At 70.4% G+C, this 111,160-nt stretch carries 122 protein-coding genes, 5 tRNA genes and 1 riboswitch (1 of these 128 cut by a window edge); of the genes, 37 read left to right on the top strand and 90 right to left on the bottom strand.

The features are described 5' to 3' along the window. Positions 1–3,459, bottom strand: partial view of an ATP-dependent RNA helicase HrpA gene (gene hrpA, locus CG740_RS37625; protein ID WP_100579818.1) — the 5' portion only. It extends 462 nt beyond the left edge of the window; only the first 3,459 of its 3,921 coding nucleotides appear in the window; its start codon is at positions 3,457–3,459; the stop codon falls past the left edge of the window. Positions 3,460–3,543: 84 nt separating this feature from the next. Between hrpA and CG740_RS41375 the strand changes: the two genes are divergently transcribed. The 3 genes from CG740_RS41375 to CG740_RS37610 all read left to right on the top strand — a co-directional run bounded on the left by CG740_RS41375 (position 3,544) and on the right by CG740_RS37610 (position 5,870). Next, positions 3,544–4,146 carry a hypothetical protein gene (locus CG740_RS41375; protein WP_234376727.1) on the top strand — a complete coding sequence of 201 codons (603 nt, stop codon included), beginning with the start codon at positions 3,544–3,546 and terminating at the stop codon, positions 4,144–4,146. A 114-nt stretch (positions 4,147–4,260) separates the two neighbouring features. Next, on the top strand, positions 4,261–5,034 hold the full coding sequence (locus CG740_RS37615; RefSeq protein ID WP_100579817.1) for a DsbA family protein: 774 nt from the start codon (positions 4,261–4,263) through the stop codon (positions 5,032–5,034). Beyond that, positions 5,031–5,870, top strand: coding sequence for a cytochrome c biogenesis CcdA family protein (locus tag CG740_RS37610; protein ID WP_100579816.1), 840 nt, complete (start codon positions 5,031–5,033; stop codon positions 5,868–5,870). Before CG740_RS37615 ends, CG740_RS37610 begins: the two co-directional genes overlap by 4 nt. Before the next feature lie 56 nt (positions 5,871–5,926). Here the strand turns inward: CG740_RS37610 and CG740_RS37605 are convergent, their stop codons facing one another. The 6 genes from CG740_RS37605 to CG740_RS37590 all read right to left on the bottom strand — a co-directional run bounded on the left by CG740_RS37605 (position 5,927) and on the right by CG740_RS37590 (position 12,068). Continuing rightward, complete coding sequence (locus tag CG740_RS37605) at positions 5,927–6,613, bottom strand: 4'-phosphopantetheinyl transferase family protein (RefSeq protein WP_100579815.1); 687 nt, start codon at positions 6,611–6,613, stop codon at positions 5,927–5,929. An 11-nt stretch (positions 6,614–6,624) separates the two neighbouring features. Next, positions 6,625–7,455 (bottom strand): alpha/beta fold hydrolase, encoded by an 831-nt coding sequence (locus CG740_RS40110; protein ID WP_159030542.1) that lies wholly within the window; start codon positions 7,453–7,455, stop codon positions 6,625–6,627. Between the two features lie 2 nt (positions 7,456–7,457). Further along, positions 7,458–7,931, bottom strand: a complete 474-nt coding sequence (locus CG740_RS40105) for an SRPBCC family protein (RefSeq protein WP_234376726.1) — start codon at positions 7,929–7,931, stop codon at positions 7,458–7,460. A gap of 102 nt (positions 7,932–8,033) precedes the next feature. Next, positions 8,034–9,569 (bottom strand): FAD-binding protein, encoded by a 1,536-nt coding sequence (locus CG740_RS40100; RefSeq protein WP_159030540.1) that lies wholly within the window; start codon positions 9,567–9,569, stop codon positions 8,034–8,036. After that, positions 9,566–11,161 carry a flavin-containing monooxygenase gene (locus tag CG740_RS37595; RefSeq protein ID WP_100579814.1) on the bottom strand — a complete coding sequence of 532 codons (1,596 nt, stop codon included), beginning with the start codon at positions 11,159–11,161 and terminating at the stop codon, positions 9,566–9,568. Before CG740_RS37595 ends, CG740_RS40100 begins: the two co-directional genes overlap by 4 nt. A 10-nt stretch (positions 11,162–11,171) precedes the next feature. Continuing rightward, positions 11,172–12,068, bottom strand: a complete 897-nt coding sequence (locus CG740_RS37590) for a class I SAM-dependent methyltransferase (RefSeq protein WP_100579813.1) — start codon at positions 12,066–12,068, stop codon at positions 11,172–11,174. A gap of 269 nt (positions 12,069–12,337) precedes the next feature. On the opposite strand from CG740_RS37590, the gene CG740_RS37585 reads away from it, so the two are divergent. From CG740_RS37585 to CG740_RS37575, 3 genes are read left to right on the top strand one after another with little or no spacing between them, the layout of a single operon-like run. Beyond that, complete coding sequence (locus tag CG740_RS37585) at positions 12,338–12,592, top strand: hypothetical protein (RefSeq protein WP_100579812.1); 255 nt, start codon at positions 12,338–12,340, stop codon at positions 12,590–12,592. A 10-nt stretch (positions 12,593–12,602) separates the two neighbouring features. Continuing rightward, a complete protein-coding gene (locus tag CG740_RS37580) occupies positions 12,603–13,589 on the top strand; it encodes a 3-oxoacyl-ACP synthase III family protein (protein WP_100579811.1) in 987 nt (328 codons plus the stop codon). Beyond that, positions 13,586–14,338: an SDR family NAD(P)-dependent oxidoreductase gene (locus CG740_RS37575; protein ID WP_100579810.1), complete on the top strand. Its 753-nt coding sequence runs from the start codon at positions 13,586–13,588 to the stop codon at positions 14,336–14,338. The genes CG740_RS37580 and CG740_RS37575 overlap by 4 nt, the downstream gene beginning before the upstream one ends. Positions 14,339–14,599: 261 nt before the next feature. On the opposite strand, the gene CG740_RS37570 is transcribed toward CG740_RS37575, so the two are convergent. From CG740_RS37570 to CG740_RS37515, 12 genes are all read right to left on the bottom strand, one after another. Continuing rightward, on the bottom strand, positions 14,600–15,442 hold the full coding sequence (locus CG740_RS37570; protein WP_100579809.1) for an alpha/beta hydrolase: 843 nt from the start codon (positions 15,440–15,442) through the stop codon (positions 14,600–14,602). Continuing rightward, positions 15,439–16,158, bottom strand: a complete 720-nt coding sequence (locus CG740_RS37565; protein WP_100579808.1) for an indole-3-glycerol phosphate synthase — start codon at positions 16,156–16,158, stop codon at positions 15,439–15,441. The genes CG740_RS37570 and CG740_RS37565 overlap by 4 nt, the downstream gene beginning before the upstream one ends. After that, a complete protein-coding gene (locus tag CG740_RS37560; RefSeq protein WP_234376725.1) occupies positions 16,155–16,892 on the bottom strand; it encodes a phosphoribosylanthranilate isomerase in 738 nt (245 codons plus the stop codon). The genes CG740_RS37565 and CG740_RS37560 overlap by 4 nt, the downstream gene beginning before the upstream one ends. Then, entirely contained in the window at positions 16,889–18,034 is a 1,146-nt protein-coding gene (locus CG740_RS37555) for an acyl-CoA dehydrogenase family protein (protein ID WP_100579807.1), read from the bottom strand. The genes CG740_RS37560 and CG740_RS37555 overlap by 4 nt, the downstream gene beginning before the upstream one ends. A 62-nt stretch (positions 18,035–18,096) precedes the next feature. Then, on the bottom strand, positions 18,097–18,471 hold the full coding sequence (locus tag CG740_RS37550) for an ectoine synthase (RefSeq protein ID WP_100579806.1): 375 nt from the start codon (positions 18,469–18,471) through the stop codon (positions 18,097–18,099). 48 nt (positions 18,472–18,519) lie between these two features. Beyond that, complete coding sequence (gene trpA / locus CG740_RS37545) at positions 18,520–19,416, bottom strand: tryptophan synthase subunit alpha (protein WP_100579805.1); 897 nt, start codon at positions 19,414–19,416, stop codon at positions 18,520–18,522. Further along, the gene (locus CG740_RS37540) at positions 19,409–20,428 is read right to left on the bottom strand and encodes an anthranilate phosphoribosyltransferase (protein WP_100579804.1); all 1,020 of its coding nucleotides are present in this window, start codon (positions 20,426–20,428) and stop codon (positions 19,409–19,411) included. The genes trpA and CG740_RS37540 overlap by 8 nt, the downstream gene beginning before the upstream one ends. A gap of 73 nt (positions 20,429–20,501) precedes the next feature. Next, the gene (locus tag CG740_RS37535) at positions 20,502–20,759 is read right to left on the bottom strand and encodes an acyl carrier protein (protein ID WP_100579803.1); all 258 of its coding nucleotides are present in this window, start codon (positions 20,757–20,759) and stop codon (positions 20,502–20,504) included. Next, positions 20,756–22,339, bottom strand: a complete 1,584-nt coding sequence (locus CG740_RS37530; protein WP_100579802.1) for an AMP-binding protein — start codon at positions 22,337–22,339, stop codon at positions 20,756–20,758. Before CG740_RS37530 ends, CG740_RS37535 begins: the two co-directional genes overlap by 4 nt. After that, entirely contained in the window at positions 22,336–23,202 is an 867-nt protein-coding gene (locus CG740_RS37525; protein WP_100579801.1) for a MaoC family dehydratase, read from the bottom strand. Before CG740_RS37525 ends, CG740_RS37530 begins: the two co-directional genes overlap by 4 nt. Then, positions 23,199–24,452, bottom strand: coding sequence for a beta-ketoacyl-[acyl-carrier-protein] synthase family protein (locus tag CG740_RS37520; protein WP_100579800.1), 1,254 nt, complete (start codon positions 24,450–24,452; stop codon positions 23,199–23,201). The genes CG740_RS37525 and CG740_RS37520 overlap by 4 nt, the downstream gene beginning before the upstream one ends. A 50-nt stretch (positions 24,453–24,502) precedes the next feature. Beyond that, positions 24,503–25,711, bottom strand: a complete 1,209-nt coding sequence (locus tag CG740_RS37515; protein ID WP_100579799.1) for an aminotransferase class I/II-fold pyridoxal phosphate-dependent enzyme — start codon at positions 25,709–25,711, stop codon at positions 24,503–24,505. A gap of 450 nt (positions 25,712–26,161) precedes the next feature. On the opposite strand from CG740_RS37515, the gene CG740_RS37510 reads away from it, so the two are divergent. Then, the gene (locus CG740_RS37510; protein WP_234376724.1) at positions 26,162–26,827 is read left to right on the top strand and encodes an AfsR/SARP family transcriptional regulator; all 666 of its coding nucleotides are present in this window, start codon (positions 26,162–26,164) and stop codon (positions 26,825–26,827) included. 588 nt (positions 26,828–27,415) lie between these two features. Next, positions 27,416–28,009: an anthrone oxygenase family protein gene (locus CG740_RS37505; RefSeq protein ID WP_100579797.1), complete on the top strand. Its 594-nt coding sequence runs from the start codon at positions 27,416–27,418 to the stop codon at positions 28,007–28,009. Positions 28,010–28,037: 28 nt separating this feature from the next. Here CG740_RS37505 and CG740_RS37500 read toward each other — a convergent pair whose 3' ends face one another. After that, positions 28,038–28,535 (bottom strand): anthrone oxygenase family protein, encoded by a 498-nt coding sequence (locus tag CG740_RS37500; RefSeq protein ID WP_100579796.1) that lies wholly within the window; start codon positions 28,533–28,535, stop codon positions 28,038–28,040. A 196-nt stretch (positions 28,536–28,731) separates the two neighbouring features. On the opposite strand from CG740_RS37500, the gene CG740_RS37495 reads away from it, so the two are divergent. From CG740_RS37495 to CG740_RS37485, 3 genes are all read left to right on the top strand, one after another. Further along, on the top strand, positions 28,732–29,550 hold the full coding sequence (locus tag CG740_RS37495) for an NAD(P)H-binding protein (protein ID WP_100579843.1): 819 nt from the start codon (positions 28,732–28,734) through the stop codon (positions 29,548–29,550). 1 nt (position 29,551) lies between these two features. Then, positions 29,552–30,046: an anthrone oxygenase family protein gene (locus CG740_RS37490; RefSeq protein WP_234376723.1), complete on the top strand. Its 495-nt coding sequence runs from the start codon at positions 29,552–29,554 to the stop codon at positions 30,044–30,046. A gap of 119 nt (positions 30,047–30,165) precedes the next feature. After that, on the top strand, positions 30,166–31,167 hold the full coding sequence (locus tag CG740_RS37485) for an AraC family transcriptional regulator (protein WP_100579795.1): 1,002 nt from the start codon (positions 30,166–30,168) through the stop codon (positions 31,165–31,167). A gap of 333 nt (positions 31,168–31,500) precedes the next feature. Here the strand turns inward: CG740_RS37485 and CG740_RS37480 are convergent. The 3 genes from CG740_RS37480 to CG740_RS37470 form a co-directional block, all read right to left on the bottom strand. Beyond that, positions 31,501–31,574 (bottom strand) — tRNA-Phe (locus tag CG740_RS37480). A 26-nt stretch (positions 31,575–31,600) separates the two neighbouring features. Then, positions 31,601–31,675: transfer RNA gene (locus tag CG740_RS37475), tRNA-Asp, on the bottom strand. 38 nt (positions 31,676–31,713) lie between these two features. After that, a tRNA-Glu gene (locus CG740_RS37470) sits at positions 31,714–31,786 on the bottom strand. Between the two features lie 286 nt (positions 31,787–32,072). Here CG740_RS37470 and CG740_RS37465 point away from each other — a divergent pair. From CG740_RS37465 to CG740_RS37440, 6 genes are all read left to right on the top strand, one after another. Then, positions 32,073–32,423 (top strand): metallopeptidase family protein, encoded by a 351-nt coding sequence (locus tag CG740_RS37465; RefSeq protein WP_199846692.1) that lies wholly within the window; start codon positions 32,073–32,075, stop codon positions 32,421–32,423. Between the two features lie 276 nt (positions 32,424–32,699). Continuing rightward, on the top strand, positions 32,700–33,245 hold the full coding sequence (locus tag CG740_RS37460; protein WP_100579794.1) for a hypothetical protein: 546 nt from the start codon (positions 32,700–32,702) through the stop codon (positions 33,243–33,245). Positions 33,246–33,443: 198 nt separating this feature from the next. Then, positions 33,444–35,708, top strand: coding sequence for a DEAD/DEAH box helicase (locus CG740_RS37455; RefSeq protein ID WP_100579793.1), 2,265 nt, complete (start codon positions 33,444–33,446; stop codon positions 35,706–35,708). A gap of 277 nt (positions 35,709–35,985) precedes the next feature. After that, the gene (locus CG740_RS37450; RefSeq protein ID WP_100579792.1) at positions 35,986–36,411 is read left to right on the top strand and encodes an HIT family protein; all 426 of its coding nucleotides are present in this window, start codon (positions 35,986–35,988) and stop codon (positions 36,409–36,411) included. 114 nt (positions 36,412–36,525) lie between these two features. After that, a complete protein-coding gene (locus CG740_RS37445) occupies positions 36,526–38,070 on the top strand; it encodes an amino acid permease (protein WP_100579791.1) in 1,545 nt (514 codons plus the stop codon). Positions 38,071–38,244: 174 nt separating this feature from the next. Further along, positions 38,245–38,317: transfer RNA gene (locus tag CG740_RS37440), tRNA-Lys, on the top strand. Positions 38,318–38,577: 260 nt separating this feature from the next. On the opposite strand, the gene CG740_RS37435 is transcribed toward CG740_RS37440, so the two are convergent. From CG740_RS37435 to CG740_RS37425, 5 genes are read right to left on the bottom strand one after another with little or no spacing between them, the layout of a single operon-like run. Further along, positions 38,578–38,778 (bottom strand): hypothetical protein, encoded by a 201-nt coding sequence (locus CG740_RS37435; RefSeq protein WP_100579790.1) that lies wholly within the window; start codon positions 38,776–38,778, stop codon positions 38,578–38,580. Beyond that, the gene (locus CG740_RS41685) at positions 38,775–38,906 is read right to left on the bottom strand and encodes a hypothetical protein (RefSeq protein ID WP_267895446.1); all 132 of its coding nucleotides are present in this window, start codon (positions 38,904–38,906) and stop codon (positions 38,775–38,777) included. Before CG740_RS41685 ends, CG740_RS37435 begins: the two co-directional genes overlap by 4 nt. An 8-nt stretch (positions 38,907–38,914) precedes the next feature. Further along, positions 38,915–39,109, bottom strand: a complete 195-nt coding sequence (locus CG740_RS37430) for a hypothetical protein (RefSeq protein WP_100579789.1) — start codon at positions 39,107–39,109, stop codon at positions 38,915–38,917. A gap of 43 nt (positions 39,110–39,152) precedes the next feature. Next, a complete protein-coding gene (locus CG740_RS40095) occupies positions 39,153–39,332 on the bottom strand; it encodes a hypothetical protein (protein ID WP_159030539.1) in 180 nt (59 codons plus the stop codon). Continuing rightward, positions 39,329–39,835, bottom strand: coding sequence for a hypothetical protein (locus CG740_RS37425; protein ID WP_159030538.1), 507 nt, complete (start codon positions 39,833–39,835; stop codon positions 39,329–39,331). The genes CG740_RS40095 and CG740_RS37425 overlap by 4 nt, the downstream gene beginning before the upstream one ends. A gap of 126 nt (positions 39,836–39,961) precedes the next feature. Here CG740_RS37425 and CG740_RS37420 point away from each other — a divergent pair, with 126 nt between their 5' ends. Together CG740_RS37420 and cyaB are read left to right on the top strand one after the other, a co-directional pair. After that, positions 39,962–40,813: an XRE family transcriptional regulator gene (locus CG740_RS37420; protein WP_234376722.1), complete on the top strand. Its 852-nt coding sequence runs from the start codon at positions 39,962–39,964 to the stop codon at positions 40,811–40,813. A gap of 15 nt (positions 40,814–40,828) precedes the next feature. Continuing rightward, positions 40,829–41,383 carry a class IV adenylate cyclase gene (gene cyaB / locus CG740_RS37415; protein ID WP_100579786.1) on the top strand — a complete coding sequence of 185 codons (555 nt, stop codon included), beginning with the start codon at positions 40,829–40,831 and terminating at the stop codon, positions 41,381–41,383. Positions 41,384–41,456: 73 nt separating this feature from the next. Here cyaB and CG740_RS41370 read toward each other — a convergent pair whose 3' ends face one another. The 49 genes from CG740_RS41370 to CG740_RS41360 form a co-directional block, all read right to left on the bottom strand. Beyond that, positions 41,457–41,819 carry a hypothetical protein gene (locus tag CG740_RS41370; RefSeq protein ID WP_234376721.1) on the bottom strand — a complete coding sequence of 121 codons (363 nt, stop codon included), beginning with the start codon at positions 41,817–41,819 and terminating at the stop codon, positions 41,457–41,459. Positions 41,820–41,871: 52 nt separating this feature from the next. Continuing rightward, positions 41,872–42,144, bottom strand: a complete 273-nt coding sequence (locus tag CG740_RS37405; RefSeq protein ID WP_100577137.1) for a hypothetical protein — start codon at positions 42,142–42,144, stop codon at positions 41,872–41,874. A 3-nt stretch (positions 42,145–42,147) separates the two neighbouring features. Next, positions 42,148–42,567, bottom strand: a complete 420-nt coding sequence (locus CG740_RS37400) for a hypothetical protein (RefSeq protein WP_100579785.1) — start codon at positions 42,565–42,567, stop codon at positions 42,148–42,150. Further along, complete coding sequence (locus CG740_RS37395; protein ID WP_100579784.1) at positions 42,567–42,893, bottom strand: hypothetical protein; 327 nt, start codon at positions 42,891–42,893, stop codon at positions 42,567–42,569. The genes CG740_RS37400 and CG740_RS37395 overlap by 1 nt, the downstream gene beginning before the upstream one ends. A 16-nt stretch (positions 42,894–42,909) precedes the next feature. Continuing rightward, on the bottom strand, positions 42,910–43,773 hold the full coding sequence (locus CG740_RS37390; RefSeq protein WP_100579783.1) for a glycoside hydrolase family 25 protein: 864 nt from the start codon (positions 43,771–43,773) through the stop codon (positions 42,910–42,912). A gap of 1 nt (position 43,774) precedes the next feature. Beyond that, on the bottom strand, positions 43,775–44,587 hold the full coding sequence (locus CG740_RS37385) for a C1 family peptidase (protein WP_100579782.1): 813 nt from the start codon (positions 44,585–44,587) through the stop codon (positions 43,775–43,777). Positions 44,588–44,648: 61 nt separating this feature from the next. Beyond that, positions 44,649–44,903: a hypothetical protein gene (locus CG740_RS37380; RefSeq protein WP_100579781.1), complete on the bottom strand. Its 255-nt coding sequence runs from the start codon at positions 44,901–44,903 to the stop codon at positions 44,649–44,651. Between the two features lie 14 nt (positions 44,904–44,917). Continuing rightward, the gene (locus tag CG740_RS37375) at positions 44,918–45,457 is read right to left on the bottom strand and encodes a hypothetical protein (RefSeq protein ID WP_159030537.1); all 540 of its coding nucleotides are present in this window, start codon (positions 45,455–45,457) and stop codon (positions 44,918–44,920) included. A 12-nt stretch (positions 45,458–45,469) separates the two neighbouring features. Next, positions 45,470–48,325 carry a hypothetical protein gene (locus tag CG740_RS37370; RefSeq protein WP_100579779.1) on the bottom strand — a complete coding sequence of 952 codons (2,856 nt, stop codon included), beginning with the start codon at positions 48,323–48,325 and terminating at the stop codon, positions 45,470–45,472. Positions 48,326–48,327: 2 nt separating this feature from the next. Continuing rightward, positions 48,328–50,913: a phage tail tape measure protein gene (locus CG740_RS37365; protein WP_100579778.1), complete on the bottom strand. Its 2,586-nt coding sequence runs from the start codon at positions 50,911–50,913 to the stop codon at positions 48,328–48,330. Between the two features lie 34 nt (positions 50,914–50,947). Continuing rightward, positions 50,948–51,424, bottom strand: a complete 477-nt coding sequence (locus tag CG740_RS37360; RefSeq protein WP_100579777.1) for a hypothetical protein — start codon at positions 51,422–51,424, stop codon at positions 50,948–50,950. Further along, positions 51,417–51,542: a hypothetical protein gene (locus tag CG740_RS41680; RefSeq protein ID WP_267895445.1), complete on the bottom strand. Its 126-nt coding sequence runs from the start codon at positions 51,540–51,542 to the stop codon at positions 51,417–51,419. The genes CG740_RS37360 and CG740_RS41680 overlap by 8 nt, the downstream gene beginning before the upstream one ends. Positions 51,543–51,622: 80 nt before the next feature. Then, a complete protein-coding gene (locus CG740_RS37350) occupies positions 51,623–52,078 on the bottom strand; it encodes a hypothetical protein (protein ID WP_100579775.1) in 456 nt (151 codons plus the stop codon). Further along, complete coding sequence (locus CG740_RS37345) at positions 52,075–53,040, bottom strand: phage tail tube protein (RefSeq protein WP_100579774.1); 966 nt, start codon at positions 53,038–53,040, stop codon at positions 52,075–52,077. Before CG740_RS37345 ends, CG740_RS37350 begins: the two co-directional genes overlap by 4 nt. Beyond that, positions 53,040–53,207 carry a hypothetical protein gene (locus CG740_RS40090; RefSeq protein ID WP_159030536.1) on the bottom strand — a complete coding sequence of 56 codons (168 nt, stop codon included), beginning with the start codon at positions 53,205–53,207 and terminating at the stop codon, positions 53,040–53,042. Before CG740_RS40090 ends, CG740_RS37345 begins: the two co-directional genes overlap by 1 nt. Positions 53,208–53,216: 9 nt before the next feature. Next, a complete protein-coding gene (locus CG740_RS37340) occupies positions 53,217–53,684 on the bottom strand; it encodes a hypothetical protein (protein ID WP_100579773.1) in 468 nt (155 codons plus the stop codon). Then, on the bottom strand, positions 53,681–54,568 hold the full coding sequence (locus CG740_RS37335; protein WP_100579772.1) for a phage gp6-like head-tail connector protein: 888 nt from the start codon (positions 54,566–54,568) through the stop codon (positions 53,681–53,683). Before CG740_RS37335 ends, CG740_RS37340 begins: the two co-directional genes overlap by 4 nt. 13 nt (positions 54,569–54,581) lie before the next feature. Further along, on the bottom strand, positions 54,582–55,151 hold the full coding sequence (locus CG740_RS37330) for a hypothetical protein (protein WP_100579771.1): 570 nt from the start codon (positions 55,149–55,151) through the stop codon (positions 54,582–54,584). Continuing rightward, positions 55,151–55,504, bottom strand: coding sequence for a hypothetical protein (locus CG740_RS37325; RefSeq protein WP_100579770.1), 354 nt, complete (start codon positions 55,502–55,504; stop codon positions 55,151–55,153). The genes CG740_RS37330 and CG740_RS37325 overlap by 1 nt, the downstream gene beginning before the upstream one ends. 68 nt (positions 55,505–55,572) lie before the next feature. Then, positions 55,573–57,012: a phage major capsid protein gene (locus CG740_RS37320; RefSeq protein ID WP_100579769.1), complete on the bottom strand. Its 1,440-nt coding sequence runs from the start codon at positions 57,010–57,012 to the stop codon at positions 55,573–55,575. 136 nt (positions 57,013–57,148) lie between these two features. Beyond that, complete coding sequence (locus CG740_RS37315; RefSeq protein WP_159030535.1) at positions 57,149–57,844, bottom strand: HK97 family phage prohead protease; 696 nt, start codon at positions 57,842–57,844, stop codon at positions 57,149–57,151. Further along, complete coding sequence (locus tag CG740_RS37310) at positions 57,844–58,980, bottom strand: phage portal protein (protein ID WP_234376732.1); 1,137 nt, start codon at positions 58,978–58,980, stop codon at positions 57,844–57,846. Before CG740_RS37310 ends, CG740_RS37315 begins: the two co-directional genes overlap by 1 nt. A 55-nt stretch (positions 58,981–59,035) precedes the next feature. Continuing rightward, positions 59,036–59,230 carry a hypothetical protein gene (locus tag CG740_RS37305; protein ID WP_100579767.1) on the bottom strand — a complete coding sequence of 65 codons (195 nt, stop codon included), beginning with the start codon at positions 59,228–59,230 and terminating at the stop codon, positions 59,036–59,038. Between the two features lie 8 nt (positions 59,231–59,238). Next, the gene (locus CG740_RS37300) at positions 59,239–60,747 is read right to left on the bottom strand and encodes a terminase large subunit domain-containing protein (protein ID WP_100579766.1); all 1,509 of its coding nucleotides are present in this window, start codon (positions 60,745–60,747) and stop codon (positions 59,239–59,241) included. A gap of 16 nt (positions 60,748–60,763) precedes the next feature. Continuing rightward, positions 60,764–61,243, bottom strand: a complete 480-nt coding sequence (locus CG740_RS37295; RefSeq protein WP_159030534.1) for a phage terminase small subunit P27 family — start codon at positions 61,241–61,243, stop codon at positions 60,764–60,766. A gap of 587 nt (positions 61,244–61,830) precedes the next feature. Beyond that, positions 61,831–62,007: an HNH endonuclease gene (locus CG740_RS41365; RefSeq protein ID WP_234376720.1), complete on the bottom strand. Its 177-nt coding sequence runs from the start codon at positions 62,005–62,007 to the stop codon at positions 61,831–61,833. 142 nt (positions 62,008–62,149) lie between these two features. Beyond that, complete coding sequence (locus CG740_RS37285) at positions 62,150–62,530, bottom strand: hypothetical protein (protein WP_100579763.1); 381 nt, start codon at positions 62,528–62,530, stop codon at positions 62,150–62,152. A 138-nt stretch (positions 62,531–62,668) separates the two neighbouring features. Continuing rightward, positions 62,669–62,848 carry a hypothetical protein gene (locus CG740_RS37280; RefSeq protein ID WP_100579762.1) on the bottom strand — a complete coding sequence of 60 codons (180 nt, stop codon included), beginning with the start codon at positions 62,846–62,848 and terminating at the stop codon, positions 62,669–62,671. Positions 62,849–63,022: 174 nt separating this feature from the next. Then, positions 63,023–63,664 (bottom strand): hypothetical protein, encoded by a 642-nt coding sequence (locus CG740_RS37275; protein ID WP_100579761.1) that lies wholly within the window; start codon positions 63,662–63,664, stop codon positions 63,023–63,025. Positions 63,665–63,666: 2 nt separating this feature from the next. Beyond that, the gene (locus CG740_RS37270) at positions 63,667–63,966 is read right to left on the bottom strand and encodes a hypothetical protein (protein WP_100579760.1); all 300 of its coding nucleotides are present in this window, start codon (positions 63,964–63,966) and stop codon (positions 63,667–63,669) included. Positions 63,967–63,975: 9 nt separating this feature from the next. Next, positions 63,976–64,140, bottom strand: coding sequence for a hypothetical protein (locus CG740_RS40085; RefSeq protein ID WP_159030533.1), 165 nt, complete (start codon positions 64,138–64,140; stop codon positions 63,976–63,978). Then, entirely contained in the window at positions 64,137–65,465 is a 1,329-nt protein-coding gene (locus tag CG740_RS37265) for a hypothetical protein (RefSeq protein ID WP_234376719.1), read from the bottom strand. Before CG740_RS37265 ends, CG740_RS40085 begins: the two co-directional genes overlap by 4 nt. Further along, complete coding sequence (locus CG740_RS37260) at positions 65,462–66,070, bottom strand: DUF6907 domain-containing protein (RefSeq protein WP_100579759.1); 609 nt, start codon at positions 66,068–66,070, stop codon at positions 65,462–65,464. The genes CG740_RS37265 and CG740_RS37260 overlap by 4 nt, the downstream gene beginning before the upstream one ends. Next, positions 66,067–66,372, bottom strand: a complete 306-nt coding sequence (locus CG740_RS37255) for a hypothetical protein (protein ID WP_100579758.1) — start codon at positions 66,370–66,372, stop codon at positions 66,067–66,069. The genes CG740_RS37260 and CG740_RS37255 overlap by 4 nt, the downstream gene beginning before the upstream one ends. 108 nt (positions 66,373–66,480) lie before the next feature. Next, positions 66,481–66,660 (bottom strand): hypothetical protein, encoded by a 180-nt coding sequence (locus CG740_RS37250; RefSeq protein ID WP_234376718.1) that lies wholly within the window; start codon positions 66,658–66,660, stop codon positions 66,481–66,483. Between the two features lie 118 nt (positions 66,661–66,778). Beyond that, the gene (locus CG740_RS37245) at positions 66,779–66,970 is read right to left on the bottom strand and encodes a hypothetical protein (RefSeq protein WP_100579756.1); all 192 of its coding nucleotides are present in this window, start codon (positions 66,968–66,970) and stop codon (positions 66,779–66,781) included. After that, positions 66,952–67,626, bottom strand: a complete 675-nt coding sequence (locus CG740_RS37240) for a hypothetical protein (RefSeq protein ID WP_234376717.1) — start codon at positions 67,624–67,626, stop codon at positions 66,952–66,954. The genes CG740_RS37245 and CG740_RS37240 overlap by 19 nt, the downstream gene beginning before the upstream one ends. Next, entirely contained in the window at positions 67,623–67,829 is a 207-nt protein-coding gene (locus CG740_RS37235) for a hypothetical protein (protein ID WP_100579755.1), read from the bottom strand. The genes CG740_RS37240 and CG740_RS37235 overlap by 4 nt, the downstream gene beginning before the upstream one ends. A gap of 12 nt (positions 67,830–67,841) precedes the next feature. After that, complete coding sequence (locus tag CG740_RS37230; protein ID WP_100579754.1) at positions 67,842–68,324, bottom strand: single-stranded DNA-binding protein; 483 nt, start codon at positions 68,322–68,324, stop codon at positions 67,842–67,844. A 161-nt stretch (positions 68,325–68,485) separates the two neighbouring features. Then, entirely contained in the window at positions 68,486–68,707 is a 222-nt protein-coding gene (locus tag CG740_RS37225; RefSeq protein WP_100579753.1) for a hypothetical protein, read from the bottom strand. Further along, entirely contained in the window at positions 68,704–68,964 is a 261-nt protein-coding gene (locus CG740_RS37220) for a hypothetical protein (RefSeq protein ID WP_100579752.1), read from the bottom strand. The genes CG740_RS37225 and CG740_RS37220 overlap by 4 nt, the downstream gene beginning before the upstream one ends. Continuing rightward, positions 68,961–69,224, bottom strand: a complete 264-nt coding sequence (locus CG740_RS37215) for a hypothetical protein (RefSeq protein ID WP_100579751.1) — start codon at positions 69,222–69,224, stop codon at positions 68,961–68,963. The genes CG740_RS37220 and CG740_RS37215 overlap by 4 nt, the downstream gene beginning before the upstream one ends. A 79-nt stretch (positions 69,225–69,303) precedes the next feature. Next, positions 69,304–70,392 carry an AAA family ATPase gene (locus CG740_RS37210; protein ID WP_159030532.1) on the bottom strand — a complete coding sequence of 363 codons (1,089 nt, stop codon included), beginning with the start codon at positions 70,390–70,392 and terminating at the stop codon, positions 69,304–69,306. Next, positions 70,389–71,300 (bottom strand): bifunctional DNA primase/polymerase, encoded by a 912-nt coding sequence (locus tag CG740_RS37205; protein WP_100579749.1) that lies wholly within the window; start codon positions 71,298–71,300, stop codon positions 70,389–70,391. Before CG740_RS37205 ends, CG740_RS37210 begins: the two co-directional genes overlap by 4 nt. An 81-nt stretch (positions 71,301–71,381) precedes the next feature. Further along, a complete protein-coding gene (locus CG740_RS37200) occupies positions 71,382–71,645 on the bottom strand; it encodes a hypothetical protein (RefSeq protein WP_100579748.1) in 264 nt (87 codons plus the stop codon). After that, complete coding sequence (locus tag CG740_RS37195) at positions 71,642–71,935, bottom strand: DUF6907 domain-containing protein (protein ID WP_100579747.1); 294 nt, start codon at positions 71,933–71,935, stop codon at positions 71,642–71,644. Before CG740_RS37195 ends, CG740_RS37200 begins: the two co-directional genes overlap by 4 nt. After that, positions 71,932–72,570: a DUF6907 domain-containing protein gene (locus tag CG740_RS37190; protein WP_100579746.1), complete on the bottom strand. Its 639-nt coding sequence runs from the start codon at positions 72,568–72,570 to the stop codon at positions 71,932–71,934. The genes CG740_RS37195 and CG740_RS37190 overlap by 4 nt, the downstream gene beginning before the upstream one ends. Continuing rightward, positions 72,567–72,872 (bottom strand): hypothetical protein, encoded by a 306-nt coding sequence (locus CG740_RS37185; RefSeq protein ID WP_100579745.1) that lies wholly within the window; start codon positions 72,870–72,872, stop codon positions 72,567–72,569. The genes CG740_RS37190 and CG740_RS37185 overlap by 4 nt, the downstream gene beginning before the upstream one ends. Then, positions 72,869–73,069, bottom strand: a complete 201-nt coding sequence (locus tag CG740_RS41360; protein ID WP_100579744.1) for a helix-turn-helix transcriptional regulator — start codon at positions 73,067–73,069, stop codon at positions 72,869–72,871. The genes CG740_RS37185 and CG740_RS41360 overlap by 4 nt, the downstream gene beginning before the upstream one ends. Before the next feature lie 121 nt (positions 73,070–73,190). Here CG740_RS41360 and CG740_RS37175 point away from each other — a divergent pair, with 121 nt between their 5' ends. The 8 genes from CG740_RS37175 to CG740_RS40080 all read left to right on the top strand — a co-directional run bounded on the left by CG740_RS37175 (position 73,191) and on the right by CG740_RS40080 (position 80,470). Beyond that, entirely contained in the window at positions 73,191–73,823 is a 633-nt protein-coding gene (locus tag CG740_RS37175) for a helix-turn-helix domain-containing protein (protein WP_159030531.1), read from the top strand. 2 nt (positions 73,824–73,825) lie between these two features. After that, positions 73,826–75,415 (top strand): site-specific integrase, encoded by a 1,590-nt coding sequence (locus CG740_RS37170; RefSeq protein ID WP_100579742.1) that lies wholly within the window; start codon positions 73,826–73,828, stop codon positions 75,413–75,415. Between the two features lie 507 nt (positions 75,416–75,922). Beyond that, entirely contained in the window at positions 75,923–76,213 is a 291-nt protein-coding gene (locus CG740_RS37165; protein ID WP_100579741.1) for a ribosomal protein L7/L12, read from the top strand. A gap of 143 nt (positions 76,214–76,356) precedes the next feature. After that, complete coding sequence (locus tag CG740_RS37160) at positions 76,357–77,586, top strand: helix-turn-helix domain-containing protein (protein WP_100579740.1); 1,230 nt, start codon at positions 76,357–76,359, stop codon at positions 77,584–77,586. 178 nt (positions 77,587–77,764) lie between these two features. Then, on the top strand, positions 77,765–78,082 hold the full coding sequence (locus tag CG740_RS37155) for a hypothetical protein (RefSeq protein WP_234376716.1): 318 nt from the start codon (positions 77,765–77,767) through the stop codon (positions 78,080–78,082). A gap of 332 nt (positions 78,083–78,414) precedes the next feature. Continuing rightward, positions 78,415–78,891 carry a glycine-rich domain-containing protein gene (locus CG740_RS37150; protein WP_100579739.1) on the top strand — a complete coding sequence of 159 codons (477 nt, stop codon included), beginning with the start codon at positions 78,415–78,417 and terminating at the stop codon, positions 78,889–78,891. Positions 78,892–78,975: 84 nt separating this feature from the next. Further along, a complete protein-coding gene (locus CG740_RS37145) occupies positions 78,976–79,785 on the top strand; it encodes a hypothetical protein (RefSeq protein ID WP_100579738.1) in 810 nt (269 codons plus the stop codon). Positions 79,786–80,296: 511 nt separating this feature from the next. Further along, on the top strand, positions 80,297–80,470 hold the full coding sequence (locus tag CG740_RS40080; RefSeq protein WP_159030530.1) for a hypothetical protein: 174 nt from the start codon (positions 80,297–80,299) through the stop codon (positions 80,468–80,470). A 46-nt stretch (positions 80,471–80,516) separates the two neighbouring features. On the opposite strand, the gene CG740_RS37140 is transcribed toward CG740_RS40080, so the two are convergent. The 6 genes from CG740_RS37140 to CG740_RS37110 form a co-directional block, all read right to left on the bottom strand. After that, on the bottom strand, positions 80,517–80,738 hold the full coding sequence (locus tag CG740_RS37140) for a hypothetical protein (protein WP_100579737.1): 222 nt from the start codon (positions 80,736–80,738) through the stop codon (positions 80,517–80,519). Between the two features lie 24 nt (positions 80,739–80,762). Next, a complete protein-coding gene (locus CG740_RS37135; protein WP_100579736.1) occupies positions 80,763–81,218 on the bottom strand; it encodes a hypothetical protein in 456 nt (151 codons plus the stop codon). A 219-nt stretch (positions 81,219–81,437) separates the two neighbouring features. Beyond that, the gene (locus CG740_RS40075) at positions 81,438–81,638 is read right to left on the bottom strand and encodes a hypothetical protein (RefSeq protein ID WP_159030529.1); all 201 of its coding nucleotides are present in this window, start codon (positions 81,636–81,638) and stop codon (positions 81,438–81,440) included. A gap of 74 nt (positions 81,639–81,712) precedes the next feature. Continuing rightward, the gene (locus CG740_RS40070; RefSeq protein WP_159030528.1) at positions 81,713–82,234 is read right to left on the bottom strand and encodes a hypothetical protein; all 522 of its coding nucleotides are present in this window, start codon (positions 82,232–82,234) and stop codon (positions 81,713–81,715) included. 197 nt (positions 82,235–82,431) lie between these two features. After that, positions 82,432–82,614: a hypothetical protein gene (locus tag CG740_RS37115; RefSeq protein ID WP_100579732.1), complete on the bottom strand. Its 183-nt coding sequence runs from the start codon at positions 82,612–82,614 to the stop codon at positions 82,432–82,434. A gap of 117 nt (positions 82,615–82,731) precedes the next feature. After that, positions 82,732–83,259, bottom strand: coding sequence for an HAD domain-containing protein (locus tag CG740_RS37110; protein ID WP_100579731.1), 528 nt, complete (start codon positions 83,257–83,259; stop codon positions 82,732–82,734). 169 nt (positions 83,260–83,428) lie between these two features. On the opposite strand from CG740_RS37110, the gene CG740_RS37105 reads away from it, so the two are divergent. From CG740_RS37105 to CG740_RS37085, 5 genes are all read left to right on the top strand, one after another. Beyond that, positions 83,429–83,502, top strand: a tRNA-Met gene (locus CG740_RS37105). Between the two features lie 118 nt (positions 83,503–83,620). Next, complete coding sequence (locus CG740_RS37100) at positions 83,621–84,418, top strand: MerR family transcriptional regulator (RefSeq protein ID WP_100579837.1); 798 nt, start codon at positions 83,621–83,623, stop codon at positions 84,416–84,418. A gap of 450 nt (positions 84,419–84,868) precedes the next feature. Further along, positions 84,869–86,077 carry a PP2C family protein-serine/threonine phosphatase gene (locus CG740_RS37095; protein ID WP_385021542.1) on the top strand — a complete coding sequence of 403 codons (1,209 nt, stop codon included), beginning with the start codon at positions 84,869–84,871 and terminating at the stop codon, positions 86,075–86,077. A gap of 285 nt (positions 86,078–86,362) precedes the next feature. Then, positions 86,363–86,535: riboswitch (cyclic di-AMP (ydaO/yuaA leader) on the top strand. Between the two features lie 10 nt (positions 86,536–86,545). After that, complete coding sequence (locus CG740_RS37090) at positions 86,546–87,619, top strand: M23 family metallopeptidase (RefSeq protein WP_100579729.1); 1,074 nt, start codon at positions 86,546–86,548, stop codon at positions 87,617–87,619. Positions 87,620–88,236: 617 nt separating this feature from the next. Then, positions 88,237–89,181, top strand: coding sequence for an aldo/keto reductase (locus CG740_RS37085; RefSeq protein WP_100579728.1), 945 nt, complete (start codon positions 88,237–88,239; stop codon positions 89,179–89,181). Here CG740_RS37085 and CG740_RS37080 read toward each other — a convergent pair. The 4 genes from CG740_RS37080 to CG740_RS37065 form a co-directional block, all read right to left on the bottom strand. Next, complete coding sequence (locus tag CG740_RS37080) at positions 89,173–90,678, bottom strand: PrsW family intramembrane metalloprotease (protein ID WP_100579727.1); 1,506 nt, start codon at positions 90,676–90,678, stop codon at positions 89,173–89,175. The two genes, CG740_RS37085 and CG740_RS37080, sit on opposite strands and share 9 nt — an antisense overlap. Positions 90,679–90,761: 83 nt before the next feature. Beyond that, positions 90,762–91,562, bottom strand: a complete 801-nt coding sequence (gene trmB, locus CG740_RS37075) for a tRNA (guanosine(46)-N7)-methyltransferase TrmB (protein WP_234376714.1) — start codon at positions 91,560–91,562, stop codon at positions 90,762–90,764. Between the two features lie 755 nt (positions 91,563–92,317). Then, positions 92,318–93,577, bottom strand: a complete 1,260-nt coding sequence (lhgO, locus tag CG740_RS37070) for an L-2-hydroxyglutarate oxidase (RefSeq protein ID WP_100579836.1) — start codon at positions 93,575–93,577, stop codon at positions 92,318–92,320. 51 nt (positions 93,578–93,628) lie between these two features. Next, positions 93,629–95,044, bottom strand: a complete 1,416-nt coding sequence (locus CG740_RS37065; RefSeq protein WP_100579725.1) for an MFS transporter — start codon at positions 95,042–95,044, stop codon at positions 93,629–93,631. A gap of 768 nt (positions 95,045–95,812) precedes the next feature. Here CG740_RS37065 and CG740_RS37060 point away from each other — a divergent pair. Both CG740_RS37060 and CG740_RS37055 read left to right on the top strand, forming a co-directional pair. Next, the gene (locus CG740_RS37060) at positions 95,813–97,954 is read left to right on the top strand and encodes an asparagine synthase-related protein (protein ID WP_100579724.1); all 2,142 of its coding nucleotides are present in this window, start codon (positions 95,813–95,815) and stop codon (positions 97,952–97,954) included. A gap of 403 nt (positions 97,955–98,357) precedes the next feature. Further along, the gene (locus tag CG740_RS37055) at positions 98,358–101,534 is read left to right on the top strand and encodes a BTAD domain-containing putative transcriptional regulator (protein ID WP_100579723.1); all 3,177 of its coding nucleotides are present in this window, start codon (positions 98,358–98,360) and stop codon (positions 101,532–101,534) included. Between the two features lie 368 nt (positions 101,535–101,902). On the opposite strand, the gene CG740_RS37050 is transcribed toward CG740_RS37055, so the two are convergent. Beyond that, positions 101,903–103,987: a sigma-70 family RNA polymerase sigma factor gene (locus tag CG740_RS37050; protein WP_100579722.1), complete on the bottom strand. Its 2,085-nt coding sequence runs from the start codon at positions 103,985–103,987 to the stop codon at positions 101,903–101,905. Positions 103,988–104,199: 212 nt separating this feature from the next. Further along, positions 104,200–105,144 (bottom strand): TetR/AcrR family transcriptional regulator, encoded by a 945-nt coding sequence (locus CG740_RS37045; protein ID WP_100579721.1) that lies wholly within the window; start codon positions 105,142–105,144, stop codon positions 104,200–104,202. 375 nt (positions 105,145–105,519) lie between these two features. On the opposite strand from CG740_RS37045, the gene CG740_RS37040 reads away from it, so the two are divergent. Both CG740_RS37040 and CG740_RS37035 read left to right on the top strand, forming a co-directional pair. Further along, positions 105,520–106,842 (top strand): NAD(P)/FAD-dependent oxidoreductase, encoded by a 1,323-nt coding sequence (locus CG740_RS37040; protein WP_234376730.1) that lies wholly within the window; start codon positions 105,520–105,522, stop codon positions 106,840–106,842. 194 nt (positions 106,843–107,036) lie between these two features. Next, on the top strand, positions 107,037–108,677 hold the full coding sequence (locus CG740_RS37035; protein WP_100579720.1) for an ATP-binding SpoIIE family protein phosphatase: 1,641 nt from the start codon (positions 107,037–107,039) through the stop codon (positions 108,675–108,677). Positions 108,678–108,769: 92 nt separating this feature from the next. Here the strand turns inward: CG740_RS37035 and CG740_RS37030 are convergent, their stop codons facing one another. Continuing rightward, on the bottom strand, positions 108,770–110,050 hold the full coding sequence (locus CG740_RS37030; RefSeq protein ID WP_199846695.1) for an MFS transporter: 1,281 nt from the start codon (positions 110,048–110,050) through the stop codon (positions 108,770–108,772). 185 nt (positions 110,051–110,235) lie between these two features. Between CG740_RS37030 and CG740_RS37025 the strand changes: the two genes are divergently transcribed. Beyond that, positions 110,236–110,802 carry a MarR family winged helix-turn-helix transcriptional regulator gene (locus CG740_RS37025; RefSeq protein WP_100579718.1) on the top strand — a complete coding sequence of 189 codons (567 nt, stop codon included), beginning with the start codon at positions 110,236–110,238 and terminating at the stop codon, positions 110,800–110,802. The last annotated feature ends 358 nt before the right edge of the window (positions 110,803–111,160 follow it).

Here is a 111,160-nt window from a genome sequence, read left to right as displayed (position 1 = left end):
GTCCACCAGGTCCGCGCGGACCTTGTCGTACAGCTTGCGGAACGATTCCTCGTCCCAGGCGGGGCCGCCGTGGTCCGCGATCAGCTTGTCCGCGGCCGCCGTCGCGCAGTCGTCGAAGAGCGCCTGGATCGAGCCGTGCGGATTGCGCGACAGGGCGAGCTTCTGTTGGTTGGTGAGCTTGTCGGAGGCGAACTTGGCCGGGTTCACCGGGATGTTGAGCAGGATCAGCTTCCGGGTGCCCCGCCACATCGCCTGGCGCTGCTCGGCCTCGGTGTCGAAGAGGCGTACGGAGACGCTCTCGCCCGCGTCCACGAGGGCGGGGAAGGCCTTCACCGGCTGGCCGGCCCGACGCGTCTCGAAGACCTTCGTCAGGGTGCCGATCGTCCAGTCCGTGAGGCCCGAGCGCTCGATGGACTCGCCCGTGGGCCCCGCGGTCGCCGCGGCGGCCTGGGAGAGGGCCTGGCGGGCCTTGGGGCGCAGCTGGAGCTTGAGCGCCTCCAGGTCCTTGTCCTCGGCCAGCTTGCGGCGCCGCTCGTCGACGATCCGGAAGGTGATCTTGAGGTGGTCCGGTACCCGGCTCAGGTCGAAGTCGTCGGCCGTGACCGGGACGCCCACCATCCGCTGGAGTTCCCGGGCCAGCGTCACCGGCAGCGGCTCCTGCAACGGGACGGCACGGTCCAGGAACTTCGAGGCGTAGTTGGGCGCCGGGACGTAGTGCCGGCGGATCGGCTTCGGCAGGGAGCGGATCAGCTCCGTGACGACCTCCTCGCGCAGGCCCGGGATCTGCCAGTCGAAGCCCTCGTCGGTGACCTGGTTCAGCACCTGGAGCGGCACGTGCACGGTCACGCCGTCCGCGTCCGCACCCGGCTCGAACTGGTAGGTCACCCGGAACTTCAGCGGGCCCTGGCGCCACGAGTCGGGGTAGTCGTCCTTGGTGACGGCTCCCGCCTTCTCGTTGATGAGCATCTCGCGCTCGAAATCGAGGAGTTCGGGCTCGTCGCGCTTCTTGTGCTTCCACCAGGAGTCGAAGTGCGCGCCGGACACGACGTGTTCGGGCACCCGCCGGTCGTAGAAGTCGTACAGCGTCTCGTCGTCCACGAGGATGTCGCGGCGGCGGGCGCGGTGCTCCAACTCCTCGACCTCGGTGAGGAGTTTGCGGTTGTCCGCGAAGAACTTGTGGTGCGTGCGCCAGTCGCCCTCGACCAGCGCGTTGCGGATGAACAGCTCGCGCGAGGCCTCGGCGTCGATGCGCCCGTAGTTGACCTTGCGGTTGGCCACGATCGGCACGCCGTACAGCGTCACGCGCTCGTACGCCATCACCGCGGCCTGGTCCTTCTCCCAGTGCGGCTCGCTGTAGGTGCGCTTGACCAGGTGCTGGGCGAGCGGCTCGACCCACTCGGGCTCGATCTTCGCGTTCACCCGGGCCCACAGCCGGGAGGTCTCCACGAGCTCCGCCGACATCACGAGCTTGGGCTGCTTCTTGAACAGCGCCGAGCCCGGGAAGATCGCGAACTTGGCGCTGCGGGCGCCGAGGTACTCGTTCTTGTCGGTGTCCTTGAGCCCGATGTGGGAGAGCAGGCCCGCCAACAGCGAGGTGTGGACGGACTGTTCGGGTGCGTCCTCCTCGTTGAGGTGGATGCCCATGGTCTTGGCCACGGTCCGCAGCTGCGAGTAGATGTCCTGCCACTCGCGGATGCGCAGGAAGTTCAGGTACTCCTGCTTGCACATCCGGCGGAAGCTGGAGGAGCCGCGCTCCTTCTGCTGCTCGCGGACGTACCGCCACAGGTTGAGGAAGGCCAGGAAGTCGCTGGTCTCGTCCTTGAAGCGGGCGTGCTGCTGGTCGGCCTGCGTCTGCTTGTCGGAGGGGCGCTCGCGGGGGTCCTGGATGGAGAGCGCGGCCGCGATGACCATGACCTCGCGCACGCAGCCGTTGCGGTCCGCCTCCAGGACCATGCGGGCCAGGCGCGGGTCGACGGGCAACTGGCTGAGTTTGCGGCCCTGTTGGGTGAGGCGCTTCTTCGGGTCCTTCTCCGCCGGGTCCAACGCTCCGAGTTCCTGGAGCAGTTGGACGCCGTCGCGGATGTTGCGGTGGTCCGGCGGGTCGATGAACGGGAACTTCTCGATGTCGCCGAGGCTGGCCGCGGTCATCTGGAGGATGACGGACGCCAGGTTGGTGCGGAGGATCTCCGCGTCGGTGAACTCGGGCCGGGTGAGGAAGTCGTCCTCGCTGTAGAGCCGGATGCAGACGCCGTCGGACGTACGGCCGCAGCGGCCCTTGCGCTGGTTGGCGCTGGCCTGCGAGACCGGCTCGATCGGCAGCCGCTGCACCTTGGTGCGGTGGCTGTAGCGCGAGATGCGGGCGGTGCCCGGGTCGATGACGTACTTGATGCCGGGAACGGTCAGCGAGGTCTCGGCGACGTTGGTCGCGAGGACGATCCGGCGGCCGCTGTGCTGCTGGAAGACGCGGTGCTGCTCGGCGTGCGAGAGGCGCGCGTAGAGGGGGAGCACCTCGGTCGAGCGGAGGTTCTTCTTGATCAGGGCGTCCGCGGTGTCCCGGATCTCGCGCTCGCCCGACAGGAAGACCAGGATGTCGCCCGGCCCCTCGGCCTGGAGCTCGTCCACGGCGTCGCAGATCGCGGTGATCTGGTCGCGGTCGGCGTCTTCGCTGTCCTCTTCCAGGAGCGGCCGGTAGCGCACCTCGACCGGATACGTACGGCCGCTGACCTCGACGATCGGGGCGTCCCCGAAGTGCCGCGAGAACCGCTCGGGGTCGATGGTCGCCGAGGTGATGACGACCTTCAGGTCGGGGCGCCTGGGCAGCAGCTGGGCCAGATAGCCGAGCAGGAAGTCGATGTTCAGGGACCGCTCGTGGGCCTCGTCGATGATGATCGTGTCGTAGCCGCGCAGCTCGCGGTCCGTCTGGATCTCGGCGAGCAGGATGCCGTCGGTCATCAGCTTCACGAAGGTCGCGTCCTGGTCCACCTGATCGGTGAACCTGACCTTCCAGCCGACCGCCTCGCCCAGCGGCGTCTTCAGCTCCTCGGCGATGCGGTCCGCGACCGTACGGGCCGCGATCCGGCGGGGCTGGGTGTGCCCGATCATGCCGCGCACCCCGCGGCCCAGCTCCATGCAGATCTTGGGGATCTGGGTGGTCTTGCCGGAGCCGGTCTCACCCGCGACGATCACGACCTGGTGGTCGCGTATCGCCTCCAGGATGTCGTCCTTCTTCTGGCTGACCGGAAGCTGCTCGGGGTAGGTGACCTCGGGCATGCGGGCGGACCGCCGGGCGACGCGCTCGGCGGACTTCTGGGCCTCGGCGGCGATCTCGTCGAGCACGGCCTGCCGGGCCTCGGGCTTACGGATGCGGCGGGCGCCTTCGAGACGGCGGCCCAGGCGGTGGGCATCGCGCAGCGAGGCCCCGTCGAGCAGCGTCTGGAGATCGGCGAAGGAAGTAGACATACCTGATTCAGGATCTCACCCGCCGAGGACGAGTGGCGAACGCATTTCGACCCGATCCGGGGCCCACCCCGTACCATTTCGGGCATGCCCCGCTCCCGAGCCCCGCGCCGCCGCCTCACCGCGGCGCTGCTGCTGGTGCTCGGGGTGCTGGCGGTGGCGCTGTGCGGAGCGGTCACGACGGCGTCGGCGGCGCCGGTGACAGCGGCATCGGTCGCGCCGATCCCGCCGGCCGCGGCGACTCCGGCCGCGCAAGCCCTGGCCGCGTCTGCCGGGTCGGCCACGGATGTCCTGGTTGCGTCTGCTGGGTCGGCCGTGGATGTCCCGGCTGCGTTTGCTGGGTCGGCCGTGGATGTCCCGGCTGCGTTTGCTGGGTCGGCCACGGAAGCCCCAGCCGCGCCTGCCGGATCTGCCTCGCCTGCCGCCGTCGCGCCCGCGACGAAGGTGCCGGCGCCCGCCTTCGCGGACGGCTCGGGCGTGCCCGGCTGCCGGCAGGGCGGCAAGCAGCAGGACTCCGACCCCGCCGCGCCGGTCCGCGTCCGCACCGCGCACGACCAGGCCCCGGTCCTGGAGGACCGTGCCGCGCCCGCATCGCTCGGCGCGCTGTACGCGGCCTACCGCAACCCGCCGCTGCGCGGGCCCACGCTCAGCGCGCCCACTCCCGTCGAACTCTCGGTGCTCAGGGTCTAGACGGCCGGTCCGCCCTCCCGCGGCCTTCCGTCCCCTTTCCCCTGCGTTTCCCTTCGCACTTTCCTCACGCACGCCCGCCAGGGTGTACGTAGGCGTACGCACCCGGAGTCCCGCATGCCCAAGAACACGTCCCAGTCGTCCAGGCCCGCCGCACCGGCCAAGTCCCGCAAGCCGTTCCTCATCGGGGCGGCCGTGGTGGCCGCCGTCGCCGTCCTCGGTATCGCCTCCTACCAGGCGAGCACCCCCGACCCGAAGCCCACCGCCAACGACTCGGCGGCCTCCGCCTCCGAGCCCTCCGCGCCCTCCTCCGCCTCCGATCCGGCCGGGTCGGGCGCTCACCCCGAACTGATGAAGCTGGCCCGCCGCGAGGCGAAGGACCCGCTCGCGCAGGGCCGCACCGACGCGCCCGTCGTGATGATCGAGTACGCCGACTTCAAGTGTTCGTACTGCGGGAAGTTCGCCCGCGACACCGAGCCGGAGCTGGTGAAGAAGTACGTCGACAACGGCACCCTGCGCATCGAGTGGCGCAACTTCCCGATCTTCGGCGCCGAGTCGGAGGCGGCCGCGCGCGGGGCGTGGGCGGCCGGGCAGCAGGGGAAGTTCTGGCAGTTCCACGCGGCGGCGTACGCGCAGGGCGCCAAGGAGAAGGGGTTCGGCGGCGACCGCCTCAAGGAGCTGGCCAAGGAGGCCGGCGTGCCGGACGCGGCGCGCTTCGAGACGGACCTGGACAGCGACGCGGCGAAGGCGGCGGTGACCAAGGACCAGAACGAGGCGTACGCGCTCGGCGCCAGCTCCACTCCCTCCTTCCTCATCAACGGCACGCCCATCGCGGGCGCCCAGCCGATGGACGAGTTCGCGCGGGTCATCGAGGCGGCGGCGAAGAAGTGACCCCGAACATCGGTTACCTCGCCGCGTTCCTGGGCGGTCTGCTCGCCCTGTTCAGCCCGTGCAGCGCGCTGCTCCTGCCCGCGTTCTTCGCGTACTCGATCTCCAGCCGCACCAAGCTGCTCGCCCGCACGGGAATCTTCTACGCGGGCCTGGCCACCACCCTGGTGCCGCTGGGTGCGGCGGGCTCGTACGCGGGCCGCCTCTTCTACGGCCACCGCGACCAGTTGGTCCTCTTCGGGGGCTGGCTGATCATCGCGCTCGGCGTCGCGCAGATCGTGGGCATGGGCTTCGCGAGCCGCCGCATGACGGAGCTGTCCGGGAAGATCCGCCCGACCACCGCGGTGTCCGTTTACGCGCTGGGTGCGGTCTACGGACTGGCCGGGTTCTGCGCCGGCCCGATCCTGGGCAGCGTCCTGATGGTGGCGGCGATGGGCGGCAGCCCGGTCTACGGCGGCCTCCTGCTCGCGGTGTACGCCCTGGGCATGGCGGTCCCGCTGTTCCTGTTGGCCCTGCTGTGGGAGCGCTTCGAACTGGGCGGCCGCAAATGGCTGCGCGGCCGGGTCCTGAAGCTCGGCCGCCTCCAACTCCACACCACGTCCCTTCTGTCGGGCCTGTTCTTCATCGCCCTCGGCGCTCTGTTCCTGGCGTACGACGGCACGACGGCGCTGCCCGGCCTGCTGGACGTGGACGACTCGTACGCGCTGGAGGAGTGGGCGAGGGGGGTCGGCGAAGCGGTACCGGACTGGGCGCTGCTGACGGCTCTGGTCGCCGTGACGGCGGTGACGCTGGGCGTACGGGCCCGGCGAGCACGAACCCGCCCTGCCGAGAAGCCCTGACCAGCCCGTCCCCGCCTGGCTCGCCCTCCTGTCGCGTGGCCGGGCGGTGCGGTGCGTCATGCCTCGCGGGGTGCGGGCGGCACACCTGCGGAGCAGCGCCGTTCTCCGCGTGAGACCGCCGTCAGGACCAGACGGTCGGAACGCAGCCAGCGGCCCTCGTACACCGGGCTCACGGGCGGGGCGACCGGAGGACGGAGGGTGGCCGCGAAGGTGCCCGTGGGGGACAGGAACAGGGTGGCATCGCGGAAACCGAGCCGGATGCCGGTTGCCGGGTACCAGGCCTTGTACGTGGCCTCCTTCGCGGAGAAGAAGACACGGTCCCAGGGCAGGGAGGGATCGGCCCGCGCGAGGGCGTCCAGGTGGGCGAGTTCTGCCGGGGAGGCGATCAGGTCGAGTACACCCGTGGGAAGCGGGGCGGCCGGTTCCGCGTCGATGCCGAGAGCCGCCGCCGCGGTGGCCGGCGCGGCCACCGCGGCGCGGTACCCCTCGCAGTGGGTGATGCTGCCGACCACGCCCGACGGCCACCTGGGGGCGCCGCCCGCGCCCGGCAGCAGCGGGGCCGGCGGGTGGCCGAGTTCCGCAAGACAGCGGCGGGCACAGGCGCGGGCCGTCGCGAACTGGGCCCGCCGGCGTGCCCGGCGGCCGTTCATCAGGGCCGCCTCGGCCGGAAAGAGCGGAGCGGGAGCCGCGTCGTCGAAGGCTTCCGACGCCATGACGCCCGGGGGCAGGAGTTCCTCGATCACGGCCGGTCACCTCACCGCGAGGCGAGTTCGGCAACCGCCGAGACCGCGAGCAGCGGGCGTTCCAGCGGCAGCATGTGGCCCGCGCCCGGGACCCGTGCGAAGCGGGCTCCGGGTAGGACGCTCGCGAGCGTCTCCGCCAAGGCCGGGTCGATCACCTTGTCGGCCTCACCGTGCAGGACGACCGCCGGGACCGTGACGGATGACAGCGCCGCACGCACGTCCCAGCCGCGGGTGCACCGGAAGAAGTCCGACCGGACCTGGGGGGCCGTCGCGGCGAACAGTTGGCGGTTCACGTCCTGCACGCCGGGATCCACGTCCTTGCCCATGGTGGAGCCGAGCAGTTTCCGCCCGAGCCACGGCTGGTGGAGTGCCCTGGTGAACAGGGCACTGCCCATCATCTTCACCTCGCTGTCCGGGGTGTCCTGGCCGTGCGCCGCCGTGCCCAGCAGCACCAGCCCGCGCAGCCGGCTCGCCGCCGGCGACGCGGAGGCGTACGACAGAGCGGAGAACCCGCCGCCCGAGTGGCCCACGAGCACCGCCTCGCGCGCGCTCGTCTCGGCCAGCACGGCTGCCAGGTCGGCGCCCAGACGCTCCACCGAGACCGGCGTACGGCCCAGGGTGGAGGCGCCGTGACCGCGCTGGTCGTACAGCACCACGCGGTGGCCTGCCCGGATCAGACGGTCCGCGACCGTGCCCCACACCCGGCGTGCATGCGCCCACCCGTGCACCAGCACCACGTCTACGTCCGAAGGCGCGCCCGCCAGCGGGGCGAGGACGGTGACCGCGAGTGCGGCGCCGTCGTCCGTACGGACCGTCAGCTCACGCGTGAGGTCCCGGGCCATCGTCACCGCGGCACCGCCGACAGCTGCCGGTCCAGCGACACGAACGCGGCGAGGGTGCCCTTGGAGTGCTCCGCGCCCAGGTCCGCGACCTTGGCCAGCAGCTTGAGCCAGCCGTGCGGGCTGCCGTCGAAGTGCATGGAGATCCGGGTACGGCCGTCTGCGAGGGGATCGAGAGAGAAGGTGCTGGTGCCCCGGAAGACACCCTCCACGTACTCGACCTTGAGACGGCGGCCCGGCTCCACGGCGATGGTGCGCGCGGTGAACCGCAGCTTCGGCCCGCCCTTGTCGACACCCTTGGTGTGCACGGTCACACCGACCCTGCCGCCCACGGCGTCCGGGGCGCCGGAGAGGGTGGTGAACGTGTTGGCGGGGACCCACCACTTCCTCGCACCGCGGAACTCGGCGACGAGCGCCGACCAGACGGTGTCTGCCGGGGCGTCGATCGTCGCCTCGTCGATCAGGTCGTACGTCGTCATGCCGAAGCCTCCAGTGGATACGGAACAGGGCGGAGCGCGGGGCAGCCTCCGCCGGGACTTCACGTCCGGTCGGGCCGCACCCGGGCCGCACCCGGGCCGCGGTCAGGCGAAGAAGCCCTGGCCGGGAGTGAACAGGTTCTTGGGGTCGTACTTCGCCTTGGCTGCGCGGAAGCCCGTCCAGCGGTCGCCGAAGTGGGCCTTCCAGTCGGCCTGGGTCATATTCGGTATCGCGCCAACGAGGTAGCGCTTGGCGCCCAAGGCAACCGCGGTGTCGTAAAGGCGGCGGTTCTGGTCGAGCATGCCCTGTATGTTCGGCTCGCCCGGGTCGGGGAAGCGCAGCAGGTCGAAGAGGTAGGCGACCGGCTCGTTCGGCTGTACCGCCAGCGGCCGCCTGATCTTCGAGGTGACGTACGGGTAGACGAGCAGGTATCCGCCCCCCAGCGAGGCCGCGGTCAGCTGCTGCTCGACCTGCTTCATGAAGGTCTTCACCTTCGATGCCGGCAGGAACAGGCTCAGCCAGGGCTTGGGCCCGGGCCAGTAGCCCGCCTGCTTCAGATACGCCTCGGCCGCGTCGATCCGGAACGCGTACGCCCGGTACGTCTGATCCTCGATGACCGCGTCGGTCCGCACGTCCCTCAGGCCCGCCAGCAGCGCGTCGCGGTTCGGCGGAGTCGTGTCGTAGGCGGCACCGGCCTCCATCCGGTAGCGCCAGCCCGAACCGTCCGGCTTCTGGAGCATCTCGCCGGCCTGGATCTCGAACCGGCCGTCCTTCGTCACCATCTCGGCGTCCGCGAGATAGGTCTCCACGTCGTTGTAGAAGAGGCTGAAGACGACCACCCGCGCCGGCGCCGGGATCAGGGTGACGGTTGCCCGGACGATGATGCCGACCTGGCCGCCACCCGCCAGCGCCGCGTTGAACAGTTCCGACCGCACCGACGGGCTGGCCGTGACCAGCTTTCCGTCGCCCGTGACGATGTCGATGGACTGCACGGTGTCGCACAGCAGGCCGTACCTCTGCACGGTGCCGCCTATACCGCCGACGCTGATGGTGCCGCCGACCGAGAGGTGCAGGTAGTCCGTCAGCGCGGGCGGGGTCTTGCCCAGCGCCAGGGCGGCGTCGGTCAGCTGGCCCCACGTCACACCGGCCTCGACCACGGCGTGGTCGCCGCCGACCGAGAGGATCTTCGACATGCCCTTGGCGTCGATGGCGATGCCACCGGGGACCCGGGCCTGGCCGTACACGGAGTGCGACTCGATGTCGGTGCCTGTACCGCCCTGTCCGTTGACCGCGACCTTGATGCCGTTGGCCTGCGCGTATTTGACGATCGCGACAATGTCGTCGATCCCGCCCGGCCGCAGCACGGCCCACGGCCTGTTGCACGCGGCGTCCCACAGATGGCCGAAGTCCTTGCCGAAGGCCTCGACCGTGGCCGGCGCCGTCTCCAGCGTGCCGCTCAGTTTCGGCACCCGGACGACGTCGGCGTTGCCGACGGCCTCGGCGGCCGTCGCCCATGTCCGGTCGACTGTGTTCCAGCCGACCACGACAGCCGCGGCGGCCATGCCGCCGAGGAACCGGCGCCGCGAGGGCGCGACGGCGCCCTCGGGGTCCCCGGCGGGGATTCTGGGGACGGTGCTCATACGCCCGCCTCTCGGTCGGCACGGCTTGCTGCGGGTGAGATACGGGCCTTGCTGGTGCGCACCTGTGAGGCGAGCTGGTACTCGCTGAGGTCGAAGCGCTTGGTCTGGCTGCGGAAGCGCCAGGTGTACGTCGGCCAGATGGACGGATTGCGGCCGTTCGCATCCAGGTACCAGCTCTTGCAGTTGCCCGCGTTCCACACGGTGCCGTCGAGCCTGGAGTCGAGCGCCTTGTTGTAGGCGTCCTGCGCCTCCTGCCGGACCTCGACGCTGGCCAGCCCGCGCTTCTCGATCCGCTTCAGCGCGTCGAGGACGTAGGCGATCTGCGCCTCGATCATCACGACCTGCGAGGAGTGCCCCAACGTCGTGTTCGGGCCGAGCAGCATGAAGAGGTTGGGGAAGCCGGCGATCGTGGTGCCGCGGTGTGCGCTCATGCCGTCCTTCCACGCCTCGCGCAGCTGCACGCCGCCCCGCCCCCAGATCCGGCGCGCCACCGGTCGGTCGGTGGCCTGGAATCCGGTGCCGAGGATGATGGTGTCGACCTCGCGCTCGATCCCGTCCTTGCCGACGATGGACTTGGCGCGGACCTCCTCGATCCCGTCGGTGACCAGCTCCACATTGGGTTGCTGGAGCGCCGGGTACCAGGTGTTGGAGAAGAGCAGCCGCTTGCACGCCATGATGTAGTCGGGCGTGAGCTTGGCACGCAACGCCTCGTCCGGAACCGACTTCTTCAGATGGTCGCTCGCCATCTTCTGCATCTTCGCCGCGACCTTCGGTCGGGCCATCACGAAGGCCAGGACCTCCCGGCCCCACATGTTGAAGTTCCGCCTGAAGTTCTGATAGCCGGGCACCGAGCTGAGCAGCTTGGCCTGGAGAGGGCTGGTGGCCTTGTCGTTCTTCGGCCCGACCCAAGGAGGTGTGCGCTGGTAGACGTCGAGGTGCCCGACCTCTGGCTGGATCTTCGGAACGAACTGGATGGCAGAGGCGCCCGTACCGATGACGGCGACCCGGCGCCCGGCGAGATCATGGGCATGGTCCCAGTTCGAGGAGTGGAAGATCTTTCCGTCGAAATCCGCCAAACCCTTGATGTCCGGTACGGCCGCCTCACTGAGATAGCCGGTACCGGTGACCAGGACCTGTGCGGTGTAGTCGCCCTGCGAGGTCTCGATCTTCCAGTGGCGCTCGCCGTCGTCCCAACGAGCGGCCAGGAGATCGTGCCCGAAGCGGATGTGCGGGCGCACACCGAAGCGGTCGGCCGTCTCGCACAGGTACGCGTACAGCTCGTCGCGTTTGCCGAAGGTGGATTTCCAGTGCGGGTTCTGGGCGAACGAGAACGAGTAGAGGTGAGACATGACGTCGCATGCGCAGCCCGGATAACTGTTGTCGCGCCATGTCCCGCCGACCTCATCGGCGCGCTCGAACACCAGAAAGTCGTCCATGCCCGACTGCAGCAGCCGGATGGCGGTGCCCAGGCCCGAGAAGCCGGTGCCGATCACCGCCACCCGCAGATGCCGGGTCGGGCCGTGCCCGCCGGAAACCGTCCCGGTGTCCCCACTTGCCCCGCCGTCCTTGGCCGGCTCGGGAATGCTCGTCATGTAGGCCTCCTCAGCGGCGGGTGATGGTGACGCGGAAGTTGTTGAAGAACTTGTCCTCAAGCGTGTACGCGAAGATGTCGAGGTAGCGCTCGAAGCGGGCTACGACCTCCTCGCCCTCCAGGGCGACGGCCTCGTCCCGGCGTTCGGCCAGCAGGACGAGCCAGGCGCGGCAGGCCATCGCGAAGGACTCGCGCTCGTTGACGATCTCGTCGATCTCGAAGTGGCCCTCGGCAGCGGCGCTCAGCTCGCTCAGGTGCGGGATGTGGCAGCCCTCGAACTCGGAGCGCTGGAGGAACTTCAGATCGTCGAGGAGGGTGCGGTTCATCGGCAGCGCCTCGGCGGTCATGGTGTGCAGCACGAACTTCGCCCCGGGGTTCAGGGCGTTCGCGACCTGCTGGAAGAAGAAGCGGTAACGCTTCGTGCGCTCCTTCGCCGGTAGATCGGAGGAGACGAAGTGCTCCAGAGCGTTGATGCAGAACGCGGCGTCGTACTTCTCGCTGTCATCCGCGACCTTGTAGTCCGCCCAGCTCTGGACCAGCGTGGTGACCCGCGGATTGCCGAGGCCCGAGATGAAGGCCTCCTGGGTGCGGGACAGGGTCAGGCCGACGGCCTGCTCCGCGCCGTGCACGGTGGTCAGGCGGTTGAGCATGGTGCCCCAGCCGCAGCCGATGTCCAGAACGCGCTTGACGCCGCCGGACGCCACGTTCGCGAGTTCGGCGAACTTGTCGAGCTTGCGTTCCTGTGCCTCGTCGAGGGTGGCGACCAAGTCCTCGTCGGGTTCCCAGTAACCGCCGGAGTACATCATCGTGGGGCCCAGCAGGAGCCGGTAGAAATCGTTGCTGACCTCGTAGTGGTGCCTGATCGCATCGACCTCGGGGTCTACCGACTTGGGGGCGACCGTTGTCATCCTGATCCTCGCTTCTGACTGTCCGCCGGGTCGTACTTCCGAACTCGCGTCTGAGAGAACCGGATGCGCCGCAAGGCGTGCGCAAGACGGAGGGTGAATTCCTGATCCGGGTCCGTGCTCCTTCGCCGCTCTCCCCCGTGCCGGCCGTGCGGCTCTCCGGAGGACGGGCGGCGGCCTGGACGGCGACGTCTGCGTCTTGCGTCTTCCTTGCGGGGGCGGCGATTTCATCACTCCCGAAATCGCGTACGCACTGTCGAGAGGACCGACCCATGTCGCTGCCCACCATCGAAGAACTGGCGAGCCAGCTCGAAGCCGTCTCGGGTGCAGCTGAGGTGAGCCCCGACGCCCCGATCCAGCACATCACGGACGTCGACTCGCTGGACCTGATGGAGTGGCTGTACGGCTTCCAGACCCAGTACCCGCACATTCCGGCCGACGAGTCGATCTTCGCCGACCTCGACGACTCGACCACCTTGCGTGACGTGTACGCGAAGATCGTCCTGCTCGTCCCGGCTCAGGCGTAGCGAGGCTGACGTGACCGGCTTTGACATCACCGGATGGGGCATGGCGGTACCCGAACGTATCGTCACCAGCGCCGAACTCGCCCAGCGTTTCGGCGTCGACGAGCACTGGGTCGTCAGCCGCTGTGGCATCCGCGAACGCCGGGCAGTCGGTCCGGGGCAGACCACAGCGTCCCTGGCCGCCGAGGCCGGCCGACACGCCCTGGAGAAGGCCGGCCTGACCGGCGCTGACATCGCCCACCTCATGGTTGCGACCGCCACTCCCGAGCAACCGTCTCCGGCGACGTCCGCGTTTGTCCACCATGAACTGGGCATCTCGGGGAGCGCGCACGACATCAACTCCGAATGCGCGGGCTTCGTCTACGGGCTGGTGTCCGCGATGGCGCTGATCGCCATCGACCCCCGCCCGATCCTGCTGATCGGATCCGACACTCACACCCTGACGGCCAACCCTGCCGACCGGGATCTGTCCATCCTCGTCGGGGACGGCGCGGGTGCGGTCGTCCTCAAGCCGGCCGCGGAAAACCGGGTCAAGGCGTGGAACCTGGGCGCGGACGGCTCCTGCGCCGGCTCGCTCAAGGTGCTCGCCGGTGGCAGCCGGATGCCCACCACCGCGGAGACGGTGGCCGCGGGCCTCCACTACGCGCAGATCAACGGCAACGAGATCTACCTCAACGCCGTCCGCTACACCGTCCGCACGGTCCGCGAGACGCTGGAGGGCGCCAAGGTGGACGCGGCGGACGTCGACCACGTCGTTCCGCACCAGGCCAACATCCGGATCATCAACTCGATCCTGGCGCACACCGGGCTGCGGCAGGAGTCCTTGGTCACCAACCTGGAGAAATACGGCAACACCGCCTCGGCGTCGATTCCGATCGCGCTGACGGAAGCCCTCGAAGCGGGTCGGATCAAGCAGGGAGACAAGGTCTTGCTGGCGGGCTTCGGGGCCGGCATGACGTGGGGTTCGATCCTGATGGAATGGGGCGGCACCCCAGCATGAGCAAGAACGATACGGGTCAGCGTCCGGAGCACCCCGTCGCGCTCGTGACCGGCGCCTCGGGCGGACTGGGACAGGCGCTGGCACTCCAGCTGGACGCGCTGGGCTGCCGGGTCGCGGTCCACTACAACAGCTCAAGGGAGGCTGCCGAGGCCGTTCAGGAGAAGTTGACGAACCGGTCCGTCCTGGTGACGGGTGACATCGGCTCATGGGAGGCCACCCGGGCCTTCTACGAGCGAATCTCCACCGAGCTCGGGCCGGTGGACGTCCTTGTGAACAACGGAGCCATCCGCAAGGACAGTCTGATGGCGATGCAGAACCCGGCGGACTGGGCGCAGGTGATCCAGACCAATCTGATCGGATCCTTCCACACCGCGCGGGTCTCCGTGCCGTACATGCTGCGGCAGCGGTGGGGCCGGGTGATCAACATCGTCTCCCCGTCAGGCATCATCGCGACGGCCGGCCAGACGGCGTACTCGGCGTCCAAGGCAGGTCTGATCGGCCTCACGCGCACCCTCGCGGCGGAGTGCGGCCGACGGGGGGTGACGGTGAACGCGCTGTCGCCCGGCTTCATGATCACGGGAATGACGCGGACCCTCCCGGATCGCGTCATCGAGGGGATGGAGGGCAAGGCTCCTGTCCCCCGCTTCGTCACGGTCGAAGAAGTAGCCCGCAGCCTCGGGCTCTTCCTGGACCAGGACTGCATGACGGGCCAGGTCGTCAGCATCGACAGCGGCGTGTCCATCACCTGACCGCCCTCGGCCCGCCACGGGTTCGGCACCCGAGGCCCCGCGTACCGCCGGGCGTCCGTCCGGGCCGTCCTCGTTCTGCGTTGTACCGGTCCTGCGAGACCTCGGCGATCCGCCTCGTGGGCGTACGCCGGCACGCGTACGACCGACTCGTGCCGGCCCACGCGCCCGCCGGGGAGGTGGCATGGGTCGCCCGGCCGCGGTCACCTCACGGCCATGCCCCGCAATGCCGCCACGACCCCGCCGCCGAGGGCGCGCCGCGCGTCAGGAGCGCGCGGCCAGGAGGCAGTCCTCGAAGAAGGTCAGGACGCGTAGGTGGTAGGCGGTGGCCGTGTGGCCGAGGCTGATGTTGTGGCCCGCAGCGGGGAGGTGCTCGACGGTCACCCGCGGGGACGAGGCCAGAAGGGCGGCCATCGACGCCAGTGTGGGCTCGTCCAGGCGCCACCACGCCTCGTGCTCCGCGAAGGTGAGCCGGACCGGGACACGCACGTTCGGCGCGAGGGCCTCGTACTGGGCGGGCCAGTGGACCGTCTCGGCCGACTCGCGCGGCGGGGTCGGAGACAGCAGGGCGCGGCTGTCCCGGAAGGTGCCGTGCGGGTAGAGGCGCAGAGGGCCCCAGTTGAGCCCGATGGCCCCGCCGCTGAGGGTGGACGGCAGGCGCAGGGCCTGTGGACGGTACTGGTAGCCGACGCCCGAGACGTCCAGGCCCAGCAGCCGTATGCCGTCGGCCGCGGCGGCCGCATGGAAGGCCACCTTGCCGCCGTCCGAGTGGCCCAGGAGGAAGACGCCCGCGCCGATGTCGTGTCCGCAGGCGTAGTCCTTCAGGGCTGCCTGGAGCGTTTCGGCCTGGTCGGCCAGGGGCTGGCCCTCGGGAAGCAGGTGCGCCGAGTCGCCGTACCCGGGGCGGTCAACGGCCAGCACCGCATGCCCGAGGCCGGTGGCGAGCGGGATGAAGGAGTTCCAGTACGCCGCCCGCATGCCCCGGCCGTGGATCGCGAGGATCGTGGACCGGGCTGCCCGGCCCTCCGGCAGTGCCAGGATCGCCGACAGCGGGACACCCATCGGCTTCAGCCTGTACACGGGCCTGCCGTCCTGTGTGGTCGTCATCGGACCGCTCCCGCCCGAGCACCCGCCACCGCGGCCATCCACGCCGTCGGCGACCCGCTGCGCAGCAGCGATGTGCCCACCAACAGCCCGCGGAATCCGGCGTCCAGGAGCCCGGCGGCGACGGCGGGGCCGTCGATGCCGCTCGCGCTCACCGGGCACGCGGTGCCGGTGGCACGGATCGCCGGCAGCAGATCCAGGGAGCGGCCCAGGTCACCGGCGCCGCGCTCACGAGTCTTGATGTCCTTGTTGTTGACCGCGATCACACACTCGGCGGGATGGCGGATCTGTTCGAGCTCGGACTCCTTCGTGATCTCGACGAAGGGAGTGAGGCCGCTCCGGAGGCACTCCGTCACCAGCGTGAGCATGCTTGACCCGGGCAGCAGGGCTGCCGTCAGCAGCACCGCCGACGCGCCGAGCTCCTTCGCCGTGTGGACATGGTCCTTCCTGGTGATGAAGTCCTTCTGGAGGAGCGGCAGGTCGGTCAGCGCCGCGACGTCCCGCAGCAGGGCCGGCGAGCCGCCGAACCAGCGGCCCGTCACCACCGAGATGCAGGGCGCTCCCGCCGTTTCGTACGCCCCGACGATCGCGGCCGGAGTCCTGCCGCCGAGCAGGTCGAAGCCGTGTGCGTCGCGCCGTTTCACCTCCATCACCACGGGTGCCGGGCAGGCCAGGAGGGTTTCAAGAAAGGGGAACTCGGTACGGTTCCGTTTCGTCATCGCGACGGCTCCATCCGGGGGTGGTCGGGCACACGGGTGTTGTCCGTGCACCAGGCGTGAGCCAGGGCTGCGATCTCCGCCGCCCCGAAGCCACCGGTCGACGGGTCACGCGCCGCCGTGTCCACGTCGATGCCGCGGAATCCGGGGTGGCGTACGGTCTCCTCGTACGCGGGGCGGCCGGCCGGGGTCAGGCCACCGGCCAGCAGGAAGGGCCGGGACAGCAGGGGCAGCAGATCCCTGACGCGGGCCGGGTCGAGGGTGCGGCCGGTGCTGCCGATCCGGCCGTTCTCCGTGGTGGTGTCGAGGAGGAAGAGGTCGGTGCCGGCCCGCTCGTACGCGCCGATCAGCGGGCGTTCCACACAGCCGCCGCCCTTCTCCATGTGCAGGACTTTGACGATGCCCACCTCATCGGGCAGTGCCCCGCGCAGGGCTCGCACCATCGCCGGAGGCTGGTACGCGTGCAGCTGCACCCAGCCGACACGAGTGCGTCGCACGGTGTCGGCCAGCCGGTCCGGAGCGGCCAGGAACGTGACCAGGACCGGCAGCAGGCCGGCCGAACGGGCGGCCGAGGAGAGGGTGGCGAGCTCGTCCGGGTCCAGTTCCGACGCGCCGCCGGAGACGCCGTGCCACAGTCCCACGCAGTGCGCCCCGGTGGCCGCCGCCTCGATGTCCTGCGGGGTCGTGGCCCCGCAGACCTTCAACAAGGGCGAGGGCAGCGGGCGTTGGGCGGTCACTTGCCGAGCCCCAGCTGTGAGGCGATCCGGTTGTACTGGATCTCGTTGGTGCCGGAGTAGATGGTGCCGCCGACGGCGCTGCGCACGTCCTGTTCCAGGCCGTATTCAGACATGTAGCCGTGGCCGCCGAAGACTTGTACGGCGGTGAGGCTGGTCGCCAGGTTGCTCTCGCTCGTGATGAGCTTGGCGATGGCGAGGTCCATCGTGACGTCCTCGCCGGCCTCCAGCTTCTCGCCCGTGTCATAGAGCCATTTACGGGCGGTCTCCAGCTGGATCTTCGCGTCGACGATCTTGTTGGCGATGCCCTGGTACGAACCGATCGCCTTTCCGAACGACCTGCGCGTCTTCGCGTAGTCGACGCACCGGTCGAGGCGGTGCTGCATTTCGCCCACGTTGACGATGAAGGAGAACAGAATCTCCCGCTTCATCACATGGTCCAGGACCAGCAACCCGCCCCCGGTCCGGCCGAGCACCGCACTCGTGTGTACCCGGACTTCGTCGAGGAACAGTTCGCTCAACGGCGAGGTCCGCAACCCCATCTTCTTGACCGGGCTGCCCACGGTCAGTCCGGGGGTGTTCCGGTCCACCAGGAAAGCCGTCGTCCCGAGCGGGCCGCCGTCCGGATGGGTCCGGGCGTAGACCACCATCACATCCGCGACCGGCCCGTTGCTGACGAACACCTTGCTGCCGCTGAGGACGAAGTCGTCCCCGTCACGGACGGCCCTGGTGGTCATCGCCATGGCATCCGAGCCGCCCTCGGCCTCCGTGATGGCATGGGCGCCGATCATCCCGCCCGAGCAGATCCCGGGCAGGTAGCGCTCCTTCTGCCCCGCGGTACCGAACTTCTGGAGCGGGACTCCGGTGGAGCACATGGACGTGGTGACCGAGAAGCTGAGGCCCGAATCGCGGTTGCACGCGCCCAGTCCCTCCAGCACGTACATGGTGGTGAGGAGGGACTGGCCGATGCCTCCGTAGACCTCGTCGAAGGGCAGTCCGAGGACGCCGGTCTGCCGCACGACCTTCCACTTGTCATGCGGGAAGACGGACTGCTCGTCGAGTTCGATGTGGTCTGCGCTGAGCGCATCCCCCCACCGTTCCAGGCCTTTGCGCAGGTCTGCCTGGTCGGTGTTCCAACGGAGCACGACGGACCCCTTTGATCGGACTGATGATTCGATTCGGACGAGCGGTGCTTCGGGCGCGGTACTCAGTAGGCGGACGAGGTGTGCGCGTCCAGGTTGTGGACCTCGTCGCCGCGCAGGGCCGGCGAGAAGACGCAGACCAGGCGCAGATCCTCGTGCGGACTGGCGACGAGGTAGTGGGCATCGTGCTGGTCGAGGGCGTACATCCGGCCCGGGACCATCTCGTGCGAGGTGCCGTCGAGCTCGATGACCTCGCCGGAGCCTTCGATGCAGTAGCAGGTCTCCAGATGGTTGACGTACTCCAGACGGGACTTGGTGCCGGCTCGCACGGTGGTGTCGGTGACCGAGTAGCCCAAGCCGTCCTCGGCGACGAGGAAGCGGCGGCTGAGGCCGTTGCCCCACTCGACGGTCTTCACCGACTCGACGTCACGAATGATCATGGAATTCTCCTGTTCCGGATGGATGGTGGAACTGCAACTGGGCAGGGTTCAGCGCGGTGGCACGGGCAGGACCGAGCGGACGAAGTCGCGGAAGGCCACGGTCACGTCGAGACCGGCTTCCTGCGCCCGCTCCACCGCGGACACCGCGGCGGAGCCGATGATGGCGGCGTCCGCGCCACTGGCCCCGACGGCCTCCACGTCCTGCCGCGTGCTGACCCCGAAGCCGACGGCGATCGGGGAGTGTGTGTACGTCCGGAGCCCGCCGACCGTCCGGGCCAGCGCGGCGTGGCCGGCGGCGGGCGCGGTCCCGCTGCGTCCGTAGTGGGCGACGAGATAGAGGTAGGCGGAGGCGTGTGCGGCGGCCTCGGCCTGGACCTCGGGCGAGCTCTTGGCATAGCAGGTGGTGACGATCGGGAGCCCGACGGCCGCGGCGGACTCCCGGTGCCTCTCGCGCAGGCGCGGGGGCAACGCGTGGATGAGCAGACCATCCGCTCCCGCAGTGGCGATGTCCCGGGTGACGGCGGCCAGGTCCCGGTGGCCCAGGGAGTACCTCCAGTCGGCGAGCAACGCGATCCGTGTTCGCGTGAGCTGCGGCCGTATGCCTGCGAGGAAGGCGAGTACGTCTTCCAGCCCCGCCCCGCCCCGGTCCATCGCCCGACGCGCGGACCGCCGAACGGCCGGCCCGTCGGTGACCGAATCAGGGAAAGGGACGGCTAGTTCCAGGCAGTCCACCCCCTCTTCGTCGAGCATGAGGACCAGGTCCCGCAGGACCGGCAGCGGCGGGTCTCCGGCGTTGAGGAACACCGCGAGTCCCGGGCCCCGGCCGGGGGCGCGGTGTGCGAAGAAGGGCGCCGGCGCCGACGCTCCTCCGGCGGAGGGGAGCGCGTTCGTCCCGGCCGTGCCGGTCCCGGTCGTCGTCGCTGTGACGGCCGCGGGTTCACGCACGGGCCACCGCCTGCGCGGCCCGAGCCAGGTCGTAGGCGGCGCCGGACTCGACCGCTTCCTCGGCCAGCGAGAACGCGGAGCGCCAGTCCGGGTGGGTGCCGGCGGCCACGGCCAGGGCGGCCGCACCCAGGCAGACCGTGCGGGTGGCCACCGCGCCCGCCGTACCGGAGAGGACGGACAGGAAGTGATCGACCGCTGCGGCGGGCTCCGCGGCGGGCCGCAGATCCTCGAAGGAGCCTTCGCCCGGGGTGAGTTCGCCCGGCCGGATGATCAGGGTCCGGGAGTCTTCGCAGTGAACGGTGTTGGTCACGAAGGGCAGCAGCTCGTCCGCGCCACTCGTGTTCGAGGTCAGCCAGATCCGGCGGCCGGTGGTGGCCGCCGCGAGTTCACGCAGGGTGTCGAGGGGGGCGTTCGCCGAGACGCCAGTGACCTGGGCGGTCACCGGGAGGTCCGCGAGGAAGGGGCCCAGGGCGTTCAGGAAGCGGCCGAAGGGTTTCATGCTCAGCGGGGCGACGGTCCGTGCCAGCCGTGTCAGCTGCGCGGGGTAGACGAAGGGCCCGGCGAAGGCGATCCCGTAGGTGGCGAGGGTGTCCTCGGTCTGGGCATGGGAGGAGGTCAGACGGACGCCGAGCCTTTCCAGCAGATCGACGGAGCCGAGCTGGCTGGTGTAGGCCCGGGAGCCGCTCTTGACGACCTTGACACCGGTGGCCGCGGCGACGAAGGCCGAGGCAGTGGAGATGTTGAAGGTCCTGGGCCCGCCCCCGGTGCCAACGATGTTGACGGTGCCCTCCCAACGGGCGGGCACCGTGTTCGCCGTCCGGCGCTCGGCGAGTGAGTCCACCAGGTGAGACAGGGTCCGGTGGTCGGGGAGCAAGCTGCTCAGAGCGGCAAGGAGGGCGACGGCCTCGGCCCGGTCGAGGCTGCCGTCGCCGAGCTGGTCCCACCAGGACCGCCAGGTTTCGCGGCCGACCGGGGCCTGCCGCTCCAGCAGGCCGGTGAGGGCGTCGTGCACGGTCGGGCTCCTTCTCGCTCATCTCCGTCAGGGCTGAAGCAGGAATGCGTCAGGGATGAAAGGGCGGGTGGTGCTACGCGTCCGCTGTGCGGCGGGATTCGGTGATGAAGGCTTCGATCGCCGCGACACTGCGGAAGTTGTCGGGGTTCAGGTCGGTGTCGCCGATGGCGATCTCGAAGCGGTCCTCGACCCAGGCGATCAGCTTGAGAACCCCCAGGCTGTCGATGACCCCGTCGTTGAGCAGGTCGTGATCGGCCGAGAGCTCGTCGGCCGCGGTGCCCGGGAGGAACTCGGTGACGACGAAGTTCTTGATGGTGTCGATGTTGCTCATGACGCGGTTCCTTCGGTGAGAGGTGCGGCGACGGGCGTGGTGGTGGAGCTCAGCTGAGCGAGGGGGGCGACCGCGTTGCGGTCGACCTTTCCGTTGGCGCTCTTCGGCAACGGCGCGTCGGTGAGGGTGAGCCGATGGGGCACCGCGGCTCTCGGCAGGCGCTGGGCGCAGTGTTTGCGCAGTTCCAGCCCGGTCAGGGCGGAACCGGGGGCGCGCTGGACGCAGGCGACGAGTGCCTTGCCGGCGATCGGGTCGGGCAGGGCGGCGACGCCCGCCTCCAGTACGCCGGGGTGTGCAAGCAGGACCCTCTCGATCTCGGCGGTGTTGACGGCGACTCCCCGTACCTTGACCTGGAAGTCGGTACGACCGGTCAGATGGAGGTTGCCGGCGGCGTCGCGCCGTACGAGGTCGCCGGTGCGGAACCATCGGCGGTCGTCGAGGTCGAGCGGGTGGGAGGTGAACTTGCCCGCGTGCCGGGCGCGGTCGAGATAACCGAGAGCCTGGAAAGGCGTGGAGACGAAGAGTTCCCCGCTTCCTGTCCCTTCGACGACGGTGTTGGTGTCGGGGTCGAGAACGAGGGCCCGTACGCCGGGCAGCGGCCGGCCGATGGGTACGGCCCCCAGGGAGGCGGCCCGCGTGTCGACCTCGTGGATGAAGCTGTCGTTGGTCTCGGTGCAGCCGTAGATGTTGTGGAACCGGGCCTCGGGAAACAGGACGGGCAGGGCGGCGAGGGTCCGGTCGGGGATGGCGTCGCCCGTGAACATCACGTGCTCGACGCTGAGGAAGTGGTCACCGCTCCTGTCCGCCGCCTCCCTCAGGAGCCCGAAGGCCATCGGGACGGCCTGGACGACCTGGACGCGGTGGCGAAGGATCAGCTCACTCAGATGGTGGCCGTGGGCGGCCAGCGCCGGGTCGACGAGCACCACGCTCGCGCCGCGGGCGAGGCTGGTCCAGACGTCGAGCAGGCACAGGTCGAAGTTGAGGGGGGCGTAATTGAGGACGGTACGGCCAGGGCCGATCCCGAAGGCCGGGCCGGCCCACTGAGTGAACCGGTCCACGGCGTCCGTGCTCAGCGGGACGATCTTCGGCAGGCTGGTGGAGCCGGAGGTGGTGAGCATGAAGGCCACGTCGGCGGCCTCCTCCGCCGGGAGCGGCTTGGCTGCGACCGCCGCGTTGGGCCCGACCCTGGCAGGCTCCCCGCCGGGTGCGAGGACATGGGTGCAGCCGGCCTGCGCGAAGAGGTCGGCGAGCAGAGCGTCGGCGAGGGCAGGGGACGGGAGCATCACCGGTCGCCGGACCAGCAGGCAGGCGAGTACGAGTGCCACGGCGCCGGGTGACTTGTCGGCCAGGACGCCGACCGGCACCCCCGGAGCCAGATCCAGGCAGGCGAGCCGCCCGCTTTCCTGCCGGGCGAGTTCGTACAGCTCGCGGTAGCTGGTTTCCGCCGCGTCGAGGACGAGAGCCGTGGCGTCCGGCCGCGTCCTGACCTGGGTGAGGAAACCCGCGACGATGCCGAGCCCTGCGGGGTCGGCGGCCGAGCCCCTGGGTGTCTGCGCACTGCCGGGTGCGGGGCCGGTCATCGGGGGCCGCCTGCCGACGGGGCGGCGAACTCGATCCAGCCCGCCTTCACGGCCACGCCCTTCGGCGTCTCGCAGGTGAAGCGGACGGTGTGGGCCCCGGCGTCCGGCCGGAAGACGATCTCCAGCGATACGCCGGGAGGCACCGGGGCCGAGAAGCGGCAGCCGAGGCCGCGCACCCTGGAGGAGTCGCCGGCCGCGAAGCGGTCCAGGGCCTCCTCCACCGCGAGGGCGACGACGCTCATGCCGTGCGCGATGACGGTGTCGAACCCGGCTGAACGGGCAGCGTCCGCGTCGAGGTGAAGGGGGTTCGTATCGCCGGAGGCATGAGCGTACGCACCGATCCAGTCGGTGGTCAGCGTGTGCGCCGCCCTCTGCGGTTCGCCGCTGCCCACCGCGGCGGGCGCGGCGGGGGTGCCCGCGACGGTGCCATACGGCTCCAGCAGGGTCGCGCCCACCAGCAGGGTGGAGATGACCAGTTCCGCGAAGGGGCTCGGGCCGTCCTCGCCGACGAGCTCCACCCCCAGCTCGACCCGTGCACCCTGCGGCTGCTTGCGGACACCGAGCACGTCCAGCCGTACGGTCACCCGCTCGGAGGCCCGGACGGGCCGGACGGTGCGGATGCTCTGGCCGAGGTGCACCACGGACACCGGGCCCGGCTCGGCCGCGGTCAGCGCGGCGACGGTTTCCTCGGCCACCGTGTGGGCGAGGACGAAGGCGTGGACGGGGCAGGCCTGACCCGGCGCGGCATCCGGCAGCCCCAGCCGGGCGGTGCGGCGGAACCCGGTGATCCCGGGCTCGGTGACGGTGACCGTCCGGACCTGTGCGGGGATCGGAGGGGCCGAGGGGGCCGACAGGAGCGTCATGCCGGCGTCACCACGAGGGAGGAGTTGTGGCCGCCGAAACCGAATGAGTTCGTTATCGCGGGTCCCGAGCGCACGGCGCGGGGTGCGCCGTGGACGACGTCGATGTCCATTCCTGGCTCCAGCTGTTCATGGTTGGCGGTGGGTGGTACCTCGCTGCTGCGCATGGCCTGCACGGTGGCGATGAGTTCGACGGCCCCGGCGGCGCCGATGAGGTGGCCGATGACCGACTTGGGGGCCGTTACCGGCGGCTGGGAGGCACCGAAGACCTTGGCGAGCGCGGCAGCCTCGGAGCGGTCGTTGAGCGGGGTGGAGGTGCCGTGGGCGTTGACGTGCACGATGTCGCCGGGGACGAGACCGGCGTCGACGATGGCTCCGGTCATGGCAGCCGCGGCTCCCGCACCATCGGTCAGCGGCTTCGAGAGGTGGTGGGCGTCGGCGGTGGCCGCGTATCCGGCGACCAGCCCGTACGTCCTCGCACCACGCGCGCGGGCGTCCGCCAGCCGCTCCATGACGACGAAACCGGCGCCCTCGCCCATGACGAAGCCGTCACGGTCCTTGTCGAAGGGGCGCGAGGCGTGCTCCGGGTCGTCGTTACGCAGCGAAACGGCGTTGAGGTTGCCGAAACCGGCCAGGGTGACCGGAGTGAGGGTGTGCTCGCAGCCACCCGCGATGGCGAGATCGGTGCGGCCGGTCTGGAGCAGCATCAGGGCGTGGCCGACGGCGTCGGCGCCGCTGGCACAGGTGTTGGCGACGGTCAGGGCGGGACCGGTCCAGCCGAGCCGGATCGCGATCTGGGCGGCGGCCGCGTTGGGCATCGTCATCAGCGGCATCAGCGGGTTGACCATGGCGGGTCCGCCCGCGCTGAAGTGGGCGGACTCCAAGTCGCTGGTGGCGCGGCCGCCAACAGCGTTGCCGACGACGACGGCGGTGCGTCCGGCTTCGGCGGTGGGCGATCCCGCGTCGCGGTGCGCGGCGAGAGCCGCGGCCGTGCCGTAGTGGGCGAAGGGGTCCATGCGGCGTACGTCCTTGGCCGGCACGAGCCCGTCGAGTCCGCCCAGGCCACGGACCCGGCAGCCGATCCGTACCCGGTGGCGGCCAAGGTCGAAATGGGTGAGCTCGGCGGCGGTGGACCGTCCGGCCCGCAGCGTGTTCCACAGCTCGTCCGGGGTGCATCCGCCGGGGGTGACCACGCCCATGCCGGTGATGGCCACGGACGGCTGCGCCGAACTGCCCCTCGGCGATCGAGGCATGTCTGCTCCCTGAGGCGTAAGAGGCGGGTACGGGACGGTCGTGAGGGCGCTCAGATGATCCGGCACTGGCGGGCCGACGAGATGAAGGCCTCGGCGGCGAAGTCGATGTCGGCCGTGGTGTGGGCGGCGGTGATGGCGATGCGCAGCCGGGCCAGGTCGTTGGGGACGGCCGGGGTGACCACCGGGAGGCCGATGACGCCGTTCTTGCGGCTGACAGTGGCGAAGTCGTAGGCGGCGGTGTCGGACCCGGCGATCAGCGGGACGACAGCGGTCTCACTCTCCATGGTGCTCAGGCCGGACTCGTGGAGGAGGGAGCGGAAGCGGGCGGACTCGCGCTGGATGAACTCCACGCGGTTCGGCTCGCGTTGGAGAATCCGCAAGGACTCCAGGGCAGCGGCGGCCTGGGCCGGACCCAGGGCGGCGGAGAAGAGGAAGGGACGGGCCGCGTACTTGAGGTGGTGGATGAGTTCGGCGGAACCGGCGACCCAGCCGCCCATGGAGGGGACGGCCTTCGACAGGGTGCCGAGCTTGACATCGACCTTTGCCTCGTGACCGAAGTGCTCCTCGATGCCCTTGCCGGTGGCGCCGATGACGCCGAGCGCGTGGGCCTCGTCCACCATCAGCAGCGCGTTGTGGGTGTCGCAGACCTTGCGCAGGTCGAGGAGGGGGGCGATGTCGCCGTCCATCGAGTAGACGCTGTCGACGATGACCAGGCGGACGCCGGTGTCGGGGGCGGTGTTGAGGCGGCGCTCCAGATGGGCGACGTCGTTGTGGCGGAAGCGGACGACGGTGGCGCCGGAGAGCTTGCATCCGTCGACGATGCTGGCATGGTCGTACTTGTCGATGAAGACGGTGTCGCCGGGACCGACCAGCGCGCCGACGGTGCCGACGTTCGCCGCATAGCCGGAGCCGAAGACGAGGGCCTGCTCACGGCCGGCGAACTGGGCGACCTCGGCCTCCAGTTCCTCGTGCAGCGGCGTGGAGCCGGCCAGCGCGCGGACCCCGTGGTTGCCGGTGCCGTAGCGGTCGACGGCGGCCTTGGCCGCCGCGACGACGCGCTCGTCCCCGGCCAGACCCAGGTAGCTGTATCCGGACATCATCAGCAGGCGCCGACCGTCCTGGTCCGCGTACGCCGAATCGCGCTCGACGGTGTAGGCGACGAAGCTGTTCTTCCGGGCAGGCTCGTACTCAAGAGACCGCACCCGGTCGCGGAAGTACGACAGCTTCGGTTCGAGGCGGTCCCAGGCGGATACGGTCACTACTTCTCCTCGTCGCGAGCATCCGGCGAATCCGGAACCCCATAAGTGACCCGGCGTTCTTTCGGGCGGGCCCTGGCGGAACTCATTAATGCCCGCGGGGCGCAATAGCGGCGCAAGACCGCTACGGAGGATGGGACACACAGCGTTGTCGTACTGTTATTTGCTATCCCGGTTGACATCCGCTGATAGCCCGTACATATCCTCTGGGCGCACAAGCTAAGAGAAGCTATGCACGAGCTTGGGGGAGCTGAAGTGATGATCAGGCTCATCAATCTAGTCACAATCGAGACAAACGGGGGTCCACCTCGGCGTCTTTCGAGTGCCCAGGCGCAGGTGGCTTTCGCTCGGATGCTTGTTGAGCGGAACGTCGGTACGGAACGGCACCAATTAGCGGAAACGGTGTGGCCTGAGGGGCTTCCGGACACCTGGGCGTCCGCATTGCGGAGCGTCGTGAGTCGTGTGCGCACCTTCGTCACGACTTCGCACGATCAGCCCGGGGTCACTCCGCTGGTGGCGCAGGGGGGCCGTTACATTCTGCGGCTGCCGCAGGACGTGGTCGTGGACGTGGAGTGCGCGGAAGCCGCGGTGACCGAAGCTGCCGATGCTTTCGCAAACGGCTCCTTTGTGGTGGCCCAGCAGCTCGCGGCCGGCGCGGTGACCAGCCTGCGTGGTTCGTTCCTTCCCTCGCGCGAGGGCGAGTGGGTCAACACGATGCGCGAGCAACTCGAAGAAGTCCGCCTCAAGGCCCTGGAGATCGCGAGCCTGTCCTCGTCCAGTCTCGGTATCGAGCACCATGCGTTGCGATACGCGGAGGAGGCGGTCCGCCGCGCACCGTTCCGGGAGAGCGCTTACCGCTGCCGGATGACGGCTCACACCCGGGCGGGCAACCGTGCCGAGGCGATCAGGAGCTACCAGCAGCTGCGCGAGGTGCTGGCGGAGGAGCTGGGCATCAGCCCGGCGCCCGAGACGGAGGCGGCGTACCTGGGGCTGCTGCGCGCCCAGGAGCCGTGGCGGGCCCCGGGCCGCTTCACCGCGCTTGAGCCGGTCCTGACGGCGGTCACCGAAGGCGCCCACGGCGCGTCCGCCCACCGCGTACCGTCCATTCCCGACGCCTGATCCATCCGCTCGACGGCTGCCGCCGCTCACCTGCGGCGGCACCCGTCGCACGCCCGGCTGCCCCGGCGCCCGCCGCTGTGCCTCGGACACTCCCGCGACACCGGACCGGATGGCGGGGGTGCTGCGCCTCGGCTTGGCACCGCAGCTCGGGATTCTGAACCGTTACGAATGCGAATGTAATCATCTCGCGCTGCCCCCGTACGCATCCGGTCCGGCTCCGGGTGCCGGGAGTGCGGCCATGCCGCGACGGGCCCGGCCGGGGTGGGCCGCACGCGCACGGTCCGCCTCTTCCCCGGCGGGGTGGTGAAGCTGAACGGCACCTTCAGAACGCAACAAAGGGACATACATCCACGATTGCCACCTTCTGGATCATTAGGTGATGGGAATGATGGGCAACTTCAGAATCCGCTAAGGTCGGATCGACGGAAAAGGGGATCGACATTCCCTTTAAGCGACCGCTTTATTAAATGGCGTGCCTGGTTCCGCTTGGTGCCTCCGGTGAACGGCCCGATACGTGGAATGATGCCATCGGATGCGTGCATGAAGAGCGACAGGTGATTTTCCCACCATCTGAGATGAGGACGTGCCATGAACTACAATCCTGCCGGTAGCTACCAGCAGTATCCCGGTGGCGGCCCCGGTCCGTACACAAGCCCGCCCGGGCCGGCGCCCGCCGCCGGGAGCAGCAAGGTGGCGACCGCCCTTCTCCTGATCTCGACGATCCTCATAGGGTTAATGGCCGGCCTCTTCTTCGCGTTCGACATTTCCGTGATGCCGGGTCTGGCGGCGGGTGACGAGCGTACGTACGTCACCGCGATGCAGTCCTTCAACAAGGCGATCGACGGCAACGGGCTCTTCGGCATGGTGTTCGTGCTCGCGCTGCTGACGTCCGCGGCCTCGGCGGTCGTCGAGTTCCGCAAGGGCCGCCGCGCCGTGGCGATCTGGGTGGGGGCGGCATCCGTGGCCTACCTCATCGTCCTGATGATCACCTTCTCCGTGGACATCCCGCTGAACAACGAGCTGGCCGACGCGGGCAACGCGGCGAAGATGACGGACTTCTCGATCGTCGACAAGTTCAAGGGCACCTGGGCCACCACCAACATCATGCGCACCCTGCTGTGCACGGCTGCCCTGACGGCCCTCTCCCGCGCCCTCGTCCTCTACGGACGTGCCACCCGCTGACCTCGCCGCGCCGACCGGCGGCCGGCGCTCAGCGCATCCTGCCGTGCAGGAACAAGGCCCAGGCCAGAAAACCGGTTGAGGCCGTGCACAGCACGGTGCGCCAGACGTTGGCGCGCACCCAGGGGCCCTCGAAGGCGCGGCGAACGGCGGCCGGTTCGCGGCCGGCTGCGGCCGGGCCGGCGTTCGCAAGGGCGTTGTTCAGGGGGATGTTCACCTTGTTCGTGATGCCCATGGAAACGATGCAGCAGACCAGGGCCGCGATCAGTGCAGGCAGCACGGCGCGGCCGTCGGACGGGACGTGCAGGGCCAGCGCCAGGGCGGTGCAGACGAACGCGCCGAGGTAGCCGAGAATGAACCACCCATTGAGGATGGCCACGTTGACGCGCTGCATGACTTCGATGACCGTACGGTCGTCGGCGCCTTTGAGGCCTGGCATCACGGCGATGGCGAAACCGTAGAACAGGCCGCTGACCAGGCCCATCGTGACGGTGGCCGCTATGAGCGAGGCCAAGCGCGCGGTCTCCATCGTGTCCCCCTGCTCGTACGCCCCGGAGTTCCCGGGCGCGGGAGCTTCAGGACAGCGGTCGTGAAATCGTCAAGTCGCGGAGATCCTATGGGCGTTGGCGGATTCTTCCGCCCGTTTCCTGATCCTTGGACGCACGCGTATGAACCTGAGATTCGTGGATATGGTGCGTCTCGCGGGACTGGACTTGACTGCACTCATGACTCAGAACACGCGGATCACCCTCGTTATCGGCGGTCACGGCAAGACCGGCCGACGTGTCGCCCAGAAGCTCTCAGCCCAGGGCCGTCAGGTCCGGATCGGTTCCCGGACGGGCGAGCCCGCCTTCGACTGGAACGAGCCCGCCACGTGGGGGCCGGCGCTGGACGGCGTCGACCGGGTGTACGTGACCTACCACCCCGACCTCGCCTTCCCGGGGGCCGCGGAGCAGGTCGGCGCGTTCTCCAAGATGGCGGTGGCGAGCGGCGTGCGTCGCCTGGTGCTGCTGTCGGGGCGCGGTGAGGAAGCCGCACAGGTCAGCGAGAACAACCTGAAGGCCTCCGGCGCCGACTGGACCATCGTGCGTTCCAGCTGGTTCAACCAGAACTTCTCCGAGAGCTTCTTCCTGGATCCCGTACTGGCCGGCGAGCTCGCCCTGCCGACCGGCGACGCGGTGGAGGCCTTCGTCGATGCCGACGACATAGCCGACGTCGTGGTGGCCGCGCTGACCGACGACCAGCACATCGGGAAGACCTACGAGCTGTCCGGACCCCGCCTGCTCAGCTACAGCGATGTGGCCGCCGAGATCTCGAAGGCCACCGGGCGCGAGATCACGTACACCACGGTCACGAGTGAGGAGTACCGCGCGGTGCTGCGCGACAACGACCTCCCGGAGGAGTTCGCCGATCTGTTCACCACGATCCTGGACGGACGCAACGCGCATCTGGTGCACGGTGTGGAGGAGGCCCTGGGCCGCAAGCCCAAGGACTTCGCGGACTTCGCCCGCGACGCGGCGGCCGCCGGGGTCTGGGACGTCTGACGTGACCGCCACGGCGAAGGAGTCCGTATCCCTGGTGGCGGCGACGGTGGGCACCGGCTTGATGGCCGGCCTCTACTTCGCGTTCGACGTCTCGGTCATGCCGGGTCTGGGGCGTGGCGACGACCAGACCTACGTGACGGCCATGCGCAACATCAACGAGGCGATCGACAACGGCCTGTTCGGCCTGCTCTTCCTGGGCACCTTCCTGGCGACCGGGCTGGCAGCCTCGCAACAGCAGCGTGGCGGCCGCCCGAACGCGGCGCGTTGGGGCTGGCTCGCCTTCGCGCTGTACGGCTTGTCGATGGCCGTGACCGCGATGGTGAACATCCCTCTCAACAACCAGCTCGCACTGGCCGGGCCAGACGCCGCGGCGGCCCGCTCCCGCTTCGGCAACCGCTGGACCTCCGGCAACCTCGTTCGCACGGTGGCCTGTACGGCGGCCCTGACCGCGCTGGGCCGCGTACTGACGCTGCACGGCCGGGCGGCAGCGGCCTAGCCCCGCCGCACCACCTGGTCCACCCCTCCCGGAACGGCGCCCGCTCTCCCGAAACCCCCCGACGGAGAGCGGGCGCTTCCTCGGGCTGTTTTGGAAGGATGTATGGGAAGGATGTATGGATGGACTCGCTGACCGGCCTCCTCGAAGCCCCGAAGGCCCGGGGTGCCTTCCTCCTCAAGTCCGTCTTGAACCCACCCTGGTCACTGCGCATCGAAGACCGGGCCCCGCTGTCCGTCGTGACGATGGTGCACGGTGAGGCGTGGCTGATACCTGACCACGGCACCCCGATCCTGACCCGCCCGGGCGACATGGCCGTCATGCGGGGCCCCGAGCCGTACACCCTCGCGGACGCCCCGGACACGCCGGTCCAGGTCATCGTCGGCCCTCAGCAGCGGTGCAGCACGCTCGAGGGCGAGGACGTCACCGAGCGGATGGCGCTCGGCGTCCGTACCTGGGGCGACGGCTTCCAGGACGTCGACTCGGCGGTGATGCTGAGCGGCACCTACCAGACGCCGAGTGAGATCGGCCGCCGGCTGCTGACCACGCTGCCGGCCATCCTGGTCCGCCCGGCGGAGACCGCCGACGGAACCCTGGTGCCCCTGTTGGCCTCGGAGATCTCCAGGGACGAACCGGGCCAGGAGATCGTCCTGGACCGGCTGCTGGACCTGCTGCTGGTCGGCGCTCTGCGCACCTGGCTCGCGGAACCCGACAGCGGGTCCCCGTCCTGGTACCGCGCCCAGAGCGATCCGGTGGTCGGCCTGGCCCTGCGGCTGCTCCACGAGAACCCCGCCCACGGCTGGACCGTCGGGGAACTCGCGCTCAAGGCCGGCGTCTCGCGGGCCTCCATGGCCCGTCGCTTCACCGACATCGTGGGCGAGCCGCCGATGGCCTACCTGACCGGCTGGCGTCTGGCCCTCGCCGCGGACCTCCTGCGCGAGCGCGACGCCACGATCGCGACGGTGGCCCGCCGGGTGGGCTACAGCTCGGCCTTCGCCCTCTCGACGGCCTTCAAACGCGTCCGCGGCATGAGCCCCCAGGAATTCCGCACGGGCACCGCCCACGTCACTCCGGCCCAGTCCCCGCAGCCGCCACGCACGGTCGTCCTGTCCACGCCCACGTAGATCCTGCCTGCGAACGGGCCGCCCGGGTCCGCAACCGGACCGGGCGCGGCAGCCACGGCGGATGCCCCCGGCCGCGTCCCATCAGCGCCGTCCGCGATCTCATCGGTGAATGCGGGGGAATACGGGGGATCCCTCGGAGCCGTGCGGGCCGTACGCGCGCAACCGTGCGTCCCGCGGGCCCTCACGGTCTCGGCCGGCGTCCGGGGCAGGTACGCGGCAACGGGACGGAGACGGGCATCGAAGCGGTGTTGAGCCACCGCGACGACGGCCTGTGCGCCGGACGCCATGAAAAACGTCCCAGACGGCATGCCGTCCGGGACGTTTTCAGTGGTGTGGCTGGGGCCGGGGTCGAACCGGCGACCTATCGCTTTTCAGGCGATCGCTCGTACCAACTGAGCTACCCAGCCACGCGCTTCACCGAAGTGAACCGCAGCGGTCCTGACGGGATTTGAACCCGCGGCCTCCACCTTGACAGGGTGGCGAGCACTCCAAACTGCTCCACAGGACCAAGCTTGCGCGAGACCAAGTCTCGCACAGGATTGTGCGTGCCCCCAACGGGATTCGAACCCGTGCTACCGCCTTGAAAGGGCGGCGTCCTGGGCCACTAGACGATGAGGGCTAATTGGCCCGCCTGGGCGCTTCGCAGCGCGTCGGGGACGTGAGAAGCATATGGGATGCAGGGAGGTATCGCCAAAACGGTTTCCGGGGAGGTCACGCGGGGGTGCGCCGAGGCCGCCGCGCCCCGGCCGCCGAGGGGCCGCCCGGCACGGGTCCGGCGGCGCTCGGCGACACTCGGCGGCACTTGGCGGGGTGCGGCGGGGTGCGGCGGGGCCGGACGGCCGCGCGGACGCGTCCGAACACGCCCGAACGCGCCCGTACGCCGATACGTGACCGACAATGGCCGGGTGCTGGAGATGACGCGCGAGGAGTTCGAGGAACTGGTCGGCGAGGCGCTGGACCGGATCCCGCCCGAGCTGACACGGCTGATGGACAACGTCGCGGTGTTCGTCGAGGACGAACCCGCCCCCGACGATCCCGAGCTGCTCGGCCTCTACGAGGGAACCCCGCTCACCGACCGGGGCGAGTGGTACGCCGGGGTGCTCCCGGACCGGATCACCATCTACCGGGGTCCCACGCTGCGGATGTGCGAGACGCGCGAGGAAGTCGTCGCCGAGACGGAGGTGACGGTGGTTCACGAGATCGCCCATCACTTCGGCATCGACGACGAGCGCCTCCACGCCCTCGGCTACGGCTGATCCCGCCGCCGAATTGGCCCGGGTGCCGCTGCTCCCGTTCCGCGACCGCTGCTTCCGTCCCGCGCCCGCCGCTTCGGTCCCGCGCCCGGTGATCCCCTTCCGCGCCCGGCGCGAGGGCCACGCCGTCTCGGAGGGATGCCGGACGGATGCCGGACGGCTGTCGGACGAATGTCGGACGGATGTCGGGCGCAAGCCGGGTGCGGCCCGGGCGTGTCCCCGGTGGGGGGCCGGGAGTTGGAACGTGTGACCCCACTCCCGTGTCCCGGAGGTGCCCCCGTGCGCCAGTTGACCACCCCTGTCCGCCTGGCCGAGCTGGCCGTGACCGTCCTGGTGCTCACGGCGTCGGCGGGCTGCATGAGCGTGAGCGACAACGAGGGGAAGCCGAAGCCGTCGGTGTCCGCCGGGCGGCACGGCGAGGCCGCCAAATCCGACGACGAGGGCAAGGGCGGCTCCGGCGAGGGCCGGGAACGTACCGGCAAGCACGACCCGAAGGCGCCGGGCGGCTCGTCCGGGGTGCCGAGCGCGAGCGGGACGCCTGGGGCGTCCGGCGCGGCCGTGCCCTCGGCGGGCGCGCACCCGAAGCCCGGCGTCCCGGCCCCGGCCAAGCCGTCGCCGGGAGCCCCCTCGCGGCCGGCTCCGTCGGCCAGCCACTCGGTGCCGGCCCCGCCGCCGGTCTCGTCCCCGCCCCCGCCGCCCGTCTCGCCTCCGCCGGCCTCCCCGTCGACGACTCCGGGGGCCGACACGCACAACAGCGCGCTGCGCACGAACCAGGCTCCGCTCCAGTCGGAGCCCAGTGCATCACCGCAGGTCGGACCGGTTTAGGGGGACTCGGTTTGCCTTAGGGGGGTGGGGGTGCGTATGGTAGTAGATCGTTTGATCCCATTGCCCGGCGCCGACACAGAAGAGCGCCGTGTGGCGCGTACTCTCCCTAGCCGTGGCTGACCGCATTGAGGCGGTCGAATTGCGAATTCACGGAGTTGACGGGCGCGTGCCGAGACTCCGGAAGGTTTCGCATTTCGCATGTCCATTTCCAGCACTGATCACTCCGTCCTGCCCGAGAACGAGAACAACGACTCCATCGAGGCCCGTGAGAACGACGTCGTCGAGGCCGTAGCGGCCTCCGACGTCATCGAGGTCGTCGAGATCGTCGAATCCGACTCCGAGGCGGACGAGAACACCGAGCCGGCCGTCACCTTCGCGGACCTCGGTCTGCCCGAGGGCGTCGTGCGCAAGCTCGCCCAGAACGGGGTGACCACCCCCTTCCCGATCCAGGCCGCGACCATCCCGGACGCCCTGGCCGGCAAGGACATCCTCGGCCGTGGCCGTACCGGCTCCGGCAAGACCCTCTCCTTCGGTCTGCCCACCCTGGCCGCGCTGGCCGGCGGGCACACCGAGAAGAAGAAGCCCCGCGCGATCATCCTCACGCCGACGCGTGAGCTCGCGATGCAGGTCGCGGACGCCCTCCAGCCGTACGGCGACGTGCTCGGCCTGAAGATGAAGGTCGTCTGCGGCGGCACCTCGATGAGCAACCAGATCTACGCCCTGGAGCGCGGCGTCGACGTCCTCGTCGCCACCCCGGGCCGGCTGCGCGACCTCATCAACCGCGGCGCCTGCTCGCTCGCCAACGTCCAGGTCGCCGTCCTCGACGAGGCCGACCAGATGTCCGACCTGGGCTTCCTGCCCGAGGTCACCGAGCTGCTCGACCAGATCCCCGGCGGCGGCCAGCGGATGCTCTTCTCCGCCACGATGGAGAACGAGATCTCCACCCTGGTCAAGCGCTACCTGACGAACCCCGTCACGCACGAGGTCGACAGCGCGCAGGGCAACGTCTCGACGATGACCCACCACGTCCTGGTCGTGAAGCCCAAGGACAAGGCGCCGGTCACCGCCGCCATCGCAGCCCGCAAGGGCCGCACGATCATCTTCGTCCGCACCCAGCTGGGCGCGGACCGCATCGCCGAGCAGCTCTGCGAGTCGGGCGTGAAGGCCGACGCGCTGCACGGCGGCATGACCCAGGGCGCCCGTACCCGCGTCCTTGAGGACTTCAAGAAGGGCTACGTCAACGCCCTGGTCGCCACCGACGTCGCCGCCCGCGGCATCCACGTCGACGGCATCGACCTGGTCCTCAACGTGGACCCGGCCGGCGACCACAAGGACTACCTGCACCGCTCGGGCCGTACCGCCCGCGCCGGCAAGTCCGGTGTCGTCGTCTCGCTCTCGCTGCCGCACCAGCGCCGCCAGATCTTCCGGCTGATGGAGGACGCGGGCGTCGACGCCTCGCGCCACATCATCCAGAGCGCCGGCGCGTTCGACCCGGAGGTCGCCGAGATCACCGGCGCCCGTTCGCTGACCGAGGTCCAGGCCGACTCCGCGAACAACTCGGCCAAGCAGGCCGAGCGCGAGGTCGCCGACCTCACCAAGCAGCTGGAGCGCCTGACCCGTCGGGCCGGTGAGCTCCGCGAGGAGGCCGACCGCCTGGTGGCCCGCGCCGCCCGTGAGCGCGGCGAGGACCCGGAGGCCGCGGTCGCCGAGGTCGCCGCCGAGGCCGAGGCCGAGGTCGCGGCTGCCGCCGCCGCTGCCGTGCCGGTGCAGGAATCCCGCGAGGACCGCGGCAACTTCCAGCGCCGTGACGACCGGGGCAACTTCGAGCGCCGCGACAACCGCGGTGGCGACCGTGGCGGCTTCAACCGCGACCGTCGTGACGACCGTCCCTCGGGCGGCTTCAACCGCGGTGGCGGCGACCGTCCGTTCAACCGCGACCGTCGTGACGAGCGTCCCTCCGGTGGTTTCCGTCGTGACGACCGTCCCTCGGGCGGCTTCAACCGTGACCGTCGTGACGAGCGCCCCTCGGGTGGCTTCAACCGTGACGACCGCGGTGGCGACCGTGGCGGCTTCCGCCGCGACGACCGTCCGTCCGGTGGCTTCCGTCGCGACGACCGTCCCTCGGGCGGCTTCAACCGCGATGACCGCGGTGGCGACCGTGGCGGCTTCCGCCGCGACGACCGTCCGTCCGGTGGCTTCAACCGCGACGACCGCGGTGGCGACCGTGGCGGCTTCAACCGCGACCGTCGTGACGAGCGCCCCTCGGGCGGCTTCAACCGCGGTGGCAGCGACCGTCCGTTCAACCGCGACCGTCGTGACGACCGTCCCTCCGGCGGCGGCTTCCGCTCCGGCGGCCACGACCGTCCGTACGGCCGTCGTGACGAGCACCGCGGCACCGGCACCAACACCGGTTCCTTCGGCGGCCGCCGCGACGACAAGCCCCGCTGGAAGCGCAACGGCTGATCGTGCTGAACCCCGCCTGAGGCGCAACGGCTGATCCCGCTGCCCGACGGCTCATCAGGGCCCGTACCCCACCTGCCCGGTGGCGTACGGGCCCTTGTGCGTGGGCCGAGCCGCCCCCCCTGGCGGGCGCGCCCCCTCGAACTCCACGGCCGCGAACCCGTGAACCCGTGAACCCGTGAACTCCGCGGCCGTGAACCCGTGAACCCCGAACCCTCCGGACCTACCGCCCCCCCGGGGGACCGGCGCTCGTGACCCCCCATCTGGCAGGGTCGGTCGCATGGATTGCACTTTCGGCGGGCTCATCCGTGAGGGCACGGCGAGTTGGGTGCATCGTGGCCCGGTGGCCTGTGCTTTTGCTCCACTGAACCCGCTGGCGCCGGGGCACACTCTGGTGGTTCCGACGTCGCACTATGCGGATGTGTTCGAGACCCCGCCCGAGGTGCTCGCCGGGACGACGGCGCTGGTGCAGCGCGTGGCCGAGGCTGCGCGGACCGCCTTGAACGCCTCGGGCGTGAACATCCTCAGCGCCAGCGGCCCCGGATCGGAGCAGTCGGTGCCCCATCTGCACTTCCACGTTGTTCCGAGGTGGCTGGACGACGGAATCTCGACCTGGCCCACCGGACGTTCCGCGCACCGCGTCACCGGCGATCCGAGAGCGCGGCTCGCCGGCGCCCTGGCTTCTGGCCGGCACCACGGAAGTTGAGCCGGAGCCCGAACCCGTAACCAAAGCTGCCGAGCCCTCCGGACCGCTGGATATCGGCCATCTCGGCCCCGCGCCGACGCATGCCCTACCCGCGGGTTGGGAATCGCTGGGGGCATGACAAACGACGCCAGCCCCAACTCCCCTGAGAGACCAGGCACTCCAGGGCAGACACCAGGCACCACCGGCGCGACGACCGACGAGGAACTCCTGGCCCAGCTCGGCTACAAGCAGGTCCTCGCCCGGCGCATGTCGGCGTTCTCCAACTACGCCGTCTCGTTCACGATCATCTCCGTGCTCTCCGGCTGCCTGACGATGTACGCGTACGGCATGAAGACCGGCGGACCCGCCCTCATCACCTGGGGCTGGGTGGCGGTGGGCCTGATGACGCTGATCGTCGGCCTCGCGATGGCCGAGATCTGCTCCGCCTACCCGACCTCGGCGGGCCTCTACTTCTGGGCCCACCGCCTCGCGCCGCCCCGGCAGGCCGCCGCCTGGGCCTGGTTCACGGGCTGGTTCAACGTCCTCGGCCAGATCGCGGTGACGGCGGGCGTCGACTTCGGCGCGGCGTCCTTCCTCGGGGCTTACCTGAACCTCCAGTTCGGCTTCGGGGTCACCCCGGCCCGCACCATCCTGCTCTTCGCCGCGATCCTGCTCCTGCACGGCCTCCTGAACACCTTCGGCGTGCGGATCGTGGCGTTCCTCAACAGCGTGAGCGTGTGGTGGCACGTGCTCGGCGTGCTGGCGATCGTGGCGGCCCTGGCGCTCGTCCCCGACCACCACCGCTCGACCTCGTTCGTCTTCACCGACTTCGTGAACGAGACCGGCTTCACCAACAGCGTGTACGTGGTGCTGATCGGCCTGTTGATGGCGCAGTACACCTTCACCGGCTACGACGCCTCCGCCCACATGACGGAGGAGACCCACGACGCCTCGACGGCCGGCCCGCGCGGCATCGTCCGCTCCATCTGGACGTCCTGGATAGCGGGTTTCGTGCTCCTGCTCGGCTTCACGTACGCGATCGGCGCGTACGACACCCAGCTGAACTCGGACACGGGCGCGCCCCCCGCCCAGATCCTCCTGGACTCGCTCGGCGCGACCGGCGGAAAACTGCTCCTCCTGGTGGTGATCGGCGCCCAGCTCTTCTGCGGGATGGCCTCGGTGACCGCCAACTCCCGCATGATCTACGCCTTTTCACGCGACGGCGCGCTGCCGTTCTCGCGCCTGTGGCACACGGTGAGCCCGCGCACCCGCACCCCGGTCGCGGCGGTCTGGCTGGCCGCGGGCGCGGCGCTGGTCCTCGGCCTCCCTTACCTGATCAACGTGACGGCCTACGCGGCCGTGACCTCGATCGCGGTCATCGGCCTCTACATCGCGTACGTCATCCCCACCCTGCTGCGCCTGTTCCGCGGCGACGGGTTCGCCCGGGGCCCCTGGCACCTGGGCCGCTGGTCGCGCCCGATCGGCATCGTGGCGGTGGCCTGGGTGGCGGTCATCACAGTCCTGTTCATGCTGCCGCAGGTCTCCCCGGTCACCTGGGAGACCTTCAACTACGCTCCGATCGCCGTCCTGGCGGTCCTGGGCTTCGCCACGGTGTGGTGGCTGGCCTCGGCCCGGCACTGGTTCCTGCGGCCGGAGGGGGCGGGGGCGCCGCGGGAGTGAGCCCGCCGCCTGACACCCGGGGCGGACCGAACCCGCCCCGAGCGGAGATTCGCCCCACTCTGTCCGCATCCGCCAGGACGCGGCGCCCCGACCCGCGACCCGCGACGGGCCCGACAACCGATACCCGATCGGCTGCCGGGCGCCGTCCGGCTATGCTCGGGGGTGACTCGCCAAGGGCCATTAGCTCAATTGGCAGAGCAGCGGACTTTTAATCCGTTGGTTGTCGGTTCGAGTCCGACATGGCCTACCGAGAAGCCCCAGCTCAGATAGATACCGAGCTGGGGCTTCGGTCGTTTTCGGGGGTCTGGAGATCGCCAGCTCGGCCGATGCTCGGCCGAAGTGATGTGGATCATGGTTCCGCGCACGCGAAGGCCCCGACCGGATCCGCACGCCCGGTCGGGGCCTTCTCGCACCGCTCCGGCTCGGTATCCCGGGGGCACAGCCGAAACGGGTCCAGCCCGCTCCCTGCCGGATCGGCGGCGGCAGGGAGCGGAGTTCGCGGGGCTGTTACGCCTTCCGCCCCTCCCAGGACAGAGTCAGGCCGTTGTCCATGTCCGTGATGGCCTTCATGAATCGGTACGGCCCGACGGTGCGTGCGCTCTCAGGGATGGTCGCGCCGTGTTCCTCGGCGACGCTGAGCGCCAGGTCGTACAACCGAGCCCACGCCATGTCGTCGGTGAGCTGCCCCTCGACGGGTGCCGGCGTCACCACTCGTTCCCGCAGTCCATGCAGTGCTGTTTGCCGTTCGTGTCCATGTAGTACGACTTGCTGCCGCAGGCGGGGCAGTCGCACAGTTCAGCGAGTTTCTTGATCAGCTTGCGGGCGTGCAGGAACATCGTTCCTCCTAGGCGTACTCATCGGGGTGCCCTCCGTGCTGGTCCTGGGGCCAGGCAACACGGCAATCCAGGCAGGTGAGCCGCCACTGCAACTCACCGGTCTCGGGGTGCGCCGCCTTCGTGAGAACCACCGCCGTGCCCTTGCACTTGATGCACTGGACCGGCGGGTTCTTCGGTGGGTTGACCCAAGGCGTGTCAGTCATGGCGTCAGTGTGGCAGGGAGGGCGCGTCGGCCAGGTCGGGGAGTCAACGGTCGGTCTCGTGGCAGGAGCAGGCGCACCGGAGTGTCTCTATGGCCACGGCACCAGGCGGCTGCCGTACTTCGAGCGGGCCGGGGCAGAGGAGGTGTCCGCCGCGCCAGAAGAGGTTGCGGGCCTCGCGGCACTCTGGGGTGACGTAGGCGCTGGGTGTCTGTGTCTGGCTCACGATTCGGTCATCCTGTTGAGCACGGCCGTGCCCGTCTCGACCAGGTCGAGCACGCGGTTCGGATCGCACAGGGCGCCCGGCCTCGTCATGGGGACGAACCAGTAGCTCGCGAGCTCGTCGGGCTGGTCGTCGCCTACCCGGGGCACGCCGAGGAAGCAGCCGAGGCCCAGGTACTCGGCGTGCGGGCCGAGGACGTGACCGGGCGGGGAGGCGGGGACCAGGGCGTAGAACCGGCGGCTGTGCGGGGCGTGGATGATGGGGCCGCCCAGGGCGCCCAGCACGGTGGATGCCGTCGTCATCGCGGGCGAGCTGACCGCCACCGCGTACACCAGCTGGTCCTCCAGCCGTACCGCGGCGAACCGCCGGCCGAGCGCGAGGCCGGCGACTGTGGTCTCGGCCCACTGGCGGTGGGCGTTGCCGGGAGTGTTGAGGCTCGCGGCAAGCCAGTCGGAGATTGCCGTGCTGTCCGCGCCCTTCAAGGGGTGGGATGCGGGTGTGCTCATGGATGCCTCCGCCGTCGGCTACGTCGGCACCAAGGATCTTGTGACGCACCGTGCTGGCTCGATACCCAAGCGGTAATCTCACGCTGAGATGGATTCCTATTCCGTTCACGGATAGAGGAGTTGGCCGTGCAGCCGATCACGCCGGGAATCGACCTGCCCCTGTGGGCATGGGAGACGGCTGAGGTCCGCCAGGCGCTGCGACGCCGCGACATGGGCGCGGTCTTCCGGTGCGTTCAGCAGTACTCCGGGGCCAGCCAGGCGAAGATCGGCGCAGCCGTCGACATGGCGCAGGGCCGCGTCAACGAGATCATCAACGGCCATCGGGAAGTGTCCCGCCTCGACGTGTACGAGCGGATCGCCGATGGCCTCGACATGCCCGACGATGCCCGCCACCTGCTCGGCCTCGCGGCCAGCAGAGAGAAACGGTCCGGCGGGGCCGCCTTCGATCTGGCCGCGTTTCCCGAAGTGGTACGCGTCTACGCGGCCCAGGCGTCCGCTCGCGAGGAGATCCAACAGCAGGCCCGCGCGGCGCGGGAACTCGATGTCCTAGCGGTCCGCGGCCTCGGTTTGATCGGCCTCAACGACTCTCTGCTCCGGGCCTGTCTACCGCGCGAGCAGGGCGGCCACGGTCTGCGGGTGCGCCTACTGCTGCTTGATCCTGAGTCCGACGCTCTCGCCCAACGAGCAGCCGAGATCGGTGAGTCGGTCGAATCCCTGGCGAGCGGTGTGCGTCTGGCCGAGGCACGGCTGCGCGAACTGGCCGGCACCTGCGACGTGCAGGTCTACCGGTACAGCATGCTCCCAACCTGGCGGGTGATCCGCACCGATTCGACGATGTTCGTCGGCGCTTTTGACGCGGGCTGGGAAGGGCACGAGTCGGCGTGCTACAAGGTGATGGAGACACCGCACGGACCGCTGTACCGCGGGTTCCGGCGCATGATGCAGGCGATCGTCGACGGGGCCGAACGCACGGTGTAGGAAAGGGGATCGCTGGTGATCGAGGCAGAGCTGAAGGCGCACGTCCATGCGCCCGAGTCGGTACTCAAGCGGCTCGACGAGCGAGCCACGGGCCGGGCCGAGGTATACCAGGACACCTACTATGACGACTCCGCCGGCCGCCTGGAGAGCGCCGACGAAGAGCTGCGCGTGCGAACCATCCACGGCACGGACGAAACCCGCACCCTGCTGACCTTCAAGGGCGCCAAGGTCGACAAGGCATCAGGCTCGAAGCCGGAACACGAGACGACCGTCAGTGACCCCGAGGCCGTGCATGCCGTACTCCGCGGACTCGGGTACGTGCCGCTCATCAAGTTCGAGAAGCGGTGCCGCAACTACGACTTCGAGGCCAACGGCCGCAAGATGCTTGCCACGCTGGTCCGCGTCCCGGAGATCGACGGCACGTTCATTGAGCTGGAAACCCTCGCCGAGGAGGGCGACGTCGATGCGGCCCTTGACGACGTCCGCTCCGTCCTGGGCGAACTCGGCATCGAGGAGGACGACTTGACCACCGAGCTCTACACCGATGCAGTCAAGGCCAGCCGAGGCTGACACGGCTCCTCCGCTACACGCAAAGACGCCCCCTGCCGGACCCGAAGGCCTGGCAGGGGGCGCACGTTGGGAGCTACAGCGAGGACTGGAACGCCGAGGCGGACGGCACGTTGTCGGCGGCTGTGGTGACGCGGTCGAGCGCGGCGGGGACGCGTCCGGCGTGCTGGGCTGCGGCGCGGTCGGCGAGCGGGATCCGGCGGGCCTGCGGGGCGGCGGCGGGCTGAGCGGCGGCCGAGATGAGCGTGGTGGTCATGTGGTCGCCTTCGAGGAGGTAGTCGATGCCCTCGATGGTGTGCCAAACGTCGAGTTCATCCGCGCTGAGGTTGTAGGCCGCTGCGCGGTCTCGAAGCTCGGAAAAATCCATGCGCACCTCTGCCAAGAGCTGGCGGCGCTGCTCTTCCAATTCTTCACGCGTCGTATGGATCATCGTTGTCATGGCGCGCCCCTCGGTTCGACGGTCTGCCAGCAGTGAAGCAGAACAAAACGCATTACCTCCGCCAGGGTGACAGGTCGAGTTCCTGCGGCGGTTCCGGCAGCGGCCCGGCCTGCGAGGTTGGCTCGACTCTCTGGGCCCACTTCATCAGGTCGAGCACGAAGCTTGTGAGGAGCTTCCGCTGGGTCCGCTCGTCTTTCAGTTCTTGATCGAGGCGTGCTGTGATCGCCGCGAAATCGTCTCGTCGGGCTGCCCGGCGGGTCTGTGACCAGGCGGCCATGCCCCCGAGCGCCCCGACACCGGCCGTGGCGATCACTTCCCAGTCCATCGGTCACCGCCGCTTTCTGAGGTGAGGTGGCAGAGGGTCCTCCATGCCGCTCACGCACGTAATGATGATCGCGAAGCTCACCCATCCGGCTGCTGAACCCGACGCCGGTCCGTATCCCTGGGCCGCCGAGATCGTGAAGGCTGCCGCCCACACGGCGGCTGGGACGGCGAGGGCCGCGAACCCGACGTGCTGCCCTCGGGCAGTTGCGAGTCCGATCAGCGCGGCGGCGAGCCCACAGACGACCCAGCCCCAGCCGAGCGTGGCCAGCGAGATGTGTCGCGTCAGGAAGTCCAGGCTCCTCGACGTGCCGTACCTGGGGTTACCGATGATCCCGAAGTAGCCGTATGAGGCCCAGCCGAGGCCGCCGACGACGAGGACGACGCGGCGGCGCGAGATAGGCCGCCGCGCCCCCGCGCCCCACATCAGACGCCCTGCGGCCCGGCCGGCTGCGGGGCCCTGCTGCCGGTGGAGGTGGCGACCTCGATGCCCGGCGCGATCCCGCTGGGCTTCCACACGGTGTGGTAGGCGACGCCGATCGCGACGGCGGCGGTCAGCACGCAGGTGATGGCGGCCTTCCCGGAGAACTCGCCGGTGAAGTAGGCGCTGCCGAGCCCGTCGGCGCCGGCCACGAGGAGCATGAACAGGGCGCGGATCGCACCGGACCACTTGGGCTGGTTGACGATGGCGATGACGGGCGGGAGGACGTAGCCGAGGGCCGCGGCCCACAGTTCGGCGTTGGTGAGAGGCATGGCAGATCCGTTTCTGCTAGTTGGCGAGGCGGGCGGCGATGTTCGCGGCGACCTTCGCGGCGATGGCGTCGGAGAGCGCCGGGTTCGAGGCGATCGAGGCTGCGAGCGCCTGCATCTGCGCGTCACTCGCGCCGGTCGTGGTGAGGGCATCGACCTTCTTGCTGAGCGCGGCGACGCCGGCTTGTGCTGCGGCTGCCGCGGCCGCGGCGTTGGCGAGGGTCTGGTGGACGTCCGGCTTGTCGCCGTGGGAGTACGACCAGACGTCGGCGGGGGTGGGCATGTCGTCCTCCGGTTGGGGTTGGGTTCCGAGCGCCCACGCGCGGAGGGCGGCGGCGTCGAGGTGGCAGTAGTCGCGGTCGAGGCCGCCGGCCTCGCTGTACTGGTGGAACAGCCAGTCCGCCTGAATGCCGGGATCACCGGCGGCGCGGCCGGCGGTGGCGATCCAGAGAAAGTCGCCGTAGTACGAGGTCTGGTCGACGTTGAGCCAGTAGTCCGTGTTGGCGTACATGCCGACGCGCAGGTGCGGCATGCGGCCCTTCACGTACCGCAGCCACGCGTCCTTGTACTCGGCCTGCCGCGCCCGTGAGACTGCCGAGTTGGCGGCGTCGTAGCCCTCCCAGTCGAGGACGATGAGGTCGCCGGGCTGCCAGTTGACCTGGGCGAGGAAGAAGTCGGCTTCGGCCTGCGGGTCGTTGGCCATGTGGGGGTACGCGTAGGCGCCCCACACCAGGCCGGCCGCTTTCGCGTGGTCGCGTTGCGCCACCCACTCGGGGTTGATGTACGACATGCCTTCGGTGACCTTGACGAATACGAAGTCGAGGCCGTTCGTGTCCGGGGCAGGCGACTGGTACGACGCCCAGTCCTGCCCGTAGACCCCCACGTCACAGGCCCTTGGCCGCGAGCCAGGTCCGGGCAGCGGTTGCGAGCGCCTGGTCGACGTCCACCGGAGTCGGGGTCGGTGTCGGCGTGGGCGCCGGGCTGGTCAGCGGCACGAACAGGGTCGCGTCGCCGTCCTCGTCGAGGAGCCGGCCGAGGTCGTCGAACGAGAACGAGAAGCAGCCGGCCGCGCCCCAGTCGGTGCCCCAGCTGTTGCGTGCGAGCACGGTGTTCGCGGTCGCGTCGATGCCGTACAGCAGGAACTCGTGGCCGCCGCGCACCGAGCCCGAGACGTGGACCAAGCCCGCCGAGTCCGGGGTGTCGAATCCTTCGTACCAGTTGACGCCCACGATCAGCGGCGTCGCGGTGAGCGCCTTCAGGGTCGCGTCGAGGCTGAGCGCGTGCTGGTAGCCGCTGATCAGCCCGGCCTTCTGGGCGGCTTTGGCGACGGCCAGGCCGGTGGAGCCGGTGTCGGTGGGCGGGTAGTTGCCGCGGATCGAGTCGAGGCGGGTGGCCGCGCTGTACAGGGCGACGGCCTGCTGCTCGTCGCGTACCGGGTCGCCCGTCGGCCGGGTGGCGGTCTTGGCGGGGATCGCGTCGTACAGCGGATCCGTGCCGGCCAGCGCCTCGGCGGCGTTGCCGGTGCAGCTTCCAAGGGCGGCCTGGTCCAGGACTCCGATGCGCACGGTGTGCGTGGCCGAGGTGTAGGTGCTCGGCAGGAGGTCTTCGGACAGGGCGTAGGCGAGGGAGCGGGGGTCGTGCTCGACGTGGCGGCCGAGCCTGCCGGCCCCGGGGTACTCGTCGATGAAGCGGATCACGATTGCCTCCAGGGCATGACGAACGCCCCGGCCACAGGGCTCGGGGCGCAGGGTGGCAGGGTCAGCTGAAGTTCGGTGGCGTTGCGTTGAGGTTCGTGCTGTAGACCCGGTTCTCAAGGTCTTGCTTGAGCACCGACATCGGGTTGACGACGCCGTGCGGCCAGGGCTGCGCGTTGAACGCGGCGACGATGCCGAGGGCGATCTCGTCGTTGACGCCGGCCGCGGTGGTCAGCGTGAAGCCGCCGTCGTTCTCGCCGGTCTCGGCGTTGATGGTGAAGCTGAACTGGTACTCGGTGGTCTCGTAGACGCTGCTCACGACGTTTCTCCTTGCTATCGGCTGATCCAGAGCACGCGCATGGACGCGGTGAAAATGCTGGCGCCTGCGCTGGTGACGAGGGAGCCGCCGGAGGCTTGCGCGGCCATGACCTCGATGTAGTCGGTGGTGCCGTTGCAGGTGACGAACGCGCTGGTCTGCATGCCGGATGTCACGGCGTTGGAGGGGTCGAAGGACGCACCTGAGCCGATGACGCCTCCGCCGTTAAGGCCGATCTGCAATCGACGGTCGCCCGTGACCGTGTTCGGCCAGCCCACCGACCCGATCACCAGGTACAGCCCGGCCACAGTCGGCGTGTACCTGGACGTGTTGGTGACGGTGCTGTGCCCGCCGTCCGCGTCCAGGGTTTCTGTGTCGAGGTTGAGGGCGACCATCGCGTTGCTGCCCGCGATGGACTGGGTGGTCGTCGCGTAGCCGAAGAACACCGGCGCCGCCAGGGCGAAGTTGTTCAGCGCGGTGACTTGGGCGTTCCAGAGGGCCCCGGTGATGAACTGGCCGGGGGCGACGGTGGCCGCGGCGGGCACGGTACGAGCCACGGGCTCCTCCGATCAGTAGGCGAACGCGACGCTGTCGAACTTGGCGACGGCGTCCCAGGTGGTGGGGTCGGTGGTCCCGGCCGGAAGGGCCTCGTTGATGAGGTCTCCGGCGGTGTGGGCTTTGGTGGTGGCCGCGGTGAGGGTGAGGACGGCGCTGGTCCAGCCCGTCGAGGTCGCGCCCACGGACAAGACGGTGACGGTCTCCTGGTTGGCGGTGTTCTGGCCGAGGACGATCTGCGTCCCCGCGGCCAGCTGGGCGGCCAAGGGGTTCGTGTTGTCCGCCGAGTTGTTGATCGTGATCGAGGTGACGCCAGAGGCAACGGTGGTCTTCAGCGTCGTGTGCCAGGCCGCGAGGATGCCGTAGGGCGTGAGGTCGGCAGGGCTGCACTGGAGCGTGCACCAGGCGTCGTTCTGGTCGCTCAGGTCATACTGGATCGACTCGACAAAGCAGTCGATGGTGATGGCGGGTGCGCCGAACGGCCGCTTCATGACCCTGACCCGGGTGCCGAGTTCCAGGCCGAGCAGCACCGGCCACAGCGCCGGGTAGGCGCTCGGGTGGAGTTTGAGCGCGGCAACGCGATACGCGGGCTGCTTGTACCGCGACACCAGATACGACGCCGCGTCCTGGCACTCCTGCGGCGACGTCGAGTTGACGGTCCGCGTCATCGTGCGCGGCCCGTAGGCCGCGACCGACGTCGAGTCCTGCGCGGTGAATTTCGAGGCGGGCGAGACCTGGCTGACGGTGGCGACGTTCGCGAGGTGCGTCGTGTCGTAGTCCGGGTCGATGCTCTCGTAGGGGAACTCTCCGCCTGCGACGTTCTCGCCGAACGTGTAGATGGGCACGGTGGCGTTGTAGCGGTCGCCGCGCGACCGGAAGTTGAGCCAGCCGGCCGCGTCAACGAAGTGCGATCCGCCCTCGGTGTCCACTACGGCTTGGAGCGCCGTGAAAGCGTCTTGGCCCGCGAAGTCGGCCGGCCCCATTGACCGGGTCAGGCCGGGCTGGATGATCCAGCCGACCTCGTTGCTCGCGTAGCTCAGGATGCGGAGATACCGGGCATTGGTCGACTCGCCCGTGAACGAGTTCTTCCAGGCCGCGTAGATCGCGTCGGTGTTCGGGTTGAACAGGTAGGTAGTGAACTCCGCCGCGAAGGCGAGGTCGCCCTGCCAGTTGTTTCCTGCCGCGCCGCCGAGGCCGACGTCGTACCAGGCGCCAACCGAGTCGGAGACCAGACCAGTCGGTGTAATCGCCGAAGTGAAGCCGGTGAAGAACCAGTTGGCGCCGTCGAGGGACGTGCGCATCTCACCGGTGGATTCGTTCCAACCGAAGATCGCAAGGTGCCAGTTGCCGTCGACGACGTTAGGGAAGCTGCCGTTGTTGGCGGTGAAGGTGACGCTCCCGTAGGAGCCTCCCGGGCCGCCGATGGTCAGGTGCAGATGACTGTCCGTGGAGATGAACAGGAAGACCCTGCTTCCCGTAGCGACCGTGCCGGTCGCCGCGTGCTGCCGGTCCATGGACGACCAGATGCACGCGGCATCCGTAGGGGTGGGCCCGGTGTACCGGAACGCGATCGCGCGTGTCCACGAGGCCGGATTGGTCGGTCCGACGATCCCGGCGGTCGGCAGGCTGATCACGCTGGACGCGAACCCTGCGCCCTGCCCCGGGTGCGGGTTAGCGAAAGTGGTGACCGTGCCCGAGCTGCCCGTGAACACGCCGTTGACCGGGTCGGTCGCCGTAATCTGCGTGCCCGGCGAGATGGAGCCCGCGCCATTCTTCGAGTTGATGATGCCGACGACGCCGTTGTTGCCCGTCGCGTCGGCGAACTGCGTGGCGCCCGAACCCTCGTCGAGCCGGTACACGAAGCGGGCGCCGGCCGCCGTCAGCGCCTCGGTCAGGGGATTGTCGAGGATGTACTGCGACAACAGCGAGAGGGCATCCACCGAGTTGGGCGTGACCGTCGAGTACTGGTTGCCGGAGAACGCGGGCTTCCACTGGTTGGTGTACCCGAGGTACATCGGGTACCAGACGCCAGGCTGCGCCCACGCCGATGCTGAACTGCCCTTCTCCAGCTGCCAGGCGTCGACCTGGATCGTGCAGGCCGCGCCCGCGGTCGCCGCGACCGCCACGCCGATGTTCATGCCCAGCGCGCCGGCCGGGCAGGTTGCGGTCGCGGTGATCTGCGTCCATGCCGCGGTGGCCGAGCCGGTGAGCGTGACGGCCGAGCCGTAGGCGAATGTGGTGGTCGAGGCGAGCGGTGTCAGGTACCAGCCCTGACTGCCCTTGACCTGGAGCGTCGTGCCGGGCGTGATGTTCCGGATGCGCATTTGCACGGTGTACGTCTGGCCGGGCTGTGCCGCGGTCTCCGGGGTGTAGCAGATCCGTGCGTTCGTGGCTGAGCCGCTTGGCACGGAGAACTGCAAGACGTTGGCGCCCTGGAAGGCCGTGGCAGAGGCGGCGACGATGCCGGAGCTTGAGGGGTCGGTGTCGCTGAAGATGTCCGCGCCCAGGACGCTGGCGCCAACGGCGTAGCCGCCGAGGTCTCCGCCCGTCGCCATGATCTGCGACAACAGGTTGATGGACGGCGGCCACATCGCGCGGCGGCGCACCGGCTGGAACGGCGCGATCTTCCCGTAGAACGGACTCGCCGAGTTCGCCGGGTCGAGGGTGCCGGTCGGGTTGGACAGGACGGTGGAGGCGGTGCCGGGCTGGATCTGGTCCAGCTCGTACTGCCGCCCCCGCTTACTGTCGCTTTTGCTGGTGGTGGTGGGCGTGACCTCGACGAACCGGTCCACCGGGGTCAAGGCCGTGGTGGCGTTCCAGTACGGCCCCCACGCCTCCTCGATCACGGGCCAGTTCTGGTTGAGGGCCACGGTCACCTCCGGAAGGGCTGGTAGGTCTGCGCCTGAATGGATCCGCGCTGGAGGAACTGCCGCTGGAGTTCGTCCTGGAGATCCTTGTCGGTGAGGATCGAGCCCTGGACGTGCAGGTGCACGGTCACCGTGCCCCCGCCCGGCGCGGGCCCGAAGCCGCCGCCCGCGCCCGCCATCGCCAGAGAGGGCATGCCCACGCGCTGGCTTGCGAGCGTTCCGGACATGCCGACGACCGAGCGCACAGCAAGATGCGTGTTGTCCACAACGCCCTTGGCGATACCTTCGGGGATCGCCGCGCCGACATGGTCCGCGAACACCCGGCTTGGCGAGTTGATGCCGAGGAAGCTCTTGGCGGAGCTGAGGGCGTCCCCGGCGAGGTTCTTCAGCTTGTCGAGGAGCCCGCCGCCCGCGTTCTCTACGCCCTGGATGATGCCGTGGACGATGTCCGAGCCGATGGACAGAAACCAACTGCCCACGCCCTTGACGGCGTTCCAGGCGGAGCGGAGCCCGTTGGAGATAGCCGAGGCGATGCGGCTGACCACGCTCATGATGGTGGAGAGTGCGCCCTGAATCGGTGTGATCATGCTGGACTTGATCGCGTTCCACAGAACCGAGGCGACGGCCTTGATCGCTGTCCACTTCTGGCTGAGGTAGATCCCCAACGCTGTCCAAATGATCTTTACATCGGTCCAGACCTCCGTGATCGGATCAATGATCACGGCGTGGATGACCGACCAGACGGCGGAGGCGACGGCCTTGATTCCATTCCAGACCGTCGTGAAGAACGCGGAGACCGCGTTCCAGACCGAGATGGCCGTGCCGATGATCTGCGTGTGGAAATGGTTCCAGATCGCGACGAGCAGCGCGACAAACGGCATGAAGATCACGAACAAGAGTGGCCACCACTTGCGGAAGAATCCGGAGATCGCGTTCCATACCGTTTGCGTGATCCCCCACAGGAAGTTCCATCCCGCGACCAGCGGATCGACAACGCGGTGCCACGCCGACATGAAGAACCCCGCGATGGCGTTCCAGACGCTCATCACCATGCCGGTGATGCCGTGCCAGATCGACGTCGCCGTGCTCGCGATCGACTGCCAGACCGACGTCAGGGCATGCCCGACGGTCTCCGCGACGGACTTGATGACGTTCCACACCTGGCGCCAGTGGGTGGCGAGCAGGACGATCACGATGATGATGCCCGTGATCAGGGCGACCATCGGGAGTGCTTCGAGGACGGCGGCGGAGGTGATGAATCCGTACAGGGCCACGGTCGCCGCGACGATCGAGGCGACCAGGATCCCGCCGATCAGCCCGGCCGCGATCTTCGCCGCGAGGGAGTGCTTGGCCAGCCAGGCGGCGCCCGTCGCCAGTAGCCCGATGAGGGTCTGCACGTAGGGCATGAGGACTTGGCCGATCTGGATGCCCATGGCCTCCATGGAGGCCTTGCCCTCGGCGATCTTCTGGTTGAAGTTCTTCTGGACGTCGGCCCAGCCCTCGACGCTCTTGCCGCCGGCTTTGACGTGCTCGTCGACGCCCTTGATGTTCGCCTGGAACGTGGCCATGTGCGGCCCGGTCAGCTGAAGGGCGCCCATCATCGACTTGGTGCCGCCGACCATGGTGGCCAACGCGCCGATGTAGGTCTTCTGGGAGCCGCCGAGCTTGTTGAGCTGGCCCTCGAAGTCCTTGCTGTTCGAGCTGGCCTTCTGCAACGTGTCGATCAGGACGGTGCCGCTCGGGCCCATCTTGTTCTTGATCGCGTCGGTCAGCGTCGTCAGAGTCGCCGCGAGGCCCTGGGAGCCCAGCTCCTTCTCGACGTCGATGGCGTTGAGGCCGAGCCCCTTCATCGTTGTCGCCGCTTTCGGCAGGACGTTGGAGAGCTGGCCGATCGTCTGCCGCAGGTACGTCGCGGCGACCGCGGCCGGAGTGCCCTGGGCGGTCATGGTGGCCATCGCGCCCATGACCTCGTTCAGGCGCACCCCGGCCGCCGCGGCGACGGGCAGGATCGACGACATCGACCCGGCGAGGGCTTCGAGGTTGGTCTTGCCCTCGGCCTCCGTCGCGATCAGGGAGTTCATCGCGGTGGTGGCGTCACCGGAGCTCATCTTGTACGCGTTCATCGCGGTGGTGACCGCGTCCGTGGTGGTGTGCAGGTCGGCCGCGCCGACCTTGGCGCCCTCGGCGGAGACTTGGAGCACCTTCAGGGCGTCGGCGCCGTGGTAGCCCGCGGACTCCACCATGTAGAGGCCAGCCGTCAGTTCTGACGTGGACTGCCCGACCTGGCCAGCCATGGCCAGGACGCCGTCGCCGACCATCTTCATGTTGGAGGCGGCTTCGCCCGCACCCGTGCGGACTCGGGTCATCTGGACCTGAAAGTCGCCCGCCATTTCGACGGTCTTCTTCGCGGCCAGCCCGGCGGCCACGCCGAGGCCGAGGAGAGCGGCCTTGCCCATCATTCCGGTCTTGGCGAAAGCGCCGGCACCGGCCGCGTCGACCTCGGCGATCTGGGTTTTGACCCCAGTCGCTGCGGCCTTGACTCCGGCGAAGCTGCCGACGAACTCCACGAACACCGGAGGCAGTGCGCCCACGGGATCACCTCCCGTGGTCAGTGCTGCTCTTCGGTTAGCGGATCGCCTTCGCCCAAGCCGCCTGCCAGACCACGGCCATCTTCGGCTCGGCCTTCTTGATGCCGGGCTTCATGTACGGGTACTGGGCTTCAATGACGGTGCGGTAGTTGTTCGTCACGCTGTCTTTGCCGCCGCATCCGACGCCGCCCTTAAAGCCGCCCTCGGGCAGAGGCTTCGGGCGCTTGACGACGCCGACCGCTCCATACAGGCGGCCGGTCAGCTTGCCCGGGCCGCCGCCCTTCGAGACGTGGTGGGGCGTCAGGTGCAGGCTGACGTCCGGGCCAGTGCGTTTCGACTTGCCGCGGTGATCCCATCTCGGCCGGCCGCGCATGGCCGACTTCACGGCCGCCTTCGCAGCCGTCTGCGAGGCCTTCAGGGCCTTCAGAGTCGCCACGTTGATACGGGCGTCCATCGCGGTCAGGGCCGCCTCGCAGTCCTTCGCCCCGCGTACAACGATGCCCAGCTCACCCATTGGCCGCCCGCCTCTCTTGATCCGCGCGCAGCCTGGCGACGGTGTGGTCCACGGCGAGCAGCCAGTCGAGTTGGACCGCCGACTGGTCGTCGAGGTCGTTCGGCGTGCAGTGGAGCATCGTGCACAGTTGCCATGTGCGGTACTCCTCGGCAGGAAGATCTACCGGGTCGTACTCGAACGCCCCCTCCAGCTGGCCCCTCAGACGCTGGAGGGCTCGGTAGGGGACGCCGGGTCGGGGTCGGGGTCGAAGTTCGGGTTGAGGGCGCCCTGGTACGGAGAGACGGCCTTACGCAGCGCGTCCAGGGCCGGGGCGGGCAGATCCAGCACCAGATCGGCTTCGACGGGGAAGTCCCACGACCAGCCGCGCACGGCAGCGACCACCAACTGGTCCTGGAGCTCTTCGAGGACGTCGAACGCATCGCCCATGGCTGCCGCGATCTTCAGTTCCTCCTCGGGCGTGAGCTCGGAGCCGTCGGCGCTGGACTCCTTGGCCTCGGCGATCGCAGCCATGAACGTCGGGTAGCTGCTGAGCTTGGCCGAGAGCTTCTTGATCGGGCGCCGCATCCGCTCGGTGATGTCGCAGACGGGCCGCAGGTCGGCCCACCCGCCAGGCAGCGGGACGCGGTTGGCCTGCGTGATGTCGAGGTCTGTCACTTGTACGTCCCCGTGGCGAGTGCGTTCTGGAGGGTGACCTTGATCGGCGAGTAGCCGCCGCTGCCGCCGACGTCGGTGGTGTTGGCGACCGCCTCGTAGTTCACGGACAGGGCGATGTAGTCCTTGCCGCGGTCGATCTCGGCGTCGGTGAAAGCACACTTGGTCATGTGGAGCTTCACCTGCACCAACGCGGCCGCCGCGCCCTGGCTGTAGTTGATGTCCAGGGACGGCTGAGAGTTGTTCAGGTAGTTCAGGAGCTGGGTGTCGTCCTCCATGACGAGCGTCAGCTTGCCGTTGACCGAGACCGCGCCCGACCACAGGGCATAGGGCGCCGCCGTGCCGTCCACGGTGTGGATCACGTCGACCGGGCGCTTGATGCTGCACTCGCCGTCGATGAGGATCGTCGAGGCCGAGCCGCCGATCGTGACCGCACCGACCCAGCCGGCAATCGGCGGGACCGCCGTGTACGAAGGGGTCGGCGCCGACGCCGGGGCAGAGCCGAGCGCTACGGCCTTCGCGCTGTAGGTCAGCAGGCCGTCGCCGGAGAACTTCAGGCCCACCTCCGAGATCTTCGCGCCCGCGTACTGGCGGGTGGTGATCGTGTAGTAGTCCGAGAGCGTGTAGGACGGCGGCTGGCCCGTGCCGGTGTTCAGGACGGCCATGGCGTGCGTGTACGGCGCGGAGGCGCCGGTCGTCGTCACGTCGCCGAGGACACCCGCGAGCGGGAAGCCCACGGTGTCGGGGAAGACGTCCCCGTCGAAGTCGTACTCACTGGTGAGCGGGCCGGAGATCTTCCCGTAGGAGTCGACCATCGAGCCGCGCATGCCCGCGTCGTCGAGCAGGGTCTGCTTGTCCTTCGGCTTCATCGACTTCACGGGGATGAAGTTCGTGGCGGCCACGGCCGTGCCGAACGTGGTCTCCTTCGCGATCCCGAGGAAGCTGCGGAATGTGGGCTGGGGCATCACTCACCATCCTTCGTGGCGGGCTTGGCCACGCCCTTGGGCCGGGTCGGCTGCCAGCGGCCGTCTCCGGGGTCTTCGTCGAGGTCGGCCGACAGGCCGGGTACGGCCTCGATGCCGAGGCCCGGGTAGTAGCGGGGTTCCGTGCCCCGGTAGGTGTACGCGGCCACGCCGGCCTCCTAGGTGCGCTGGTAGCAGTGGATTTCGAGGGTGGCCAAGACGTGGCGGCCCTGGTTCTCGCCGTCCCATTCGCCTTCGATCTCGGAGGAGACGGGCCGGGACTCCAGCACCAGGCCGCCGAGGGACGGGTCGGTGCGGACGATCGCGCACACCTGGTCCACGAGGAGCGCCGCGCGCTCGAAGATGGCCTGGGCGTTGTCGTCGCCGCGGAACAGGTCGATGGTGACGGTCACCGTGTACTGCTCTTCGAGCCAGCCCGCCCCGCCAGAGCCGACCAGGCTGTTCGGGTTGATCGTGCGGGCGATCCTGCCGATGGAGACGATGTCGCCGGGCTCGTTCGGGCCCGGGTCGTCGTAGCAGACCAGCAACGACACCCGCTTGTTCAGCGGGTCCGCCGCGAGCTGGGCAGAGCACTGGTCGTGCAGGTAACGGCGCACCGCCGGCGCGCTCGATGAGGGAATGGTCATGCGATGCCAGGCCCCCTTCGGTGCGGCGCCCACAGCTCGATGACCCGCTGGGGAAGGGCGAACCCGGTCGGTACGCCGATGCCGTCGGCGCCGTCGAGAGCGTTCCCGCCGAACCGGGTACGGCCGCCCTGCTGGGTGAGCTGCCACAGGTGCCGGATCAGCTCCAGCGTTCCCAGGCGCACGCTCCACGGCACCGCACCCGAACGCCCCGCCGTGTAGACGACCTTGACGTTCTTGATGCCGTGCGGGAAGCAGACGGCGCCGCCCGTCGCGCGGCGGGTGATCTGCCCGCGAACAAGGTCCACGGTGTAGCCGTAGGCGTCCGTCGAGGTCCCCAGCGGCTGTTCAGTGAGCAGCCAGCTGGAGGCGGCAACGTACTCGGTGACGGACAGGACGGACGCGACGGGCTGCCAGTCGAGGCTGAGCGTTGCCGTGCCGCCGTTGTGCCACTCGGTGTGAGTCTCGGGCAGGACTGGGCCCACCACGTCCCTGGCGAGGTCGGCGGCCGCGAGGATGAACCCTTGCAGCTCGTCGTCCTGGCGGTGGTCGTCCGGGTTCATGTTCAGGTGGGCCTTGACCGACGCGAGGTCGACCAGCTGCTCCACCCCGAGGGGCCGCACGCTGAACTGGCCTTCGTCGACGAAGCCGATGCCAGTCCCGTTGGCGACCCAGCGGTACAGCCACACGCCGGCGGTAGCGGCGGCCGGGACGACCGCCGTGTACACCCCGGAGCCGCCCGCCGCGGTCGCCGGCGTGGTGATGGTCCCGGCGGGATCGGTAACGGTGAGCGTGACGGTCGGCGTCCCAGCCGCTGGGGCGCCGGTGTCGTCGACCACCGTTGTCGTCAGGCCGATGTCCTGACCGGTGTAGTAGATCAACGGCACGGCGCCCCACCCCTCAGGTAGCGACGACGCGCGGCACGAACCCGATCGCGGAGCCGCCCGTGATCGTGGACGGTGCGGTCGCGACGAGTGAGGCCCCGGAGTTCTGTGCCAGCACCATGTCGCTCGCGACGAACCCGGATACGGCGCCCAGGATCGTGCCGGCGCCGAGGAGGCTCGGTGTGGTGCCCGCCTTGACCATGACGGCCGCCGAATACAGCCCCGAGCGGGGGATGTTGACGGGGCTGGACAAGGCGAGCGTCTTGGCGGTGTTCGCCGCCCACGCCCCGGTGGTCTGGTCTGCGGACTGCGCAAGCAGGACCGGCGTCGCGTCGTCGCTGTACAGGGCGAACCACCAGTTCGTGGGTGTTGCCGCCGCCGTCGCCCCGGACTTGAACGTGAGGTTCGTGACCAGGTCGCCGGCCTGGAGGTAGACCAGGGTGGACTGCATGACCTGCGTGGTCAGTGCCGCGAAGTCGGAGACGACCAGGGCCCGTTCCAGGTTGGTGCGGTAGGTCCCGGACGGCTGACCTGCGGCCATCCACTGGGGATTCTTGGCCGGGTAGCGGCCGTTGGTCAGCGGCATCAGGAACCGCCCCCCTCGGTGTTCTCGGGGGCCTTGGGGGCCACGGCGTTGCGCTTTCCGCCCGAGCCTGCGCGCCTGCGGGTCTCGGCCGGCTCCGGGGCGTCCTCGCCGAGGGATGCGCGGATGCGGCGCGCCTCCACGGCAGCCTCGGCGGCCGGAACGTCCTGCCCGCTTTCGCCCAGGACCCTTGCCCGCTCTTCGAGCCCCTCGGCCTCGGCGGACAGCTCGCCGCGCACGCGGTCGATCTGCTCCTGAACCTCGTCGGTCTTCTTACGCCGCGACTCGCGCGGCCCGTTCTCACACACGGCCAGCTCCACCCGGAGACCGGCCAGTTCAGCGACACGATCGTGCATCGCGGTACTCCTGTCAGGGAAGGCCCGGGGCGCCACACCCTCGGGTGGCGCCCCGGGGGCTCAAGAGGTCAGAATCCGGACGGGGCGACCAGGCCGGTGCCGGAGATGACCGAGATCGCCTCTGGACGCCGGTCGGGCATAAACGCCGCGTAGTTGTACACCTGGAGCCGGACCTGGAGCGTCCCGGACAGCACTTCGGTGAGGGCGCGGGTCCGCATGGACCCCTCCCACAGGAACAGGTCCGAGGTGCGGGCCGCGATGATGCGCTCCTCGTTGGTTCCGGCGCCGAGGTTGTTGGGGATGTTGCCGTCCGCCATCAGCGGGAAGTTCAGCATCCTGCCGACGGGGCCCTCGACTTCGCCGCCCGTCTGAAGTGCCAGCGGATTGAAGGGCGCCTGCGTCTCCGGGAGGATGAACGGCCGGTTCTGCGAGTCGAGCTGGGAGGCCATCCAGAACCAGCGCGCCGGGGTCAGGAACACCGCGGTGGGCATCGCCTTGCGCTTGCTGGCGATCTGAGAGAGTGCCTGCATGGCCGGGGCGTACAGCTCGGGGAGCGTCGGGGACGCGTCGGTGTACGTGATCGCATTGATCCCGGACACGTTGAGAACGCCCTTGAGCTGGCCAGACGTTCCAGAGCCGTTGATGCACTGGTAGTCGAGCAGACGGTTGTAGTCGGCGATCAGGTCGGCGAAGACGATCTCGTCGAACCCTACGGGAGACTGGTCCAGGAGCTGGATGGCGATGTCCTGCGAGCCGGCGAGGGTGCGCACCGGCGCGGACACGAACGTATCGGTCATGTCCTGGCTGATCACGGCAGCCGCGTCCGCAGTCTGCACGCCGACCGCGGCGCCGGTGGCGACCTTCGGGATGTTGATGCTGTCGGTGCCGGATGGGAGCGTCATGTTGCGGACGCTGTTTGCGAAGGTCCGGCCGAAACGAGGCAGGTCGATGTAGTCGTCGACCAGCCACAGCGGCGGCACGAAGTAGCCGCCCTGGCCGTCCGTGCGGTTGGGGTTGGTGCGCTTCTCGAACGACGAGCCCTTGTCGATGCCCCGCAGTTCCTGGTCCGCGCGATTGGCGCGCTGCGCCTCACGGCGCGGCATGTCGACCTCCAGCTCGGCCGCGTGCCGGCGAATGCGGTCGTGGGCGGCTTCGACGCCGCCGTCGCCGTCGCCGCGCTTCATCTCGACGCGGGCCAGGTCGAGGAAGTACGAGTGACGCAGGCCGCGCTGGTAGGTGCGCGGCTCGGATCGGACACCCTCGCCGGGCGCCGGCGCCTTGTACCGCTTGGCGACCTCGGCCGCCGCAGCATCCCGGGTCAGCTGCTCGTCGAGTTCCTTGACGCGGTCGTCGATCTCGCGGATCTCCTTCTCGATCGCGTCGAACTTGCCGCGCTCCTCGTCATTCAGGTCGCGGTTCTCGGCGGTCGGGGTCTCAAGCAGTGCGTCGAGTTCGGTCTTGCGCTCGGCACGCCGCTTGATGAGGCCGTCAATGAGGGCCTTGGACATGGCGGTTCCCTTCTGGGAGTGGGTGGTGGCGTGCCCGTGTCGGGTGGTGGCCTGGGTGCGGCTCAGGTGGTGCCCCTGCTGGGGTCCGGCGTGAGCGGCGGCGCGGCTCCGGCGCGGCGTGGGCGGGTGGTGCAGATCAGAGAGCCAGCGCGCGGGCGCGGGCGTCGTACAGGCCGAGGCGGCGGCCGGTGGCCGCGGCAGGGGCCTGGAACTCGTTGGCCAGGCGCTCGAACACGTCGCGCCGCTCGTCGGCGGTCAGCCGATCCAACTGCCCGCTGACGTCACGGGCGTTGAGCTGGGCGCCGGCCGTGTTGGGGTTCGCGCCGAAGTTCACGACGCTGACGTCACCCTTGTGCAGGCGGACTTCGAGGATGTCGCGCTGGTCGAAGTCAGGGCTCCACTGCTGGCGGGTCACCCAGAAGCCGAACGACATCTCGTCGACGTCGCCGCGGTCCATCGCAGAGCGCAGCGCCTGGACGTGCGGGGAGGCGGGGTCGAGGTCGGCCTCGGTGTGGAGGCCGGTGCCGTCCTCGGCCAGGCGCAGCGTCCCCGACTTGGTGCGGGCGAGCGTGAGGCCACCGTGGTTGACGAGGAACGGCACGTCGGCGCCCTCGGACAGGGTCTTGGTGAACGCACCCTGGCGGACGACCTCGGTGTAGGCGCCGAGCCAGTCCTCCATCTCGTACCCCTGCTCCGTGACGCAGGCGTACCCGGTGAACGTCAGCGTGTCGCCGCCGGTGCCGTCCGGCTTGGCACGCAGGGCGACGCCCTTGAACGGCACGTTGCGGTGCTCGATGTGGGTGGGCCGCTCGGCCCGGGCGGACAGGTCCATCACGGCTCCTCTTCCGGGGCAGGTGCGGCACCACCGGTGTCCCCGGAGTGCGCGGAGTTCAGTGGGGCGTTCGGGTCGTCGCCACCGGGCACCGGCGGCATGTTCTCCTTCGCGCGGATCTCGTTCTGCGTGAGCAGGCCGGCCGTGCGGGCCTGGACGTATCCGGCGTAGCGGCCGGTCGTGTCCGTGCGCTGCAACTCCGTCGTGTCGAACCGGGCGCGCTGGGTGCGCGGCAGCATCGCCGACCAGGCGTCCTCGAAGATGCCGACCCAGTCCGCGAGCGTGTACGTCAGGAACCCGATCGACTGCTGCTCAATGCCGGTGCCCCACGACGTGGTGCGGTCGACCTGGCCGAGCATGTGCGGCGGCACCCCGTACAGCATCGCGATGTCCAGGTTCTGCGCGGCCCGCGTCCCCAGGAACTGCGCATCCTCGGGTGTGACCGAGATCGACTTCCAGTCGGCGCCGCCGGACAGGACACCGATCGCGTGCGCGTTGCTCAGCCCGGAATGCGAGGCCTCGAACGCTTCCTTCATCTGCCGGGCCTTGCCCTTGTCGAGATCCCCGGGCACGGTGATCACGCCGGACATGTGGGCGCCTTGCCCGAAGAATCCGGCGCCGAACTTCTCGGCGGCCAGCCCAAGTCCGATGGACTGGCGGGCGTAGGCGATCGGCGACATGCCTGTGGGCGAACCGGGCATGCACATCGCGGTCAGATGGATCATGTCTTCGGTCGGGACGGGCTTCCGGTCCACCTCATAAGTCCGGCCGCCCTCGTCGTCGAGTTCGACATTGACGCGGTCCGGGTGGATCACCTGGGCCCGTGTGGGGCGCGCGAGGTAGTCCCGGGCCGTGACCATGCCGTACCCGTCGCCTCGCAGGAGCAGAGACGTGGCGATCTGCTTGATCCCGACGCGCCGGGACGGGAAGCGTGCGCCGCCACCCTCCCCGCCGAAAGGGTCGGCCACGATGACTGGCTGGGGGGACGCGGGGACCTGGATGCCACCCCTGTCGGTCATCGCAGACAGCGGCAGACTCGCCAGCGTGGTGGAGATGATCCGCACGCACGCCCATACCGCGGTCAGCTGCATCGCCGTCTGCTCGTTGACCGCCATCCCCGAGGCCGTCGGGGCCATCAAGCTGCCATTCGTAGGGATCGAGGAGTCCCCGAACGGGCGGAAGACGCGCTGTTCAGCTGCTCTGCGCAGGAGGCTCACGGTCCACCACCCATCCGACGAGCAGCAGAGACAGGCCGAGAACGGCCATGCCGGCGACCGGGTGCAGCCACCACGCCGCCGTGTCGAGGCAGCCGAGGCCCGCAAGGTCGACGAGATCGGACAGCGGCCGGCGGGGGATGCGCGGGCGCGTCCACTTGGGCAGTCGCACGGCGCCCCCTACAGGTCGGCCCAGCTGAAGAACTGGGGCTCAGGCTCTGGGTCGGGCTCGGTGCAGGCGCGTTCGAGCGCCATGACCGCGCTGACCGCGAGGTCGATCTTTCGGGGCGAGGCCTTGGCGTCTTTCGACAGTCGTGAGCCGCGGGCATCGGTCTTGACGACGCAGTTCGCAAGGTGCCGGGCGAGCCTCGGATCCCCGGAATGCGTGAGTGTCCGGTTCATGACCGCCTCGAAGAACCGCGTCGTCGCCGGAATCATCCGGGCCGGTGATTGCGGGAACTCCACGACCGGCAGGCCCTCGTCTTCGAGCACCTGGTAGGTGCGGCCCCACCGGTACGGGTCGCAGACGATCTCCCGAACGTTCCAGCGCCGGCAGGCCGCCCGGATCGCCGCCTCGACGTCCACGATGGGCACCGTCCAGTCGTTTCCCGCCGTCGACGGGCGCTCCCAGGCCTCCACCACGTCCACGTGGGGCAGTTCATCGCCCGACGGACAGGACACGACCACCAGGGCCGTACTGTCGTTGTTGAACGAGCCGTCGAAGCCGAGCGCAACCTCTGCGCCATCCGGCACGCCGCCGGTGCCCGCGCAGGCGTCCCAGGCGCCGGCCGGAAGCCACGCGGCGGCCGTGTTCACCCATTGGTTCAGGCGCTTGGTGCGGAACTCGGCCTCTGGTGTGCGGCGGATCGAGGACTGGAAGTCCTCCACCGACACAATGTCGCCCAGCCCCGGGTTGGCCAGGTGCCAGGTCCGCTCGTCGCGGTGATCGGCGCCTTCCGGAGCGCCCCACCAGGCGAAGTAGAACGCCGGGTCCTCGAACTCGCCCCGGGTGACCTGACATCCGTACTGGTACATCGAGTAGCAGAGACTGTCCCTGCCCGTCGTGTCCGACTTGACGCCGGCCGTGGTGATGCCGACCATCAGCGGCTCGACACGAGCCCCCGATGCCAGGGAGAGCGTGTCCCACAGTTCGCGGTTCGGCTGGGCATGGACCTCGTCGGCCACCGTCAGATGCGGGTTGAGGCCCTCCTTCGTGAACGCCTCGCTCGACAGGACCCGGTACACCGACCCCGTCGACGGCATCTCGATCGCGTCCCGGTAGGTCTTGAAGTAGTTCGCGAACTCCGGCTCCAGATCGATCATCTTCTTCGCCGTACCGAAGACGATCCGCGCCTGCTCCTTGTCCGCAGCGATCGAGTACACCTCGCCGCCCGCAGGACCGAAGGCCAGCCCGTACAGCGCGATACCCGCGCCCAACGCGGACTTGCCCTGCTTGCGGGGCATGCCGATGAGCGCCTGGCGGTGCTTGAGCCGCCCGTCCGCACGCCGGGCAAGCAGACCGCCCACCAGGTCGACCTGCCAGGGACGCAGTTTGAGCAGCGACCCGGACGGCCCGCCGATCGAATCCTTCGTGACTCGCAGCAGACGCTCGGCGAAGGTGACGAAGTCCGGGCCGTCGCCCCGCTCGACGTCTTCGCGGTCAACGGGGGTCAGCCACAGGGGATCCATGCCGGCCCCCGCTCCGCTAGCTGCTCCTCTGCGCCTTGCGCGAGAGCATCTCCTCGAACGCCGTCTTCGCCTTCACCTCGGCCACCCCGAGCCGGGAACGGTCCGTCGGCGTCATCCCGAGTGCTGCCAGCAGCTTCGCGATCTCCGTTTCCAGCGTGGACAGCATCCCGACCAGCGGATTCGGGTACGCATAGCCCTTGTCCGTGAACAGGACCGGCTCCGTCGACTCCAGCCGGGCCAGAAAGTTCTGTCGGCGGTCGAACTTCTCGCAGACCAGCACCAGCGCAGGCCGGTCGGTCTCCGCCAGCCACTTGCACTCGTCGACGACGAGCCGCCACACCGCGCCGCCGGCCGGGCCGAGGTGCTCCGGCGTGTCGTCAGTAACCGGAGGCAGCGCGACGACATTGGAGGCTTCCGGGAGTGTGCGCTTGCCGGGATTTCCGAGCTTTCGCTTACGTTCCGTAGGCGTTGGCGGCCGACCAGCGGTCACGATCACCACCTCCTGGCGAGACCCCCCGGGTCAAAAATCTGCGGCCATGTCTGGGGGCTGGGGCAGGGGTCCCTTAACGATCTTTCTTTTCAAGATTTCCGTACCCCCGGGTGCGTGCGCGCAGAGCAAGCAACTTCACTGTGTGTGATGGTCGTTGCTTTTCGTGAGGCACCTTGCCTTGGTCTTCTTGCCTCGTCTGCTGTGTGCTGCGGTGTGGTGGTGTGCGCTGGCTACAGGCTGGGGCGTGGGCTGGGGCGGTGGTGCCGCTGGTGGTCAGCGTGGGTACGGCTTGTAGTGCCGCGCGGTCTGGCTCAGCGCCTGGTGCAACTCACGCTCCAGTGCTGCCTCATCCTGCACGTGTACGTGCAGGACTACGGCAGGGGATCTGCGGGTGAGGCGTCGCCACCACGTGGTGCGCGCCCACTCCAGTACGCCGCGCCCTGTCCGATCTGTGCATAGGGAACAGTGACGGGGGGTCGCCCAGGCGCTAGGCATAGGGCCTCCAGGATCTGGCAGGGGGTATGGCTGGCCACCCCTGGAATCTGAGAGGGGGGTCCACTGTGTGGATATCCCTGAGAACTTGGACCGGGGGGTCAGCTGTTGTGCTTGCGGGAGTTGCAGGCCCGGCAGAGCACGGCGACGTTGTCCGGGGTGTTGGTGCCGCCCTTGCTGCGGGGCGTGATGTGGTCGCCAGTGAGGTCCGTACTGGTGTGGGCTGGCACCTGGTAGCCGGGGCACCAGTCGCCGTACACCTGGCGATGGGCAGCCACGGCTTGGCCACGCACCTTGCGCCAGTCCGAGCCGAGCCCGCGCTGCGTGGACGATCCGCGCCTGGCCTCGAAGGCTGCCGCACAGGAATCGCAGCGTGACGGGTTGCGGGTGAGGCGCCGACATTCCAGGCAGGGCCTCGGCCTAGGCATCGGACCAGCCGGGCGGCAACTCGACCGGATCCGGGGCGGGTTCTGGCTGCGGCGCCGGCTCGGGCGTGCAATTGCAGGGTGGCGCGGCGCAGCTCTTTTCGTGTACCAGGGCTGCGGCATCGAGGCTGATCGAGTGGTCGATGCAGGCGTAGATGGTGCGCGCGTTGTCGGACTCGACGGGAAGCGGCCCGAAGTCGGGCGGAGGCTTCTGTGGATCGGCGAGCGCCGTTGCCAGGTCGCGCCGGGCCTGCTCCAGGGCCACGAACGCGTCGAACTCGTCGTCGGTGAGTCTGCGGGTCCAGTGGACGACGGGAGGCGCGCCGCAGCGGATGCAGGCGAGCCCGTTGGCCTGGATGGGCGGCTGCTCGGTCATGGGCTCTCCCGTCGGTCTGTGGCCGGACACGACGAAGACCCCAGCCGGGGGGATTGGCTGGGGTCTTCGTGTGTCCTGGTCAGCGGTGTGTGGACACGCTGAACGTGCCCCCACTGTTACACCCGTTGTTCATGGTGGTCAAGCGGCCTGGCGGTATTGCCGGTTGCGGAGTTCGTCGAGGTCGACGAGGGCTCGGCCTTCGCGGTCGTAGCCGTGGTGGGTGAGGTGGCCGCGGCGGAGCCACTGGCGGATGGTGCCGGGCTTGATCCCGGTTGCCGCAAACGCGGCGTAGGGGTCGACGAGGAGAGGCGCGGTCATGGAACCAGTGTGCGGGCGACAACGGCTGTTGTCGCCTGCCGTAGATCGCTTTCTCAGTGGGTGTGTGCTGGGTACCACCAGCCGCATTTGGAGCAGTAGACAAGATCGGTTGCGGTCTGGATCAGGGCGCAGATGTGGTGTCGCATCGGGTTCTCCGGTGGTCTACAGCCCGGTCTACGGGCGGTCTACAGCCCCTTCTGCGACGTCGTGACCTGCGTCTACATCGCCGGAAGGGGTTGGAGGCGTTTCGGGGGAGAGGAGGGCCTGAAGGTCGGCGGCTTTGATGCCGCTGCGACCGGTGAGCTCGCCAATGCGCAGGCTCTTATGGATGGGGACCTGGCAGTGGACGAGGAGCGCGCGCAGCCGTGCGTCGTCGAGGTGCGCGGCGGCCGGCCGGGACTGGAGGGTCGCGTACAGCTCCCCGAGGTGAATCCCGGGCCGATCCCCAATGAGCGGCAGGAGCGCTTCGAGGAAGCGGCGGCGGAGCTCTTCGGCGGTGGGCGGTACGGGGCGTCCGGCTCGCCAGGCGGCGATGGCGTAGGACCCGGCTGCGGCAGCGAGGAGGGCCGGTTGCTGGTGTCCGGTGCGCCAGGCGAACAGTCCGACGAGGCCGAGGGCTCCGGCGCGTCCGGCGACTTTCAGTTCTCGGCGGTCCTGGCCTTCGGCGGCGACCCAGGCGCGGAGCCGTCGGGTGAGCGCGCGGTTGCCGGTTGCGAGGCGCCGGGGGTGGATGCGCTGGGCGGCCCACCTCGGCCGCCCGTTCCCGAAGTTGGGGACGGGCGGCAGTTCGAGGGTGTCGGCCTCGGGGTCGCTCACGGTCAGGCGTTGCCGGCGAACGTGGCGAGCATGGAGGCGACGTTGCCGAAGATCTGGCCGATCATGCCGCCGATCTGGGTCCCGGACAGGGACAGGCCGAGGCCGAGGCAGACGAAGCCGGGCAGGAGGTTCAGCTTCTTGGTGTCCTTGCCGTGCTTGTGCATGTTCCAGGCCCACAGCCCGAGCACGATGATCAGCAGGACCGAGATGGGGACGGAGCCGCCCTGTCCCGAGGGCGAGTTGGGTGCGGCCATGGTCCGGTTGGTCGCGGTGTCGATGGCGGCGAGCAGGCTGGTCTTCATGAGGGTTCCTCAGTACGAGAGCGCGACGATCGCGGCGACGATGGCGGCCGCGGTGAGCAGGGCGCGGCGCAGGATGCGGTGGGCGGCGCTGTCACGGGGGAGCAGGCGCAGGAGTGCGAGCCCGGACAGTCCGGCGAACAGGCCCCAGTAGCCGAGGCCGTGGAAGGTGATCACGGGTGCGTCTCCTCGTCGAGGAGTGCGCGCATCCGCTGGGCGCGCGGCTGGCCGATGCGCAGCTGCTTCTGCAACACGCGGAGCGGCGCCGTGCGGCCGTGACGGGCTGCGTGGTCCTGGTCGACGCGGCGCGCATCCGGAAGCAGGGCGCGGTCTGCATCCGCATCCGGCTCGTCTGCATCCGGTGCATCTGGCTCGCCCGGATACGCGTCCGGCGACGGCTGTTCGTCTATCCGGGCATGGACCGCGAACAGGGTCTGGTCTGCGGCGGATGCACGCAGGAGCGCGCGCGGATGCGCGGATGCAGAGCTGCGCAGGGCGATGTCGACCTGGGTCGGGGAGACGACCACGCCGTGGTCGCCGAGCAGGGCGCACAGCTCGTCCGGTTGCAGGGCGGGATGCGCCCGGGATGCGGCGAGTACGGCGTCCATCGGCTGCATCTCGCGCAGCTCCCGGTAGGCGATGACCGGCGCCGGCTTCGGCGGCCGGACGGGTTCGCGGATGTCCCACGGCGAGGGCAGGTCGAGGGTGGCGAGTGCAGCCGAGTGCAGCCGGGCCGAGAGGAGTTGCAGGAGTGCGCGCCGCTGTTGCGGATGCGCGCCGACCTGTGCGCGGCCGACCGCTTTGGACAGGCGGCGGGCCAGGCGGGCGTGGCCGCGGTCGGAGGCCTGCATGCCGGCCAGCTGCGCGGCGAGGTCGACGGCGCGGGCTGTCCACCGGTCGCGGGTGATCTGTTCGGCGGTGCGGTCGCGGACGGCCAGGCCGAGCCGGGACAGCAGCCGCTCGCGCAGTTCGCGGGCGACGAGAGCGGCCAGCGACTGGGATCCGGCGCCGGGCTTGGCGTGCCGCAGCTCGATGCCCATGGCGAGGTGCCACAGGAGCGCGGCGAGGATCGGGCCGACGAAGGCGCGGACGGTTCCGCCGATGATCCCGGACTCGGCGAAGGCGGGGATGATCTGGACGCCGGTGATGACCCAGACCAGGGCGCCGGGTACGCCGGGCGCGCCGCTGGTGTTGAGGTTCTGCCGGGCCATGAGCGCGGTGGAGAACAGGGCGCCCTCACCGGCGGCGAACATGACGGCGCGTTCGGCCGTGTCGGTCATGGCGAGGTGATCGGCGGCGAACCGCCAGGAGGTGTCGGCGCTGTAGGCGGTGCAGCCGGCGGCGGCGATCGCGGCGGCGACCACGGCGGCCGGCGGGCGGTCCCAGCCGCGCAGGAGTGCGCGGCCCGCCTGGATGGTGCCCCCGGCGACCGCCAGGGCGGCGGCGCACGCCGCCCCGGCAGGCCAGGGGTGGGCGGATGCCCACGTGTAGTACTGGTTCACCGCGGCTGCTCCTCGGCAACCATGTCGGCGAGCCGGCGGGCGGTGGCCCGGAGTTCGGCGGCGTTCGCGACGAGGCCGTCGGCGATGGCGTCGAGGTCTGCGGGACCTGCGGGGTGGAACATGCCGTTGATCTCAACGTTGGCGAACATCCCCGTACCGGGCGACATGGCCACGAAGGGCCGCTGCTCGAACAGGACGGTCAGATGGTCGACGTCCCCTTCGGGCGTGGGCAGCGTCAGGACGGTCTCGACGCTCTCGTGGGAGATGTCGATGCGCGCGCCGGGTGAGCTGTCGTGGCCGATGCACCAGGCCGGGCAGGTCAGGACCACGGGGCCGTGGTCGGTGGTGTCCAGGGTGATGGTGCGGTCGTCACCGGCGATCAGGCGCGGCGGAGCGACGAACAGGCGCCGTTCGTGCAGCGGCCAGGTTCGGCCGAGGACGTCCTCGTGGTGCGGGTGGTGCAGGGTGTTGTGGATGCACGGGTAGCCGGGCTGGCCGGGCTGCTCGGCGGCGCAGACGACGGGGTCGTGGGCAAGGGCGCCCCAGTGCCAGTCGAGGCGCTCCTGCGGGATCCCGGTGAGGGGCTCGATGTTGTCGCCGCTCACAGTTCCTCACCCCCCGCGATGATCTTGCGGAGGAGGAGGGCGTATTCGCCTCGGGTGATCGGGCGGGTGATGCGCGGCATGAGCGCGATGACGCTGTGCTCGGCCTCTTCGGCGTCCCGGCCGTAGCCGAGGAGTTCGACGGTGTGGGCGAGGGCGCGGGCGAGGCGGGATTCCTCGGTCATCGCGCCGGCGGGCCGGACCTTGGTGAGCCGGTCGGCGATCGCAACGAGGACGGTCCGGACGTTGTCGTCCGTGGTGGGCTGGGCTACGCACGCGGGCGTGCCCGTGGAATGATCGGCCATAGCCGATGCCTCCTGGTCTAGTCAGGAAACGCTCGGTCAGGGGGTCGGGCGACGCGCGCGCCTCTCGGGTGTTCCACCACCCGGGAGAGCTGTCGTCCGGCCCCTGCTCTATTTGGTTGTGCTGGGCTTGCTCGGCCCGTTCTTCTTGATCGCCTTGTCTACGGCGTTCCAGCTGCGGCCGAGGGCTCTTGCGACCTCGGCCACGGAGCCGAGTTCTGCGACTCCTTCGAGCAGGGCTTCCGCTCGGCGTTTGGCGGCCTGCGATACCTGGAGTTGGAGCTGTTCCACCAGCTCTTCCTCTTGCTGTACGCGATCCCGCCAGGGTTTCGCTTCCATCCCCTGAACCGTATCCAACCCTAGGGTTGGAACGCAAGGGGGTCGCAGCTCAACTTCCATAATTTTGCCGCTAGTTCGAGCGATGGCGGGACGGACGGTCGAACGCCCGGTTGAGCGAGGCCTCGGCGGCCTGGACGGTGCGCATCACTTTCGCGGCGTGCCGCACGCAGATCAGCACTTCGCCGTCCGGGTCGATCGCCTCGGCCGTGCACTGCGTGTCGAAGGCCTTCAGGTACCGGCAGGTCACGATGCGCTCGGCCATGCCGCCTCCTTTTCGTGACGGGTTTCGTTCCGCTCGTCGTGGTCGATGAACGCCTTCAGGCCGGGCCAGGTGGCCGGCGGGAACGAGCAGTTGCACCACGGGCAGACGATGACGGTCTCGCCGGGACGGTGCCGCAGGATGGCCCCGCAGATCACACCCGAGGCGTCGATCGCCGGGCAGGCGCCGATGCGCTTCCCGACCTCGGTCGGATCGGTGGGACTGATCACCGAGCGGGCCGAGTTGGCGATCTCGCGGATCTCCTCGGCGAACGCCCCGGCCGTCGGCCAGGCCATGACGATCCACGGCATGTTCGCCAGCAGCCCGGCAACCGCGCGGGCCAGGCGCTGCTCGTGTGTCCCCAGCCTGGCGGGCTCGCTCATCCGCCGGTCCTGGTGCAGGGCGGACAGCCAGTCCTCGGTGACGCCGACCATGCCGCCCGGGCCGCGCATCGTCAGGGGCAGCTCGGCAACGGGCATGGGGGCGTCCACGGCGGCAGACACCCTGCCAACGCGGACCGGGGCGCCGGGGTGGAGGAACGCGGCCAGGCCCTCGTACAGCCTGGGCAGTAGTTCCAGGCGGACGATGGTCGCCTTGGCGCAGCCGGGGCAGAGGTAGCCGCCCATCGCGTCGTGCCGCTCGCACAGGAGACAGATCACCGGGCGCTCCGCATCCAGATGCGCAGGCGTTCCGCTTTGAAGTCGATCAGGAACAGATCGGCGTTCATCTTCTTGAGCTCCCGGTTCGCGACGATCTGATCGCGGCGCCGGGCGCGCTGTCCGGCGATGACGGCCAAGTTGTAGCTGACGAGCGTCAGGGCGGCGCCCAACTCGGCGCCGATGGCCAGGCTGCTGATGTCCATGGTGGTCGCCTCCTAGAAGGGCGGTTCGTCGGAGTAGCCGGAGGCCGGAGCGGCCGCGGCAGGCTGCGCGCTGCCCCATCCGCCAGTGGCAGGCTGTGCGGCCGGGGGAGCGGTACGGGTGCCGCCGGAGGGCGCATTCTTGGTGACCTTGGCGCTGGCGCGCAGCAGGCTCGGGCCGACCTCGTCGACGTCCAGCTCGTACACGGTCCGTTTCACCTGCTCGCGGTCCTCGTAGGACCGCTGCTTGAGGCGGCCTTGGACGATGACGCGCATGCCGCGGGTGAGGGTCTCGGCCGCGTTCTCGGCGGCCTGGCGCCACACCGAGCAGGTCAGGAAGAGGGCGTCGCCGTCCTTCCACTCGTTGGTCTGACGGTCGAAGATGCGCGGGGTGGACGCGATGCGGAACTTGGCGACGGCAGCGCCGGCCGGGGTGAAGCGGAGTTCGGGGTCGTCGACCAGGTTGCCGACGACGGTGATCACGGTCTCGCCTGCCATGGCGGACTCCTTCGGGTGAGCGCTGTGACCGTGACGGTCACAACTACGGGATGCTGGGAGGGAGGCCGGGCCCGATATCCGCGGGCCCGGCCGGTGTCGTGCGGGTCAGAGCAGAGAGCAAGGCCTCCGTAATGGAGGTCATGCCGCCGGGTCTGTGGTGATCACCCGTTCTCCTCGTGGCGGTCGCGGGCGGCCGCCAAGAGCTGGTCGACCGTGGCGTGCGCGGCTGCGGCGCCGATCGGCGCGTGGTCGGCGAGCTTGCGCATGCCGACCGCGTTGACGACGACGTGGGTGCGGCCGAAGGCGTCGGTGATGGTCTTGGTCTCGATACCGAGCTCGGCGCAGATGGCCTTGGCGTCGGCGTCGGTGAAGTCGTTGCTCACCGGGTCTCCTCGGGTGAAGGGACCGTGGGCATGTCCCCACGGTCGGGGTGAACCGTGGGGCGCAGCCCCACGGTTGTGGGCGGCTGGCCCATATCTGCGTCGCCGTCTCGGCTATGCAGGTTGCGGAGCTTGGCGGCGTGCCGGTGGGCGAGGCCGCGCTGGCGGGCGGCGGCGAGGGCGGCCCGGCGGCGCTTGGTCGCCTCGATGCGGGCGCGGGCGGCCTCGACCTTGGCCGCGACTATGTCGTCGACGTTCACAGCGAGCCCGGGGCGTTCAAGCGGTAGACGGTCTCGATGACCTGGTTGAGGCCATGCACCGTCCAGATCTCGCGGTCCAGGACGAAGGCGGCCTGGACCTCCGTGCGCATCTGACCGATGGCGTCGTGGCCGACGACGACCGTGGCCCAGCAGACGACCGGGCATGCGGTCGGGTCGCCGCTGGACGGTGAGGTCACGGTGACGGTCCATCCCGGGTCAGCCGGCGTGGTGTTGAGAACGGATCCGATGGAGTAGGGCATGTGGTTCTCCTTGCTGGCGGTCACTGTCACTGCCAGCACTGCCACCCCTAAAGGGGGGTGGCAGTATTGGCAGTCATGGTCAGTCGCTGCCAGTGGCAGCGTTGGCAGCGTTGGCAGTAATGAGTGGCGGAGCGTCCTCGGGTAGGTAATAGCGAGGACGTGCATCGCTTCCGGTCCGGGTGATCAAACCCCTGTCGACCAGCACACTTAGCTCCCGGTAGAAGGTCCGGTCAGCCAGTCCCGCAGCCGCTTTGAGCTGCGTCGACGAGGCGCCGATGCTGCCAAATGACTGCCGCATGACGTCCAGAAGGAGCGTCGCATTTACTGCCAAGGCGGTTGTGGCGGCAGGGTCGTCCGTGGCAGTAAGTACGCATGAGGTTTGCACCGGTTTGAGGCGAAGCCGGATGGGCGCGAAATCCTCGACGTCCTTCTGCTTCTCGCAGAGCACGTCGATCCAGTCACCGTCCTTGGTGACCTTGATCTCGGAGGTGGCGGCGCCCTTGTACGCGGATGCGCCGCGCATGTCGAGGCCGCTCTTGCCGGAGTGGTGGACCATCAAGACGCAGGCGCCAGATGCCTCGCGGATCTTCTCGGCAGCGTCGACGACCTTGCCCGCGTCGGTGTTGCTGTTCTCGTCGACGCCGACCGTGGCTCGGGCCTGCGTGTCGATGACGACAAGAACGGGACGCAGTTCCTTGACGATCTCGATCAGGGCGGACCGGTCGATCCCGTTGATCATTTGGACGGCGGCGGGAAGGAAGGTCACCCCGGCCATGGGGACGCGGAACTCGTGCTCCCATGCCCGCACCCTTTTGCGGATGCCCGAGACGCCTTCGGCTACGAGGTACAGCACCTGCCCGCGTCGCGTGCCGCGCAGGTCCCACGGGATGCCCTGGGCGATGCAGGCCGACCAGTCCAGAGCGACGAACGACTTCCCGTTGCCGGGAGGTCCCCACAGCCATGCGAGCGAGTCGAGGAAGAGCATCCCGTCGATAAGCGGCTCGGGCTCGGGGATCCCGTCGAGACCGTCGGTCGTCACCAGGAGAGAGCGGAGCTGTTCGATGCGGGCCTTGGTGGGGTTTTCGCCGTCCGGGCCCTGCTCTTCGTAGCCCGGTTCGCCGTCGCCCCAGAATCTGGTGGCGGCCTCCTCGAAGTCGGTAGTCGTCACGCGGCCCACGACCTGTCGGACGGCCGGTTGGCAGCGCTCTCGATGGTGGCGTGTGCGTCCCTCTCAGCCAGGCCGACGGCGCTGGCTGCGGCGTAGAGGCCAGAGAGGGCTTCGTGTAGGTCGAGGTGCCCCTCGGATGCTGTCTCGTGAGCCCGGCACGCGGCGAAGTAGAGACGGTTGTTGCGGTCGCCCTCCCGGCTGTCCATGACGTGCTGGACAAGGGTGTCTACGGTCCAGTGCTTGCCGGGCCGCCGGATCCCGGAGAGCGAGGTTGCGCGGCCGTGGTGGCGGAGGGACAGCTTGGGCCTCTCCTTGCGCGGGAGGAGCGTGGACGGCCACGGCGTCTCGGGCTTGAAGAAGGTGTTCTCGGTGCCGGGCCATTGATACCGGCATCCGGACTGGTGGACGGACGGGGCGAGCACGACGTAGTTGTTGTGCTTGAACTCGACCCCGGGGAACGGCTCCTTCGGCAGGTCGAAGCCGGGAGATAGGTACAGCATGTGGAGGCCGTCGCCCCCGGTGATCTGCATGGTGGTGCCGGGCAGGACCCCGACGCGTGCCTCGATGCCGCAGAGCGACGTGTAGCCGCCGTTGCGCGGGTCGACGTCGATGACTGCCCAGCCGTTGAGCTTGCAGGGCGCACCGATGTTCGCGTCGGGTTCTTCGGTCCACCAGCGGGTGACGAGGTCCACGTCGTTCGTAGCCGACCAGAAGCCGTGACATGTGGGGACGTCGCACTCGCAGTCCTCGGGGCGGTGCTTGGTGTAGAGGCTGCTTTCGGGGTCGCACCGCGGGCAGTTGGCGTAGGGGGCCTTGTTGCGCCGGACGCGGAAGACCTTGATGCCGGCGGCGGCGTAGGCCTGCGCGGCGGCGGGGAGTTCGGTGGGGATGTTGATGCCGACGTTCACGAACTGTGCTCTCTTCTTCGAGCAGGGGTAGGGGAAGTTCGCGCGGTGGCGGGCGCCGCCCCCAGCGGCGCCCGCCGATCGTCAGCCGGTGTTCCGCAACTGCCGGGCGGTTTCGTCGGCGAGCTGGATGATGGCGTCGGTCCAGCGGCGGGCTGCGATGCGGACGCAGGCCGGGCTGGGCTGCTCTTCCAGGTCGGCCCGGATGCTGCCGAGGGTGATGTGGAAGCGGGCGAGCTCCGACTGGCGCTTCATGTAGGAGGCCACCTCGGGACCCTCCGCGTCGCGCAGGACATCGAGGTCTACGGGCTCGTTCACCGGCCACTGGCCGATCGGGCGCTCGTTCATGTCCCCTCCTGGGCGAGGTGGTTGCGCAGGGCGCGAAGGCGAGGGAGGAACTGTTCGAGGTCGGCGATCAGCTTGTCCGCGCCCGCGACGTCGAGGTCGTCGCCGGAGTCGGGGCCCGGGTAGACCGCGAGGTAGACCTTCCGGAGTTCGGGGTCGTCGGACTCGTAGATCTCGGCGGAGATCAGGGCGCTCCTGCCCCGGGGCAGGGTGACGCTGTACGTCTCGGCGGCCGGGTCGAGCGGCCACTCCGGCTCGTCGAGGACGAGGGGCGTGCTGGGCGCTTCGCTCATGACCGTCGCCCCTGGTTCATCTGGCGCCGCATGGCCCGCAGGCCGTCGACGAAGGCGGACAGCTCCCGGATGGACGCGTCGAGGCGGTCGGTGTTGAGCAGGAGCGCGTCGCCGTCGTCGGCGTACAGATAGACGGTGGGCGTGTCGTCGAAGAGGGCCTCGTCGGACCCGAGTTGCGCGTGCAGGGTGATCTTGGCGCCTGCGCCGTCGAGGAGGATCGGCTGAAGGGCGGTACCAACGTGCTCGATGGCGGTTTCGCCGTCGTCCCAGGTCTGGGTGATGCACTCGCCGGGGACGCACCACGGGTAGTGGCCGGGTTCGGCGCCTGCGGTGATCTCCGCGTTGAGTTTGTCGAAGGAGGCCCGCAGCGGCTTGAGGGACCGGCGGTCGGCGACGTGGTCGACGACGACGTCGAGGGCCTCGAAGAACGCGATGGTGTCGCCGTCGCCGCACACGCGCACCTGCTCTGTGGCGTTCAGGTAGACCTGCCCGGCGGCGAGCGTCCTGCGGACGTCGTGGATGCTCTCGGCGGGGATGTTGTTGTCGGCCAGGAGCCGGATGATGGTCTCGGTCAGGTTCGGCTCGGGTGAGCGGACGGCACTTCTCGGAGTGGCGTCGGGCGCTACAGTTGTCATCGGGCACCTTCGATCTGCTGCACGGCGGTTTCGGTGTTGTGCTCGACAGGTGCCGTCGCAGTTACCGCTGCGGCGGCATCGCTGTTTTCCAGGCCCAGGAAGGCCAGAAGGTCGGTGCGCTTGGCGCGGAGCTGGCGGCCGACCCTGAAGACCGGGACGGGCAGCTCGTTCTTGGCGGCCAGGGCGAACGTGACGGTGCGGCCGATGCCGCAGGCCCGGCCGACGGTCGGCCAGACGTTGAACATCACGGGCAGGGCAAGGGCCTCAGCGGCGGAAAGGCCCTGGCGGGCGGTGGCGGTCATGCTGCACTGCCGTCTTCGAGCTGCTGCTCGAAAAGTGCGAGGGACGCCTCGGTGTAGAGAACGCGGCGACCGACCTTGACCCCCTTGGGGCCGTAGCCAATGTGACGCCAGTAGCGGACAGTGCTAGCGGCTGTGCGGTAGCGCTCGGCCACATCTGCCGTGGTCAGGTACCTAGTCGCGAGTTTGGGAAGCGGCATCGACACCACTCCACCCCCTAACGGTGTTGGCGTTGAACACCACGAGTATGTACCCGGTGGCGGTGTAGCGCAACAACAACATCAGGATGTAGCGTGTGATGCATGAAAGGTGTTGATTGCGTTGGCTGAGAATCCGGACCCCGCTCACTTCACGGCGGAGCATCGGTTCGTAAGCAACATGAAGAGGCTCCGAGCGATGCTTGGGCTTTCGCAGGCCGAGCTGGCCGAGAAGATCGTTGCGCTGGGCGGGAACATGTACCAGCAGACGATCGCCAAGCTGGAGTCAGAGCAGCGAGCGTTGCGTATGTCAGAGGCGGACATCATCGCCACTGCACTCGGCACCACCGTGGCGGATATGTTGCGGCACCGATCCGTTGCGATAGGCAGAGCCTCCGCGCCGAGTCTGGACGAGGTGCGCAGGGAGCTGATGGCGGTTGAGGCAGATCTTTCACAGGCCACGTTGCGGTCGAGACAGGCTGCGGCCGAGTTGGAGCGTGCTCGGCAGCTGGTTGCCATGTCGCAGGCTGAGTCAGACCGTGCCCAAGCAGTCTTTTCCGAACTCAGCAGGCAGTACCAGGATCTTCAGGGCAGGCTTGCGGCCGCAGTCCACAATGAAAGAGGTCCGACGCTAAGTGGGAGTGGCGGTAAGAGTGTGCTGAAAGAACTCCCTCGCTCGGGCCGGGATGTTGTCGAGGATCACCTGCGCAATTGCGAGGATTGCCAGGCGAAGCAGAGAAGGCTCAGCCAGGAGTAGCTATGCCTACATCTCGCCGCGCTGGCGGCATCACGAAGCGCTGCGAGTGCCGCGGCGCGGATGGCAAGCGGCTCGGCGTGAAGTGCCCGCAGCTGTCTAAGCGGACGCACGGTAGCCACGAACTCCACCAGGAGCTCCCGCCGGACGGTGAGGGCGGCCGGCGCCGGTTCCGGCGCACCGGGTACGCCAAGAGCACCGACGCCCAGACCGACCTCGACCGGATCCGCGCGATCCTCGACCTGCCCGGCGACGACGAGGACGGACAGCGCAGGGTCGGCGACCTTCTCGCCGGCCTCATGAAGACGCGCGGCGACATTCCCGAGCCCACCGAGGTGTCCCGCAAGCTCGGCGTCGGTGTACCGCTCGACGGCAAGGTGACCGTCGGGGACTGGCTCGACCGGTGGATGGAGAGCAAGAAGACCCGCACCACCACGAACAACGGCTACCGCGGGCACATCCGCGTCCACCTGAAGCCCGCCCTCGGACACCTGCGCCTGGACCGGCTGTCCGTCGGGCACGTCGAGGCGATGTTCGACGCGATCCGCGACCGGAACGACACCATCGAGGCGGAGAACCAGGCCCGCCGCGAGCAGGTTGCCCGGTGTACGCGCGGCCGGCCTGGCGCACCGAAGGCCTCGGAGCGTGCCCAGTTGGCGGCCGAGCGGGCCAAGCTCGCCGGGATGCCCCCGTTCCGGCGCGTCACGGGGCCGGCGACGTGCCAGAGCATCCGGCGCACGCTGCGGACGGCCCTGAACAAGGCGATCGCCGAGCAGCTGATCACCTTCAACGCCGCGGCCCATGTCGAACTGGCGCCGGCCGCCCGGCCGAAGGGGCTGCTGTGGACCGACGAGAGGGTGGCGCGCTGGCGGGAGACGGGCGAGATCCCGGGGCCCGTCATGGTGTGGACTCCGGTGCAGCTGGGTGCGTTCCTCGACGAGGCGGAGGGGCACCGGCTGTATTCGATCTACCACGTCATTGCGCACCACGGCTTCCGTCGTGGCGAAGGCGTCGGGGCTGAGTGGGCCAACACGCACCTGGACAGCAATCCGCCTCGTATCGACGTGCTGACCGAGATCGTGGTGGACGGCTGGACGCCGGTCCAGAGCGTGCCGAAGACGGAGTCGTCGATGGCGGCGGTGGTGATTGACCGTGGCACGGTCGGGGTTCTCAGGGAACGCCGGGTGCAGCAGCTGGCCGAGCGGGATGCCTGGAACGCTCGGGCGGCCGAGCTGAGGGATCAGGGGCAGCCTGCCGTGGACTGGGTCGACACGGGGAAGATCTGGACGGCCGAGGACGGGTCGTGGCTTCACCCGGACGTGATCAGCCGGGAGTTCAAGCGGCTGGGCGAGGCGGCCGGGCTGCCGCCCATCAACCTGCGCGATCTACGGCACGGCGCGGCGGCGCTCGTGAAGGCCGGCGGGGGCGACGTTCACGACGCGAAGGTGAAGCTGCGGCACAGCACGATCACGCTGACCGCCGACACGTACCTGGAGTTGTTCCAGGAGTACGAGCAGGAGTTGACGGAGCGCTCGGCGGCCGCAGTGCCGCGGGCGCGCAAGGGTTCCGTCACTAGTAATGATGGAACCTCGTAGCCCTGCTGACGTGCCTGGCAGCTGGACCTGTGTAACGCAGGTCCAGCCCTCCGGCTCCGGTCCGCAGGAGTGACGCGGCCGCCTCGGCGGAGTAGCGTTGGTAGTGGACAACGCGAGGCCTCGTCACCGCAGGTGGCGGGGCCTTTCTGCTCGGCCATTGCTCGGCCGAACGTCCCGGAAGTGGCCGACACGAAGCGGCACGGAACGGCACGGCGAAAGCGTCCGGGGCTCCACAACAGGCGCTCTGAGCAGGGCAGTTCGTACTTCGCTGATACAGGGCGGCACGGCCCGGAACATAGCGGTCTGAGAGGTCCGGGGACTTTTAATCCGTTGGTTGTCGGTTCGAGTCCGACATGGCCTACCGCCCGATCAGCCCCTGACCTGCGACTTAGCGCGCCGGGCAGGGGCTGATTCGCGTTCCAAGATCAATTGCTGGCCCGCTGCTGGCCCGAGTGAAGATGATCATGGTCGGCGAGGTGCTGCGGTGTCACTACGACAGGGGGAGCGATGGAAGCCCAGTACTTCGAGCTGATCTGTGACGAGCCCCCTTATTCAGTCGTGCTCACCGCCATGGGGGCGCGCAGGGTCGACGTCTGGCAGGCGCTGCGTCGGCTGACTGGACTCAGCCTGTGGCGCAGCAAGGAACTCACTCGCCATCTGCCGGTGACGATCTTCGACGATGTGGCCCGCGAGACAGCCGACGCGGCGGTCGCGGTGCTGCAAGCAGCAGGGGCGGGCGCCGAAAGAAGAGAAGGGCCGCCTCGACTGCTCGGCGCACAACGGGAGCCGACTGCTTGACCGGCGTAGCCGAACAGTCATGAGCACTCCACACCCAACCGCCCGCGTGGGTACCGTGCTGGTGTGTGAGCTTGAACGGACGGAGGCGCGATGCCCTGCCGAACGCGTGAGCACAGCAGGCCCGCGACTGCTTGGGGGTTGTGATGTTGGAGGAAGCCGAGGAGATCGGCCGGCGCGTCCGTCGCGCCAGGCTCCGGCTGGGGATGCCGCAGGCGGACCTCGCTACCGCGCTCGGCAAGACGCAGGGCTGGGTTTCCAAGATGGAACGCGGGCTCATCGAGCTCGACCGCGTCGGCCTGCTCAACCTGATCGCCGCCGAGCTGCACGTGCACCCCAACGACCTGATCGGCCGTCCGTACACCAGCAGTCCGGCCGAGAATCAGTGGCAGGTGTCCGCCAGCTCGATCATGCGCGAGCTGCGACGGTACGACCTGACGCCGGTCTACGACGGCACTCCGCGCCCCTCCGGTGAGTTGTGGCGCGAGATGACCCGCCTGCATCGGCTGCGGGACGCGGCGGCCAACGTCGCCATCCTGCGAGTCCTGCCCGACCTGCTGCGCGAGGCCCGCGCCCTGGCCGAGGTCTCCGCCGGGCACGAGCGCGAGGAGGCGTACGCGATCTACGCGGTTGCCTGCAAGTTCGCTCACACCGCCGCGCACGCGCTCGGGCATCCGGAGCTCATCGCCATGGCGGCCGAGCGTGCCGCGTGGTCCGCCCGCCTGTCCGGTGATCCCGTCATGCCCGCTCTTGCCGACTGGATGCGGGTCTGGGACATGTGGGCAACCGCCGACTGGGATGACTCCCTCACGCTCTCCGACAAGGCCCTCGCCGGCGTGCAACGCGCCTACGAGCGGGGCGAGCCGCTCGCTGTCCGCATGTGGGGGACGCTGCAACTGCGCGCCGCTGTGTCCGCTGCGCGCAGCGGGCGGGCCGCCGAGACCGAGGAGCGCATCGGCCACGCCAAGGCAGCCGCCGACCGCCTGAGCGGCTACCAGGGGCCGCCGGTGTACGACCGGCACTCCGTGACGTTCTCGCCCGGCAACGTGCAGATCCATGCCATCAGCGTGGCGCTTGAGATGGGCGACCAGACCAAGGCTCTGGCCATAAACCGCCGGACCGGCCCCGAGGTGGTCGCCGCGCTGCCCAACTCCCGCCAGGGGCACCACCACATGGACCTTGCCCGTGCTTGGCTCTGGGACGGCAGCCGCGACCGCGCCCTCGGCGAGTTGGAGACCGCCGAGCGGATCGCCCCGCAGCTCGTACGCAACCACCCGGTGGCCCGCTCGACCCTACGCGCCATCGTCTACGCCGAGCGGATCGCCACCCGCGAGAAGCTGCGCCGCATGTCAGACCGCTTTCACCTGGACGGATGAGGGCAGTATTCCTCCGATTCATATTCGACCCCTGGCGCGCTCCTAGCTTCGGAGCATGACAGGACGAGCAGCCCCTCATCTCCCTTCCCAGGGTGCCGAGTTAGGCACTGCGGCCCCTTTCTTCCCCCGGCTTGGCGACCTCGCCCGTGACACTGCCCACCGCGGTGAGATCGGCGTCGTGATCGCCCTGCCGGGCGCGGACGCGGCGACGTACCACCTGCGTCCGCCCGGCGGCGGTGAAGAGTGGACGGCGCCGGCCGACGGCACCACCCTGCGCCCCGTTCCGGCTCAGGTCACCTACGTCGCTTCGGCAAGGCGTGACGTCTCGTACGACCACCGCGCGCAGCAGGGCGCGCTACCTGTCCTCGTGTACTTCGAGGACGGAGGCAACGTCGAGTCACTCCTCGTCCTCGACCCGGACCAACTTGAGCTCCTCTACTACCAAGTTGGGCGGATCATCGAACTCCGCGACAAAGCCCGCGGCGGCGCCTTATGAGCGCCCGCCACGCCACCCGCCACCACGCCGCGCACGATCCGCTCGGCCGCTTCCTCGGCTGGCTGTGGGTACTCGGAACGGTCATCGGGCTCGTCACTCTGGCAACTGCTGTCGACAGCAGGCTCGCCAACCGAGACGCCCCTCGGGCCGACCCTGACAACGCCCGATCTCGCCGTTCCGGGCCTCTGAATCTCCCCACCCGCCCGGCGGTGCCTGACACAACCCACCGGGTGGGCGGGGTCTCGCCTCGGCTCGGAGCGCACCGCGCGAATCCGGCCGGGTGCCGCACCACGCACGTCCGACGCACCACCCCATCAAGGAGGCAAAGGACCGTGACCGTGGTACAGGAACGCCCCGCGACCGACGCGCGGACCCTGATCGACCCCGAGCTGCGGGCAACCCTCGCGGCCAACATGCGCGCCAAGTTCGAGGACATGACCGAGGAGCAGGCGCACCGAGGCATCGGGCAGATGCTCGCCTTCCTCGCCGCCGGCGCACACAGCCCCACCCCGTTGAGTCCGTCCCCGTTGGTGGATGATTTTTGGCACGCCTTCCTGCTGCACACCAAGGCGTATCAGGACTTCTGCGAGCAGACGCTCGGGAAGTTCGTCCACCATCAGCCGGGCTTCCTCGACAAGGAGGAGCACGGCGGCGGCAAGGCGCTGCGCGCCCGCACGGTGGACGCCATCGCCTCGGCCGGGTTCGTGGTCGACATGGACTTCTGGCCCGAGCTGGACATCGCCGACTGCTCGCAGTGTCATGCGAACTGCCACAACAGCCCCAAGCACAACGCTGCTCGGCTGGTCTGACAGTCCGCTGTGCCGGCCCCCGACTTGTGCCACGCTGTGGCCGAGCCGGGGGCCGGCTTCCGTTCCGTACGAGGAGAGACGCGGGTGGAGCGCACACCGTGGCAGGAACTTCCGCCCGCAGCACGGCGCGCGGTTGAGGCGTACACGGGGACAGTTGAGGCGGCGGAGAGCGCCGACAAGGGTGTGATGTCGCACCTGGCCTGCACCCTGCGCACCGCGTCAGGGCCCGTGTTCGTCAAGGGCACCCGAGACGACGACGCCTCGGCATGGGTGTACCGGACCGAAGCACGAGTGACCGAGCGCGCGCCCCTCGCCCCTCGGCTTCTGTGGCAGGCCGAGGCGGGCGGATGGCTGCTCATCGGGTACGAGTACGTGCCCGGACGTCACCCGGACCTCGCCCCCGGGTCCGCTGACCTCGCGCCGCTGGTCGACGCGCTTGACGTCATGTCGGCGGCGGCCTGGCCCGGGGATGTCGGTAAGAAGCCGCTCCCTGTTCGGTGGGGCGCACTCATCCCGGACGGCCGGGCGCTCCACATCGACGGCCGGGCGCTCGTGCACACCGACATGTCGCCGCTCAACATGCTGGCCACCCCCAACGGATTCCGGCTCGTCGACTGGGCCCTCGCCTGCCCCGGCCCTGACTGGGCCGACACCGCGTTCACCGTGCCGCGCCTCATCCACGCTGGCCACACTCCCCAGCAGGCCGAGGCCCTTGCTTGCCGAGTCCCGGCGTACAGGAACGCGCTGCCGGACGCGGTGAGCACCTTCGCGCACGCCCTGCTCGCTGTGTGGGAGAGCCGAGAGAAAGCCGATCCGCTCCCGCACCGGGGCGCCCTGATTACTTCTGCACGGGCTTGGGCGAACCATCGTGCATTGACCACGACTTGGCTCTAGTTCGCGATGTAATTCCCTGATGGCCGTTGTGAGTGTTACATGTGCTGCCGCAAGGAGGTAGCCAGGTAGAAATCTCTCCACTGTTTGAGGATTTCTTCTGCCCACAGGCCGGATTGAAGGAATGTGCAGGTTAGGAGCTTGCTCGGGCTACCCAAGTCTCTTACCCCACAGGTGTTTCCACCGTCTCATCCACAGAAAATCCCTAGCTCTCCACAGAGTTGAGGGAGGTGTGCACAAGCCCTGTGGATAACCAGATTGGTGGACCTCGAAAGTGGTGCCACGATCTATCCCATGGGACGCATGGCCGTCAACGAAAAAGAAGACGGCCCCCGTTGGCGCGGGAGCCGTCCTGGACCAACTCAGGGATAGAGAAAGGTCGAACATGACAGTACCCAGCGAGCCTCCGAGGTCAACCCAGGGGCCGCTCGACGGGCTACTTGCCGGCAGTGCGCATGGCACGGCAGGGGCACCGTCACCGCTTCCGGATACCGCTTCGGTGGGAACAACTCCCATGGTTCTTGACGCGGTTCGGCTCGTCGCCATCGCGCTTCCCTTGACGGTCCTGTGCCTGTATCTGGGTCTGATCTGGTTGATCGGCATCCTGGTTCCGCCGGCCCACACGAACAGTCAGAAGACCGGGCGACAGGCACTCTCCATGATCAGGGCCCTGGCTCCCCCGCGCTGAGTTCGAAAGCCGCTTCCCCGGTACGAGGGGAAGCGGCTTCAGCGCTTTAGGTCGCACGCGCCGTGGCCTGCTGGTCGGCGAAGCGGGCGGCGATGGCGGAGCGCAGTCCGTCGCTGGGGTCGGCGGTGCCGTTGACGGCGCGGCGGAGCCCGGCGAGGGTTTCGCGCAGGCCGGGCTCGGCCTGGTCGAGGTCGAGGCGGATGCGCAGCGCGGCGCCCTGGTCCTTGGGCAGGCGGTCGACGAGGGCGCGGTCGAGGGTGCGCAGCATGGGGGGGGCGGGGTCGGTCTCGGTCTAGTCCATGCCCGCCATGCCTTCAGGCTTGGTGCGCTGGGCGGCGAGGTAAGTCGGCAGCTCGGCGCGCAGCGCGTACAGGGTGTCGAGGTCGGCGCCGCTGATCACGTCCATGGTGCTGCGGCCGGCATCGAGCAGGGCGCGGGCGCGGTCCCATGCACGGGCCTGGCGAGTCTCGGCGAGCAGTTGCTCGGCAGCCTCGCGCGGTGCGGGGGCGGCGGTGCGGTCGGCGTAGGCGCGGACCTTGTCGGCGGCGGTGTTGGTCTCGCGCTCGATCTTGTCGAGGTCGGCGGCGGCCTGCTTGCGGGCGTTGGCTGCCATCTCGGTCCGGCGGCGTGCGTTGGCGTCGTCGGTGAGGTCGGGGTAGCGAAAGGTGCGGGCGGTGGCGAGGGCGTCATCGAGGCGGCGGCGTAGCTCGACGAGATCCGTCGAGCGGGCACGGCGCACGGTCCCCATTCGCCGCGCAGGTGCTCCTCCTCCTTCTGGCTCTGGTCTCCTCCACCCTCATAGCGGGTGTGGCCGGCGTGCTGAGCTATGCGGCTGGTTCGGGTATCGCGGCTTCAGTGCTCTACGGCGGCGGCGCATTCATCCTGGTGATGACCCTCTGCGTCACCATTCTCACCGCACTGGGCCTCCTGGGAGGAGCCGCCAGCAGTGGCCCATGACGAGCAATGGCTACGCGGTCACCTGCCGGATCGGCGACGCCATGCTGTGCGCCGCAGGAGCGTCGGCGGGGGCCGCGTCGGTGTGGACGGACGTCTCGATGTGGTCGCCGGCCTTCAGCACCACGGGGCGGGTCGCGGCGTGGCTCCGATCGACGAGGAGGGTTGCCCAGTTGATGGTGCCGGTCCCGGCGGACGGTGACGGGATAGCCACCGTGGGCGTGGGTGCCCTGCAAACGCGGAGGTGGGCCACTGGTCGGGGAGTCCGGCCAGGTGGTCAACCAGTGGTCAACCAGTGGGATTGTTGACGGTGCTGCGTAGCGAGACGCTGCCCTGGTACGAGGCGTTGATGGTGCACCTGGCGGTCACCGATCCACCCTTGGGGGTCGAGGGGACGATGGCCGTGCAGCTTCCGACGCTTCCAGCCGACTCGGACGCGGAGGTGTCGCCCTGCTTGTCGAGGAGAAAGTTCACCGTTGCCCCGCCGGTTTCGGTGCCGATGTTGGTGACTACGCGGGACACGGGGCATCCGCCGTTGCTCACGCTGTTGCAGGGGCCCTCGAACTGAGGAGGCCCTACCTGAGAGAAGTGCGCTGTGCCGCAGTACAACAACGTGGTGGAGCAGCTGCCCTTCGGTGAGGCGGAGGGTATCGGCTGCGATGTGCTGACGGTGTGGGTGGTGCCGTTGACCCAGTCCTTGAGCTCCGAGAAGTTGTGTATGCCGAAGAAGGCGGCGACAGCCAGCGCTGTGCCGACGGCCCCTATCAGCCACTTGCCGTCCCCGCCGCTGCCCGTCGGCGCATCGACCATGGTTTCGCCCCGTCACTCTGCTGAAAGGTGAGGCCAGCCGGGTGAGGCTAACCGGCAGATATGTCAAATCACAAGGCTCATAAGGTAGTTGAGCACGTATGCGCTGGTACCTGTGTCGTTTTCACCTGTCGTGGTCAGCAGCCTCGTCGGGCAAGGCAGGGCAGGGCGGGGGTAAGGCAGGGGGCGCACGCTGGGAGCTACAGGGCCGACTGGAACGCCGAGGCGGACGGGGCGGTGTCGCTGGCGGCCGTGACCCGGTCGACGACGGGCGAGCCCTCGCCGGCGAGCCGGGCCGCCATCCGTTCGGCGAGCGGAACGTAGGTGGCGCCGGCCGGAGCGGGGAGAGGCTGGGCGGCGGCCGAGACTGGTTCAGTGGGCATGGCGTGATGGTGCGCAGGGAGTCCTGCCTGAAAGAGCCTTTTCTGTCAGGCAGTTGATGGCGGATTGTGGCGTTTGCGATGCCAGGGGATCCGCTGGAGGTCCGGTGGTGGGCATGCCTACGCGATGGTGGACCGCACCCACCCCTCCACCACCCCGAGGTCCGCCTCCGTCAGCCCCTCGCGCGGGTCGACCCGGTGGAACAGCACCGGGGCCCGAGTGTGGGCGGTGATCCAGGCCCGGTCCGGGTCGCTGATCTCGTCGTCCAGCCAGGCGAAGGGGCGCCCGGCCGCGTACGCGACCAGGGCCGGGGTTTTCCAGTGCAGGCCGTTCCGCTCGGCCTCGTCCTCCGCGCGCTCCTCCGGGCAGGGCAGCACCGGCAGCTCGGGCAGGCCGAGGCGGGGGGCGACGCATTCGTTCGCGTCGTGCATCCACGTCGTCGCCCACACCAGGTCGCAGTCGCGCGCGAGCGCCGTGAACCGGGGCCCGTACGCCGGGTTCAGCCGGGCGAGGAGCGGGTTGGTGGTGTCGCCGCCCGGGTACGTCGGGTACCCCTCCGGGCGGCCGAACGGGATCAGCGGGCCGTCCACGTCGAGGAAGAGCAGTGGGCGCCGAGGGGGAGAGGGAGAGGCTGCGGGGGTGGTCACCCGTCGGACGATAGCCAACCGACCAGCCCCGGCCGGCCCCGGCCAGCTCCGGCCGGCCCCGACCAGCCCCGGCCGGCCTCGATCGGCCCCGGCCGGCCCGCCCTCGAAGGGGCGCCGCCGTAAATGGTTCGAGGCACCCCTCCCGATGGCGTACAGTTGTGTTTACCGACGCGGGGTGGAGCAGCTCGGTAGCTCGCTGGGCTCATAACCCAGAGGTCGCAGGTTCAAATCCTGTCCCCGCTACTGAACGAAGAGGCCCGGCACTTGTCACCAAGTGCCGGGCCTCTTCGCGTTCCCCGGTCGCCGGGGCGGCGCAACGCGCCTTGACCTTTACGCAACGTCAAGATCTAGCTTGGTCGATGTGAACGGCAAGGAGTGGTCGATCCAGGAGATCGCCAAGAAGGCCGGAACGACGAGCCGCACCCTCAGGCATTACGGGGATCTCGGCCTGCTCGCGCCCAGCCGCATCGGGACCAACGGCTACCGCTACTACGACCAGGACGCCCTGGTCCGGCTCCAGCGGATCCTGCTCCTGCGTGAGCTGGGGCTCTCGCTGCCGGTGATCGGCGAGCTCCTGGAGGGCGAACGTGATCCGGCGGCCGCCCTGCGCACTCATCTGCGCCTGCTCGAACAGGAGCGTGAGCGCATCGCGCGGCAGATCGCGTCCGTGCGGACCACCCTGCACAAGACCGAGAGGGGAGAGGAACTCATGGCCGAGGAAGTGTTCGACGGCTTCGACCACACCCAGTACGAGGAGGAAGTGAGCCGGCGCTGGGGGCGGGACGCCTACGAGAAGGGCGACCGCTGGTGGCGTTCGCTCACCGAGGCGCAGCGCAAGGGCTTCCTGAAGGAGCACGAGGACATCGCCCGGGACTGGGGGCGGGCGCACGGCGCGGGCGCCGCCGCCGACGGCGACCTCGCGCAGGGCATCGCCCGACGCCATGTCGCCTGGCTGTCCACCACCACGGGTGTCGGGCGCTCGTATGTCATCGGGCTCGGGCAGATGTATGTCGACGACCCCCGCTTCGGCGCCAATTACGACCAACACGGCGCAGGTACGGCCGTGTTCGTGCGGGACGCCCTGACCGTGTACGCCGAGCGGCATCTCACCGATGCGGATGGGGGCGACCCGGCCGACGACGGTGTTCGCGGAGGGTAGTCTCGCGCTCGCCTTGAGTAAGCGAGTGGGCGAGTGAGCGCGTGCGCGTGAGTGAGTGGTGGGTGGGTGAGCGGGGTGCGAGTGGGTGGGCGTGCGAGGAGTGGCTGGTGGGCGCGGGCTCCGCGAGGGGCGCCGGGTGCGCTGGTGCTCGTCGCGGTCTGCCTGCTCGGGCTCGGCGGGTGCGCGGAGTCGGGCGGGCCGCCCGTACCGGCCCGGGTCGTGCCGGTCGCCGGGGTTTCGGCTCCGACGCACGGATGCCGGCTGAACCGGGGCGGCTGGGTCGAGCTGCCCTGTGTGCCCGAGCGGGCCGCCAACCATCGCCACACCCGGGGGAGCTGTGCCCGGGGACGCCCGGGCCCGCACCGCTGTCGTCGGCACTGACTCGGCGGACGGCGTTGATCCGGTGGCTGTCAGGGGCGTGGTGTGGCTGTCAGTGTCCGGTCACAGGGGGTGGGCGTAGCGGACCGGCCCCGACCCCTGGCACCCGCCTGGGTGCGTCGAGTCGCCTTCGGGGGCGAAAAGGGCCAGGCTGGACGGGTGCGGCAGCGAGCAGAGGGCGAAGGGCGCCTGGTACGGGCGCTACCCGTACTACTGGTCGTCGTGGGCTTCGTCTTCGACGCCTCCACCCCGCCGGACCTGACCGCGGCCGCGCTGTTCGCGGGTGCCCCGGTCATCGCCGCGCCGTTCTACTCGGCCCGGGGCACGGCCACCGTGGGCGCCTGCTCGGTGGCCGCCGTCGTGGCGCTCTGGTTCATACACGATCTGCCCAACCTCGGCGAAGGCGCGAGCGAGCTGTTCACCGTGCTCACGGTGGGCGCGCTCGCCCTCTTCATCAACCGCATCCTGCGCCGCAGCGGCGAGCGCCTCGCCTCCGCCCGTGTGATCTCGGAGACCGCGCAGCGCGCCGTGCTGCCCACGCCCGCGTCCCGTATCGGCGGACTCCATGTCGCCGCGCGGTACGAGGCCGCGCAGGCGGACGCCTTCATCGGCGGCGACCTGTTCGCCGTGCAGGACACCCCTTACGGGGTCCGGCTCATCGTCGGTGACGTACGCGGCAAGGGCCTCCAGGCGGTGGAGGCCGTCGCCGTGGTGATCGGCGCGTTCCGGGAGGCCGCCGAGCAGGAGTCGTCCCTGGAGGCGGTGACCCAGCGCCTGGAGCGGGCGCTGGCCCGCGAGGGCACCCGGCGCGACCGGCTCGACGCGGTCGAGGGGTTCACCACGGCGCTGCTCGCCGAGATCCCGCGCGGCGACGGCACCGTACGCCTGGTGAACCGGGGCCACCCCGAGCCGTTCCTGCTGCACCAGGACGGGACCCTCGACGTGCTCGTGCCGAGCGAGCCCGCGCTGCCGCTCGGCATGGCCGACCTCGGGGTGTGGCCCGACCGCTCGGACGTACGCCCCTTCCCGCCCGGTTCCACGCTGCTGCTCTATACGGACGGGCTCTCCGAGGCGCGCGACGAGGCGGGCGTCTTCTATCAGCCCGCCACCCGTCTTCGCGGCGCGATCTTCCCGGGCCCGGACGAGGTCCTGGACGCACTCGTCGACGACGTACGCCGCTATACGGGCGGCGGCACGAGCGACGACATGGCGCTGCTCGCGGTGGGTCGCCCGGCCGAGGGGCAGCCCGATCGCCGGCGCACGGTCAGGATTGTGAAGTGAGGCCCGGCGACGGGTCACGAGTGGGTCCGCGGCACGGCCGAGCGGGCTGTCACCGTGGGTGCCCGAAGGGTCTCGCTGCGCATAACAATTGACACACCGTCAGAAAGTGGGTGTGACGCGAGCGAATCCGAGAGGCCGTCAAGTCGCCCGGTTTGCCCTGGCGATGGACACTAAGTCCAGGCCGTGGCCGTTAACGATCAGTGGGAACGGCTTGGAATCCGCCCCCGCTGTCTATTAACGTTCGATAACGCAGCGCGGTCGTCCCAGCCGCCGCCACGGCGGCACCGCGCGCCTGCGCCGAATCCCCTTCGGGGAACCGGGGAACCACCAACTTGGGGTGAATCGGACGTCCGTCATGGGCGCTCGTAGGAGATCTTCCTGCTCCGAACCCTCCCCCAAGGCCCTAAGGGCCAGGGGGGACCCCCACCGCTAACCGGTAGGCGAGACGGAAGGAAAGGAGCGCCCCCCGTGGCGTCCAACGAGCCTGCCCTCGGCACCCCCCTCCCTCCCGTTTCCCTGTTCGGGGACGCACCCGGCGAGAACGAGACCTGGGAGGAGTGGGACCCGACCGAGGAGTCCGTCCGCCCGGTCCGCGGCCGGCACAGAGTCGCCAAGCAGCGCGGCGGGCTCGCCCGCAGCTCCACCGTTCTCGGCGTCGGCGTCATCGCGGCCGTCGGCGCGGGTGGCATGGCCACCGCGCAGACCAAGCCGGCGGTCTCCATATCCCTGCCCGACTCCATCAGCGAGAATCTGCCCGACCTCGGATCGCTGCCCGGCGTCGGCGAGTTGGTCGCCTCGCACGAAACTCCGAGCAGCCCCAAAACCGCTGCCGCGCAGGCCGATCAGCAGATCGCCGCCGCACCGCTGACCATGACCGGCCTCACCACGAGCGAGGCCGAGCAGGGCGCCACCGACGCGGGTGAGGCGCTGCGCGCCCGCATCCTCCAGCAGGCCGCGCAGCAGAAGGCCGGGGCCGTAGCCGAGGCGAAGGCGGCCGCGCAGAAGGCCGCGGCGGCGAAGGCGGCCGAGGAGGCCAAGGCCAAGCAGGACGCGGCCGAGGCGAAGGCGGCCGCGGAGAAGAAGGCGGCGGAGGACGCGGCGGCGAAGAAGGCGGAGGAGGAGCGGCTGGCCAAGCTCGCCGCCAGCTACTCGCTGCCGGTCGGTTCGTACACGCTCACCTCGACGTTCGGCGAGGCCGGCTCGATGTGGTCCTCCGGCCACCACACCGGCCTCGACTTCGCCGCGCCGACGGGTACGCCGCTGAAGGCGATCCACTCCGGGACGGTCAAGTCGGCGGGGTGGGCGGGGGCGTACGGGTATCGCACGGTCATCGAGCTCGATGACGGGAGCGAGCTCTGGTACTGCCACCAGTCGTCGCTCGCGGTGAGTGTGGGGCAGAAGGTGGCTACGGGGGATGTGATCGGGCGGGTCGGGGCGACCGGGAACGTTACGGGGCCGCATCTGCACCTGGAGGTGCATACGCCGTCCGGTACGGGTATCGACCCGATGGCCTGGCTCCAGTCGAAGGGCCTGAACCCCTGAGCCCCCTGAGCCCCCTTAGCCCCCTTAGCCCTTGGTCCCCTGGGCCCTTGGCTCCCCTGAACTCCTGAACCCTCAGCCCGGGTTCCCTCTGCCCGGCAGGGGGAGTTGATCCGTTGTGGTTGTGGCTGTGGCTGTGGCTGTGCGTGGTGCGTGGTGCTTGCGGGCCTCATTCCTTCCCCACCCCACCCCCTCCCGCTGTGACACCCTGCGGCTCCGCCGCGTGGCCTCCGGGGGAGAGTTCGTCGGCTGCGGACCGTGCGTGGCTGGTCGCGCAGTTCCCCGCGCCCCTGTAGGTGGCTCAGAGCCCTGCGGTCGCGCCCACTGCGGTGCAGGGGCGCGAATGGCATGGTCCCGCCCGCCGCGTCGGAGCCCGCGCGGATGTCACAGCCCCGCGCCCCGAAATGCCTGGGTGCTGGCCCGCACAGGCATCCCCAGCCGGTCATGGGGGTCCCCTCTGGCCCTTAAGGCCTTGGGGGAGTTTGAGGACGAGCGCCCTCAAGGCGCGATCGGGGTCTGGGGCGGAGCCCCAGGGCCGGAGTTGAGCAACGCCGGGTGATGGGTGGGCAAGCACCTCGCGGCTAGGAATAGGCGGCCCCGCGGCGGAGGTTAGGGGGGCCATGACCTCCTTGCGCCCGCTCGGCTCCGCCGACCTCTCCGTGTTCCCCCTCGCCCTCGGCGGCAACGTCTTCGGCTGGACGGCCGACCAGGCCCAGTCGTTCGCCGTCCTCGACGCCTACCTCGCCGGCGGCGGCAACTTCGTCGACACCGCCGACGGCTACTCGAAGTGGGCCCCGGGCAACTCCGGCGGCGAGTCCGAGACGATCATCGGCAAGTGGCTGGCGACCCGCGGCAACCGCGCCGACGTCGTCGTCGCCACGAAGGTCGGCTCGCACCCCCAGTACGAGGGCCTCGCCGCGGGCACCATCAAGGCCGCCGCCGAGGAGTCGCTGCGCCGCCTCGGCACCGACTACATCGACCTGTACTACACCCACTTCGACGACACCTCCGTCCCCGTGGAGGAGATCGTCACCGCCTTGGACGAGCTCGTGCGCGAGGGCAAGGTCCGTGCGCTCGGCGCCTCCAACATCAGCCCCGCACGGCTCCAGGAATCCCTGGACTTCGCCGACCGCGAGGGCCTCGCCAAGTACGCGGCGCTCCAGCCGCACTACAACCTGGTCTCGCGCGGCACCTACGAGGGCGCCCTCCAGGACACGGCCTCGCACGCGGGCCTCGCCGCGGTCCCCTACTACGCGCTCGCCTCCGGCTTCCTCACCGGCAAGTACCGCCCGGGCCAGAGCGTCGACAGCCCGCGGGCCGGGGGCGCGGGCAAGCACCTGGACACCGAGCGGGGCCGCAAGGTGCTGGCCGCGCTCGACCGGATCGCCCAGGAGCGCGACGCCGAGATCGCCACGGTCGCCCTCGCCTGGCTGGCGGCCCGGCCCACCGTCGCCGCCCCCATCGCCTCGGCCCGTACCGTCGAACAGCTCCCGGCGCTGCTCGCGGTCGCGGACCTGGAACTCACCGACGCCCAGCTCTCCGAGCTGACCGCCGCCTCAGCCTAGGTACGGGTTGTACGGGCCAGGGCCCGGGCCCTGGCCCGCGGCGGGGCCCGGCTGTCCGTACGGGGCGTAGTGCGGATGCGGCAGCGAATGCGGCGCGTACGGCGCGTACGGGGCGTACTGCGCGTGCTGGGTGTAGGGGTGCGGCGGGCCCGGCTGCGGCGGCACCCAGATGCGTCCCGTCGCTCCGGCCGCGTACAGCAGCGCCGGGCCCGCGATCGGCTTGCGCTCCCACAGATGGTGGAGCAACTCCTGCTCGCGGGCGGCGAAGTCGGGCCCCGGTCCCGTGGCACCCCGGCTGCGGTACGCGCGGTGGCGCAGGAAGGCGAGCGCGGTCGCGAACGCCTCGTACTCGGCGACCGCCCGGGCCGCGCGCTTCCCGCCGAAGCGGTGGTGCGCGAAGTCGCGGGCCGTCGCGCGGGCCCGCATCGAGGACAGCGCGATCGGCTCCGCCGGGCCCAGCCAGCCGGCCGCGGCGTACGCGGGCAGCTCGGCGGCGACGGTACGCAGCTCGCGCTGCCGGCTCCAGATCGCGAGCCAGGTCAGCAGCCCGAACACCGGGACCATGAAAGCCCCGTACACGATGTAGAAGCCGTACACCCCGAACAGCGTCGAGCTGTTCCACAGGGCGTGCATGCCCATCGCGCACACCAGGCCGAGCAGCGGGAACGCCACCCGGCGCAGCCGCTTGCCGGCCGGCGCGAGCGCGGCCGCGCCGAAGCCGATGCCCGTCATCACGGTGAACAGGGGGTGGGCGAACGGCGACATGACGACCCGTACGAAGAAGGTCGCCGCGGTCGTCGAGGCGAGGCCTCCGCTGTGGCTGGCCTGGTCCTCGCCGAAGGCGTTGCCGAGATAGAGGATGTTCTCGGTGAAGGCGAAGCCGGTCGCGGTGAAACCGGCGAAGACGACTCCGTCGACGACCCCCTTGAAGTCCCGTCTCCTGAACAGGAAGAGCAGCAGCACGGCTGCCGCCTTCGCGCTCTCCTCGACGATCGGCGCTATGACGCTCGCGCCCAGGTGGTCGGCCGACGACGGGTCGGCGGTGGCCGTCGCTATCCAGCGCGTCGCGAACGAGTTGGCGATGATCGCCACGAGCGCGGCGGCGCAGGCGCCCCAGGCCAGGGCGAAGAAGAGGTTGCGCCAGGGGCCCGGATCGACCCGGTCGAGCCAGCGGAACGCGGCGCCGAGCAGCGGCACCGGAAGCACCGCGAGGCCGAGCCCGACCAGGAAGCCCTCGGTGCCGGTCTGGTCCCGTACGAGCGCGAGGATGACGAGCCCGCACAGGGCGAGCAGGGTGATCAGCGCGCCCGCGCGGACCGCCTTGGAGCGCCAGAAGTCGCGGCGCGGACGGTAGCGCCACTTCGCACGGTCCGGCGGGACCCCGTCGAAGCGGGGCTCCTCCGCGCACGCCGGAACTGGCTGGGCCGGAAGGGCCGACCCGGCCTGCTGGGGCGCCTGCCCGGGAGGCGGGCGATGCGGAAGCGACTCGAAGGACACCAGACGACCCTAACGAGGGTCACTGACAATGCGCGACGGTGCCTGCACTACCCGCTGTGCGCGTACTGCCCCGCCCCTGCGCGCTATTCGCCGTGCGCGACCCGGCGGAACATCAGGTCGTGCACCACGTGTCCCTTGTCCAGGCCCTGGCCCTCGAACCGGGTCAGCGGCCGGAACGCGGGCCGGGGCGCGTAGCCGCCGCCGTCCACGGTGTTCTCGAAGTCGGGGTGCGCGTCGAGGACTTCCAGCATCTGCTCGGCGTAGTCCTCCCAGTCCGTCGCGCAGTGCAGTACGGCGCCGGGCTTCAGCCGGGTCGCGGCGAGCGAGAGGAACTCGGGCTGGATGAGGCGGCGCTTGTGGTGCCGCTTCTTGGGCCACGGGTCGGGGAAGTACACGCGGAGCCCGTCGAGGGCGTCCGGCTCCAGCATTTCGCGCAGCAGGATGATCGCGTCGCCGTTGGCCACGCGGATGTTGCTCAGGCCGTTGCGCTCGGCGAGGCCGAGGAGGTTGCCCTGGCCGGGGGTGTGGACGTCCACGGCGAGGATGCCGGTGCGGGGGTCGTCCGCGGCCATCTGCGCGGTGGCCTCGCCCATGCCGAAGCCGATCTCCAGGACGACGGGGAGGCCGTCGAACATCTCGGCCGGGTCGATCTTGTGCAGCCCGTCGATGTCGAAGCCCCACAGCGGCCAGAGACGTTCCAGGTACTCGCCCTGGCCGGTGGTGACGCGGCTTCGGCGGGGCTGGAAGCTGCGGATGCGGCGTTCGTGGTGCGAGCCCGCGGGGTCGGCGGCGGGGCCGCCGGGGAAGCGGGGCGCCTTGTCCCGGGGCAGGACCTTCTCGGTCGCCTGGGCGGGGGGCTCTGGGGTGCGGGGCTGCTCAGACACAATGCGTCCAATTCTACGGCGGCCCCAGCCCCCGCGCCCCGAGGACCGTCGTCGCCCGCGGACCGTGGGGCCGTTCGCGCAGTTCCCCGCGCCCCTGGGCATGCCGAGGCTCGCCGGAGCCAGCAGGCGCCGCCCCCTGACACCTCGGCCAGAACGGCCCCCTCAGGGGCGCGGGGAACTGCGCGAGGAGCGCCCGTGGTCTGCGGGCGGCGACGGGTTTAGGGGCGCGGGGAATTGCGCGATCAGCCACGCATGGTGTGAGGGTGACGGCGGGTTTTGGGGGCGCGGGGAACAGCGCGAGGAGCGCCTGTGGTCTGCGGATGACGACGGGTTTAGGGGCGCGGGGAACTGCGCGATCAGCCACGCACGGTCCGCGGGTGACGGCGGGGTCGGGGGCGCGGGGAACTGCGCGATCAGCCACGCATGGTGTGAGGGCGGCGAGGGGTTTTGGGGGCGCGGGGAACTGCGCGAGGAGCGCCCGTGGTCTGCGGATGGCGACGGGTTTAGGGGCGCGGGGAACTGCGCGATCAGCCACGCACGGTCCGCGGGTGACGGCGGGGTCGGGGGCGTGGGGAACTGCGCAAGAGGCTCGCCTCGGTGCGGCGGCCGGGCAGGGGCCCGGAACCCCGCCGGCCGGGGCCGGAGCAAGCGCCGGCAGGGTTGCCGGAACCCGAGTCGGAGCCGCGGCAGGGTTGCCGGAGCCCGAGTCGGAGCCGCGGCGGGGTTGCCGGAAGCAGGGCCGCAGGACTGAGGGGTCAGGCGGGGGGCAGGGCGCGCAGCACCCGGGACGCGACCTCCCGGCCGATGGGGAGGGACGCCGTCGCCGCAGGGCTCGGCGCGTTCAGGACGTGGATCGCGCGAGCCGACTCCCGGATCAGGAAGTCGTCCACCAGCGTGCCGTCGCGCAGCACCGCCTGGGCCCGGACCCCCGCCGGCGCGGGGCGCAGATCCGCCTCGGTCACCGAGGGGAGCAGCCGGCGCACCGCCTCGGTGAAGGCCCGCTTCGACCAGGACCGGTGCAGTTCCCCGGCCCCGTACCGCCAGTGCCTGCGGGCTATCCGCCAGGTGCCGGGCCAGCCGAGCGTGCCGGCCAGCTCGGCCGGGCGGACCGTGCGCCAGTCGTAGCCCTCCCGCGCCGCGGCCGGCACCGCGTTGGGCCCCACATGGACCGAGCCGTCGACGCCCCGGGTCAGGTGGACGCCGAGGAAGGGGAAGGCGGGGTCGGGCACCGGGTAGACCAGGCCCTTGACGAGGCCGGGCCGGGCCAGCTCGTAGTACTCGCCGCGGAACGGCACGATCCGCACCCCGGGATCGTCGCCCGCGAGCCGGGCCACCCGGTCGCAGTGCAGCCCCGCGCAGTTGACCAGGGCCCGGGCGCGCAGGACCCTACCGTCGGCGGTGCGTACGGCGACGCCGAGCTCGGGGCGCCGGTCGACGCGGACGACCTCCGCGCCGTAGCGCACCTCGGCGCCGGACAGCTCGGCGAGGCGGGCCGCGACCGCCCCGTAGTCGCACACCCCCGTCGTCGAGACGTGGATCGCCGCGAGCCCGCGCACCTCCGGCTCGTACTCCGCTATCTGGGCCGGCCCCAACTCCCTTACCGGGATGCCGTTCTCACGGCCGCGCTGGACCAGGGCGTGCAGCCGCGGCAGCTCGGCGCGCTCGGTGGCCACGATCAGCTTGCCGGTGACCTCGTGGGCGATGCCGTGCCGCGCGCAGAACTCGACCATCTCGGCCGCCCCGCGCACCGCGAAGCGCGCCTTGAGCGAGCCGGGCTTGTAGTAGATGCCGCTGTGGACGACCCCGCTGTTGCGCCCCGTCTGGTGCCGGGCCGGGCCGTCTTCCTTCTCCAGGACCACCACGCGTGTCCCGGGCGCGGCCCGCGTCAGTGCGTACGCCGTCGACAGACCCACGATCCCGCCGCCGACCACCAGCACATCGCAGTCGTACGTCGTCACCCAGGCACCTCCCACCCCGGTCGCGTCTTCCCGGAGGACGGCCCCGGACCCCCTCATCACATACTGCACTGGCCCACTGACAATCCCGGTAAACGTCCCGCGCCGGCCCTATGCCGGGGTCACGAGCAGCGGCCTGGCCCGTTCGCGCAGCTCGGCGACGCGCGGCTCGTCCCCGTACGGCTCCAGGCGGTGCAGCAGATCGCGTACGTACTCGGTGGTACGGGCCGAGGAGATCCGGCCCGCGACCTCGACGGCCCGGGTGCCGGCCGCGCAGGCCGCGTCCAGGTTCCCCGACTCCAGCTCGGCCACCGCGCTCACCACCAGGCGCAGGCCGTGCGAGCGGACGAACTCCTCGGTGGGCCGCGAAAGGGCCTGCTCGGTGAAGCGGCGCACCTGCCGGGGCGCCTTCAGGTCGCGGTAGCACTCGGCGGCGTCCGCGGCGAAGCGGTCGTAGGAGTAGAAGCCGAGCCAGGAGGGATCGCAGTCGCCCTCGCGCGAGCGCTCCAGCCACGCCTCGGCGGCCTTCAGGGCGGCCTCGGCGGGGTGGCCGTCGCCGGCCTTGGCGTGGGCGCGTGCCTCCACGAGGCGGAAGAAGGACATGGTGCGGGCGGTGGCGAGCCCGCGGTTGCGCTCGACGGCGGCCTGCGCGAGGTCGACGCCCTCGTCGGCGAAGCCGCGGTAGGTGGCCTGGAGCGACATGGAGGCGAGCACATAGCCGCCGAGCGGCACGTCGGCCGCGGCGCGCGCGAGCCGCAGGGCCTGGATGTAGTAGCGCTGGGCCGCTTCCTGCTGGCCGGTGTCGAAGGCCATCCACCCGGCGAGCCGGGTCAGCTCGGCGGTCGCGCCGAACAGGGCGCGGCCCACCTCGTCGCTGTACGAGCCGAGCAGCAGCGGGGCCGCGTCGACGCGTAAGCACTCGGGAACCATGGACGAACGCCAGTCGCCGCCGCCGTACTTGGAGTCCCAGCGGCGGGCGTCCTCGGCTGCCTCGCGGAGTTTGGCCACATCGCTGTGGCCGACCTTCAGCGGTGGCAGGTCGGTCAGATCGGTGCTGCGGGCCACCGAGGAGTCGGCGGGCGTGATGAGCCAGCGGGAGGCGGGCGTCGCGTACGCGCTGACCGCGAAGGAGCCCGCGAGGGACTGCCAGATGCCGCCGCCGGCCCGCCGCCCGGCCAGATCCAGCCGGTACAGATCGGTCGCCGAGCGCACCGCCTCCGACACGTCGCGCGGGAAGGCGAGGCCGACCTCGGGCGCCGGATCGGCGTCGGCGAGGCCGATTTCGTGCAGCGGGACGGGTCGGCCCAGCTTGGCGCCGATGGCCGCGGCTATGAGATGGGGCGCGGCGCCCTGGGGCACCATGCCCTTGGAGACCCACCGGGCCACGGAGGTCTTGTCGTAACGAAGGGTCAGGCCCCGTTGCGCGCCGAGGTCGTTGACCCGTCGCGCCAGGCCGGCATTGCTGATTCCCGCGAGGGCGAGAACGGTGCCGAGCTTCTCGTTCGGCCCGCGTTGCTCCCTGGACATGCGCCACCCCTCGACACAGACGGCGTTCCCCCCGGGCGGTGATGTCCGGATCGTCGGCCGCAAAAGCATGTGGCCGAGCCCTCGGGAATATGCCACCCGTGAGGAACAGCAGTAAACACAGCGTAGTTCGCCGCATCCCGACCGTTAAGAGGCGGTCTTCCCTATGGCGAGATTGTTTTCCGTACGGCCGGTTGCCGACCCCGGGGGGCGCGCCTCGGCCGCGGGACCCGTTGCGCCGGGGTGCGGCGGGAGTGGCCGCCGCCGCGCTCCCGCCGTGTGGCCGTGCGCCCGGCCGTGCGCTCTCGCCGGTCCACCAGGGGGGCGCTTCCATGTGTGGTGCGTGGGTCGGCCCGCTGCATGGATCCAGTGGGCTGGGGGACACCGCCGCCTCAATCCCCGCGGGCGGCGGACCGGTCCGGGAGGCGAACAGCGCCTCCCGGACTGTGCGTTGAGGGCCTCCGGAGACGGGTGTGCGCGTTGCCCGGCGATCGGAGAATGGCCGAATATCGCCCCTGACTCCGGGCCCCTGAGCCGTCCCGTCGATCACTCGGGTCCCGTCCCGTACGTCCCGAGAACGATGCCAATCGGCCACCTGCCGGGGCGAATTCACTTTTTGCGCCCGCTACCCGGGGCCCCTCAGGCGTGCCCTTGTCGTGGCAGCATGGGGCCCGGACTTCCTTCGGCCCGTACGGACCTTCCCGGCAGGGCGGCACGCGGAGGGGCCGGTCCGGGGTTGTCCACGAGTTGTCCACAGCCTGTGGAGGCGCGATGCGATGGTTGGTGGGGTGGAGCAGCGTCGCCGCAAGCTTCCGCACGAACACCTACGGTACGGGCGCGTACGCGGCGGGCGGATACGGCACGGCCGGCGCCGTCGGTGAGCCCGACGAGGGCCGTACCGTCCACCCCGTCGGGGCCCAACTCCTGTGGGGCGACCCGGATCCGCTGTGGGCGGTGGGCGACTGGCGGCCCGACGAGATCCGCATCGTCAGCGTCGGCACCGACACCCGGCTCGCCGTCCTCGGCTGCTGCGCCGCCACCGACGAGGAACTGCGCGTCGGCCTGTTCGCCGCGCGCGGGGGCGCGCTGCGCCACCTCACCGCCTGGCCCGGCAGCTATACGGCTGTTGCCCAAGTGGCCAGGCGCGTCACGGTAGTTGGGGACCTCGCTGGTGCGAAGCCCGTCTTCTACACCCCCTGGGCGGGCGGAACCGCCTACGGCACGGCGGCACTTCCGCTCGCCGACCTCATCGAGGCCCAACTCGACATCGGCCACCTCGCCGCCCTGCTCGCCTGCCCCGATGTGCCCGAGGCGCTCGGCGACTCCACGCCGTACGCGGGCGTGCGCCGCATTCCGCCCGGCCGCGCGCTGGTGCTGCGGGAGGGCTCGCGCGAGATCACCGGGTACGAGCCGGTCGCCTCGCTCGCGGTCGCCGCGCCCCAACTGCCGCCCGCCGCCGCGGTGGACGGGGTGCGCGAGGCGCTGGTGTCCGCGGTGCGGGCCAGGCTCACCGCGCCCCGGCACGCCCCCGAGACCCTGCCGCCCGACCCGGGGCCGGTCCCCGGCATGGGCCCCGCCGAGCGGCGCGCCGCCCGCGGCGGACCGGCCCCCGGCATAGGGGCCGACCTCTCCGGCGGCCCCGCATCCGCCACCCTCGCCCTGCTCGCGGCCGGTCTGCCCGGCGTGCCCGGTACCGTCCTCGGCCACGGCACCGGCGCGGGCGAGCGGCTGCTGGCCGTCACCTTCAACGACCTCACCGTGCCGGGCGCGGGCCGGCAGGCGGAGCTGGAGCGGGCCGGCGCGATGGCCGCCAACCCCCGGCTGCACCACGTGGTGGTGACCGGCGACGAGGAGTCCCTGCCGTACGCGGACCTCGAAGGCCCGCTCACCGACGAGCCGGGCCCCTCCCTGATCGTGGCCCCGCGCCACCGCCGCCGCCTCCTGTCGGGCAGCGCCGACCACTTCACCGGCAGCGGCGCCCGCCAGGTGCTGGACGCCCATCCGGCGCGCCTGGCCGACCTTCTGATGGACCGTCAAAGACGCCATCTGCTCCGCCCCGCGACCGCCCTCGCCAAGGCGGGCGGCCCCTCGGCCAACTCCCTGTTCGTGCCCCTCACCGTGTACCGCGCGGCCCGCCGACTGGCCCGCACCCCCTACCGCACCGGCATCGAATCCGCGGCGGACGCCCTGCGCGAGCCCCGCTTCGACGACCCCGCGAGCCCGCTGTCGATCTCGCTCGCCGCCCTGGCGTGGACGCGTCCGGGCCCGGCCGCGCGCTGGCTGACGGGGGAGGCGCTCGCCGAAGTATCGGTACGCCTGATGGCCTCGGCGACCCGCCCGGCCCCTTCGTTGCGCCCCGGTGAGGCCCGCGCCTCGGCGGCCCTCGCCCGGTACGCGGCCGACCACCGGGTCCTGGAACAGGCCGCCGAGGTGCGCAGCCAGCGTCTGCACGCCCCCTTCCTGGACAACCAGGTCGTACGGGCCTGCCGGGCCCTGCCCGAATCGCTGCGGGTCCAGCCCGGTGCCCGCGCCTCGATCCTGCGGACGGTGCTCTCGGCGTCCGGGGTGCGCGATCTGCCCCCCGGCTGGGGCGCCCCCTCCCTCACCCCCTCCGCCGCGGTCGCCCGGGCCGGCCTGCGCCAGTCGGCGGACCCGCTGATCTCCCTCTTCGAAGCGCCGCTGCTCGCGGACGCGGGCCTGATCGAGGCCCGCACGGTCCGCAAGGCGGTCCGGGCGGCCGCCGCGGGCGAGCCCCTTCCGCTGGACGGCCTGGCCGACCTGATCTCCACCGAACTGTGGCTGCGCCGGCTGCTGGCCCGCCGGGGCACGTGCTGGACGGGCACAGCGGCTCCCCGCCAGCGGGCGGTGGCGGGCGGGGTGGCCCCGCCCCGACGGCCGACGCTGCGGTCCTGAGGCCCCGGGGTACCGGGGTACCGGGTCCCCCACAGGGCGCGGGGCTGTGTGTTTTGCGCGGTTCCGCCGCAGTGGGCGCGGTCGGCCCGGGACGGTCTGCACCTGACCATGTGCATGCGGGAGCGCGACCCCGGTCCGGGGGATCTTTGGCTGCGGGCTGGGTGTGGCTGGTCGCGCAGTTCCCCGCGCCCTAAGGGGCTGGCGCGGGTCACGGTGCCGGGTGCCCAAGAGGGGCGCGGGGCTGTGTGTTTTGCGCGGTTCCGCCGCGGTGGGCGCGAACGGCCCCGGTCGAGCCGCACTCGACAGTCCGCATGCGGGAGCGTGACCGCGCCTGGCCCGGTCCCCCGGGGGCCCGGGGGAAAACGATTCCCCCCTTCCGGTCAAAGCCCGTCACAATGAACGCGTGCGGTACCTGATCCTGGGCGCCACGGAGGCGCACGACGAGCAGGGCACCGCCATATCCCTGGGCGGGCCCAAGGTGCGCGCGCTGCTGACCGCGCTGGCGTCCCGCGCCCCCCGACCCGTCTCCGTGTCCGCGCTCATCGACGACGTATGGGCCGACGACCCGCCCCAGGACGCGCCCGCCGCCCTCCAGGCGCTGGTGGGCCGGCTGCGCCGGGCGGTCGGCCGGGCGGCCGTGGAGTCGGGGCCGGGCGGATACCGGCTGCTCGCCGCGCGCCACGACATCGACCTGTACGTCTTCGAGGACCGCGCGGCCGACGGCGCGGCCCAGCTCGCCGCGGGCGACCCCGCAGCCGCCGCCGACACCCTGCGCGCCGCCCTCGCCCTGTGGCGCGGGCCCGCCCTCGCGGACCTGCCCGAACGCGACGCGGCCCTGCGGCCCGAGGCCCAGCGCCTGGCCGCCCGGCGCGGCCGCATCGAGGCGGACCTGCGGCGCGGCGCCACGAGCGGGCTGTTGCCCGAGCTGACGGAACTGCTCGCCGCCCACCCGTACGACGAGACGCTGCACGCGCAGCGCATCCGTACGCTGCGTGCCGAAGGCCGCGGCGCGGAGGCGCTCGCCGCGTACGACCAGGTCCGCCGCACCCTGGCCGATGCCCTCGGCGCCGATCCCGGTCCCGAACTCGCTGCCCTGCACGCCCAGTTGCTGGGGTCGACACCCACGGCCGAGCCTGCCGAGCCCCGTCCCCGCACCGGCAACCTCCGCCCGCGGCTCACCTCGTTCGTCGGCCGTGAATCCGAACTCGCCGTGATCCAGGCCGACTTGACCGCGTCCCGGCTCGTCACCCTCATCGGCCCCGGTGGCACCGGCAAGACCCGCCTCGCCGAACAGGCCGCATCGGCAGCGCCCGACGAGAGCTGGCTCGTCGAACTCGCCCCGCTGGAGCAGCCCGAGGCGGTGCCCGGAGCCGTGGTCTCCGCGCTCGGCCTGCGGGAGACGACGCTGCTGGCGCAGGGCGGCGCCAAGCCCGCCCACGACGACCCCACGGCCCGGCTCGTCGAGGACCTCTCCCGCCGCCCCGACACGCTGCTCGTCCTCGACAACTGCGAGCACGTCATCGACGCCGCGGCGCACCTCGCCGAGACGCTTCTGACCCGCTGCCCCCGGCTCCGCATCCTCGCCACCAGCCGCGAACCGCTCGGCGTGCCCGGCGAGGCGGTCCGACCGGTCGAGCCGCTCGCCCCCGTCCCGGCCCACCGCCTGTTCGCCGAGCGTGCCCGCGCCGTACGCCCCGGCTTCGACCCGGAGGTCGACGCCGAAGCCGTCGCCGAGATCTGCCGCCGCCTCGACGGCCTGCCGCTCGCCATCGAACTGGCCGCGGCCCGGCTGCGGTTGCTGACCCCGCGCCAGATCGCGGCCCGCCTCGACGACCGCTTCCGCCTGCTCACCACCGGCAGCCGCACGGTGCTGCCCCGGCAGCAGACCCTGCGCGCGGTCGTCGACTGGTCCTGGGACCTGCTCGACGATCCCGAGCGGAACGTGCTGCGCCGGGCCTCCGTCTTCGCCGGCGGCTGGGACCTCGACGCCGCCCAAGCGGTGTGCGGCGGCCCCGACGAGCTGGCCGCCCTCGTCGAGAAGTCCCTGGTCGTCGCCGTTCCCGCGGCGGACGGCACCGGCATGCGCTACCGCATGCTGGAGACCATCCACGAGTACGCCGCCGAGCGGGCCACCGAGACCCCCGAGGCGCTGCGCGAGGCGGCCGGTGCCCACACCGCGTACTACCGCGAGCTGGTCCGCCGGGCCGAACCGCTCGTCCGCTCGCACGAGCAGCTCCCCTGGATCGACCGCCTGGAGACCGAACTCGACAACGTGCGGGCCGCATTGCGCCGCACCACGTCCGGGCCCGCCCCCGACGAGGCGGCGGCCACCGAACTCGCCCTGGACATGGGCTGGTTCTGGTGGCTGCGCAACTACCGCCACGAGGGAGCCGCCTGGGCCCGGACCGTCGCGGCGCTCTCACCGGCGCCCACCGACGAGTCCGACCCGCGCCACTGGCCGCGGCTCCACCTCGACCTGCTCCGCTTCTTCCTGCTGTCCGACTCCGACCAGCGGGACGAATTCACCGCCCCCGGGGCACAGGAGCGCATCCTGGTCCTGCGCAAGGCCTTCGAGGCAGGCGGCCCGCAGGCGGCCCGCTTCCCGGGGCTGCTCTGGCCGTTCACCACGTTCCGCACCGACACCCCCGAGATGGTGCGCACGTCCATCGACGCCGTCGTCGCCAACTGCCGCCTCCATGGCGCCGATTGGGCGGTCGGCGTGTCCCTGATGTTCCGCACCCACATGAGCATGGACGTGCCCGGCGGCATGGACGGCATCGACGACGACCTCGCCGAACTGCGCGAGCTCGGCCGCCGGGTGGGCGACCGCTGGATGCGGGCCCAGGTGGCCGGTGCCGCCGCCGAGGCGGCGATGATGCGCGGCCTCGCGGAGCCGGCCCGCGCCGCCTACGAGGAGGCGCTTCAGCTGGCCCGCGAGGTGGGCGCCCACCAGGAGGCGCCCTTCCTGACCGCACGCGTGGGTGAACTCGCCTACCGCGAGGGCGACTTGGCCGCCGCCGAAAAGCACCTCCTGAACGCCGAGGCGGAAGCGGAGCGCTACCGGGTGCCCGACGCGCTGCCCTACGTCCATTCGCTGCTGGCCACCGTCGCGCTCGACCGGGGCGAGGTCGAAGCCGCCCGCACTCTGCACGCGCGGGCCCGCGAGTTCGCGGCGGTCGGCCCGCCGCCCGCGCACTTCATCGCCCTTCTCGACGGCCTGGGCGCCCGCCTCGCCGCCGCCGAATCGGGCCCGCGGGCGGGTCTGCGCGCCATGACGGACGCGCTGCGCACGGCGATGGACTCGGCCTGCACCGACATGGTCCTGGCCCATCTCGCCGAACGCGCAGCCCAGTTGCTCGGCGACCTGGACCACCACGAGGCCGCGGTACGGGTCCTCGCGGCGGCGACCGTCTGGCGCGGCCCGATCCCGCGCTCCGTCCCGGAACGGTCCGTCGAGGCCGCCATCACGACCCGAGCCCACCAAACCCTCACCCCCGACCAGTACACGAAGGCCACCACCGACCCACCCCTGCCCCCCACCGAAGCCGTGCGCCTCCTGCAAGAACTCGGGCCCACGTAGTCGCGCGCCCCGGCGGGGTGCGCTGGGTCACCTACAGGGGCGCGGGGAACTGCGCGAACGGCCCGCGTGGAGCCGCAGTCGACGTCTCACTTGCGGGAGTGCGGCCCCGGTGGGGTGCGCTGGGTCACCTACAGGGGCGCGGGGAACTGCGCGAGCGGCCCGCGTGGAGCCGCAGTCGACGTCTCACTTGCGGGAGTGCGGCCCCGGTGGGGTGCGCTGGGTCACCTACAGGGGCGCGGGGAACTGCGCGAGCGGCCCGCATGGAGCCGCACTCGACCACCCACACGCGGGAGCGGGCCCCATGGCCGGAGCCGAAGGCACAAGCCGCACAGCCCCCTCAGGGAGCTGACCCGGGCCGCAGAGGGGCCCTAGCCGCAGCTGATCCGGGACTGGGCCCAGTCCGCGAGGGCGACCCCGCCGAAGGGGCCGGCCGGCTCGACGACGAGCCGGATCGTGCGGCGGCCGGAGATGTCGGCGTGCACCGGCACCGCGGGATCGCCACCCCGCAGCACCGGCGACCGCCACAGCCTGGCCCCGTCCCCGTAGAGGGAGAACCGCACCGCCCCGAGCCCCATCGTGAGGTCGTCCACCCCCGCGTACGCGTCGTACGTACGGCACTGGCGGTTGAGGTCGATGGTCACCGAGGAGCGGCCGTGCACGGTCACCCCGTGCGCGTAGCGGTGCTCGCCCACGCTCATGCCCGAGCGCTGCCACAGCCAGCTGGAGCCGCCCAGCCGCACCTCGGGCTTGGTGCCGTCGCCGAGGAGGCCGTAGTCCAGGCGGTTCACCTGGAACACCGTCGGCGCGGGCGGCGGCGGCGGAGGCGGGGGAGGCGTCGGCCTGGGCGGGGTCGGCTTGGGCGGCGCCGGCCGGGGCGGCACGGGCGCCGGACGCGTCGGCTTCGGCGGGGTCGGCCGGGCGGCCGGCTTCTTCGGCGCGGGCGAGGGGGCGGGCGCGGGCGGCACCGGCGCCGGAGCCGAGGGCGGTGACGGGCTCGGGGGCGGCGGCTTCTGCGGAGCGACGGGCGCCACCGCGGGCGGCTTCGCGTCCGGCTTCGGCGGCGCCGAGTCGTTGCCGGTCAGCGCGAACACCACCCCCGCCGCCACCGCGACGGCCACCGCCGCCGCGATCCCGGCCTTGGCCGGAGCACCCAGCCCCTCCGAGGCCGCCGCACCTCCGGCCGCACCCCCCGCCGCCCCGCCGGACGAACCACCCGTCGCCGCGGCCGCCGCACCGGCGCCCGCGGCCCCGGCGGCGCCGCCCGCGACGACCCCGGCCGCCTTGAGCGAGAACCCGGCGGCGAACCAGCCGATGACCGCGACCGGAAGCAGCGCGGGAATCCCGGCGTTGACGTCCTTGAGCTCGACGACCGCGACCCGGCACTTCGCGCACTCCTCCAGGTGCTTGCTGAGCCCGCGCTCGGCCCGCATCCGCAGGCCCCCGCGCGCATACGCCCCGAGCCGGTCCGCGTAGCGCGCGCAGTCCCCGCCGGAGGTGAGCGCGCTGGAGACATGGGCCTGGAGATAGGCCTGCTTGAGTCCCTCGCGGGCCCGACTGGCAAGCACCGCGGTCGCGTTGGCGGTCAGCCCGAACAGCGGCGCGATCTCGCTCGGGGACTCCTCCTCGACGGTGGTGTGCCACAGCACCGCCTGCCAGCGCTCGGGCAGTGAGCGGAACGCCTGCATGGCGAGCGTCTGCTCGGCCTCGTGCATGGCCCGCACATCGGCGCCCAGGTCGATGGTGTCGTCGTCGGACACCTCGGACGACCGCGCCGACTGCTGCGCGAACACCGCGAAGTCGTCGACCAGTTGCTCCCGTTTGGCGGTCCGCGTCCACGAGGCAGCGACCCGGCGCACGGTCGTCATCAGATAGGCCCGCACGGCCTGTTCGGGCCCGGCTCCGCCGCGGACCGCCTGGAGTGTGCGCGCGAAGACCTCCGCCGTCAGGTCGTCCGCGGTGTGCGCGTCGCGACAGCAGCTGCGGGCATAGCGCCGCACGGCCTCCGAGTGCCGGCGGAACAGCTGCTCGTACGCACTGTCGTCGCCGGCCCGCATCGCGTGGACGAGGTCCGCGTCGGACTGGCCGGCCTCGGCGAGATCGAGCGTCATGCCCTCGCGAAGCCCGCCCTCACGCTGGGTCGGCACGCTCGCGCCGGGCTCGCCGACCCCGTCCATCGGCCCCCAGGGGCCGGGCAGTACGGTCCCGCCGAGCCCGTTCACCCCGAGGTCGTTCACCCCGGGCTCGGACCCGTCCAGGTGCTCGGAACCGGAACCGGTGGCGTTCTGCCCCGGCACGGACGCAGAGCCGCCCGGCACGGACGCGGAGCCGCCCGGCACGGCTTTGCCGGGACCGCCCTGGCTAGGCACCTGGCGCGGCGGACGACCACCCCCGGGGCCGCCCGATTCGGGGCCGCCTCCGTCCGAGAGTGACTCGTCCCGCTCTTCAACGCCCATAGCGGAAGCTCCCGTAAGCACGCCCAGACCCGACCACCGGGCAAGCCTGCCACAGAGCGCAAGCGGAGCCGAGTGTCAGACCCGGCAACCACTCATCCGGGGACACTTACCGCACCCGAGCACTAGCCATCACTCTTTCGGGGAAGGCTGCACAGCTCGGGCGCGGTCGTCCGTTGGGGTTCAACCCGCTCAGTTCGTACGAGAGTTGACCCTCAGGACGGCCGCGAGCGAAGCCCCTCCAGGAGGATGTCGAGCAACCGCGCCGAGGCCGCCGCCTGTTGGACGGCGTCCGGCAGCGAGGGCGCCGCCGTGGCTATCACCAGGAGCACATCGGCCACGGTCACATCGACGCGCAGCGCACCCGCCGCACGGGCCCGGTCCACCAACTGCCCCACCACGTCGAGCAGCTCGGCCGCTCCGGCGTCGTCCAGCTCCGGCTCGGGCGCCGCCCGCTGCTCGACGACCCGGCCCCAGCCGGCACCCTGCTCGGCCGTGCCGACCTGACGCTGCTGCGGCACCCGCGCCTCGTCGAACCCGTCCCGTACGCCGTCGGCCCGCAGTCCGTCCGTCCGCAGTCCGTCCGACCGCAGTCCTTCGACCCGCAGTCCGTCGACCCGGGGCCCGTCCGCTCGCGAGCCATCCGCCCGGGAGACATCGGCCCGGGGACCGTCGGTCCGGGGCGCCTCCGGCCGTACGCCCTCGGGACGCACCTCGTCGGACTGCTCGGCGTCCCTGCCGACCCGCAGCACCTGGGGCGGGAGCAGCCGTCCGGCGCCCGAGGCCACCGAGGTGCGCAGGAAGCGGGAGAGCGCCGACCAGGGCTCGTCCTCCTGGCCGAGGGCCGTGCGCGCCTGTTCCGTCAGACGCGCCGTCTCCTCCTCGGCTATCCGCCGCACCAGGACGTCCTTGCTGGGGAAGCGCCGGTAGACCGTGCCCACCCCGACCCGGGCCCGGCGCGCCACGTCCTCCATCGGCGCCCCGTAGCCGAGCTCGCCGAACACCTCGCGCGCCGCGCGCAGTACGTGCTCAAGGTTGCGCTGGGCATCCACCCGCAACGGCGCGGAACGCGATCCGCCGCCGCTCGGACCCGTACCCACGCGACCGTTTCCGTCGGACGCCGCGACGGCGGTCTGCCAATGAGAGTCCTGAATGTGCATTTATCCCCCGGTATTAACGTCTCCCCCCGGAGACTCCCCGCCCCTGACAGCCAAGACCCGGTCATCACCCGGCACCTCGACGGAATACGAACATAGTTGAGCCGGACTCAATTCAGAAGAGGTTCCTCCGCACGGTGTGCCCCCCGATCGGACCAAAGACCGAAACCTGACCGAATCGGGCCCGCCCCAGCACGTGTCACTCACCCCCTGACCTGCGGGTCTGCCCTCATCCTTGCGAGAAGTCGCCACCCGCCCCAGCAGTGCCCTCCAGTCACACAATTTGTCGGGGCTGTGGACAAAGCCCGAGGCCCGTTGCGTCATGGGGTGGTGACAGAACCTGTGCGCATTCTCGTGGTCGGCGGCGGATACGTCGGGATGTACACGGCGCTGCGTCTGCAACGGCAGCTCAAGGCAGAGCTGCGGAGCGGGGCGGCCGAGATCACCGTGGTGGCCCCGGACCCGTACATGACGTACCAGCCGTTCCTGCCCGAGGCGGCGGCCGGAAGCATCTCCCCGCGCCATGTCGTGGTGCCGCTGCGCCGGGTCCTGGACCGGTGCCGGATCGTCATCGGCGAAGCCGACCGCGTCGACCACGCGCGGCGCACCGCGACCGTCACCACCCTCGCCTCGCCCGAGGACGGCACCGGCGCCATTCGGCTGACGTACGACGAACTCGTCCTCGCGCCCGGCTCGGTCTCGCGCACCCTGCCGGTCCCCGGCCTCGCCGACTACGCCATCGGCTTCAAGACCGTGGAGGAGGCCATCGGCCTGCGCAACCACGTCATCGAGCAGATGGACATCGCCTCCTCCACACGCGACCCGGCCATCCGGGACGCGGCCCTGACCTTCGTGTTCGTCGGCGGCGGCTACGCGGGCGTCGAAGCGCTCGCCGAGCTGGAGGACATGGCCCGCTACACCGCGCGGTACTACCACAACATCCGCCCCGAGGACCTGAAGTGGATCCTCGTCGAGGCGAGCGACCGGATCCTGCCCGAGGTCGGCGAGGAGATGGGCCGGTACGCGATCCGCGAACTGCGCGCCCGCAACATCGACGTACGCCTGGAGACCCGGCTCGACAGCTGCGAGCACCGGATCGCGGTCCTCAGCGACGGCGCCCGCTTCCCCACCCGGACCGTCGTGTGGACGGCCGGGGTCAAGCCCGCCCCGGTCCTGGCCGCCACCGATCTGCCCCTGACCGAACGCGGCCGGATCGAGTGCACCGCCGAACTGCGCGTCGCCGGCACCGAACACGCCTGGGCGGCCGGCGACGCGGCCGCCGTCCCCGACCTCACCTCGGACGAGAAGGGCAAGGAGTGCGCGCCCAACGCGCAGCACGCCGTGCGCCAGGCGAAGGTGCTCGCCGAGAACATCGCGTCGGCGGTGCGGGGCGGCGAACTGAAGGAGTACCGGCACAAGTACGTCGGCTCGGTCGCCTCACTCGGCCTGCACAAGGGCGTCGCCCATGTCTACGGCCGCAGGCTCAAGGGCTACCCGGCCTGGTTCATGCACCGCGCCTACCACTTGAGCCGCGTCCCCACCTTCAACCGCAAGGCCCGTGTGCTCGCCGAATGGACCCTCGCCGGGCTCTTCAAACGGGAGATCGTCTCGCTCGGCTCGCTGGAGCACCCGCGGGCCGAGTTCGAGATCGCCGCGGGCGGCGGCCCGCCCGCCAAGGGCCCGTCGCCCCACGGCGACTGACGGTTGTCAGTGCGGTCCGTCACACTGGACGTGTGACCATAGGTGGGCCCACACCTGCACAGAGTGATCCCGCGACCGATCCAGCACCGCACTCAGCACCGCACAAGGACCGACACCACACCACCGGCGGCAGAGCCCCCGCGGCCGGAACCGGCAGCACAGCACCCGCAGCAACACACGAGGCTTGGAACACCGTGAACTTCACGCGTTGGAGCGCCCGGCTCCCCGGTACGCAGCGCCGCGCCGCAGCACGGACCGACCGGGGCTCCGTGCCCGCCGCCCGCGGCGAATCCGGGCCGCAGCCGCAGCCCTGGCCGGACGACACGGCCGAGCCCCCGGTCCTGGACGACCTCTCCGTGCGCGACGTCCTGGGCCAGCTCCCCGCCCTGGTCGCGCTCCTGCACGGCCCCGAGCACCGCATCGCGTACGTCAACGACGCCTACGCCGCGGCCTTCGGCCACCGCCCGCTCGGCGCCCCGGCCGCCAAGGCGCTCCCCGAGCTCGACGAGCTGGGCCTGCTCCCGCTGATGGACCAGGTGCTGCGCAGCGGCAAGCCCCGTACGGTCAAGTCCCGCAAGACCCGGGCCGCCGGGTCGTACACGGTGACGTGCACCCCGGTCGAGATCCCCGGCCACGCCGAAGGCGGTGTGCTCGTCTTCGCCGCCGACGTCACCGACCACGCCGAGGCCGCCGAGCGGCTGCGCACCAGCGAGCGCCGCCACCGCGAGACCGCCGTCACCCTCCAGCGCTCCCTGCTCCCGCAGGAGCTGGAGCAGCCCGACGACCTGCGGGTCGCCGCCACCTACCAGCCCGGCGGCACGGACGCGGCGGTCGGCGGCGACTGGTACGACGTGATCACCCTGGGCGCCGGCCGGACCGCGCTCGTCATCGGCGACGTGATGGGCCGCGGCGTGCGCGCCGCCGCCGTGATGGGCCAACTCCGCACCGCGGTGCGGGCGTACGCGCGCCTCGACCTGCCCCCGCACGAGGTGCTCCAGCTCCTGGACGGCCTGGCCGCCGAGATCGACGCCAGCCAGATCGCCACCTGTGTCTACGCCGTGCACGACCCCAACGAGGGCCGCCTGGTGTACGCGTCGGCGGGCCATCTGCCCGTCCTGGTACGCCACGAGGACGGCACCGTCCACCGGGCCGAGGACCCGACGGGCCCGCCGCTCGGCACCGGCGGCTGGCTGCACACCTCGGGCACGATCGCCCTGCCGCCGGGCGCCACCGCCGTCCTCTATACGGACGGCCTGGTCGAGCGGCGCCGGGAGGACATCGACGAGGGCGTGGCCGCCCTGGAGCGCGCTCTGTCCGGCGCGGTCGGCACCCCGCAGGTGGTGTGCGACCGGCTGCTGCGCTCGCTCGGCGTCACCGCCGAGCACGACGACGACGTCGCGGTCCTGGTCTGCCAGCACCCGGCCCGTACGGGCCCGGCCGCCGAGCTCTTCCACAACGCGGCCCTCGACCTGCTCGGCGGCATCGAGGCGGCCCCGCGCGCCCGGGCGTTCGCCTCGGGCGTGCTCGCCTCCTGGCGCTTCCCGGTGGAGCTGCGCGACCTGGGCGTGCTGGCCGCGAGCGAGCTGGTGGCCAACTCGCTCCAGCACGGCACCCCGCCGATGCGCCTGCGGCTCCGCCGCACCGACCGCCGTCTGATCATCGAGGTGACGGACGGCGACGACCACCTGCCGAGGCGCCGCCGCGCCGAGCCCGGGGACGAAGCAGGACGAGGCATCTCGATCGTCGCGACGATCGCCTCGTCCTGGGGTTCGCGCCGCACGCCGGGCGGCGGCAAAGCGGTGTGGTGCGAGTTCGCGCTGCCCGGCAGGCCCTGAGGCCCCGCCTCGGGCCGTGGCCGACGGTCCATGAGCGGTTCGCCCGCTGCGGCACGGACGGCGGCCGGCTCCGACGGGCAGGCCCTGGCCGGTCAGGCGTTGGCGGGCGTCTGCTCCGGCAGGTGCACCGCGACCACGCGCGAGCCGCTCGCGAGCATCGGATGGTCCTGCGCGAGCGTGAGCCTCTTGCCGAGCCGCAGCGCGAGGAAGGTGATCCCGAGCGAGAACAGTACGAACGTCACGATGTACGGGCCGTGCAGCGCGGCGCCCATCGGTCCGCCGACCGCCGGGCCGACGGCCAGCGCGAGCTGCTTGACCAGCGCGAACGCCGAGTTGTACTGCCCGACCATCGACTCCGGCGCGAGATCGGCGACGAGCGGCGCCACGGTCGGCGACAGCATCGCCTCGCCGAGCCCGAACAGCGCGTACGTCGAGACGAAGGCGGCCGTCGCCATCGCCTGGCTGCCGTGTCCGAGCCCGGCGTAACCGGCCGCGATCCACGCCACGGCCCAGATCAGACCGACGGACGCGATGACCCGGCTGCGGCGCCGGCGCTCCACGAACTTCAGCACCAGGAACTGCGCGATCACGATGACGGCCGTGTTGGCGGCCAGTGCGAGACCGAGCGTCGAGGGCTGGATCCCGGCCGCCTCGGTCCCGTACGCGGCGAGCCCGGACTCGAACTGGCCGTAGCAGGCGAAGAACACCACGAAGCCGAGCACGCACAGCTGCACCATCGCCCGGTGCCCGAGGATCGCCCGGATCCCGCCGCCGGCGCCCTGCTCACCCTTGGGACGCGCGTCCGGAACGGTGACCGCGCGCGGCATCCGCACGGACGCGGCGACTCCGGCGAGCACCAGGAACATCGCGGCCTCGATGGAGAACAGCAGGATGAAGGTGTCCGGACGGCTCTTGTCGACGATCTGGCCGCCGATGAGCCCGCCGATGCCGAGCCCGAGGTTCTGCAGGAAGAACTGCATGGCGAAGGCGCGGGTGCGGGTCGCGGGACCGGAGCACCAGACGATCATCGTCGCGAGCGCGGGCTGCATCACGGCGGTGCCGGCGCCGAGCAGTGCGGCCGAGGCCACGGCGGCGGGCACGCTGGAGGCGAAGCCCATGCTCAGCGCGCCGACGGAGGCGAGCAGCGCCGCGCCGACCAGCACCGGCAGCGGCCCGCGCCGGTCGATGACACGACCGGTGAACGGCAGCACCACGAGCGCGGCCATGGCGAAGACGGCGAGCACGACACCGGCCGTCGTCGCGCCCAGGTCTCGCACCTGGGCCACATAGACATAGAGGTACGGAACGGTGAATCCGAGTCCGAACGCGCTCAGCGCGTTACCTGCCTGGATCCGGCGCATCGCTGCACCCATCGCCTTGGTCACACTCACCACCTTGGGGGTCTGGAAGCTTGGAGAACCTGGGTCGCCCGGGGACGTGAGCGGTTGGGCTCGAACGTGAAGGGCTCAGATCTGAAGACTTCAACACTAAAGTTAGAGCCTTAACAATACACACTCAAGGACTTAGACGCCAACGAACCCCGTGCCATACTCGCGACATGGCTGAGACCCCCGAGCCCGCCGAGCCCGACGGCCCACAGGAGCCGACCCTCGACGAGCAGATCGCCGCGTACCAGCGGGAGTACCGCGACCTCGACCCCCAGGTCGAAAAGGTCGTGTCGGCCTTGGGCCGCCTCAACCGCCGGATGAACGTCGCGTACGGCCGCCAGGTCGCCGCGCTCGGCATCAGCAACGCCGAGTGGGAGGTCCTCAAGACCCTGCTGCTCGCGGGCGAGCCCTACCGCCTGGGCCCCGGCGAACTCGCCAAGCGCCTCGGCCTCACCCCGGCCGCGATGACGCACCGGATCGACCGCATGGCCGGCGAGGGCCTGGTCACGCGGGACCGGGACGAGAACAACCGGGTGCGCGTCATCGTCGAGCTGACGGACGACGGCCGGACGAAGTGGCTGGAGGCCATGCGCATGGCCAGCGACTTCGAGGAGGACCTCCTCCAGGACCTCTCCCCGCAGGAGCGCGGCGTCCTGGGCGAAATGCTGATCCGCCTGCTCCGCAGGGTGGAGCACGCCCAGCCGGACGCGGGCGGCCGGCTCACCGACCTCGACTGAGACGTTCACCGAGGTGACGCGGCGGGTGATGGGACCCCTCGACAGAGACCGGTGAAAAACCAGTGGACAGGAGCCGGGGTCGGGGTTGACACGGACCGTCCCGATCCGTAAAGTTCTTCGGGTTGCCACGGAGCCGTATCGGTTCTGCGACAACCGTCCGCCGCAGCTTCTGCGGCACCCCAACTCAGCACGATCTCCCAACCGGGAGTGTTTTCGGCATGCCGAATTCATTTCGATTGGGACCGGAAGCCCCGATTACGGGTTGCCGGGAAAATCCGCTAGGGTTCGGGAGTCCGAACGGCCCAACAGCCGGGAAGACAAGCCGACTTGGCCCCGGGAGACCGGGAATCGGGCCCGA

The sequence above is a fragment of the Streptomyces sp. CB01201 genome, assembly GCF_002803085.1.
Classification (GTDB): Bacteria; Actinomycetota; Actinomycetes; order Streptomycetales; family Streptomycetaceae; genus Streptomyces; species Streptomyces hundungensis.
Note: the sequence above shows the minus strand (reverse complement) of the source record. Positions and strands in the feature narration are given on the sequence as shown.

Excerpts from the sequence above, each read along its gene's own strand:
- CG740_RS41375 (WP_234376727.1), top strand. The coding sequence starts at position 3,544 with ATGCCCCGCTCCCGAGCCCCGCGCCGCCGCCTCACCGCGGCGCTGCTG.
- CG740_RS37615 (WP_100579817.1), top strand. The coding sequence starts at position 4,261 with ATGCCCAAGAACACGTCCCAGTCGTCCAGGCCCGCCGCACCGGCCAAG.
- CG740_RS40110 (WP_159030542.1), bottom strand. The coding sequence starts at position 7,455 with ATGGCCCGGGACCTCACGCGTGAGCTGACGGTCCGTACGGACGACGGC.
- CG740_RS40105 (WP_234376726.1), bottom strand. The coding sequence starts at position 7,931 with ATGACGACGTACGACCTGATCGACGAGGCGACGATCGACGCCCCGGCA.
- CG740_RS40100 (WP_159030540.1), bottom strand. The coding sequence starts at position 9,569 with ATGAGCACCGTCCCCAGAATCCCCGCCGGGGACCCCGAGGGCGCCGTC.
- CG740_RS37595 (WP_100579814.1), bottom strand. The coding sequence starts at position 11,161 with ATGACGAGCATTCCCGAGCCGGCCAAGGACGGCGGGGCAAGTGGGGAC.
- CG740_RS37590 (WP_100579813.1), bottom strand. The coding sequence starts at position 12,068 with ATGACAACGGTCGCCCCCAAGTCGGTAGACCCCGAGGTCGATGCGATC.
- CG740_RS37585 (WP_100579812.1), top strand. The coding sequence starts at position 12,338 with ATGTCGCTGCCCACCATCGAAGAACTGGCGAGCCAGCTCGAAGCCGTC.
- CG740_RS37575 (WP_100579810.1), top strand. The coding sequence starts at position 13,586 with ATGAGCAAGAACGATACGGGTCAGCGTCCGGAGCACCCCGTCGCGCTC.
- CG740_RS37570 (WP_100579809.1), bottom strand. The coding sequence starts at position 15,442 with ATGACGACCACACAGGACGGCAGGCCCGTGTACAGGCTGAAGCCGATG.
- CG740_RS37565 (WP_100579808.1), bottom strand. The coding sequence starts at position 16,158 with ATGACGAAACGGAACCGTACCGAGTTCCCCTTTCTTGAAACCCTCCTG.
- CG740_RS37550 (WP_100579806.1), bottom strand. The coding sequence starts at position 18,471 with ATGATCATTCGTGACGTCGAGTCGGTGAAGACCGTCGAGTGGGGCAAC.
- CG740_RS37535 (WP_100579803.1), bottom strand. The coding sequence starts at position 20,759 with ATGAGCAACATCGACACCATCAAGAACTTCGTCGTCACCGAGTTCCTC.
- CG740_RS37530 (WP_100579802.1), bottom strand. The coding sequence starts at position 22,339 with ATGACCGGCCCCGCACCCGGCAGTGCGCAGACACCCAGGGGCTCGGCC.
- CG740_RS37525 (WP_100579801.1), bottom strand. The coding sequence starts at position 23,202 with ATGACGCTCCTGTCGGCCCCCTCGGCCCCTCCGATCCCCGCACAGGTC.
- CG740_RS37520 (WP_100579800.1), bottom strand. The coding sequence starts at position 24,452 with ATGCCTCGATCGCCGAGGGGCAGTTCGGCGCAGCCGTCCGTGGCCATC.
- CG740_RS37505 (WP_100579797.1), top strand. The coding sequence starts at position 27,416 with ATGAACTACAATCCTGCCGGTAGCTACCAGCAGTATCCCGGTGGCGGC.
- CG740_RS37500 (WP_100579796.1), bottom strand. The coding sequence starts at position 28,535 with ATGGAGACCGCGCGCTTGGCCTCGCTCATAGCGGCCACCGTCACGATG.
- CG740_RS37495 (WP_100579843.1), top strand. The coding sequence starts at position 28,732 with ATGACTCAGAACACGCGGATCACCCTCGTTATCGGCGGTCACGGCAAG.
- CG740_RS37485 (WP_100579795.1), top strand. The coding sequence starts at position 30,166 with ATGGACTCGCTGACCGGCCTCCTCGAAGCCCCGAAGGCCCGGGGTGCC.
- CG740_RS37455 (WP_100579793.1), top strand. The coding sequence starts at position 33,444 with ATGTCCATTTCCAGCACTGATCACTCCGTCCTGCCCGAGAACGAGAAC.
- CG740_RS37450 (WP_100579792.1), top strand. The coding sequence starts at position 35,986 with ATGGATTGCACTTTCGGCGGGCTCATCCGTGAGGGCACGGCGAGTTGG.
- CG740_RS37445 (WP_100579791.1), top strand. The coding sequence starts at position 36,526 with ATGACAAACGACGCCAGCCCCAACTCCCCTGAGAGACCAGGCACTCCA.
- CG740_RS41685 (WP_267895446.1), bottom strand. The coding sequence starts at position 38,906 with ATGTTCCTGCACGCCCGCAAGCTGATCAAGAAACTCGCTGAACTGTGC.
- CG740_RS37430 (WP_100579789.1), bottom strand. The coding sequence starts at position 39,109 with ATGACTGACACGCCTTGGGTCAACCCACCGAAGAACCCGCCGGTCCAG.
- CG740_RS37425 (WP_159030538.1), bottom strand. The coding sequence starts at position 39,835 with ATGAGCACACCCGCATCCCACCCCTTGAAGGGCGCGGACAGCACGGCA.
- CG740_RS41370 (WP_234376721.1), bottom strand. The coding sequence starts at position 41,819 with ATGACAACGATGATCCATACGACGCGTGAAGAATTGGAAGAGCAGCGC.
- CG740_RS37405 (WP_100577137.1), bottom strand. The coding sequence starts at position 42,144 with ATGGACTGGGAAGTGATCGCCACGGCCGGTGTCGGGGCGCTCGGGGGC.
- CG740_RS37400 (WP_100579785.1), bottom strand. The coding sequence starts at position 42,567 with ATGTGGGGCGCGGGGGCGCGGCGGCCTATCTCGCGCCGCCGCGTCGTC.
- CG740_RS37395 (WP_100579784.1), bottom strand. The coding sequence starts at position 42,893 with ATGCCTCTCACCAACGCCGAACTGTGGGCCGCGGCCCTCGGCTACGTC.
- CG740_RS37360 (WP_100579777.1), bottom strand. The coding sequence starts at position 51,424 with ATGGGTGAGCTGGGCATCGTTGTACGCGGGGCGAAGGACTGCGAGGCG.
- CG740_RS41680 (WP_267895445.1), bottom strand. The coding sequence starts at position 51,542 with ATGCTCCACTGCACGCCGAACGACCTCGACGACCAGTCGGCGGTCCAA.
- CG740_RS37345 (WP_100579774.1), bottom strand. The coding sequence starts at position 53,040 with ATGCCCCAGCCCACATTCCGCAGCTTCCTCGGGATCGCGAAGGAGACC.
- CG740_RS37340 (WP_100579773.1), bottom strand. The coding sequence starts at position 53,684 with ATGACCATTCCCTCATCGAGCGCGCCGGCGGTGCGCCGTTACCTGCAC.
- CG740_RS37330 (WP_100579771.1), bottom strand. The coding sequence starts at position 55,151 with ATGCCGCTGACCAACGGCCGCTACCCGGCCAAGAATCCCCAGTGGATG.
- CG740_RS37325 (WP_100579770.1), bottom strand. The coding sequence starts at position 55,504 with ATGCACGATCGTGTCGCTGAACTGGCCGGTCTCCGGGTGGAGCTGGCC.
- CG740_RS37320 (WP_100579769.1), bottom strand. The coding sequence starts at position 57,012 with ATGTCCAAGGCCCTCATTGACGGCCTCATCAAGCGGCGTGCCGAGCGC.
- CG740_RS37315 (WP_159030535.1), bottom strand. The coding sequence starts at position 57,844 with ATGGACCTGTCCGCCCGGGCCGAGCGGCCCACCCACATCGAGCACCGC.
- CG740_RS37310 (WP_234376732.1), bottom strand. The coding sequence starts at position 58,980 with ATGGCCCCGACGGCCTCGGGGATGGCGGTCAACGAGCAGACGGCGATG.
- CG740_RS37300 (WP_100579766.1), bottom strand. The coding sequence starts at position 60,747 with ATGGATCCCCTGTGGCTGACCCCCGTTGACCGCGAAGACGTCGAGCGG.
- CG740_RS37285 (WP_100579763.1), bottom strand. The coding sequence starts at position 62,530 with ATGACCGAGCAGCCGCCCATCCAGGCCAACGGGCTCGCCTGCATCCGC.
- CG740_RS37280 (WP_100579762.1), bottom strand. The coding sequence starts at position 62,848 with ATGACCGCGCCTCTCCTCGTCGACCCCTACGCCGCGTTTGCGGCAACC.
- CG740_RS37270 (WP_100579760.1), bottom strand. The coding sequence starts at position 63,966 with ATGAAGACCAGCCTGCTCGCCGCCATCGACACCGCGACCAACCGGACC.
- CG740_RS37255 (WP_100579758.1), bottom strand. The coding sequence starts at position 66,372 with ATGGCCGATCATTCCACGGGCACGCCCGCGTGCGTAGCCCAGCCCACC.
- CG740_RS37245 (WP_100579756.1), bottom strand. The coding sequence starts at position 66,970 with ATGGCCGAGCGCATCGTGACCTGCCGGTACCTGAAGGCCTTCGACACG.
- CG740_RS37235 (WP_100579755.1), bottom strand. The coding sequence starts at position 67,829 with ATGGACATCAGCAGCCTGGCCATCGGCGCCGAGTTGGGCGCCGCCCTG.
- CG740_RS37230 (WP_100579754.1), bottom strand. The coding sequence starts at position 68,324 with ATGGCAGGCGAGACCGTGATCACCGTCGTCGGCAACCTGGTCGACGAC.
- CG740_RS37215 (WP_100579751.1), bottom strand. The coding sequence starts at position 69,224 with ATGCCCTACTCCATCGGATCCGTTCTCAACACCACGCCGGCTGACCCG.
- CG740_RS37200 (WP_100579748.1), bottom strand. The coding sequence starts at position 71,645 with ATGAACGAGCGCCCGATCGGCCAGTGGCCGGTGAACGAGCCCGTAGAC.
- CG740_RS37195 (WP_100579747.1), bottom strand. The coding sequence starts at position 71,935 with ATGAGCGAAGCGCCCAGCACGCCCCTCGTCCTCGACGAGCCGGAGTGG.
- CG740_RS37190 (WP_100579746.1), bottom strand. The coding sequence starts at position 72,570 with ATGACAACTGTAGCGCCCGACGCCACTCCGAGAAGTGCCGTCCGCTCA.
- CG740_RS37185 (WP_100579745.1), bottom strand. The coding sequence starts at position 72,872 with ATGACCGCCACCGCCCGCCAGGGCCTTTCCGCCGCTGAGGCCCTTGCC.
- CG740_RS41360 (WP_100579744.1), bottom strand. The coding sequence starts at position 73,069 with ATGCCGCTTCCCAAACTCGCGACTAGGTACCTGACCACGGCAGATGTG.
- CG740_RS37170 (WP_100579742.1), top strand. The coding sequence starts at position 73,826 with ATGCCTACATCTCGCCGCGCTGGCGGCATCACGAAGCGCTGCGAGTGC.
- CG740_RS37165 (WP_100579741.1), top strand. The coding sequence starts at position 75,923 with ATGGAAGCCCAGTACTTCGAGCTGATCTGTGACGAGCCCCCTTATTCA.
- CG740_RS37160 (WP_100579740.1), top strand. The coding sequence starts at position 76,357 with ATGTTGGAGGAAGCCGAGGAGATCGGCCGGCGCGTCCGTCGCGCCAGG.
- CG740_RS40080 (WP_159030530.1), top strand. The coding sequence starts at position 80,297 with ATGGTTCTTGACGCGGTTCGGCTCGTCGCCATCGCGCTTCCCTTGACG.
- CG740_RS37140 (WP_100579737.1), bottom strand. The coding sequence starts at position 80,738 with ATGCTGCGCACCCTCGACCGCGCCCTCGTCGACCGCCTGCCCAAGGAC.
- CG740_RS37135 (WP_100579736.1), bottom strand. The coding sequence starts at position 81,218 with ATGGGGACCGTGCGCCGTGCCCGCTCGACGGATCTCGTCGAGCTACGC.
- CG740_RS40070 (WP_159030528.1), bottom strand. The coding sequence starts at position 82,234 with ATGGTCGATGCGCCGACGGGCAGCGGCGGGGACGGCAAGTGGCTGATA.
- CG740_RS37115 (WP_100579732.1), bottom strand. The coding sequence starts at position 82,614 with ATGCCCACTGAACCAGTCTCGGCCGCCGCCCAGCCTCTCCCCGCTCCG.
- CG740_RS37085 (WP_100579728.1), top strand. The coding sequence starts at position 88,237 with ATGACCTCCTTGCGCCCGCTCGGCTCCGCCGACCTCTCCGTGTTCCCC.
- lhgO (WP_100579836.1), bottom strand. The coding sequence starts at position 93,577 with ATGAGGGGGTCCGGGGCCGTCCTCCGGGAAGACGCGACCGGGGTGGGA.
- CG740_RS37065 (WP_100579725.1), bottom strand. The coding sequence starts at position 95,044 with ATGTCCAGGGAGCAACGCGGGCCGAACGAGAAGCTCGGCACCGTTCTC.
- CG740_RS37060 (WP_100579724.1), top strand. The coding sequence starts at position 95,813 with ATGCGATGGTTGGTGGGGTGGAGCAGCGTCGCCGCAAGCTTCCGCACG.
- CG740_RS37050 (WP_100579722.1), bottom strand. The coding sequence starts at position 103,987 with ATGGGCGTTGAAGAGCGGGACGAGTCACTCTCGGACGGAGGCGGCCCC.
- CG740_RS37045 (WP_100579721.1), bottom strand. The coding sequence starts at position 105,144 with ATGCACATTCAGGACTCTCATTGGCAGACCGCCGTCGCGGCGTCCGAC.
- CG740_RS37040 (WP_234376730.1), top strand. The coding sequence starts at position 105,520 with ATGTACACGGCGCTGCGTCTGCAACGGCAGCTCAAGGCAGAGCTGCGG.
- CG740_RS37030 (WP_199846695.1), bottom strand. The coding sequence starts at position 110,050 with ATGGGTGCAGCGATGCGCCGGATCCAGGCAGGTAACGCGCTGAGCGCG.
- CG740_RS37025 (WP_100579718.1), top strand. The coding sequence starts at position 110,236 with ATGGCTGAGACCCCCGAGCCCGCCGAGCCCGACGGCCCACAGGAGCCG.